The sequence below is a fragment of the Citrobacter sp. Cb080 genome (assembly GCF_030334745.1).
Taxonomy (GTDB): domain Bacteria; phylum Pseudomonadota; class Gammaproteobacteria; order Enterobacterales; family Enterobacteriaceae; genus Citrobacter; species Citrobacter braakii.
The window spans coordinates 1-115,343 of sequence record NZ_JAOWDG010000029.1; the positions used below are offsets into that span (position 1 = coordinate 1).

Below are 115,343 nucleotides of genomic sequence, written 5' to 3' on the forward strand. Positions count from 1 at the left end.
GGGAAGGTGCGAACAAGTTCCTGATATGAGATCATCATATTCATCCGGAGCGCATCCCAGAGGGACATCATGAGCCATCAACTCACCTTCGCCGATAGTGAATTCAGCACTAAGCGCCGTCAGACCCGAAAAGAGATTTTCCTCTCCCGCATGGAGCAGATTCTGCCATGGCAGAATATGACCGCTGTCATCGAGCCGTTTTATCCCAAGGCGGGCAATGGCCGACGGCCCTATCCGCTGGAGACCATGCTGCGTATTCACTGCATGCAGCATTGGTACAACCTGAGCGACGGTGCCATGGAAGATGCCCTGTACGAAATCGCCTCCATGCGCCTGTTTGCCCGATTATCCCTGGATAGCGCCCTGCCGGATCGCACCACCATCATGAATTTCCGCCACCTGCTCGAGCAGCATCAACTGGCCCGTCAATTGTTCAAGACCATCAATCGCTGGCTGGCCGAAGCAGGCGTCATGATGACCCAAGGCACTTTGGTGGATGCCACCATCATTGAGGCACCCAGCTCTACCAAGAACAAAGAGCAGCAACGCGATCCGGAGATGCATCAGACCAAGAAAGGCAATCAGTGGCACTTTGGCATGAAGGCCCACATTGGTGTCGATGCCAAGAGTGGCCTGACCCACAGCCTGGTCACCACCGCGGCCAACGAGCATGACCTCAATCAGCTGGGTAATCTGCTTCATGGAGAGGAGCAATTTGTCTCAGCCGATGCCGGCTACCAAGGAGCGCCACAGCGCGAGGAGCTGGCCGAGGTGGATGTGGACTGGCTGATCGCCGAGCGTCCCGGCAGGGTAAAAACCTTGAAGCAGCATCCGCGCAAGAACAAAACGGCCATCAACATCGAATACATGAAAGCCAGCATCCGTGCCAGGGTGGAGCACCCGTTTCGCATCATCAAGCGGCAGTTCGGCTTCGTGAAAGCCAGATACAAGGGGCTGCTGAAAAACGATAACCAACTGGCGATGTTATTCACCCTGGCCAACCTGTTTCGGGTGGACCAAATGATACGTCAGTGGGAGAGATCTCAGTAAAAACCGGAAATAACGCCAGAAATGGTGGAAAAAATAGCCTAAATAGGCTGATTCGATGTGTTTGCGGGAAAAAAATCGGCCCAGATCCGCGAAATTTTAATCAGCGAGTCAGCTTGGGAAGAAATGACCTGCTTATTCGCACCTTCCTTAGCATTAGCCTGTACTTTGGCAATCACTTCTCAGGCGAATGCTTCTACTGATATTTCTGGAACTACTTACACAACGTTCACCCATTATAATGACGCATCACATGTTGATGACGTTTACTTCGATGGCTATGTCGGTTGGAACAATTACGGCACTGATAGCATTTATAACGGTGATATTTATCCGGTAATCAATAACGCTACTGTCAACGGCGTTATTTCTACTTATTATCTGGATGATGGACTGTCAACTAACGGCAATTATAACAGCCTGACGATTAAAAACAGTACCATTCACGGTATGGTGACATCCGAGTGTATGACCACGGATTGTACTAACCGTACGGGTACCGACTATTACTACGACCGTCTGGCAATGAACGTCATCAACTCCACTATCGATGACAACTACGAACATTATACCTACAACGGTACCTATAATGACGTGGCTGATACGCACGTTGTCGACGTTTATAACCTGGGTACGGCTATCACTCTGGATCAAGAAGTTGATCTGTCTATCTCCAACAACTCTCACGTCGCGGGTATTACCCTGACTCAGGGTTATGAGTGGGAAGATATTGACGATAATACCGTCATCACCGGCGTAAACAGCGGCGAAGTGTTTAACAACACTATCGCTGTTACCGACTCTACCCTGACCTCAGGTTCCTGGTCTGATGAAGGAAGATCCGGCTGGTTTGGTAACACCAGCAATGCGAGCGACTACAACGGTAACGGTTGGAACGCGAATGATATCGCATTGGCGGTTATTGCTAATCCCAATGCAGATAACGCGATGCAGACCACCGCCACGTTTGATAACGCTACGCTGATGGGCGATGTGCTGTTCTCCAGCAACTTTGATGAGAACTTCTTCCCGAACGGTGCTGATACTTACCGCGATACTGATGCCGATCTGGATACCAACGGCTGGGATGGTACTGACCGTCTGGATCTGACCCTGAACCACGGCAGCAAGTGGGTTGGTGCGGCAATGTCCGTCCATCAGGTTGACGTTGATGGTGATGGTGTTTACGAAAGCTATGCTGAGGGCACTGAAGCCACCGCTACGCTGATTGATATCGCTGCCAACAGCCTGTGGCCTTCTTCAACCTACGGTATCGATAGCGACACATCCTCCTATGACGAAAATGGTCATGTGGTTGGCAATACCGTTTATCAGAGCGGTCTGTTCAACGTGACGCTGAACGGCGCTTCCCAGTGGGATACCACCAAAACTTCTCTGATTGACACTCTGAGCATCAACAGCGGTTCCGTTGTCAACGTGGGTGATTCTGCGCTGGTTTCTGACTCCATCACTCTGACCGGTGCTTCCGCACTGAACATCAATGAAGATGGTCGTGTTGCGACTAATACGCTGTCTATTGACAACAGTACCGTAACGATTGCTGATGATGTCTCTGCTGGCTGGAATGTGCTTAATGCCGCGCTGTATGCCAATACCATTAACGTCACCAACAACGGCGTTCTGGATGTGGGCAACAGCACCGGGAACGCGCTGCAGGTTGATACCCTGAATCTGACCAGCTACACCGACGCTTACAACCATGTTAATGCGGGTGTTTTCGACATCAACAGCGCTAACTATGTATTGAATGCTGACCTGACCAACGATCGTACCAACGATACGCGCCAGGCTAACTACGGTTATGGCGTGATCGCGATGAACTCTGATGGTCATCTGACTACCAACGGTAACGGCGATTCTGACACCTCAGGCGATCAGTCTGAAGTTGATAACTACGGTGATCACGTAGCAGCGGCAACCGGTAACTATAAAGTTCGCATCGATAACGCCACTGGCGCAGGTTCTGTTGCTGATTACAACGGTAACGAGCTGATCTACGTTAACGACACGAACAGCACCGCAACTTTCTCTGCAGCCAACAAAGCAGACCTGGGTGCTTACACCTATCAGGCTCAGCAGCAGGGTAACACCGTTGTTCTGCAGCAGATGGAGCTGACCGACTACGCGAACATGGCGCTGAGCATTCCGTCTGCCAATACGAATATCTGGAACCTGGAACAAGACACCGTTGGTACTCGTCTGACTAACGCGCGTCATGGTCTGGTAGATAACGGTGGTGCATGGGTGAGCTACTTCGGCGGCAGCTTCGATGCGGATAACGGCAACATTAACTATGATCAGGATGTTAACGGCATCATGGTCGGTGTTGATTCCAAAATCGATGGTAACAACGCTAAGTGGATTGTCGGTGCTGCGGCAGGCTTCGCGAAAGGTGACATGAGTGATCGTACCGGCCAGGTAGATCAGGATAGCCAGACTGCCTATATCTACTCTTCTGCTCGTTTTGCGAACAACATCTTTGTTGACAGTAACTTAAGCTACTCCCACTTCAACAACGATCTGTCTGCCAGCATGAGCAACGGTCAGTATGTTGATGGCAGCACCTCTTCTGATGCCTGGGGCTTTGGCTTGAAACTGGGTTATGACCTGAAGCTGGGTGACGCAGGTTACGTAACCCCTTACGGTAGCGTATCCGGTCTGTTCCAGTCTGGTGATGACTATAAGCTGAGCAACGACATGAAAGTTGACGGTCAGTCTTATGACAGCATGCGTTATGAACTTGGTGTAGATGCAGGTTATACCTTCGCCTACAGCGATGACCAGGCGTTGACCCCGTACTTCAAACTGGCCTACGTTTACGACGACTCTAACAACGATTCTGATGTAAACGGTGATTCTATCGACAACGGCGTAGAAGGTTCTGCGGTACGCGTTGGACTGGGTACTCAGTTTAGCTTCACCAAGAACTTCAGCGCATACACTGATGCTAATTACCTCGGTGGTGGTGATGTCGATCAAGACTGGTCTGCAAACGTTGGTGTTAAATATACCTGGTAACAACTTTCTCGCAGAGAAATAAAAGGTAATTTAATTTAGAATAATGCCCGTCACGGATTTGACGGGCATTTCTTGCAAGGAATGCGCACATGCTATCTTCAAATAAACCTCTTCTTGAGTTTGGTAAGCTTGATAAATGTTTAGCGAAATATGGTAAACACTTTGAGTGTGGGAACGAAAAAGAAATAATTTATTCCGGTGATATTAATAGTGATGATACTTTCATTATTTTAAGTGGTGTTGTTTCCTTACGTAGAGGGGAATGCGTACTGGTCGGGATTGCACAGGCGCCTTTTATTATGGGCCTTTCTGATGGCGTGATGAAAACAGATGTACAATACAAATTAATAACCGAAAGTAATTGTACGGGATACCACCTGCCTGCTTCGCAAACGATAAATATAATTGAACAATGCCAGCTTTGGCGTGAAGCCTTTTGCTGGTTGGCATGGCAAAACTCCATGTTTGAGTTGCGCGATCTGCAGCTGATCGGCAATAACTCCTACGATCAGATCCGCGCGACGCTGATATCCATGATGAAATGGGACGACGTACTGCGTTCGCGTATCGGCGTCATGAACTATATTCACCAACGCACGCGAATTTCACGCTCAGTTGTCGCTGAGGTTCTCGCGGCATTGCGTAAAGGTGGTTACATTGAAATGAATAAAGGCAAACTGGTGAGCATTAACCGTTTGCCTTTTGAGTATTAAGTCAGGATGCAGGAATAACCTGCGGTTTGTTCCCGCTCAGCTCTGCAACCAGATCGTTGATACCGTCGCTCATATTGGTAAAGCGGGTTAGCGGAGAGCGGGTCACCACGATAAATGCCCCGACGTTTTGCTGCGGGATCATCGCCATATAGGTAATGAAGCCGCCGCCGCCACCAGTTTTTTGAATAATTCCCGGTCGCCCATTCTTCGGCGCCATATAGACCCAGCCCAAACCCAGCGCATCGGCTCTACCCGGAACATCCATCCCTATCACTTTGGTTAACTGCGTACGCTGATAAATCAGCGTCTGCATACGGTCGGCCTGCTGGCTACGATGGTAAAAATCAGATGAGAGATACTGCTGCATCCAGCGCATCATATCGCCGGGTGTTGAATAAACACCGCCGCTGCCCATCGCCGCCAGGGTATTGTTGCAAGGACTGGCGCCTTTTTCCGCGACCATCAGGCGTCTGCATTGATCGGGGGATGGGGTAAAGGTGGTGTCTTTCATCCCCAGCGGACGGGTAATTTTTTCTTCAAACAGCTGCGGATAAGGCTTTCCGGATGCGGTTCCTAGCGCATCGGCCAGCAGGTCAAACGCCAGGTTGGAATAAGAAGCCTGCGAACCCGGTGCGGCTTTAAGCGTGGCGGTTGAGAGATAGCTCCAGCGCTGTTCACGGGTTGGCCAGACAAACACCGGGCGCTTCGCCGCGCCGCCAGGCTGTTCGCGCGGTAGCGCGCTGGTATGCGTCGCCAGATTCACCAGCGTGATCGGCGTGCCCTGATAAGTCGGCACGCGCGCGCCAGGCGGCGCATATTTGCTCAATGGATCGTTGAGTTTAACCGTACCCTGATCGAGTAATTTCACCAGCATTTCGCTGGTCATTAATTTAGTAATAGAGGCAATTCGAATAACGGAATCCAACTGCGGATGGACGTTATTGCCAGGGCGTGTTTGGCCGAAGCTGCGAAATACGCGCTGGTTACCATCAATCACCACGAGCGCCATCCCCGTAGCACCGCTGCCGTAAAATATATGGTCGGCATAACGATCGACGATATCAGAGGCGAAGACCGGATCGGTTATAGGCTGTGCCGCCTGGACAGATGTCAATGACGCCGCACACAGCGCGGCAGAAAAAAGCAGACTACGTTTCAACGGTGGTGTCCATGAGTTAGAGAAAGTGAAAAAGGATGTCGTGCGTATGCGTATTTATACTACTCATCGGCGTATTGCAAAGCGCTTATCAGCCAATGATAGTGTGAAAAACGTAACGATGAGTAAACGCGAGCGTTTCCCGGATTACGGATGTTCGCTTTTGTGATCTCACGCTGTGATAATCTGCACTTGCTGGAACGTTGTCGAGTGTGAAAATCACAGAAACAATTCTTCATACCCGGGTGCGAACTAAGTGCCGCGGTTTTGGTCACACTTGTCGGTTTCAGCTTGTGTTTTTGGGCGTAAGCCGTCTGGCCGCCGCACTCCACGGTGGCAAATACACAGCAGTCGTCATAACGATAAGAAGTTAGCAGGAGAGCACTATGTTTAAGTCTTTTTTCCCAAAGCCGGGGCCGTTCTTTATTTCGGCATTTATTTGGGCACTGGTCGCCGTTGTATTCTGGCAAGGAGGTGGGGGAGCCTGGGTTGCACATATTACCGGCGCGTCGGGAGATGTACCGATTAGCGCGGCCCGATTCTGGTCACTGGATTACCTGATTTTTTATGCGTATTACATTCTTTGTGTTGGCGTGTTCGCGCTGTTCTGGTTTATCTACAGCCCGCACCGCTGGCAGTACTGGTCCATACTGGGCACGTCGCTGATTATTTTCGTGACCTGGTTTCTGGTTGAAGTTGGCGTCGCCGTCAACGCCTGGTATGCGCCATTCTATGATCTGATTCAATCCGCGTTGAGTGCGCCGCATAAGGTGAAGATTGAGCAGTTCTATCATGAAGTAGGCATCTTTCTTGGCATTGCGCTGATTGCCGTGGTCATTGGGGTGATGAACAACTTCTTCGTCAGCCACTATGTATTCCGCTGGCGTACCGCAATGAACGAACACTATATGGCGCACTGGCAGCATCTGCGTCATATCGAAGGCGCGGCGCAGCGTGTGCAGGAAGATACCATGCGTTTTGCCTCCACGCTTGAAGATATGGGGGTCAGCTTTATCAATGCGATTATGACGCTGATTGCCTTCTTACCTGTCCTGGTCACTCTCTCAGCCCATGTGCCGGACCTGCCAATTGTTGGACATGTTCCTTATGGCCTGGTGATTGCCGCGATTGTCTGGTCGTTGATGGGAACCGGCTTGCTGGCGGTAGTCGGCATCAAACTTCCGGGGCTGGAGTTTAAAAACCAGCGCGTGGAAGCGGCCTACCGTAAAGAACTGGTTTACGGCGAAGATGACGCTAATCGTGCGACCCCGCCGACGGTGCGTGAACTGTTCCATGCGGTGCGCCAGAACTACTTCCGCCTCTATTTTCACTATATGTACTTCAATATCGCCCGTATTCTATACCTGCAGGTTGATAACGTTTTCGGCTTGTTCTTGCTGTTCCCGTCGATTGTTGCCGGTACGATTACGCTCGGCCTGATGACGCAAATCACCAACGTGTTTGGCCAGGTGCGAGGCTCGTTCCAGTATTTGATTAACTCCTGGACAACGTTAGTAGAACTGATGTCTATTTATAAGCGTCTGCGCAGCTTTGAACGTGAGCTTGATGGTCAGGATATTCAGGAAGTTACCCATACGCTTAGTTAATAAAAAAGGAGATGTTATGTCGACGGTTTCCCGTCTTTACCCCTTGTCCGGTCTGGCCGCTCTGGTGCTGGTGGGATGTAGTAGCCAACCCGCGCAGCCGCTAAAAAAAGGGGAGAAAGCCGTCGATGTGGCGAGCGTGGTGCGCCAGAAAATGCCCGCCAGCGTGAAAGACCGGGACGCATGGGCGCAGGATTTAGCGAAGACGTTTGAAAGCCAGAAGCTGGCGCCGACGGTTGAAAATATCTGTTCGGTGCTGGCGGTTGCGCAACAGGAGTCAAACTATCAGGCTGATCCGGCCGTTCCAAACTTAAGTAAAATCGCCTGGAAAGAGATCGACCGGCGCGCCGAGCGTATGCATATCCCGCAGTTTGTGGTGCATACCGCACTGAAGATTAACTCGCCAACGGGGAAAAGCTACAGCGAGCGTCTGGATACGGTGAAAACGGAAAAACAGCTTAGCGCCATTTTTGATGATTTTATCAATATGGTACCGATGGGGCAGACGCTGTTTGGTTCGCTTAATCCGGTACATACCGGTGGGCCAATGCAGGTCAGTATCGCGTTTGCCGAGCAGCACGCCGATGGGTATCCGTGGAAAATGGCCGGAACAGTTCGTCAGGAAGTGTTCAGCCGCCGTGGTGGGCTGTGGTTCGGTACGTATCATCTGCTTAACTACCCGGCGAATTACAGCGCGCCAATCTTCCGTTTCGCTGATTTCAATGCGGGATGGTATGCCAGCCGCAATGCGGCTTTCCAGAATGCGGTCAGTAAAGCCAGCGGAGTGAAGCTGGCGATGGATGGTGACTTGATTCTCTACGGCAGCAGCGAGCCGGGCAAAACCGAGCTGGCGGTACGTAAACTGGCCGGGAAGCTGGGGATGAGCGAGAGTGAGATCCACCGTCAACTGCAAAAAGGTGACAGTCTGGCTTTTGAAGATACCACTCTGTACGAGAAGGTCTATAAGCTGGCGGAAGCGAAGACTGGGAAAGCGCTACCCCGTGAAATGCTGCCAGGCATTCAGCTGGAAAGCCCGAAGATTACACGTAATCTGACTACCGCGTGGTTTGCGAAACGCGTGGACGATCGTCGGGCGAAATGTATGGGTCAGTCATCATTATGATGACGGCGGCGCCAGCGCACGAATGCCGCGATGGCGCCAAGAATCAGACTTCCGGCAAGGAAAGGGACCAGCCCAAAAAGGGTACCGACGCCTAAGCCAATTTCAACTCGTGGGCGTCCTGTCTCTTGCATTTGCAACTGCATCAGCTGTTCATAGATGCCGGGAGCGTGGGCCAACAGATTTAAAACCTGCGCGCCTGCCCAAAAGCAAAACAGCACAAATACGGCATACGCAATGTTGCCGGGCAGGGAGGAGGTATCCCGATGTTTGCCCTTAAACAGGGATTTTGAGAGCGTAAAATCAGCCATAAAGACCTCCGGAAATAACCTGCTTTTTTTGACGTGATGCCTGGAACTGACAGTGAGTCTGACAGGTGATCGGCAATGTCAATATCAGAATGATGGTAATTTCAGGTAGAGATTATTCCTGGATCTCGGTTTTTTGCTGGTTGTCACAATTACGTAACCTTAAGTGAAATCAAGTTACATTTCAGAAATTCCGCACAGGCCACAGACGTCTATGAGGAAATGTGCGAGGATGCGCTTTCACGTTGTATTTCCACCGGAGCTGTTATGAACCTGCCTGTTAAAATCCGCCGAGACTGGCACTACTATGCCTTCGCTATTGGGCTTATCTTTATTCTGAACGGGGTGGTGGGCTTACTGGGTTTTGAAGCGCAGGGATGGCAGACCTATGCGGTGGGGTTGGTGACGTGGGTGATTAGCTTTTGGCTGGCCGGATTAATTATCCGTCGCCGCGTGGAAGATGAAGAAGAAGCAAAGGATGCCCAATAGCTATCGATCAGGCATCCAGGCGGGTTTACATACTGGTTTTCAACGCGCTATCCGCCGCATGACGTTCCAGCGCCAGTTCGATCAGGCGAGTGATCAAATCGGTATAGCCTAAGCCGCTCGCCTGCCACAATTTTGGATACATGCTGATGTTGGTAAAGCCCGGCAGCGTGTTGATCTCATTGATCACAACATCGTTCTCTGCGGTTAAGAAAACGTCCACGCGCGCCATACCGGCGCAGCCCAGCGCCTGATAAGCCTGAATAGCAATGTCGCGGATCTTATCGTTAACTTCCGGTGCGATCGCTGCCGGAACAACCACTTTGGCACCGTTATCGTCAATGTATTTGGTGTCGTAAGCGTAAAAATCACTGTTCAGCACGATCTCGCCACAGGTACTGGCCTGCGGTTGATCGTTGCCCAGCACCGCGCATTCGATCTCGCGGCCCTTGATCCCTTGTTCCACCACGACTTTATGGTCGAATTCAAATGCCAGCGCGACGGCCTGATCGTATTGCGCTTCGCTGGTCACTTTACTGACGCCAACGGACGAGCCCTGGTTGGCTGGTTTTACAAACAGCGGCAGGCCAAGTCGGGATTCCACCTCGGCAAAGCTGATGCGGTTGCGATTGGCGCGAGTGAGCGTAATAAATGGCGCGATGTTTAATCCGGCATCGCGCAGTAGACGTTTGGTCACGTCTTTATCCATACAGGCCGCAGAACCCAGGACATCAGAACCGACGAACGGCAGATTCGCCACGCGCAGCATACCCTGCAGAGAGCCATCTTCACCCAACGTGCCGTGTACGATCGGGAAAATAACATCGACCGTTGGCAGTGGCTGACCGTTTTGCGCATCGATCAACTGGTGCTCTTGTTTACCCGGGACCTGAGCCAGGCTGGTCGCGGAAGGACGCAGCGCAATATGCGCTGGATCATCTGAATTGAGCAGATAGTTACTGGCATCGCTAATGTGCCATTGCCCTTGCTTATCAATACCTAACAGCACAACGTCAAAGCGAGTCTTGTCGATGGCATCGACAATATTTTTTGCCGATTGCAATGACACTTCATGTTCCGCTGATTTACCACCAAATACGATTCCTACCCGCAACTTTGCCATCTTAAAAACCCATTCCATGAATGCAAAGCACATACATTACCACGACAAAACGCAGGTTTCCTCGGCTTCTGGCAGATTGTTTTGGTGGGCAACAGAGGAACAGATAAGCGCAAACGCGCAGAACGGACGCGGAGCATAAACCCCTGCTGATATTGTGGGGTTGATGTGAGGTATATCACAAATATGATGAGCGGGAAGATAAAATCCTAAACTGTGATATATCGCACCTGTGGACCCTTATTTGGCTAAGTAATTTGTTAAGCTGCTCGCAGTTTTCAGCTACTTATCGTTATGAGTCCCTATGGAATCCTGGAGAGTCAACCTCATTTCCGTATGGTTCGGTTGCTTTTTCACCGGCCTGGCAATCAGCCAAATCCTGCCTTTTTTACCGCTCTATATCTCCCAACTGGGGGTAAGCTCCCATGAAGCACTCTCAATGTGGTCTGGCTTAACGTTTAGCGTCACCTTCCTGATTTCAGCCATCGTCTCTCCGATGTGGGGGAGTTTAGCCGACCGTAAAGGACGCAAGCTGATGCTGCTGCGGGCCTCTTTGGGTATGGCGATTGCGATTTTACTGCAGGCCTTTGCCACTAACGTTTGGCAGCTTTTTCTGCTGCGTGGGGTCATGGGGTTAACGTCTGGCTATATTCCCAATGCGATGGCGCTGGTAGCCTCACAGGTTCCGCGCGAACGCAGCGGGTGGGCGCTGAGTACGCTCTCGACGGCGCAAATTAGCGGCGTTATTGGCGGACCACTGATGGGGGGCTTTATTGCCGACCACGTTGGCTTACGGGCGGTATTCTGTATTACCGCGGCTTTGCTGGTAGTGAGTTTTCTGGTCACGCTGTTCTTAATCAAAGAAGGTGTGCGCCCGACAATCAAAAAAAGCGAACGCCTGAGCGGGAAGGCCGTCTTTGCCTCGCTGCCTTATCCGGCGCTGGTGATCAGCCTGTTTTTTACTACGATGGTGATCCAGTTATGTAACGGCTCAATTGGGCCGATTCTGGCGCTGTTTATTAAATCAATGGTCCCAGACAGCTCTAATATTGCCTTTCTCAGCGGGCTGATTGCTTCGGTTCCGGGCATCTCGGCGCTGATTTCTGCGCCCCGGCTAGGTAAATTAGGCGATCGTATTGGGACCGAGCGGATTTTAATGGCCACGTTAATCTTCGCCGTCGTGTTGTTTTTCGCCATGTCATGGGTCACTACGCCGTTGCAGTTGGGGGTCTTACGTTTTCTGCTCGGCTTTGCCGACGGCGCGATGTTGCCCGCGGTGCAGACGCTGCTGGTGAAATACTCCAGCGACCAGATAACCGGGCGCATTTTTGGTTATAACCAGTCATTTATGTACCTCGGCAACGTAGCCGGGCCATTAATGGGGGCAACGGTTTCGGCAATGGCGGGCTTTCGCTGGGTGTTTATTGCCACGGCGTGCATTGTGCTTATCAACATCTGGCAACTGGCTATCGCGTTGCGACGTCGGCGCTGCGCACGCTGAGTACCTGATTAACAACGCTGCCCGCAAGCGTTGTTAATCCATCATTATGCATTTATATATCCAGGTGATTATTAATCCCCTTACCCTTTTATATGGAATAATTCTGCGCTAAGACTCCTTCTCCCTTATTTTGTGTTGTGATTGTTTTCGCAAAACGTTTTATTTCTTATGAAAATACAACTTTCATCCTCTAGGCAGTTGTGAGTCTTAATGATAACGTGACCTATATTTGGTTAAGGGAATACGTAAATGAAAAATCTCGTTACTGAGTTGTTACTTAAGCTCGCCCAAAAAGAAGAAGAGTCGCAAGAACTGACGGCGCAGGTTGAAACGCTGGAGCAGGTAATCATCGAAATGCTGCGCAATATGACGTGTAACGATCGGCAAATATTTATTCGCCAAATTGAGGGGGCTTTGGCTGGAGAAGGCCGTATGCCTGCATTTCTGACCAACGTTCATAACGCTGGCGAGAGTGTGCCAAAAGCGTTTTGAGTAATCCGTGGTGCGTCATCCACAAATTATCATAAAAGTGTCACATCAAATACTTATAGTCGCTTTGTTTTAATTTTACCGTATTTATACATGGAGAAAATAAAGTGAAACAAAGCGCACTCGCTATTGCCCTGTTACCTTTGCTGTTTACCCCGGTTATTAATGCAGAAACCTCTGCCATAGCGGTTATGGATAATCGTGCCGCTCAGGGTGATATCACCACGCCGGGCGGCGCCCGCCGATTGTCTGCCGATCAAACGGCGGCTCTGCGCGAATCTCTGAGCGATAAACCTGCCAAAAATATTATTTTATTGATTGGCGATGGGATGGGTGACTCAGAAATAACGGCCGCGCGAAATTATGCCGAAGGCGCAGGCGGCTTTTTTAAAGGAATTGATGCTTTACCGTTGACCGGACAATACACGCACTATGCGTTGGATAAGAAAACGGGTAAACCCGATTATGTGACGGATTCTGCGGCATCCGCGACGGCGTGGACCACCGGTGTGAAAACCTATAATGGTGCGCTGGGCGTTGATATTCATGAAAAAGATCACGCCACAATTCTTGAAATGGCAAAAGCGGCGGGGCTGGCAACGGGCAACGTTTCTACCGCTGAATTGCAGGATGCTACCCCGGCGGCGCTGGTTGCCCATGTGACTTCGCGTAAGTGCTATGGCCCTGGCGTGACACGTGAAAAATGCCCAACCAATGCGCTGGAAAAAGGCGGTAAAGGGTCAATCACCGAACAATTACTGAATGCCAGGGCTGACGTTACGCTGGGCGGCGGGGCCAAAACGTTTGCGGAAACCGCTGCGGCGGGCGAGTGGCAGGGTAAAACGTTGCGTGAACAAGCCCTGGCCCGCGGTTATCAGATGGTGAGTGATACCGCGACGCTGGCGGCGATTACCGAAGCTAATCAGGATAAACCGCTGCTGGGCCTGTTCTCTGACGGCAATATGCCCGTGCGCTGGGAAGGTCCGAAAGCGTCTTATCATGGCAATCTGGATAAGCCGGTTGTGACCTGTACGCCAAATCCAAAGCGTGACGACAGCGTGCCAACGCTGGCGCAGATGACGGATAAAGCGATTGAGCTGTTAAGCAAAAATGAGAAAGGCTTCTTCCTGCAAGTGGAAGGGGCGTCAATCGATAAACAGGACCATGCCGCCAACCCGTGCGGACAGATTGGTGAAACGGTCGATCTGGACGAGGCGGTACAGCGCGCGCTTGCCTTTGCGAAGAAAGATGGCAACACCCTGGTGGTGGTAACCGCTGACCACGCACATGCCAGCCAGATTGTTGCGCCGGATACCAAAGCGCCTGGTCTGACCCAGGCGCTGAACACCAAAGATGGCGCGGTCATGGTCATCAGCTACGGCAACTCTGAAGAGGAATCTCAGGAGCACACCGGCAGCCAATTGCGAATTGCAGCCTATGGCCCGCACGCGGCGAATGTGGTCGGCCTGACCGATCAAACCGACCTGTTTTACACCATGAAAGCGGCGTTAGGACTGAAATAACCCGACGCCCGGCGGCAATACTTTTGCCGCCGGGTGGTATTTTTATCGTTAGCAGCCAAACTTACCTGTGTGTTGTCGTTCAGAAAAGAAGGATGCTATGAAAATTACATTATTAATGACGCTGCTTTTTGGTCTGATTTTTTTAACTACCGTCGGTGCTGCCGAGAAGACTTTAACCCCGCAACAACAGCGTATGACCACCTGCAATCAGCAGGCAACGGCGCAGACCTTAAAAGGGGATGCGCGTAAGACATATATGAGTGATTGCCTGAAAAACAGTAAATCTGCGCCGGAGGAAAAGAGCCTGACGCCGCAGCAGCAAAAAATGCGTGAATGTAACGTGAAGGCGACGGAGCAGTCTCTGAAAGGTGATGATCGTAATAAATTTATGAGCGCTTGCCTGAAAAAATCTGCGTAGCACTTACGGGTGAGCAGGTAAAATCGCTCACCCGAAATATCATACTTCCGCCACCAGACCCCTTCCTATAATTTGGGAAATTTGTTTCAGAATATTCCCAAATACAATGAATGATGAAAACTTTTATCAAAAGAAGGTCGTCCCGAATGAAGCATTTTTATCGCTTCATCAAAATGACCACCAACGTTCCGGTCTGCGATTCGCCCGACGAATCAGGCTGCCGCGAGCGGTGGGATTGGGGGGAATGTTTTTCCCTATCGCGTCGGTATTAGTTGCTCAGCCCATTACCGGGGGCTGGTGGCTATTACTGGTGGGATGGGCGTTTGTCTGGCCGCATTTGGCCTGGCAGTTGGCCAGCAAAGCCGACGATCCTCTGCATATCGAATTTACCAACTTAAAAGCCGATGCCATTCTTGCCGGTATGTGATAGGGATTATGGGCGTAAACCTGTTGCCATCCACGGCGCTGCTGATGATTATCTGCATCAACCTGATGGGCGCAGGCGGGATGCGAATATTCATCGCAGGCGCCGTTTTGATGATGGTTTCATGCCTGGTGACGTTACAGTTAACCGATATCTCCGTCGCTTTTAGCAGTACTCAACTTAGCGTGCTATTGACGCTGCCGGTGCTGGTGATTTATCCGCTGCTGTTTGCCTGGGTCAGCTACCAGACGGTCATCAAGCTGGCGGAACATAAACGCCGTTTACAGGTGATGAGTACGCGAGATGGCATGACTGGGGTGTACAACCGCCGCCATTGGGAACTGTTACTGCGTAATGAATTTGATAATTGCCGCCGCTACCAGCGTGACGCCACGTTACTGATTATCGATATCGACCATTTTAAGAGCATTAATGATACCTGGGGTCATGACGTTGGGGATCAGGCGATTGTCGCGCTGACCCGCCAGTTGCAGATGACCTTACGCGGTAGCGACGTGATCGGGCGCTTTGGCGGTGATGAGTTTGCGGTGATTATGTGCGGCACGCCGGCAACCAGCGCGATTGCGGCGATGTCTCGCGTTCACGAACGACTTGGCCAACTGCGTTTATCCTGCGCACCGCAGGTTGCTCTGCGGATCAGCGTGGGCGTTGCGCCGCTGACCGCAGAAACCGAGCATTATCGAGAATGGTTAAAGTCGGCGGATATGGCGCTCTACAAAGCAAAGAATTCCGGACGTAACCGCACTGAGGCGGCGGCCTGACGTCCGGCGGTGTTAACTCAGGAGCGGCTGAGTTTTTCCGACTGCTCCATGCACTTAATCATCGCTTCAATCACTGATGAACGAAAACCTCGTTCTTCCAGGACGCGTACCGCTTCAATGGTGGTTCCACCAGGCGAGCACACCATATCCTTCAGTTCTCCGGGATGTTTACCCGTATCCAGCACCATCTTCGCCGAACCCATTACTGCCTGCGCCGCGAATTTATAAGCTTGCGCGCGAGGCATGCCACCCTGCACGGCGGCGTCCGCCATCGCTTCAATAAACATAAACACATAAGCCGGGGCTGAACCACTGACGCCAACGACCGGATGAATCATTGCCTCCGCAATGACTTCTGCTTCGCCAAAGCAGCGGAAGATATTCAGCACGTCGGCGGTGTCTTCTGGCGTGACTAAGGCGTTCGGTGTGACGGAAGTCATTCCGGCATTCACCAGTGACGGCGTGTTTGGCATCGCGCGAATGATTTTACGGTCATGGCCTAGCGCGCGGGCGAGCTGATCGAGGGTGACGCCAGCGGCAATCGAGACGACCAGGGAGTCTTTGTTCAGGCTGGAGGTAATTTCGCTCAGCACTTTAATCATGATGCCTGGTTTTACGGCCCCAAAAACGATGTCAGCGATTTGCGCGACCTCTTGCGCAGACTGCGCCGCATTAATACCGTACTGGTCGTGCAATGCAGCGACTTTATCGGGGGAAGGGGTGTAGACCCAGATTTGTCCGGGGAGAACCTGGCCGCTGGCGATCATGCCGCCAAGTATCGCTTTGCCCATATTACCGCAGCCGATAAAACCGATTTTCTTGTCCATTTTGTCACTCCCTATGCGTGATATTCATTGTTTTACCTAGGAAAGCTAAGCTTAGCGCGGATTGAATATGTGCAGAAGGATAAACAGCACTTTGCCTGCAAGTAAAAGCACGCGACAATGTGCAACTGCACATCAGTGGGGAGAAATTATGACAATATGGGTGGATGCCGATGCGTGTCCGAATGTGATTAAAGATATTTTGTACCGCGCTTCTGAGCGCATGCAGATGCCGCTTATTTTGGTAGCAAACCAGAGTTTGCGCGTCCCGTCTTCGCGGTTTATCCGCACATTACGTGTTCCCGCCGGGTTTGACGTGGCGGATAACGAGATTGTGCGCCAGTGTAGTGCCGGTGATTTAGTGATAACAGCGGATATCCCGCTGGCGGCAGAAGTCATTGAAAAAGGTGCGGCGGCGCTTAATCCGCGCGGTGAACGTTATACCGAAGCCACGATCCGTGAGCGTCTGATGATGCGTGATTTTATGGATACGCTACGCGCCAGCGGTATTCAGACCGGCGGGCCGGACAGCCTTTCACCACGAGACAGGCAGCATTTTGCTGCTGAGCTTGATAAGTGGTGGCTGGAAGTACAGCGCAGAAAATAAAACGTGTAATTTATTATTTACACTTTATTCATGGTGAATTCTTGTTATAGTAGGGGTTAATAGGTATCGCTACCCTGTATGTAATTTTTTCTTTACGTTTTGGCGATGTACTAGTTTGGTGATATGATTATATCTTTAACCGCATCAGATCCCGCTCGCTCGCGGCTCCCTGGGGAATTTCTGTAATGACGCAACCTCTTTATCTTGTCGGCCCCCGGGGGTGTGGTAAGACAACTACCGGTATGGCGCTGGCGAAGGCTATCGATTTCCAGTTTGTCGATACCGATCGCTGGTTGCAATCGCACGTGCAGATGACCGTGGCGGAGATCGTCGAAAGGGAAGGATGGGAAGGGTTTCGTGCCCAGGAGACGAGCGCTCTGCAGGCCGTCACAGCCCCGGCAACGGTTGTTGCGACCGGCGGCGGCATCATTCTTACCGAATTTAATCGTCATTACATGCGCAGCCACGGCGTGGTTATCTATTTAAGCGCACCGGTATCAGTACTGGTTGATCGTCTGGAGGCCACGCCTGAAGAGGGATTGCGCCCAACCTTAACCGGTAAGCCGCTGACTGAAGAGGTGCAGGAAGTGCTCGCTCAGCGCGATGTTCTGTACCGTGAAGCTGCGCACTACATCGTTGATGCCACCCATAAACCTGCGCAGGTGGTGGAAGACATTCTTGAGATACTGGCGCAGGCAGCGCCACGGTTACAGGGCGGTGTCTATACTTAATGTTCATCCAGTGAAAAGGAAGAACTATGCCGACAAAACCACCTTACCCACGTCAAGCGAACATTGTTACGGTTGAAAAGGGGACGCCAGGCCAGACGGTAACCTGGTATCAACTTCGAGCCGATCACCCTAAACCGAATACGTTGATCAGTGAGCATCCTTCTGCGCAGGAAGCCATGGATGCCAAAAAACGCTACGAAGACCCCGATAAAACCTGATATTAAGCACCGTCCTGGCACGAGTCTGAAAAGTGCCACGACGGGCGTTCATCACATTTTCTTAAATTTCGCCGTATACCGTTAAAATTGAAAATTAAGCAATAACAATCCAGTACCGGAATGATTTGGAATCTTTACACAATACACCGCCGATCAGCTGCTACGCTTTTGAGCATTTGTAGCGCAGGTCAGCGCCCGGCACTTGCCCGGGATTTCACAGCAAAGTAAGAAGATGGTGGAGCAACAAATGAGTGCGTCGTTGGCTATCCTCACGATTGGCGTGGTGCCGATGTGTGAGGTGTTACCGCTCCTGACGGAATATATCGATGAACAGCATATTACTCACCACAGTCTGCTTGGACAGATGCGGCGAGAAGATGTGATGGCTGAGTACGGCGTTTCGCCCGGTGACGAGCCTTTATTAACGCTGCTCAGCGACCACCAACTTGCGCATGTCTCACGCCAGAAGGTAGAGCGCTCGCTGCAAAGTATCGTGGAGGTGCTGGATAACCAGGGCTTTGACGTGATCCTGCTGATGAGTACCGCCTCAATCGCTCGCCTGACCGCCCGCAATAGCATTCTGCTGGAGCCGTTACGTATTATCCCCCCGCTAGTGGCCTCGATTGTCGATGGGCATCAGGTCGGGGTTATTGTCCCCGTCACCGAATTGCTCAAAGCCCAGACGCAAAAATGGCAGGTGTTACAAACTCCACCAGTGTATGCCGTGGCGAATCCGATCGAAGGTACCGAACAACAATTGATTGATGCCGGGAAAGAACTGCTGGAGCAAGGCGCGGATGTGATCATGCTGGATTGTCTGGGGTTCAATCAACGCCATCGAGATTTACTGCAAAAATCGCTGGATGTCCCGGTTCTTCTGTCTAATGTGTTGATTGCCCGACTGGCTTCGGAGCTGTTGGCGTAATTTTGCGTGACAGGTGGAACGTCAGCCCCCTATATTGGTTCTCAACTTAATCACGAGATAGGGCCAGTTGTATGCTTCAAAGTAATGAATACTTTTCCGGCAAAGTAAAATCGATCGGTTTTACCAGCAGCAGTACTGGCCGCGCCAGTGTTGGCGTGATGGCTGAAGGCGAATATACCTTTAGTACTGCGGCGCCTGAAGAGATGACTGTCGTTAGCGGCGCACTGAACGTGCTGCTGCCGGGGGAAACCGAGTGGAAGGTGTATGCCGCAGGGGACGTGTTCAACGTACCGGGCAACAGCGAGTTTCATCTGCAGGTGGCAGAGCCAGCATCCTATCTTTGCCGCTATCTGTAAGCATAGAAATGACGAATGGCGACATTGTGCCGCCATTCGGTAAACACGGCTTAACGTTGCGCTTCGCCGCCTAATCCTTCCACCAGACTTTTAATCAGCGCCGCCAGTTCACCCGTCATCAGGATGAAATCGGCATCAAAACGCTGAGCATAATCTTCGCGGTCAATATCTTCGTTCTGATCGCGCAGCTCGTCGCTAAACTTCAAACGCTTAATAGAGCCGTCGTCACACATCACGAACTGAATGCGCTGCTGCCAGTCGAGGGCCAGCTTGGTGACCAGTTTGCCCGCTTCGATATGCACGGCGATTTCGTCGCAGACCAGATCCTGCTTTTTCGCGCGGATCACGCCGCCGTCTTCAAGGATCGCTTTTAGTTCGGCTTCATCCAGTAACTGGAATCCCTGTGCCGTTGTACCGGAACGAACCCATTCGGTCAGCGTCAGCTCAATGGGGTTTTCCATCGTCAGCGGAACGACCGGCAGCGAACCGAGACTCTTACGCAGCAGCGCCAGCGTATCTTCGGCTTTCTTCGCACTCGCGCAATCAACCATGATCAGATCGTTGACGGTATCGATCCACATCATCGTCTGGCTGAAACGGCTAAAGGCGCGCGGCAGCAATGAGTGCAGAACTTCATCTTTCAGCGAGTCTTTTTCGGTCTTCTTGAGTTTGCGACCTTGCTCAGCTTCCAGTTTGAAAATTTTGGCTTCCAGCGCCTGTTTAATAACCGGCGACGGCAGAATTTTTTCTTCTTTGCGGGCGCAGATAATAATTTGGCCATTGGCGGTATGCGTTAATGCATCGCTGTGCGATCCCATCGGCGGAACCCAGCCCATTTTTGCCATATCCTGGCTACCGCAAGGGGTGAACGTCATTGATGCCAGCTGTTTTTCCATCTCTTCGGCACGCAAAGAAACATCGCGGCTAAGACGGTAAACCATTAAATTTTTGAACCACAGCATGATAATTTCCACGGCCTTGTCGTTAAATCCAGCGGGCATGATAGCGAATTGTCGCTATGCTTGCATTGTTAATCGGGAAGAGGAGCAAACAGTGCGTATAGGTATCGATTTAGGCGGTACGAAAACGGAAGTTATCGCGCTTGGCGATGCAGGCGAACAGCTTTTTCGCCATCGCCTGCCCACGCCGCGTGATGATTATCGGCAAACGATAGAAACCATCGCCGCGCTGGTGGAGATGGCGGAAAAGGCCACCGGGCAGTCGGGAACCGTCGGGATGGGCATTCCCGGTTCAATTTCGCCCTACACCGGAGTGGTGAAGAATGCCAACTCGACCTGGCTTAACGGGCAACCTTTTGACAAAGACCTGAGTACGCGTCTGAATCGCGAAGTGCGGCTGGCAAATGATGCCAACTGCCTGGCGGTTTCTGAAGCCGTTGATGGTGCAGCGGCGGGGGCGCAAACCGTGTTTGCGGTGATTATCGGTACAGGATGTGGCGCTGGAGTGGCGCTGAACGGCCGGGCGCACACGGGCGGCAACGGTACTGCGGGCGAGTGGGGGCATAATCCGCTGCCGTGGATGGACGAAGACGAACTGCGTTATCGGCAGGAAGTGCCCTGCTATTGCGGCAAGCAAGGCTGTATTGAAACCTTCATTTCCGGAACCGGTTTTGCCACCGACTACCAGCGTCTGAGCGGTAAGCCGCTCAAGGGCAGTGAAATTATCAGTCTTGTTAATGCCCGGGATACCCTGGCGGAACAGGCGTTGAGTCGGTACGAGCTGCGTCTGGCGAAATCACTGGCACATGTGGTGAATATTCTCGATCCGGACGTAATCGTGCTGGGCGGCGGAATGAGTAATGTCGACCGACTGTATCAAAACGTGCCAACGTTGATTAAACAGTTTGTCTTTGGCGGCGAGTGCGAAACGCCTCTACGCAAGGCGCTGCACGGTGACTCCAGCGGCGTGCGCGGCGCGGCCTGGTTGTGGCCGCAGGAGTAATGTTCGCGTTGCCGGGTAGCGCAGAGGCTATCCGGCAGCGGGAGTCATCTGGGATACGCTGCGCTTCAGGCGACCATAGAGCAGCAGCGACGACATCGCAGAAAACGACAGCAGCGCCGCCGGCAACGTCACGTAGTTGTAGGCAAAGCCCAGCGTCAGCATCATACCACCGCACCAGGCGCCAATCGCGCTGCCGAGATTAAAGGCAATTTGCCCCCCAGCCGCACCCAGCAGCTCACCCCCTTTAGCATTTTGCAGCAGCAAAATTTGCAGCGGCGCCGATAGGGCAAACAGGCCCGCGCAGCAAATAAAGGCGAAGATCAGCGACGCGGCTTTGATCCCGCCAAAGGCAAAGAGCAGCAGCAGAGCCAGCATAATTACAAAGTCGGTTATTACCGCAATACGCAGCGGCGTATAGCGGCCAGAAAGGCGACCGCTCAGCAGATTTCCCAACACCATCCCCAATCCCACCAGCATCATGATGAAGGTCATCAGCGCTTCGGAAAAGCCGGAGATGAACATCATGTACGGTTTGACGTAGCTGAACCAGGCGAAAACCCCGGCGTTACCAAACATGGTGGCGGAAAAGATGAGCCACGGGGCGGGGGTTTTCAAAAAGTGAAATTGTTCGCGCAGTTTCCCTTTTGCTTCATCGCTGATGTTGGGTACCCAAAAAGTTATCGAGACCATCACGGCGATATTAAAGACGGCTATCAGCAGAAACGTGTAGCGCCAGCTAAATTCCTGGCTCAGCCAGGTGCCGATGGGAATGCCAATCAGATTAGCAACGGTCATACCCGAAACCATGCCCGCGACGGCGGCGGTGACTTTTCCCGGACGGGCCAGCTTCGACAGGATAATCGCGCCAACGCCAAAAAACGCGCCGTGTGGAAAGCCGGAAACCAGCCTGCCCACCGCCAGCATTAAATATGAGGAGGAGAGGGTGAAGATGGCGTTGCCGATCACGCACAGCGTGACCAGAAACAGCAGAATATGCTTGAGAGAAAAGCGGTTGGAAAAGAGCGCAATAATAGGCGCGCCCAGCACCACGCCAAAAGCGTAAAACGAAATCATATGGCCAGCGGCAGGGATGGAAATTCCCACGTCCCGCGCCAGCTCGGTGAGTACACCCATGATGCCAAACTCGGCCATGCCCAGCCCAAATGTCCCCAGAGCTAAAGAGAAAATGACTCTTTTCATACCACCTGCCAACAAGAAAGACGCACGATGTGCGCCATAGCGGCGAACGTTCGCCGCCAATAGAGATAGCTTGCGGATAAGCGAAGTGGAATGCCATTTCATATCCGTCTTTGTGTATTCACGATCGTGCTATGTGCCGTGCCGGATAGCGCTGGCGCATATCCGGCCTCCAGGTGCTGAGCTGCTATCAGGCATCAACTGCAAACATTTTATCGAGTTTACTGTAGCCCAGTCCGTTGATTTTTTTGACTTTGATCTGCACCGGAATGCGTTCTTTCATCGCTTCAACGTGGCTGATGACACCAATGGTTTTGCCAGTGGCGTTGAGCGCATCGAGCGCATCCAGGGCGGTATCCAGCGTTTCGCTGTCCAACGTGCCGAAACCTTCGTCGAGGAACAGGGAGTCAATTCGCGTTTTGTGGCTGACCAGGTCGGACAACGCCAGCGCCAGCGCCAGACTCACGAGGAAGCTCTCGCCGCCGGAAAGCGTACGCGTGTCACGCACGGCATCGGCCTGCCAGGTATCAACCACTTCCAGCTCCAGCGCTTCGCTGGCCTTGCGCTGCAACAGATAGCGACCGTGCAGACGGGTCAACTGGATGTTGGCAAGCCAGACCAGATTATCCAGCGTCAGCCCCTGGGCAAACTTGCGGAATTTATCTCCCTCTTTCGAGCCGATCAGCGCGTTCAGATAGCCCCAGTCTTCGACCTGCTGTGCGACTTTTGCAATCTCGAGCATCAGCGCCTGCTGCTGCTGGCGGTTTTCACCATCCTGCTTGAGCTGCTGGCGAATTTCGCCCTGACGAGTGGTGTTCTCCCGTAGCTGCTGGGTGAGTTGCGCCAGCGCGTCGTGAAGATGTTGCACGGTGAGCGTGAGATCCACCCCGGTTGGTAGCTGTTGTTGATGAGTCGCCAGCGCCTGCTGCGCCTGATTAAGCAGCGTTTGCGCTTGCTGTCGCTGGCCTTCCAGTGATTGCTTCAATTGTTCAAGGCGGTTAAAGGTCTCTTCATCCAGCAGGGCGGCAACAAAGGCGTCGCGATCGGCAAAGATGCTGACCTGCAATGCGGTATCAAACTGCGCCTGAATTTCTGCAGCGCGCTGAACCTCCTGCGCCTCCTGCTGCTGTAAGGTTTGCCACTGCCCCTGTAAAGAGAGGCAATCGTCGTGCACCTGCCGCCAGTTTTCCAGCGACAGATTCTCAATGTTTTCACCAAGCGCATCGGTTTCAGGCAGCGTTTCCAGCACCGGCGCAAGCTGGGCGATTCGAGCCTGTAATTCAGTCAGTTCGTTCTGGCGCTGCTGCCACATTTGCGCTTCGTTCGCCCGCTCGCTCAGCCATGAGGCGACTTCACCCTCGGCCGGAAGGGACAGACCATGACGGGCCAGCTCGGCGGTTAACGTTGCCTGACGCTGGTCAATATGCTGCTGGAGCTGAGTAATCTGCTCTGTGTGTGCGGTGATTTGCGCCTGCAGGGTATGACGCAGACTCAGTTTGTGAAGCTGCTGCTCGTGCTCTTCCTGGGCGGCAAGCCACGGGGCGATGTCATCCTGCGGTTGCAGCGTCACGTTGAGGCTGGCGGTGACGGTCTGCCACTCTTGAGTAAGTGCTTGCTCTTCCTGAGAAAGCGTTTGTACTTCGCGTTCATCGCGCTGAAGTTGCTGGGTTATCGCCTCAAGTTGACCGCGTAGCGTTGAACCCTCATCGGCTAGCGTTTTGACCTCTTTTTCCAGCGCTTCACGCCGTGTCTGATTCACACTCAGTTCGAGCGTTTGATAGCGCTCAATCGCCGGGTGCGTGGTGGAGCCGCAAAGTGGGCAAGGCATGCCGGATTGCAATAGTGCCCGCTGGCTTTCCAGATCTTTGATCCGGGCTTCCTGCTCGCAAATGATTCTCATATCGGCAAGCTGCTGATTTTTATCTTTATAGCGCTGACGCTTTTCTGTAAGCACCGCATTGCGCTGGGTCAGTTCCTGCTGACGCTGCACAAGCGTGGCGCGTAGCTGCGCCAGTTGCTTTTGCTTCGGGGCGATTTGCCCATGCAGATTACTCAGCCGCTGGCGTAACGGACGAAGCTGTACATGTTGCGCCAGCGCTTCCGTTACCTGTTGTGCCGAAAGGGTCAGCGTGGGAAGCGCCAGCGCATCGAGCTTGCGCGTGTCGTTCTCCCGCAACTGCTGCCACTGGCGCAGTTGGGCGCTGGCGTCGGACTGTTGGGCCAGCAGCGCTTTCCATCCTGCCAGTTCGCTACTCCACAAACGGAAGCGGTCATGTTCCTTCAACCAGTCGGTTAACGTTTGCTGTCCGGCGAGCATAGCGGCTGACTGCGTTTGTGCCTGCTGACGAATACGTCCGCGCAGCGCTAAGCTGCTTTGTAAGCGAGCATTCACTTCCTGAATCTTCTGTCGCGTACGGTCAATCGTAGCCGTTTGTTCCTGGATTCGCTCCCAGTGTGGGCGTAACGCTCTGGCCGGGAGTGCCAGACTCAGCGCCGCCAGTTGCGGCTGCGCCTCTTCCTGCGCCTGAAGTGCAGCCTGTAATGCCTGCTGGTGGCGGTTTATCTCCGCCTGTAGCTCATTTTGCCGCATGAGCCAGTTGAGGTGCTGCTGCTGGGCTTGTTGGCAGGTAAGATATTGTTTTTCTTCGTCAGTAAGTACCTGCAAACTTTCTGTCAGGGATTGCAGCTGTTCTGGCGCTAACAGCGCAACACCGCTGGCCTGGGCCTGCAGTTTTTCCAGTTCCGTACGCGCTGATTTGTGCTTTTCAAATACCATGGCGGAGATTTGGCCGTAGATCTCAGTGCCGGTCAGTTCTTCCAGCAGCTCGGCGCGTTCTTTCGGTTTGGCATTGAGAAATGCGGCAAACTGCCCCTGAGACAGCAGCATCGAACGGGTAAAACGTCCGTAATCCAGCCCGGTAAGCTCGGCGGTCATCTCCAGCTTATCTTTGACCTTATCGGCGAGGATTTTACCGTCGGAGCAGCGGGCCAGCTCTACGCGAGGGACCTGCAGATTGCCCTCCGGCTGATTGCGCGCCCGGTTCTGGCTCCAGAATGCGCGGTAGGCTTCGCCCCGCACCTCAAACTCGACCTCGGCCAGACACTCCGCGGTGTCGCGGGTCATCAGGTCGTTTTGCGACTGTGACACGGTATTCAGGCGCGGCGTTTCGTGGTACAGCGCAAGGCAAATTGCGTCCAGCAGGGTCGTTTTCCCCGCACCCGTTGGCCCGGTGATAGCGAACAACCCGTTGCTGGCAAACGGTTCTGCCGTAAAATCGACTTTCCATTCTCCCTTCAGGGAGTTGAGGTTTTTCAGGCGCAGGCTGAGAATTTTCATGCTTCAGCCTCCCCGGCAAGCGTTTGTAAGGTTGCGCTAAACAGCTGGTTAAGCCGCTCACGCTGCGGTTGTTCGAGTTCTTCCAGCGCCAGGCGGCGGTCAAAAACCTCTGCCACGCTCAGCTCGCTTAACGTTTCACGTCGTTCATTGGCCATAATGCGTTCGCGCTGTTCCCGACTGCGGCGCACCAGTAGCACTTCTACCGGTAAATCTTCGGTTAAGGCCTGGATCTTACGTTGCATATCATGCAGGTAGTCGTCGGTGGTGATTTCAATATCCAGCCACACCGGTGGCTCTTGCTGCACGCCGCGCCACTGCTCAAGCTGGGTAGTAATGGCGGCTAAATCGCCTTTCAGTACCGCAAGCTGCTGCGTAACCGGCACGGTGAGATTTTCAACGGCGCTGAGTTTCTCCGCGTCAAAGCTCACCAGATGTACACATTTGCTTTTGCCGCCCTCGTCAAAACTGAGGGCAATCGGCGAGCCGCAGTAGCGAATATGTTCCGTGCCGCCGATAACCTGCGCCCGGTGAATATGTCCCAGTGCGATGTAGTCTGCCGGTGGGAAGTTTTGCGCCGGGAAGGCGTCCAGCGTACCGATATAAATGTCACGTACGGCGTCGCTTTTACTGGCTCCGACGGTGGTCAAATGCCCGGTCGCAATGATGGGAAGATTGTGGTCGCCGCGCAGCGTGCAGGCATCCTGATACTGCTGCTGATAATAGTCGGTGATTGCGCCCAGTAAATGCTGCTGTTTTTCTTGTCCTGTCAGCCCGGCCTGGCTGGTGATGATGTCGCGCGGACGTAAAAAAGGCACCGGACACAGGATCGCCCCCGGTGTACCGTCGCGTAGCGGCAGTATCTGCGGCGCATGACCAGCGCTGGCAACCACCGTGGTGTTGAGAAACGCCAGAATATCGCGGGATTCATTGAGCGTGGCGACGGAGTCGTGGTTGCCTGCCAGCACCACCAGATGACAGCCGGTTTGCTGCAGATTGACGACAAAACGGTTATACAGCTCACGGGCATAGCTAGGTGGTGAGCCGGTATCGAAAATATCGCCTGCCACAATAATGGCATCCACCTGCTGGGATTGTGCCGTTTCCAGCAGCCAGTCGAGAAAGGCCTGATGCTCGGCGGCGCGGCTCTTGCTGTAGAAATTTTGGCCCAGATGCCAGTCAGACGTGTGAAGGATGCGCATAAGAGTTCCATGACGGTAAAACAATGGCGGGGATTATAACCCTTCACGAGTGGGAATATCTTGTCTCCGGGCTGTCATAATTCGCCGGGCTGCGTTAAACCTGGACTATCTTTTCATAAATCTGTCATAAAACTGACGCATAATGGCACTGTATTGATGGCAAACGATTTAATTACAAACAGGGCAAATCATGGCGAGACGTATTCTGGTCGTAGAAGATGAAGCTCCAATTCGTGAAATGGTCTGCTTCGTGCTCGAGCAAAACGGATTTCAACCCGTTGAAGCCGAAGACTATGACAGTGCTGTGAACCAACTCAATGAACCCTGGCCGGATCTCGTCCTGCTTGACTGGATGCTTCCAGGCGGCTCGGGTCTACAGTTTATTAAACATCTCAAGCGCGAAGCGATGACGCGGGATATCCCGGTGATGATGCTGACAGCGAGGGGGGAAGAGGAAGATCGCGTCCGGGGGCTGGAAACCGGCGCGGATGATTATATTACCAAGCCCTTTTCTCCCAAGGAGCTGGTGGCGCGTATTAAAGCAGTTCTGCGTCGTATTTCACCGATGGCGGTCGAAGAGGTTATAGAGATGCAGGGGCTAAGCCTTGATCCCACCTCGCATCGCGTGATGACCGGCGAGGATCCGCTGGATATGGGGCCGACCGAATTCAAACTGTTGCACTTCTTTATGACTCATCCCGAGCGTGTCTACAGTCGCGAGCAACTCCTCAATCATGTCTGGGGAACCAATGTGTACGTGGAAGACCGGACAGTGGATGTGCACATCCGCCGCTTACGTAAGGCGCTGGAGCACAGCGGACACGATCGTATGGTGCAGACGGTTCGCGGGACGGGATATCGTTTTTCAACCCGCTTCTGACTGACAAGAATCAGGGCCTGAAGGATTAGGCCGTATAGGGAGTAAGACGTTTGCTAGAACGATTGTCATGGAAAAGGTTGGTATTGGAGCTGATCCTGTGCTGCATACCGGCATTTATCCTTAGCGCTTTTTTCGGTTACCTGCCCTGGTTTTTACTGGCGTCGGTAACGGGCCTGCTTATCTGGCATTTCTGGAATTTATTACGTTTGTCCTGGTGGCTATGGGTCGACAGAAGCATGACGCCGCCGCCGGGGCGAGGCAGTTGGGAGCCGTTGCTGTACGGGCTGCATCAAATGCAACTGCGCAACAAAAAGCGCCGTCGTGAACTGGGTAATCTGATTAAACGTTTTCGCAGCGGGGCGGAATCGCTACCCGACGCGGTGGTGCTGACCACTGAAGAAGGCGGTATCTTCTGGTGTAACGGACTGGCCCAGCAGGTTCTGGGACTGCGCTGGCCGGACGATAGCGGGCAAAATATTCTTAACCTGTTGCGCTACCCGGAATTTACACAATATCTGAAAACGCGCGATTTTAGCCGACCGATCAATCTGGTACTCAATACCGGACGGCATCTGGAAATTCGCGTGATGCCCTATACCGATAAGCAATTGCTGATGGTGGCGCGCGACGTTACCCAGATGCATCAACTGGAAGGTTCACGACGTAACTTTTTCGCCAACGCCAGCCATGAACTGCGTACGCCACTGACGGTGTTACAGGGGTACCTGGAAATGATGCAGGAGCATCCGCTGGAAGGGACGACGCGTGAAAAAGCGCTGCATACCATGCGCGAACAAACGTATCGCATGGAAGGGTTGGTGAAACAGCTGCTGACGCTGTCAAAAATTGAGGCTGCGCCGACGCTACTGCTGAATGAGAAGGTCGATGTGCCCATGATGCTGCGCGTGCTCGAACACGAAGCGCAAACGCTGAGCCAGCAAAAACATACGTTTACCTTTGATGTTGATAACAGCCTGAACGTGCGGGGTAACGAGGAGCAGTTGCGTAGCGCTATCTCGAATCTCGTCTACAACGCGGTGAACCATACGCCAGCGGGAACGCACATTACCGTACGCTGGCAGCATGTGGCGTCGGGGGCGGAGTTTTGCGTGGAAGACAACGGTCCAGGCATTGCCGCCGAGCATATTCCACGATTAACCGAACGTTTTTATCGTGTGGATAAGGCGCGATCGCGGCAAACGGGCGGCAGCGGACTTGGTCTGGCCATCGTTAAGCATGCGCTGCATCATCACGACAGTCGCTTGAGTATCGAAAGCGAACCAGGCGTTGGGACGCGATTTAGTTTCGTGATCCCGGAACGTTTAATTGCCAAAATTAACGGTTAAGGCGCATTCGTAAGATAATCTTTCCAAAAGCCAGCGCAAGCTGGCTTTTTCTATGCGGTCAATATAACCATCCTGAATTTTACGACGTTTGGTTGTTTTTTGTTCGAACTATTACCCATACCTTTTTCCATGAAATGGTGTTTTGTGCTAACCCCATTTTTCATATCGCTATATTGTTCTGGTTTTTGGATCCCACCTTGCTTTAAAACGTTATAAGCGTTTAAATTGCGCTCCAGGTGCTGTCATACCGACTGCATTTACGCGGTAAATCGAAAAACTATTCTTCGCCGCGCCAGTCTGGGAGTGTTTCCCGCTGGAATTGAGCAAAAATGCCGCTGTATTGTCCCCCAGGGAAAGGCAAAAATTTATTTTTTTCAACACCACATCCACAGGCAGTAAGACTTTATGACCCATCAGTTAAAATCGCGCGATATTATCGCTTTGGGATTTATGACATTTGCACTGTTCGTTGGTGCAGGTAACATCATCTTCCCCCCAATGGTTGGTTTGCAGGCAGGTGAACACGTCTGGACTGCGGCTTTTGGCTTTTTGATTACCGCCGTTGGCCTGCCGGTACTTACCGTTGTCGCGCTGGCGAAAGTCGGTGGTGGTGTGGACCGACTGAGCACGCCTATCGGTAAAGTCGCTGGTTTGCTGCTGGCGACCGTGTGCTATCTGGCTGTTGGACCGTTATTTGCTACGCCGCGTACCGCGACGGTCTCTTTCGAAGTCGGGATTGCACCGCTGACCGGTGACTCCGCGCTGCCACTGCTTATCTACAGCGTGGTCTATTTCGCGATTGTGATTCTGGTTTCGCTGTATCCGGGCAAACTGCTGGATACGGTTGGTAATTTCCTGGCTCCGCTGAAAATCCTGGCGCTGGTGGTCCTGTCTGTCGCCGCAATCGTCTGGCCAGCAGGCCCGATCAGCAATGCGATGGAAGCCTATCAAACTGCTGCGTTTTCTAATGGCTTCGTGAACGGGTATCTGACCATGGATACGCTGGGCGCGATGGTATTTGGTATTGTTATCGTCAACGCCGCTCGCTCGCGTGGCGTTACTGAAGCGCGTCTGCTGACCCGTTATACCGTTTGGGCGGGTTTGATGGCGGGTGTGGGCTTAACGCTGCTGTATCTCGCGCTGTTCCGTCTGGGTTCAGATAGCGCAATTCTAGTCGATCAATCTGCTAACGGCGCGGCAATTCTGCATGCGTATGTTCAGCACACCTTTGGTGGCGCAGGGAGCTTCCTGCTGGCGGCGTTGATTTTCATCGCCTGTCTGGTCACCGCGGTTGGCCTGACCTGCGCGTGCGCAGAGTTCTTTGCCCAGTACGTTCCACTGTCTTATCGTACGCTGGTATTTATCCTCGGCGGCTTCTCGATGGTGGTCTCTAACCTGGGTCTGAGCCATCTGATTCAGATCTCTATTCCGGTGCTGACGGCTATCTATCCGCCATGTATCGCACTGGTTGTATTAAGTTTTACCCGCTCATGGTGGCATAATTCTTCCCGCGTCATTGCACCTGCGATGTTTATCAGCCTGATTTTTGGTATCCTTGATGGCATTAAAGCTTCTGCAATTGGCGACGTGTTACCGGCCTGGACCCAGCGTTTACCGCTGGCGGAGCAGGGGCTGGCGTGGTTGATGCCAACAGTCGTGATGGTGGTCCTGGCAGTTATCTGGGATCGTGCAGCGGGTCGACAAGTGACCTCCAGCGCACACTAATATCACTGACAATAAGTTTTAACCACGGGGCTATTAACATGGCCCCGTGGTTTTTTATTGTGTTAACAGGTTAGGAATCGATGGAAAGTAATAACAAGCTAAAGCGTGGGCTGAGCACCCGGCACATTCGCTTTATGGCATTAGGTTCAGCAATTGGTACCGGGCTGTTCTACGGCTCGGCCGATGCCATCAAAATGGCGGGGCCAAGCGTGTTGCTGGCCTATATTATCGGCGGCGTAGCGGCGTATATCATTATGCGCGCGCTGGGCGAAATGTCCGTTCATAACCCTGCAGCCAGCTCCTTCTCGCGCTATGCGCAGGAAAACCTCGGACCGCTGGCAGGCTACATAACCGGCTGGACCTACTGTTTTGAAATCCTGATTGTCGCTATTGCCGATGTGACTGCCTTTGGTATTTACATGGGCGTCTGGTTCCCGGCCGTACCGCACTGGATTTGGGTGCTCAGCGTGGTATTGATTATCTGCGCCATCAACCTGATGAGCGTGAAGGTGTTTGGCGAGCTGGAATTTTGGTTCTCGTTCTTTAAAGTCGCCACCATTATCATCATGATTGTCGCCGGTTTTGGCATCATCATTTGGGGGATTGGTAACGGCGGACAGCCTACCGGTATCCATAATCTGTGGAGTAACGGCGGTTTCTTCAGCAACGGCTGGCTCGGCATGGTGATGTCGCTACAAATGGTGATGTTCGCCTACGGCGGGATTGAGATTATCGGGATTACCGCTGGCGAAGCCAAAGACCCGGAAAAATCTATTCCGCGCGCCATCAATTCCGTACCGATGCGTATCCTCGTGTTTTACGTGGGGACGCTGTTCGTCATCATGTCTATTTACCCGTGGAACCAGGTCGGCACTGACGGTAGCCCGTTCGTTCTGACGTTCCAGCATATGGGGATTACCTTTGCCGCCGGGATCCTCAACTTCGTAGTCCTGACCGCGTCGCTGTCGGCCATCAACTCTGACGTCTTTGGCGTGGGGCGTATGCTGCACGGTATGGCGGAGCAGGGCAGCGCGCCGAAAATGTTCGCCAAGACGTCGCGTCGTGGCGTGCCATGGGTGACGGTGATGGTGATGACCATCGCGCTGCTGTTTGCGGTGTATCTTAACTACATCATGCCGGAAAACGTTTTCCTGGTGATCGCCTCTCTGGCGACCTTCGCAACGGTATGGGTGTGGATTATGATCCTGCTGTCACAAATTGCCTTCCGTCGTCGTCTGCCGCCGGAAGAGGTTAAGGCGCTGAAATTTAAAGTGCCGGGTGGGGTTGTGACGACCGTCATTGGCCTGATTTTCCTGGTCTTTATCATCGCGCTTATCGGCTATCATCCGGATACCCGCATTTCGCTATACGTCGGCTTTGCGTGGATTATCCTGCTGCTTGCCGGCTGGGTTTTCAAGCGCCGTCGCGAGCGCCAACTGGCTGAAGCGCAGTAATATTTTTGCCGGGTAGCTTAATGTTACCCGGCAATTTTCTCCTCCCCCGCACTCCTCCCCCAATAAACGTTAAGATGATGAGTGATCCTGCACTTCGCTATGGCAAGGTGACGTCATTATCATCAAAGGGGATACGTGATGTTGAACGCCTGGCACCTTCCGGTTGCCCCATTTGTTAAGCAAAACAAAGATCAACTGACGATTACATTATGGCTGGCGGGGGAAAATCCACCCCAGCGGGTGACGCTACGCGCAGAAAACGATAACGAAGAGATTTCGCTGGGTATGCACAAGCAACGCAGCCAGCCGCTGCCGGGCGTGACCGCGTGGAGAGCGGCGATCGATCTCTCCAGCGGACAGCCTCGTCGACGCTATAGTTTTAAATTACTTTGGCTCGATCGTCAGCTGTGGTTCACCCCGCAGGGATTCAGCTGTTTTCCGCCTGCGCGTCTGGAGCAGTTTGCTGTTGATGTGCCGGATAACGGTCCGCAGTGGGTCGCCGATCAGATTTTTTACCAAATTTTCCCGGACCGTTTTGCCCGCAGCCAGTCGCGTGAAGCGACTCAGGATAACGTCTATTATCACCACGCTGCCGGACACGATATTGTGCGGCGCGAGTGGGATGAACCGCTTACGGCCCAGGCCGGTGGCTCCACGTTTTATGGCGGCGATTTGGACGGCATCAGCGAAAAGCTGCCGTATCTGAAAACGTTAGGCGTCACGGCGCTGTACCTGAATCCGGTATTTACCGCGCCGAGCGTGCATAAATACGATACCGAAGATTACCGTCATGTTGATCCGCAGTTTGGCGGCGACAGGGCGCTGCTGCGCCTGCGTCACACCACCCAACAGCAGGGGATACGCCTGATTCTCGACGGTGTTTTTAACCATAGCGGCGATTCACACGCCTGGTTTGACCGACATAACCGGGGAACGGATGGCGCGTGCCATAATCCGCAATCCCCCTGGCGCGACTGGTATCATTTCTCAGCCGACGGCGTCGCGCTCGACTGGCTGGGGTATTCCAGCCTGCCCAAGCTGGACTTTTCCTCTGAAAGCCTGGTGAATGAAATTTATCGCGGCGAAGACAGTATCGTTCGCCACTGGCTGAAAGCGCCGTGGAGTATGGACGGCTGGCGTCTTGACGTGGTGCATATGCTGGGAGAGGCCGGTGGTGCGCACAACAACCTGCAGCACGTGGCCGGAATTACGCAGGCGGCGAAAGAGACCCAGTCAGAGGCATATGTGGTGGGCGAGCATTTTGGCGACGCGCGCCAATGGTTGCAGGCCGACGCGGAAGATGCCGCCATGAACTATCGCGGTTTTACCTTCCCGATATGGGGATTTCTCGCCAATACCGATATCTCATACGATCCGCAATTCATTGACGCCCAGACCTGTATGGCGTGGATGGATAACTATCGCGCGGGTTTGTCGCATCAGCAGCAGTTGCGGATGTTCAACCAGCTCGACAGCCACGATACCGCCCGTTTTAAATCTCTGCTCGGTAAAGACGTCGCACGTTTACCGTTGGCGGTGGTGTGGCTGTTTACCTGGCCTGGCGTGCCCTGTATTTACTACGGTGACGAAGTGGGACTGGATGGGAACAACGATCCGTTTTGTCGCAAACCATTCCCGTGGCAGCCTGAAAAACAGGACGCTAACCTGCTGGCGTTGTATCAGCGGCTGGCAACATTACGCCACCAGAGCCAGGCGCTGCGCCATGGTGGTTGTCAGGTGATTTACGCCGAGGATAACGTGGTGGTGTTTGTACGCGTGCTGAACCGCCAGCGTGTATTGGTGGCGATTAACCGTGGCCACGCCTGTGAAGTGGTCCTGCCAGCCTCGCCATTACTGAGCGTCAGTCAATGGCAGCACCAGGAGGGCAAAGGCGTGCTTGCCGAGGATATCCTGGCGTTGCCGGCGATTTCCGCCTCGGTGTGGATGGGTCATTGATATAAGCGCGTAACATCCGGGCTTGCCAGCAGCGTTTCCCGCCACCAGCGCTGCGCTAATCCATCGCGGTTATTGCGCCAGGCCATATAGGCCACGTCTTTTTGGCGAAATGAGATGACCGTTTTTTCCACCAGCTCGCCCGTGGCAAGCCACGGGTTAGCAATATGGCGGGGGAGAAATCCGCAGCCCAAGCCGGCCCGCAGTAGCATCACCTTACTGTGGAAATCATCAACGCGAATCTGCGCCTGCTCCTCCATCAGATTGGTTTGTAACGGATGACAAAAGCGGGCGCTGTCGCTAATGACAATCGCCCGGTGCAGGCACAGCTGTTCGTTAGTAAGGCCATCCGGTGCTGCGGCCAGCGGATGCTCAGGCGCAACGACAAACACATTGTCCAGCGTGCCGAGCATTTTGTAGGACCAGGCCGCTGACGTAGGCGGTTCATTAATCGCCCCCAAAATAATATCTGCTCCATTATGCGTCAGCTCCTCCCAGGAGCCCGCCAGCGTATGGTGGGTGAAGTTAAGGCGGGTTTGCTTATTCAGCGCGTGAAATTCATCGATAATGGGCAACAGCGAGGCGAAAGGGAAGGAGTCGTCCAGCGCAATCGCCAGCTCTTTTTCCCAGCCTGAACTCAGCTGCACCGCCTGCTTTTCGAGATCTTTTGCCGCACTCAGCAGCAAACGTCCCTTTTCCAGCATCATCTGACCGGTGTCGGTAAATTTTGCTCGGTGACCGGAACGGTCAAGCAACTCGATATTCAAATCACTTTCCAGCTTTTGAATCATATAGCTGAGTGCTGCAGGGGTTTTAAACAGCGATTCGGCCGCCGCAGCAAATGAACCCTGTTTATCAAGTGCGTCGAGAATTAGCAAAACATCCAGATTGATGCGCATAAGCAGAAAATATCCTGAAAATTAAACCCCTCTGTTGTACCGAATGGAGAAAAACAATGCCAGTGAATAAATTAGATGAGTCATGCGCATTTTTTTGATGTTGTTTAGGATATATCGCAACACAAAATTAATAGTTTCACTGGATGGTAAGTTTTCTTTAATAACTCGTTAGAAATTTCCCGCTATACTCAACAAGCTTTCTGATTCAGGATCCTGCTGCTGACGGCAGATACAGACCGTTGCCTTTTAACTTATTGATTAAGAAGGTGTGCTATGTCTATTCGGGAACTGATTGACCCTCAAAACTCAACGCTTATTTTTATTGATCATCAGCCGCAAATGTCATTTGGTGTGGCGAATATTGACCGCCAGACTTTGAAAAATAATACCGTGGCATTAGCGAAGGCCGGGAAAATATTTAATGTTCCGGTGATTTATACTTCTGTGGAAACGAAAAGTTTTAGCGGCTATATCTGGCCGGAATTGTTAGCGGTTCATCCTGATGTGAAACCAATTGAACGCACCTCGATGAACTCCTGGGAAGATGCGGCGTTTGTGAAAGCCGTGGCAGCGACCGGGCGTAAAAAATTGATTATCTCCGCGCTGTGGACCGAAGTATGCCTGACTTTCCCGGCGCTGATGGCGCTGGAAGCGGGTTACGAAGTTTATGTGGTAACTGACACTTCCGGCGGCACGTCCGTGGATGCCCATGAGCGTTCTATCGACCGCATGGTACAAGCGGGCGCCGTACCAGTGACCTGGCAACAGGTTCTTCTCGAGTACCAGCGCGACTGGTCCCGCAAAGAAACCTACGACGCCGTCATGGATCTGGTACGTGAGCACAGCGGCGCCTACGGTATGGGCGTGGATTACGCCTACACCATGGTGCATGGCGCGCCGGAACGTAAAGCCTAAATACACCTCATCCTTCATGTTGCCTCTTTGTGGGCTTCGTTTGCGAACCCCGGTCACTAACTTTTGTCAGCCTCCGGGGATACACAATCTTGCCGTTTCGATGCGCCATGAATGATTTTGTGTATTGCTTCCGTGGCCTAAGCGGGCCTGTTTCCTCTCCACAAGGAACCCTTTATGGCGCAGAACAAACATGTGACGTTGGTGATTTCCCACACCCTGCTGCCTGAACAAGCGCAGCGGTATGAGCAGTGGCTGGGGAAAATCATGCCGGTGGCGGCCGAGTTTCCCGGTCATCTGGGGGCGAATGTGATTCGTCCTGCAGATGGCCACAACTTGTGGAACATCATTATCCGCTTCGACACGCTGGAGCATCTGTATAACTGGACCCAGTCCGATACGCGCCGCGTGCTGGTCGAAGAGATTGCCCCGCTGCTGGCGGAGGGGGATAAAACCGAAATCCGCACCGAAGCGGCGTTCTGGTTTACGCCGCCCGCGCCCCATGTACGTCAGCCCAGGCGCTGGAAACAGTTTCTGATAACTCTGCTGGTGATTTTTCCCAGCACCAATCTGGTGCCGTGGTTGACCGGCATTGTGCTGCCTGCCATGAAGGGCTCGTTACTCCTGCATCTGATCAATGATGCCTGTGTGGTTGCGCTGGTGGTCTGGTTCTGGATGCCCATCGTAACCCGTCTGTTTGCCGGATGGCTGAAAAAAGCCTGACCGGTTTCTCAGGAGATTGTTATGTCTCAAACTGCCACACTGATTCTGACTCACGGAAAAATTCATACTCTCGAAAGACAAAACCCGCAGGTCGAGGCGGTGGCGATCGCCAATGGTAAGATCCTGGCGACCGGTAGCCACGATCGCATCATGAGTTTTGCCACCGACGGGACGCAGGTTGTCGATCTGCAGGGACATACGGTGATCCCGGGCCTGAACGATTCGCACCTGCACCTCATTCGCGGCGGTCTGAATTACAACCTGGAATTGCGTTGGGAAGGCGTACCGTCGCTGGCGGACGCGCTGCGCATGCTCAAAGAGCAGGCTGACAGAACGCCATCGCCGCAATGGGTGCGCGTGGTGGGCGGCTGGAGCGAATTCCAGTTTGCCGAACGTCGCATGCCAACCCTCGAAGAACTGAATGAAGCTGCCCCGGATACCCCAGTTTTTGTTCTGCACCTCTACGACAGAGCTTTGCTGAACCGTGCCGCACTGAAAGCAGTCGGCTACACCAAAGCGACGCCGGACCCGGCGGGTGGTGAGATTGTGCGTGATAGCAACGGTAACCCAACCGGGATGCTGATCGCCAAACCCAACGCCATGATCCTTTATTCGACGCTGGCAAAAGGACCAAAACTGCCGCTGGAAATGCAGGTCAACTCGACCCGGCAGTTTATGCGCGAGCTGAACCGTCTCGGGCTGACCAGCGCCATCGATGCAGGCGGTGGTTTTCAGAACTACCCGGAAGATTACGAGATAATTGAGCAGCTACACGCCAACAAACAGATGACGGTGCGCATCGCCTACAACTTGTTTACCCAGCGTCCGCAGCAGGAACTGGAAGACTTTGAGCGCTGGACCGATATGCTCAAACCAGGGCAGGGGAAATGCTGGTCTTCTCGGCCGCGGATTTTGAAGACTTTCTCCAGCCACGCCCGGATCTGCCGGAAGGTATGGAAGATGAGCTGGAGCGCGTGGTGCGCCACCTCGTGGAGCACCGCTGGCCGTTCCGCCTGCACGCCACCTACGATGAATCCATCAGCCGAATGCTCGACGTATTCGAGAAGGTGAATCGCGATATCCCGTTCAATGGCCTGCACTGGTTCTTCGATCACGCTGAAACGATTACCGAACGGAATATAGAGCGCGTAAAAGCGCTGGGGGGCGGGATCGCTGTTCAGCACCGTATGGCGTTCCAGGGCGAATATTTTGTCGATCGCTACGGCAAAGATGCGGTCAAACATACCCCGCCAGTGGCGAAAATGCTGGCGGCTGACGTTCCGGTAGGGCTGGGGACTGATGCCACCCGCGTGGCCAGCTACAACCCGTGGACAGCGCTCTACTGGCTGGTTTCGGGCCGTACTGTGGGAGGGATGGCGATGTACGATGATAACAATCGCCTGCCGCGCGATGTGGCGCTGGAATTGTGGACGGCCGGTAGCGCCTGGTTCTCCAGCGAACAGGGTAAGAAAGGGCGCATCGAGAAAGACCAACTGGCCGACCTGGTGGTGCTGTCTAAAGATTACTTCAGTGTGCCGGAAGAGGAGATCAAAGGCATAGAGTCGGTAATGACCATTGTCGATGGCAAAGTGGTGTATGCGGCCGGGCATTTCACTCCGCTGGCGCCGCCGGCCATCCCGGTTGTACCTGACTGGTCGCCGGTGGTAAAAGTGCCGGGGCACTATCGCTCAGCGCCGCCTGCTGCGGCGAAAATTGGCGCAATGGTGCAGATGCACCAGTGTTGCGGCAGCTGCGGCGTACACGGTCATCAGCATGATATAGCGCGTAAATCGGCAATTCCGGTGTCAGATGACCGGGCTTTCTGGGGCGCGCTTGGCTGCTCCTGCTTCGCGTTTTAATCCCTCATCACAGCCCCTGGCCAAACCCAGGGGCTGATTGTCTATTCTGAAAAGCGGTTCATCGTGTTAACCGATATGGCGCAACTGCAACAATTTGTGTCATTCTGGTCTGTCTTTATACAGTGAAGGTGGAAACATGGATGAGCTGCTAACCCTTGGCTGCATTGTATTATTCTTCGCGCTGGTAGTGGTTCCCGGCCTCGCGATCGTGGCATTCAGACGCAGTGCGGCTGTACGTTCTGAGCTGATGGCCTTGCGCCGTCGGGTAGAGGAGCTGGAGCTGCGCGGTGTGGCGCAGACCAGCGCCGTTGAGCCAACGGCAGCAAAAGATATTGTTCCTGCCGATGCGCCAACGGCTGCGATGAGCAGCGTATCGCCGGAGCCAGTAACTGAGCCGCCGCCTGAGCCCGTTAACACGTGGGTTTCACAGCCGAAGCCGGATAATGCGGCGGTATCTACGCCCGACGTCGAGCGGCCTTCTGCTTTTGGCGGGGTAATGTCATCGCTGGTGCGCTGGTTTATGCAGGGTAACCCGTTGGCAAAGCTCGGTATTTTGCTCCTGTTTTTGGGGCTTTCTTTCCTGCTGCGTTATACGGTCGAACATTCTCTGTTTCCGCTGGAGCTGCGTCTGGTGGCGGCCGCGCTGTTCGCTATTGTGCTGTTGGCGTTGGGCTGGCGGCTGCGGCATAAGCAACCGATCTATGCGCTGATATTACAGGGGGGAGCTACCGGAGCACTCTATCTCACCGTCTTTGGCGCGTTCCGGCTGTGGCAAATGCTGCCAATGACGCTGGCATTTGCGCTGCTGGTGGTGATTTGTGCGGCGAGTGTGGGGCTGGCTATTCTGCAAAAGGCGCTCAGCCTGGCGATGCTGGCAAGTCTTGGCGGTTATCTCGCGCCGCTGTTGCTTTCCACCGGCGGCGGCAGTCATGTCGCGCTCTTCTCTTTCTATCTTCTGCTCTCGGTCGGCATTCTCGCCATCAGCATCTGGCAGCACTGGCGGGAGCTTAATCTGCTCGGCCTGTTGTTCACCTTCGGCGTTGGCGGGATGTGGGGCCTGGAGGGCTATCGACCAGAGTATTACCTGAGTTGCCAACTGTTCCTGATCGCCAACACGATTATTTTTGGCGTGCTGAGCGTGGCGTTGTCGCTCCGGGCGCAGGAAAAAGGCAAACAGATTATTGACGGCGTACTGCTGTTTGCCCCACCGCTGATCGGTTTTGGAATGCAGTATGCCATTACCCGGCATATGGCTTATGGTCCGGCGCTTAGTGCGCTGGGCTACGGTGGTTTCTATCTGGTGTTAGCAAAGTTTGCGTTGCGCCGTTCCTCTTCTCTGGGGAGACCTTTGGTATTGTCCGCCCTGGCGCTCGGTGGTGCGTTTACCACGCTTGCTATCCCGTTGGCGCTTTCAGCCCGTTGGACGGCGATGGCCTGGTCGCTGGAGGGGGTTGGGATCCTCTGGCTGGGCGTGCAACAACAGCAACGACGCATGAGTTATAGCGGTACGGCGCTGCTCGTGCTGGCCGTGGGCAGCGCGCTATGGGCGCTGGCGAACGGAACAACCGCGCTCTCAGTCATGCTGATTTTTGCCGTGCTCAGCCTCAGTTGGCTGGTTGCTGCATGGCTATGGCGCAACATTTGGATGCCGGGCAGTTGGGCGCTACTCGCTGGTGGTTTGGTTTTCTGGATTGTTGCGCTCGTTGCGGCATCGCAACTCGTTCTGAAACAGGAGCGGTGGGTACTGTCTGGCGTGCTGGCATTAATGGCGGTATCGAGCTGGGGCTGGCGAAGTATCGCGGGTTGCCTGGCGTGGCGGGAGCTGGATGCCAGTAAATGGCTGCTGTGGCCGATGATGCTGGTGATGCTGATGTATCAGATCGCTGTACAGCAGATTTTTGCGGCGGGCTGGCCGAATCTGGCCTGGTGCGCGGCGCTAATTGTTGCGGTAGCGCTGCTCTGGCGTGACGCACAAATATTACCGCCAATGCTTTCCAGACTGGCGCATTTATCGTTCTTCTGGATGATTTTACTGGCGCTTGCGGTTGAGCTGTTCTGGTTCGCGCAGGGGCTGCCGTGGGGAAGGGCCGCGTGGGGTAGCGGCCTGATGATGGCGGCTGGCGGGCTGCTTATTTTCCTGATTTATCAGTCTGTTCATCGACAAATCTGGCCGTTTCGCATCTGGCCGGCCCTCTATTCTGTTCAGGCGATGGTTCCCGTTGTGCTGGTGCTGGTCGGTCTGCTCGTGCTGACGAATTTACAAGATGGCGTGGTTTATCGTCAGACTTATCTGCCGTTGCTCAACCCGCTGGAAGAGGGCGCAGCTTTTGCCCTGCTGGGCTTGGTGGTGTTTTATCGCGCGTCTGAACGCTATTTCCCGGTGCAGCTTTCGGTATGCCGCCCATGGTCGGTTGTGGCGCTGATGGCGCTCAGCTTTTGGTGGCTCAATGGTGTGCTGCTGCGCGCATTGTCCTGGTATGGCGAGGTTGCGTGGCGTGTAGACGCACTATGGGATTCACGGCTGATTCAAACCTGTTTTGCTCTGTTCTGGATGCTGGCGGCATTGGTGGTGATGCTGCGGGCGACCCGGCGCCGCTCGCGTCGGGAATGGCTGTGTGGCGCGGTATTGCTGGGGATAGTCATTGTGAAACTGATGCTGGTGGACAGCGCAGGAGGTGGCGGCCTGGCGCGCGCGGTTGCGTTTATCGGTGTGGCCATTCTGGTGTTGATTATCGGGTATTTTTCACCATTACCGCCCAAAGCTGGAGAAGAAAAATGAAATGGATGAAAGCGGTGTTATGCAGCGTACTGCTGGGCGCGACAGGCGCGGCGGTAAGCAGCGATGAAGTGAAAGAGTCTCCGGCGGACTACGTAACGGGGGTGACGCTGGAAACTACGGGCACATCGCCGTGGTATCGCGTTTCGCTACCTCCGGCGGTGTATCCGGGTACCGCCTGGGCGGATTTGCGCGATGTCCGGGTCTTTAACCATCTGGGGGAGACGGTGCCGTTTACTCTGGTTGCGCAGAAAACCCAGCCCGTTACGCCAGAGGCAGTGGCGCTGCGTTTTTTCCCGCTTGATATGTCACCGGTTGCGCCGCGTGAGGAGGGGCAACGAGGCGGAGACGCTATTGTTTTACGTTCGAAGAGCGGCATTGAAATTCATTTGCAAAGTGATGATGTCAAAGCGCTCGGCCAGAGCTATTTACTGACGCTCCCGGAAGAGACGAAAGATGCCTTTTCACTGGCGCAGTTACGCCTGAACTGGGACTCGCAGGCGGGCAACTGGCAGGGGAAAGCCTCGGTTTATGCAAGCAGTGATTTGCGCTACTGGCGACCGGTGCAGGAAGATGCGCCGTTAATGGATCTGACGCGTGATAACGATCGCCTGAAAATGGACACCATCAGCGCCAGCCTCACGCTCTCTGTGGAGGCGACTCGCTACCTGCTGGTGATCCTCGACTCGCAAAGTCCGGCGCTGACGTTAAACAGCGTGAGCGCGATAGCGGCCAGCAGCGAGCCGGAATCCGAGCGTATCGTGATTGAAGCCCAGGGGAATAAGGTTTCGGATGACGAAGCCGTCTGGCGATGGGCGCAGCCCCAGCCGCTGACCTCGCTTCGCATCGATCTGGAAAGTGAAGGTGTTTTACCGGTGGAACTGGCCTGGCGCAGCGCTGAAAAAGAGCCCTGGCAGCCGCTGACAAAAACCATGCTTTACAATCTGGACTGGAGGAGTGCGGAAGATATTCATCTTTCCGGTCAGTTGGTTGAGGCCGTCCGGATGACGACCATTAACGCCCGGTTGCCAGAGAGGCTGCCTGAGTTGAGCGGCATGCGCGACAGTTATCAACTGGTGTTTAATACGCAGGGCAAAGGGCCTTATATGCTGGCGTGGGGAAACCGGGCGGCGAAAAAGGCTGATGTTGGTCTCGATATGCTGATCCCGGCGTCGCTGCGTAAATCGCAGGAGATAGATTATCTACCGTGGGCGACTCTTCAGGAGAGCGTGGCGCTTGGTGGTGAAGCGCGATTGACGGCAACGTCAGTAGCTGAGCAACAAAGCCAGTGGAAAACGCTGTTGGTGTGGGGGGCGTTAATTCTTGGGGTCGCCGTACTGGCGCTTATGGCGTGGCGAATCTGGCGTGAAGTGAAAAAGGATAATCCGACATAGACCAATAAAAAAGGCCCGCATTTGCGGGCCTCTTACGATTCATGCCAATTACAGGCTGGAAACGTTCTCGGTCAGGTATTTTGCCACGCCGTCCGGAGACGCGTTCATACCTTCTTTACCTTTTTCCCACTGTGCCGGGCAAACGTCGCCGTGCTCTTCGTGGAACTGCAGCGCGTCAACCATGCGCAGCATTTCGTCGATGTTACGACCCAGCGGCAGATCGTTAACCACCTGGTGGCGAACAACGCCGTTAGCGTCGATCAGGAAAGAACCGCGCAGAGCAACGCCCGCTTCCGGGTGCTCGATGCCGTAGGCTTTCTGGATTTCGCGTTTGATGTCAGCAACCATTGCGTATTTCACTGCACCGATGCCGCCTTTGTCGACAGGGGTGTTACGCCATGCGTTGTGGACAAATTCAGAGTCGAAGGAAACGCCAACAACTTCCACGCCGCGCTTCTGGAATTCTTCGTAACGTTTGTCGAAAGCGATCAGTTCAGACGGGCAAACGAAGGTGAAGTCCATCGGCCAGAAGAACAGAACGGTAGTTTTACCGTTGGTATGCTGTTTGAAGTTGAAGTTTTCAACGATCTCACCGCTACCCAGTACCGCAGCTGCTGTGAAATCCGGAGCCTGACGAGTTACCAGTACCATATAATTCTCCTGCAATGTTAAGGGGTTTTTGGAACGCAACGCGGGCCAGTATAGAGAGTGTTCGGGAATAAGACAAAGAGGCGCTGGCAATCAATGAGACAGGTTTTGTCTATCAATCTTTTGCCGGATGGCGGCTACTGCTTATCCGGCGGCTAATATGGGCTGTAGTCAAAGGGTTTTACGCTGCGCCTGTTCCATCATTTCCGGATAAAACTGCCAGAATCGTTCCTCTAACGCATCGTAATGCGTATCCAGGTCATACCATGAGTCACGCAGGGCATCGAGTCTTGGGCGGCGGCTGGCCATGCCATTCAGGACGTTCTGGATAAAATCCATGTCCCGATAGCGCTCAAGCCATTTCTCTGACCATATATAGTTGTTTAAATTGATAAAGCGCGGTGGCGATTCAGGCAAAATAGTGGTCACCTGGGTGCGTGCATAGCGGACAAAGTCCGCCAGCGGGAAGTCGGGGGATATTTCCGACCAGTGGCGCGACAGAAAATGATCCCACATTACGTCCAGCGTAATCGGCGCGACACGGCGCGTTTCGCTGCGAAACCACTCTTTGGCTTCACGCACCTGCGGCAGGTTATCGGTCATCACGTCGATACGACGGTGCATGAAGATGCCTTCCACCACGTCAGGCGAATAGTGCGTTTCCGGATTGCCCCGGACAAAGTCGGCCAACAAATTGCCGGAAAGCGAGCTGTCGGCAAGGTGAGCCAGATGCAAATGTGCAAGAAAATTCATATCCACTTCATCCTTCAAACTACCTCTTTGTTGGCTGCCTTCACTCACCCCAGTCACTTACTTGAGTAAGCTCCCGGGGACTCATTCAGTTGCCGCCTCGATGCATCTTGAATGATTTTGTGTATAGATTATGTCTCTTAACTTGAGGGGTAAAGGTTGCAGGGAGGACGCCCCGGCACTAGACTACCCGCCTCTTATTTTAGTCTGAGTCAGTGTCATGCGCGTTACCGATTTCACCTTTGAACTACCCGAATCCCTGATTGCCCACTATCCGCAAGCTGAGCGCAGTAGTTGCCGCTTGCTGTCTTTGGACGGGCCGACGGGCGCGCTGACGCACGGTACTTTCACCGATTTGCTCGATAAGCTCAACCCTGGCGATTTGCTGGTCTTTAACAACACCCGCGTTATTCCGGCGCGTCTGTTTGGCCGTAAAGCCAGCGGCGGCAAGATCGAAGTGCTGGTCGAGCGTATGTTGGATGACAAACGTATTCTGGCGCATATTCGCGCCTCGAAAGCGCCAAAGCCGGGGGCCGAGCTGCTGCTGGGCGACGACGAAAGTATTAAAGCAACGATGGTGGCACGCCATGACGCGCTGTTTGAAGTCGAGTTTAACGACGAGCGCAGCGTGCTGGATATCCTTAACGCCATCGGCCATATGCCGCTGCCACCGTATATTGACCGTCCGGATGAAGACGCCGATCGCGAGCTGTATCAGACCGTGTATAGCGAAAAACCCGGTGCGGTCGCCGCGCCGACTGCGGGTCTGCACTTTGACGATCCGCTGCTGGCTAAGCTGCGCGATAAAGGCATTGAAATGGCGTTCGTCACGCTGCACGTGGGCGCGGGGACTTTCCAGCCGGTGCGCGTAGACACCATCGAAGATCACATCATGCACTCCGAATATGCGGAAGTGCCGCAGGATGTCGTTGATGCTGTGCTGGCGGCGAAAGCTCGTGGCAACCGCGTGATTGCGGTGGGCACCACCTCCGTACGTTCACTGGAAAGCGCGGCACAGGCGGCCAAAAACGACCTTATCGAGCCGTTTTTCGGCGATACGCAAATATTCATTTATCCTGGCTATAAATATCAGGTGATTGATGCCCTGGTAACCAACTTCCACCTGCCGGAATCAACGCTGATCATGCTGGTTTCCGCGTTTGCTGGTTATAAAAACACCATGCACGCCTATCATGAAGCGGTAAAAGCGGAATATCGCTTTTTTAGTTACGGTGATGCGATGTTTATCACGTACAATCCGCAGGCTATTTCTGAGCGTGTCGGGGAATAAATCCGCGATATGAGTATTTAAAACGTCGGACTGTTTTTCTGACGCAGGAGTTAAGATGAAATTTGAACTGGATACCACAGACGGTCGCGCTCGCCGCGGCCGCCTGGTTTTTGATCGTGGCGTAGTAGAAACACCTGCTTTTATGCCGGTCGGTACTTACGGCACCGTGAAAGGCATGACGCCGGAAGAAGTTGAAGCAACTGGTGCGCAGATTATCCTCGGTAACACCTTCCACCTGTGGCTGCGCCCGGGGCAGGAAATCATGAAACTGCATGGCGATCTGCACGATTTTATGCAGTGGAAAGGGCCAATCCTCACCGATTCCGGCGGCTTCCAGGTTTTCAGCCTGGGTGATATCCGTAAGATTACCGAGCAGGGCGTGCATTTCCGTAACCCAATCAACGGCGATCCGATTTTCCTCGATCCCGAGAAATCAATGGAGATTCAATACGATCTCGGTTCCGATATCGTCATGATCTTCGACGAATGTACACCGTATCCGGCCGACTGGGACTATGCTAAACGCTCGATGGAGATGTCTCTGCGTTGGGCGAAGCGCAGTCGGGATCGTTTTGATAGCCTCGGCAACAAAAATGCGCTTTTTGGCATCATTCAGGGCAGTGTTTACGAAGATTTACGTGATATCTCCGTTAAAGGTCTGGTAGACATCGGTTTTGATGGCTACGCTGTCGGCGGTTTGGCTGTCGGTGAGCCGAAGGAAGATATGCACCGCATCCTGGAGCATGTATGCCCACAGATTCCGGCAGATAAACCTCGTTACCTGATGGGCGTCGGCAAACCAGAAGATCTGGTTGAAGGCGTACGTCGCGGTATCGATATGTTTGACTGCGTGATGCCAACGCGAAATGCCCGTAATGGTCATTTGTTTGTGACTGACGGCGTGGTAAAAATTCGTAACGCGAAACATAAAAGCGACACCAGTCCGCTCGATGCTGAGTGTGATTGCTACACCTGTCGCAATTATTCGCGCGCTTACTTGCATCATCTCGACCGTTGCAACGAAATATTGGGCGCGCGACTCAACACGATTCATAACCTTCGCTACTACCAGCGTTTGATGGCGGGTTTACGCAAGGCTATTGAAGAGGGTAAATTAGAGAGCTTCGTGACCGATTTTTACCAACGTCAGGGTAGACCAGTTCCACCTGTGAACGTTGATTAATTTTAATAATGAGGGAATTTGAATGAGCTTTTTTATTTCTGATGCGGTAGCGGCAACAGGTGCTCCGGCGCAGGGCAGCCCGATGTCTCTGATTCTGATGCTGGTGGTGTTTGGTCTGATTTTCTACTTCATGATCCTGCGCCCGCAGCAAAAGCGCACCAAAGAACACAAAAATCTGATGAACTCCATTGCGAAAGGCGATGAAGTGCTGACTAACGGTGGTCTGGTGGGTCGCGTGACCAAAGTAGCAGAATCTGGCTACATCGCTATCGCGCTGAACGACACCACTGAAGTGGTTATTAAACGTGATTTCGTAGCTGCCGTTCTGCCGAAAGGCACCATGAAGGCGCTGTAATTTATTGTTTTCCCAAAGGGAACTGCCGTGTTAAACCGTTATCCTTTGTGGAAGTATGTCATGTTGATCGTCGTTATTGTCGTCGGTCTGCTCTATGCGCTTCCCAACCTGTATGGTGAGGATCCGGCTGTTCAAATCACTGGCGTGCGCGGTGCCGCCGCCAGTGAGCAAACGCTGATCCAGGTCCAGAAAACGTTACAAGAAGATAAAATCACACCTAAGTCTGTGGCTCTGGAAGAGGGTGCTATTCTTGCGCGCTTCGACTCCACTGATACCCAACTGCGCGCTCGTGAAGTGTTAATGGGCGTATTGGGCGATCAATACGTCGTGGCGCTTAACCTTGCACCGGCAACTCCACGTTGGCTGGCAGCCATTCACGCAGAACCGATGAAACTCGGTCTTGACCTGCGTGGCGGCGTTCACTTCCTGATGGAAGTGGATATGGACACCGCGCTGAGTAAGTTGCAGGAACAAAATATCGATAGCCTGCGCAGCGATCTGCGTGAAAAAGGCATTCCTTATACTACCGTTCGCAAAGAAGATAACTACGGTTTGAGCATCACCTTCCGTGATAGCAGCGCCCGTGATGAAGCTATCTCTTACCTGAGCAAGCGTCACCAGGATCTGGTTATTTCCAGCCAGGGCAGCAATGCTCTGCGTGCGGTGATGACCGATGCGCGCCTGAGCGAAGCCCGTGAATACGCGGTACAGCAGAACATCAACATTCTGCGTAATCGTGTTAACCAACTGGGTGTTGCTGAGCCGGTGGTCCAACGTCAGGGTGCTGACCGCATTGTGGTCGAACTGCCAGGCATTCAGGATACCGCGCGTGCGAAAGAAATTCTGGGCGCTACCGCGACGCTGGAATTCCGTCTGGTGAACACCAACGTTGACCAGTCTGCTGCGGCATCCGGGCGTGTACCGGGTGATTCGGAAGTGAAACAGTCTCGTGAAGGTCAGCCGGTTGTGCTGTACAAACGCGTGATCCTGACCGGTGATCATATCACCGACTCCACTTCCAGCCAGGACGAATACAATCAGCCGCAGGTTAACATCTCGCTGGATAGCGCGGGTGGTAACATCATGTCCAACTTCACCAAGGACAACATCGGTAAGCCGATGGCGACCCTGTTCGTGGAGTACAAAGACAGCGGTAAAAAAGATGCCAACGGTCGCGCAGTGCTGGTGAAACAGGAAGAGGTGATTAACATCGCCAACATCCAGTCTCGCCTGGGCAACAGCTTCCGTATCACCGGTATTAACAACCCGAACGAAGCGCGTCAGCTTTCTCTGCTGTTACGTGCCGGTGCGTTGATTGCGCCGATTCAGATTGTTGAAGAACGTACCATCGGTCCTACCCTGGGTATGCAGAACATTAAACAGGGTCTGGAAGCGTGTCTGGCCGGTCTGGTGGTGTCTATTCTGTTCATGATCTTCTTCTATAAGAAGTTCGGTCTGATCGCGACCAGTGCGCTGATTGCTAACCTGGTACTGATTGTCGGTATTATGTCGCTGCTGCCGGGCGCTACGCTGAGTATGCCGGGGATTGCGGGGATCGTCTTAACCCTTGCCGTCGCGGTCGATGCGAACGTACTGATTAACGAACGTATCAAAGAAGAGTTGAGTAACGGGCGTTCGGTGCAGCAGGCCATCAATGAAGGTTATGCAGGCGCATTTAGCTCCATCTTTGATGCGAACATTACGACGCTGATTAAGGTCATTATCCTGTACGCAGTTGGCACCGGGGCAATTAAAGGGTTCGCGATTACTACCGGTATTGGTGTGGCGACGTCGATGTTTACCGCGATTGTCGGTACACGTGCCATCGTAAACCTGTTGTATGGCGGCAAGCGCGTCAAAAAGCTGTCAATCTGAGGAGTGCGAAGTGGCACAGGAATATACTGTTGAACAATTGAACCACGGCCGTAAAGTCTGGGACTTTATGCGCTGGGACTACTGGGCTTTCGGCATTTCAGGTTTCCTGCTGATTGCGGCCATCGTGGTGATGGGCGTACGCGGGTTTAACTGGGGTCTCGATTTCACCGGTGGTACGGTAATTGAAATCACGCTGGAAAAACCGGCCGATATGGACGTGATGCGCGATGCGCTGGAGAAAGCGGGCTTTGTTGATCCGCTTCTGCAGAACTTCGGCAGCAGCCACGACATTATGGTGCGTATGCCGCCAACTGAAGGCGCAGACGGCGGTCAGGTACTGGGCAGCAAAGTGTTGAGTGTGATTAACGAATCCACCAACCAAAACGCCGCGGTGAAGCGAATTGAATTCGTGGGTCCGAGCGTGGGTGCAGACCTGGCGCAAACCGGTGCAATGGCGCTGATGGCGGCGTTAATATCCATCCTGGTGTACGTCGGTTTCCGCTTTGAGTGGCGACTGGCGGCAGGGGTAGTTATCGCTCTGGCGCACGACGTGATTATCACACTTGGGATCCTGTCGTTGTTCCATATTGAAATTGATCTGACTATCGTCGCATCGTTGATGTCGGTAATCGGTTACTCGCTGAACGACAGTATCGTCGTATCTGACCGTATTCGTGAAAACTTCCGCAAAATTCGTCGCGGTACGCCTTACGAAATCTTTAACGTGTCATTGACTCAGACGCTGCACCGTACGTTGATTACGTCCGGTACGACGTTGATGGTTATTCTGATGCTGTTCCTGTTCGGTGGTCCGGTACTGGAAGGCTTCTCGCTGACGATGCTGATCGGTGTTTCCATCGGTACTGCATCTTCTATCTACGTAGCATCGGCGCTGGCGCTGAAGCTGGGTATGAAGCGTGAGCACATGCTGCAGCAGAAGGTTGAGAAAGAAGGGGCGGATCAACCGTCAATTCTGCCTTAAACTATTAAGAGTGAAGATACTGGAATCCCGATCGCAAGGTCGGGATTTTTTTTGCCTGCGATTTGGTAGCAGTCCATTATCTTTTCCGGTCGCCATACTACTGACAGTATGCTGTCAGTAGCCCTGTCTTATAGTCCTTCTGAGATTACCCACACAGGCAGGAGGAAGTATGAATAACGTAATTAGCTGGTTTGAAATCCCCGTGGCACAAATGGAGCGCGCCATTGCTTTTTATGAGCCAGTGATGCAGGTTTCTTTGCGTCGTGAGAATATGGACAGCGCGGAGCTGGCCGTATTTCCACATCAGGATCCCGCTCCCGGCGGGGCGCTGGCTAAATTTGACGGTATTACGCCTTCAGCGCAGGGCGCTATTATTTATCTGCATACGGATGATTTGGCTGCAACGCTTAAACGCGTCGCCACCGCTGGCGGTCAGTGCGTGTTTGGTCCGCTCGAACTGGGGCAGGATATTGGCACTATTGCGCTGTTTACTGACAGCGAAGGCAATCGTGTTGGTTTACATCAACCCGCGTAATATTTTCAGGACTGAGGATTAAAATGACCAGACGCGCCGACCGCTTGTTTCAGATTGTACAAATCCTGCGTGGCAGGCGAGTGACAACGGCGGCGCTGCTGGCAGAACGTCTTGAGGTTTCTGAACGAACGATTTATCGCGATATCCGCGATCTCTCTTTATCCGGCGTGCCCATTGAAGGAGAAGTGGGCAGTGGATACCGCTTAATGGCGGGGTTTGATCTGCCGCCGTTGATGTTAACGCATCGCGAATCAGAAGCGTTAATGGTAGCGATTCGGTTGCTGAAAACATGGGGCGGGGATTCACTCTCACAGGCGCTGGAATCCGCGCAGGAAAAAGTGCTGGCGATATTGCCGCCAGAGTGTCGGCGCAGAGCCGAGCAAACGCGGGTTTTCGCGCCAGATTTTGGCAATCAGCCGCATTCACGCAGTGCTTTTGATCTCATACATCGCGCGGTTTCGGCGCAGCAGGTGCTGGCGCTGCATTATCGCGACGAGTCCGGGAATCTCTCCTGGCGCGACGTTCAGCCGCTGGGGTTATTTTTCTGGGGTGAACACTGGTTGCTGGTTGCCTGGTGCGAGAAACGTGACGATTATCGCTGCTTTCGCGTTGATCGGTGTCTGAAGATCACGCCGCTCGACAGGCATTTTCGTGAATCTGCAGATCGCTCGCTAAGTGATTTTTTACGTAAAGTACGCTGTGAAGACCAGCCATAAAAAAGCCAGCGGTTAAGCTGGCTTGTCTGCGATCAATTGGCAGGATTAGAAGTTGTAACCTACGACCAGGTAACCACCCCAACCGGTAGATTTCGCGCTGAAGTCGCCTTCGCCCCAGTTCAGAGTATCTCCACCTTTCCACTGGCCGCCGTTATGGAAATAACGCGCTACTACGGAGTAGTGCCAGTGATCGTAGTTCAGCGCCAGGACGTGGCTGGAAGCGATAGAGTTGCTGGTGCGGTTCGGATCATCACCCAAATCGGAGCCCCAGTCGAAGTTGGTGAAGCCGATGTAGGTCAGTTGGCCGCCCCAAACCTGGGTGATCGGCACGAAGTATTTCACTTTGAAACGGTAGCCATCCCACTCGTTTTCGTTGGATGCGCCATAGTTCTGCCACTGGTATTTAGCATACACGTTCAGGGACAGACCCATCGGCAGACCGGTATCGATATCGGTACCCAGACCCATATACCAGGTGCTCTGGCGGCTGGCTTTGTTATCACCCATATCGTAGATGTAGTTGTTGGCGAAATACCACTCTTTGAACGGACCAAAGCTCAGGTCAGCACCGGTCAGTTTATCGATGGAGAAACGCGGTTCGATTTCCATAAACAGCGGGGAACCGTCAGACCAGATGCCTTTATCGTTGCCGTTACCCCAGTCGAAGGTTTTCGGAATATCGATGTAGCCATAGAAGTCAAACCAGTCTTTTTTGGCAAACGCTTCGTATTCCAGATACACGTCATTGTTCAGTTTCGGGGAGAAACGGGTGTGGTAGCTACCCACCACGTTGACGCTCTGGTGCCACCAGTCGGACAGATATTGCGGTTTGTCATTTTCTGCAGCGTTGGCAGTAAAAGACGAGGAGAGCGCCAGCACTGCACCGGCTGCAAGTAATGTTTTTTTCATATGTATGCCACTGTTTGAAATCCCTTTCGGGAGTGAAAAAGGCGCAAATTGCGTTTCTAAATATTTCGTGTTTCTTCGGAGCCTATTATAAAAATCATTGTTCACAAAAATATGTGTTGTTTCACAGTTCTATCATTTACGTAATCGATTGCGTTCACGTTTGCTTACTTTAGGCGGCGAATTGTACTGGCTCCCATGAATGTTGCCAAGTTTTACCAGAAATATCGGTTATGTCAGGTGAGTAACAAAACGGGCCGGAGTGATGTTGCGGAACGCACAAAACGTCCCGCAAAAAAGTTTATTGATTAACAGGCTGGATGTCGTGGATACGAACAAATCCTAACTGGTCCGGAGAGAGGCCATTTATCTGCAGCGGAATGTCTACGTCGCTGGGAGCAAGGATACTTGCCGGGGCCGTTACCAATTGGTTCTGAACGTTCGTTTCCTGATAGTTATCCGTGGTGCCCTGAATTTGTCCATACTCGACGGTGGCGCTAAAGGCGGGTAAAGGCGTAGTGGATTCACCCTGAATACGTAATGTGAGCCGCGTGCCGTCGGCGTTCGGCGCAATATTGACAAGTGACATCCGTAACATGCCAATTTGGCTGTCCAGTCGGGCTGGTGTATTGGAACCCGGCAGCAGATAGGCTCCACTGGTTGATTTGGCATTCAACATATTTTGTTGTGTAATTTTTACCGTTTCCTGATTTAGCTGTGTCATCTCTTTATTCAACGTGCTAACGCTTTGATGCATCTGGCGTACTTCGCTTTGCTGTGCGCATGCGCTAAGACTAAAGAGACTTCCCACCAGGAGAATTCTTAGGTAACGTCTTGTCATTGTGATTACTTCCTTCATTGTCGCGATAGCATAATGGTAGTGCGCACCGAGCACGAAGGCATCGATCCTTTGTCTCAAAAGCGCTGCGCCTTTGTTGTCACGCCAGTTCAGGGTAAAATAGATTTCTGTTAACCACTGAGGACAGGACGCCGTATGCATTGCCCATTCTGTTTCGCCGTAGACACTAAGGTAATTGACTCTCGTCTTGTAGGCGAGGGCTCCTCAGTACGCCGCCGTCGGCAGTGTCTGGTCTGTAACGAACGTTTCACCACTTTTGAAGTGGCTGAACTTGTCATGCCGCGCGTTGTGAAAAGCAACGATGTGCGTGAACCCTTTAATGAAGATAAGCTGCGCAGCGGCATGCTCAGAGCGCTTGAGAAACGTCCGGTCAGCTCAGATGATGTCGAAATGGCGTTGAACCATATCAAATCACAACTGCGTGCGACTGGCGAGCGTGAGGTGCCGAGCAAGATGATCGGCAACCTGGTGATGGAGCAGTTGAAAAAACTCGATAAAGTCGCCTACATCCGCTTTGCCTCGGTTTACCGGAGTTTCGAAGATATCAAAGAATTTGGCGAAGAGATTGCTCGCCTACAGGACTAAGCCATGCAGGATGAATTGTACATGGCGCGCGCGCTGAAGCTTGCTGCGCGCGGACGTTTTACCACTCACCCCAATCCCAACGTGGGCTGCGTGATTGTCAAAGATGGGGAGATCGTCGGTGAAGGGTATCATCACCGCGCGGGCGAACCGCATGCCGAAGTCCACGCTCTGCGCATGGCTGGAGAAAAAGCGCAAGGGGCGACTGCCTATGTAACGCTTGAACCCTGCAGCCATCATGGTCGTACCCCCCCGTGCTGCGATGCGCTGATTGCCGCAGGCGTGTCACGTGTGGTTGCAGCGATGCAGGATCCCAATCCGCAGGTAGCAGGTCGTGGTCTCTACCGTTTGCAGCAGGCGGGCATTGACGTCAGTCACGGGCTGATGATGAGCGAGGTTGAGCAGCTTAATAAAGGCTTTCTCAAGCGTATGCGTACGGGATTCCCCTACGTGCAGCTTAAACTTGGTGCGTCGCTTGATGGGCGTACGGCGATGGCCAGTGGTGAAAGCCAGTGGATAACCTCGCCGCAGGCGCGTCGCGATGTGCAACGATTACGGGCGCAAAGCCATGCCATCTTAACCAGCAGCGCTACGGTGTTGGCTGACGACCCTCAGCTTACCGTGCGTTGGTCGGAACTTGGGGAGTCAACCCAGGCGAGTTACCCGCAGGAAAATCTGCGCCAGCCTATCCGCATTGTTGTTGATAGCCAGAATCAGGTCACGCCGGAACACCGTATTGTGCAACAGCCTGGAGAAACCTGGATTGCCCGGACAAAAGATGATCCTCGTAGTTGGCCGGAGACGGTGCGCAGCCTGAAGGTGCCGGAACATAACGGGCATCTGGATCTGGTGGTGCTGATGATGCAACTGGGCAAACAGCAAATTAACAGCATTTGGGTTGAAGCAGGTCCAACGCTTGCGGGCGCGTTATTACAGGCCGGTTTGGTCGATGAGCTAATCGTGTATGTTGCGCCTAAACTGTTAGGCAGCGATGCACGAGGATTATGTGTGCTTCCAGGCCTTGAGAAACTGGCTGACGCCCCCCATTTCAAATTCAATGAAATACGCCATGTAGGTCCGGACCTTTGCCTGCATTTAGTGGGCGCATGATCTCCCGGTTCGAAAGGGAAGCAGCGCACAGATTATTATGATAAAATCCGCCCCCCTGCGGGGTCTAGTGAATCCGAAGGAAGAATATGAACATTATTGAAGCTAACGTTGCTACCCCGGACGCTCGCGTCGCCATCACCATTGCGCGTTTCAACAACTTTATCAATGACAGCCTGCTGGAAGGTGCGATCGACGCCCTGAAACGTATTGGTCAGGTTAAAGATGAAAACATTACCGTCGTTTGGGTTCCGGGCGCGTATGAGCTGCCGCTGGCAGCCTCAGTACTTGCAAAATCCGGTAAATACGACGCGGTGATTGCGTTAGGTACGGTGATTCGTGGTGGTACCGCGCACTTCGAATATGTGGCTGGCGGTGCAAGCAATGGCCTGGCGCATGTCGCTCAGGACAGTGGCATTCCGGTAGCCTTCGGTGTTCTGACCACCGAAAGTATTGAACAAGCCATCGAACGTGCTGGCACTAAAGCTGGCAACAAAGGCGCAGAAGCTGCACTGACTGCACTTGAAATGATTAATGTATTGAAAGCCATCAAGGCCTGATTTTTGTAAGGGGAAATCCGTGAAACCTGCTGCTCGTCGCCGCGCCCGTGAGTGTGCCGTCCAGGCGCTCTACTCCTGGCAGTTGTCCCAGAACGACATCGCTGATGTTGAATACCAGTTCCTGGCGGAACAGGACGTAAAAGATGTCGACGTTCTGTATTTCCGTGAACTGCTGTCCGGGGTGGCGACTAACAGCGCGTACCTGGATGGATTAATGAAGCCTTATCTGTCTCGTCTGTTGGAAGAGCTGGGTCAGGTAGAAAAAGCCGTGCTGCGTATTGCGCTGTTTGAACTGTCTAAACGTAGTGATGTGCCGTACAAAGTGGCCATCAACGAAGCGATTGAACTGGCGAAAACCTTCGGCGCTGAAGACAGCCATAAATTCGTGAACGGCGTACTGGATAAAGCAGCACCTGTGATTCGCCCCAACAAAAAGTAATCCCGAGGCCGGCTGGATGGTGGAACTTGTTTCCGCTGCCCCCGGCTTTTTCTTTTTTTTCTGCTGAGGCATAACGTATGGCATGCGGCGAATTTTCCCTGATTGCCCGTTATTTTGACCGCGTAAGAACGTCTCGTCTTGATGTCGAAACCGGTATTGGTGACGATTGCGCACTTCTGAACATCCCTGAAAAACAGACGCTGGCGATCAGCACCGATACGCTGGTGGCAGGCAACCACTTCCTCCCCGACATTGATCCCACCGATCTCGCCTGGAAAGCGCTGGCGGTGAATTTGAGCGATCTGGCGGCGATGGGAGCCGATCCTGCGTGGCTGACGCTGGCGCTCACACTGCCTGACGTCGATGAAGCCTGGCTTGAAGCCTTCAGCGATAGCCTGTTTGAACTCCTCAATTACTATGATATGCAGCTGATAGGTGGTGACACCACGCGTGGGCCACTGTCGATGACGCTGGGTATCCACGGCTACGTCCCTGTTGGACGGGCCTTAAAACGCTCCGGTGCGAAACCGGGGGACTGGATTTATGTGACCGGTACGCCGGGCGACAGCGCGGCCGGGCTGGCGATTTTGCAGGATCGCTTGCAGGTGGCAGATGCAAAAGACGCAGACTATCTGCTTAAACGTCATCTGCGTCCAACGCCGCGTATTTTGCAGGGACAAGCCCTGCGCGATCTGGCCAGTGCGGCTATCGATATTTCCGACGGCCTGATTTCCGATCTGGGGCATATCGTCAATGCCTGCGGCTGTGGGGCGCGGGTTAACGTCGATGCGTTGCCATACTCTACGGCATTTGCCCAACACGTTGAGCCGGAACAAGCCCTGCGCTGGGCGCTCTCGGGTGGTGAAGATTATGAGTTATGCTTTACCGTACCGGAAATTAACCGTGGCGCACTGGACGTGGCGCTGGGAAATCTCGGCGCATCGTTTACCTGCATTGGGCAGATGAGCGCGGACGTGGAAGGCATTCACTTTACGCGCGACGGAAAACCCGTCACGTTCGACTGGAAAGGATATGACCATTTTGCCGCGCCTTAAAAAAGATGTCGCCAAAAGCCGCCTGAGTATGCGCAATCCGTGGCACCTGTTGGCCACCGGTTTTGGCAGCGGGCTGAGCCCAATTGTTCCAGGCACGATGGGATCGCTGGCGGCGATCCCTTTTTGGTATTTAATGACGTTTCTGCCGTGGCAGCTGTATTCACTGGTGGTCATGTTGTCTATCTGTATCGGCGTTTATCTGTGCCATCAAACGGCGAAAGATATGGGCGTGCACGATCACGGTAGCATTGTCTGGGACGAGTTTGTCGGGATGTGGATAACCCTGATGGCGCTGCCGACCCACGATTGGCAGTGGGTCGCCGCCGGATTTGTGATTTTCCGTATTCTGGATATGTGGAAGCCGTGGCCGATCCGTTGGTTCGATCGCAACGTGCATGGCGGTACGGGGATCATGATTGATGATATTGTGGCCGGAATACTCTCCGCCGGAATTTTGTATTTTATCGGCCATCACTGGCCGGTAGGTATCATTTAAATGGGCTTGCCGGATGGCAGCGTAAACGCCTTATCTGGCCTGGAAACACGATGGCGGTTTCGTAGGCCCGATAAGCGTAGCGCCATCGGGCAATGCCAGATTATTTAAATCCGACCACCGGATGCTGTTTGTACGGCGTTTCCAGCTCGGCAATCTGCTCTGGCTTCAGCGTCAAATCCACCGCATTAAGTAACTCATCCAACTGTTCCTCGCGTGAAGTGCCGATAATCGGCGCTGCCACCCCCGGTTTGCTCAGCAGCCAGGCCAGCGCAACCTGCGCACGCGTTACGCCTAATTCCTCACTGACACCGGTCAGCCGCGCGGCAATTTGCGCGTCGTTTTCATCGCTGTCACTGTATAAATTTTTACCGACTTCATCAGAAACCAGACGTGCGGTCGTTTCTCCCCAGGGGCGCGTCAGGCGACCACGCGCTAGCGGACTCCATGGGATCACCGCGACGCCTTCCTGATAGCAAAGCGGCAGCATTTCGCGTTCTTCCTCACGGTAGATCAGGTTGTAGTGATCCTGCATGCTAACGAACTGCGCCCAGCCGTGTTGTTTCTGTAAGGCCAGCGCCTGAGCAAACTGAGATGCGTGCATGGATGAGGCGCCAATATAGCGAGCTTTACCGGCTTTCACTACGTCGTTAAGGGCTTCCAGCGTTTCTTCGATAGGCGTATTGTAATCCCAGCGGTGAATTTGCAGGATGTCCACATAGTCCATACCCAGGCGTCTGAGGCTATCGTCGATTGAGCGCAAGATTTGTGCGCGGGATAATCCTTCCGCTAAATCATCAACCTGGTGAAAAACCTTGGTGGCGACCACGACATCTTCGCGGCGGGCGAAATCACGCAGCGCGCGGCCGACAATCTCTTCGCTGCTGCCAGCGGAGTAGCTGTTGGCGGTATCAAAAAAGTTAATGCCGCCTTCAAGAGCGTGTTTGATTATCGGGCGGGTGCTTTCTTCAGGTAGCGTCCAGGCGTGATTGCCGCGATTGGGCTCGCCAAACGTCATGCAACCCAGGCAAAGGCGGGAGACCCGTAGGTCGGTTTTTCCTAAGGTGTTATATTTCATTAATCCACTCCTGCTATGCTCGTGATGAGTTAAGCATAGCAGGAGCGGGGAGGGGATTATGCCAGCCAGGCCTTGATTTTGGCCTCAATTCCGGCGGCATTAAGTCCCAGTTCGGCGCGAGCCTCGTCCTGAGTCCCCTGCGGGATGAAGAAGTCAGGCAGGCCAATGTTCAGCACCGGAACAGGCTTGCGATGGGCCATCAGCACTTCGTTTACGCCGCTACCAGCGCCGCCCATAATGGCATTCTCTTCGAGGGTGACCAGCACCTCGTGTTGGGCTGCCATTTCGAGGATCAACGTTTCATCCAACGGTTTCACAAAGCGCATATCAACCAGCGTGGCGTTCAGTGACTCTGCGACCTGAGCGGCTTCCGGCATTAGGGTGCCGAAGTTGAGAATCGCCACTTTCGCACCGTGACGCTTCACGATGCCTTTGCCGATTGGCAGATGTTCCAGCGGCGCCAGCTCAACGCCCACCGCGTTACCGCGCGGATAACGTACGACCGTTGGACCGTCGTTGTAGTGATAGCCGGTGAACAGCATCTGGCGACATTCGTTCTCATCGCTTGGGGTCATAATGACCATTTCCGGGATGCAGCGCAGGAAAGAGAGGTCGAACGCCCCTTGGTGGGTTTGTCCATCTGCGCCAACGATACCTGCCCGGTCGATGGCGAACAGGACCGGCAGTTTCTGGATGGCGACATCATGCAGTACCTGATCGTAAGCGCGTTGCAGGAAGGTGGAGTAAATAGCCACGACCGGCTTATAACCGCCAATCGCCAGACCGGCCGCAAACGTCACCGCGTGCTGCTCGGCAATCGCCACATCGAAGTAGCGGTCCGGGAACTTACGTGAGAACTCAACCATACCGGAGCCTTCGCGCATCGCCGGGGTGATCGCCATCAGCTTATTGTCTTTCGCCGCGGTCTCACACAGCCAGTCACCGAAGATCTTTGAATAGCTCGGCAGGCCGCCGCTGCTTTTCGGCAGGCATCCGCTGGATGGATCGAATTTGGGTACCGCGTGGAACGTAATCGGATCTTTTTCCGCAGGCTCGTAGCCACGACCTTTTTTGGTCATGATGTGCAGGAACTGTGGACCTTTGAGATCGCGCATGTTCTTAAGCGTGGTGATAAGCCCCAGCACGTCGTGTCCGTCCACCGGACCAATATAGTTAAAGCCCAGCTCTTCAAACAGCGTACCCGGTACAACCATGCCTTTGATGTGCTCTTCGGTACGTTTGAGCAGTTCTTTAATCGGTGGTACACCGGAGAACACTTTCTTCCCGCCTTCGCGCAGCGAGGAGTAGAGTTTGCCAGAGAGCAGTTGCGCCAGGTGATTGTTCAGCGCGCCGACGTTCTCTGAAATCGACATTTCGTTGTCGTTGAGGATAACCAGCATGTCGGGTTTAATATCACCCGCGTGGTTCATCGCTTCAAACGCCATGCCTGCGGTGATCGCACCGTCCCCAATCACACAAACGGTACGGCGTTCCTTACCTTCTTTCTCGGCGGCAACCGCAATACCGATACCTGCGCTGATGGAGGTTGAGGAGTGCCCAACGCTCAGTACGTCATATTCGCTCTCACCGCGCCATGGGAATGGATGCAAACCGCCTTTCTGCCGAATGGTGCCGATTTTATCGCGGCGGCCGGTCAGAATTTTGTGCGGGTAAGCCTGATGTCCCACATCCCAGATTAACTGGTCAAACGGGGTGTTGTAGACGTAGTGCAGCGCTACGGTGAGTTCCACCGTGCCCAGACCAGAGGCGAAGTGCCCGCTGGAACGGCTTACGCTGTCGAGCAAATAGCGGCGCAGTTCGTCGCAAAGCTTTGGCAGGCTCTCTTTTGGCAGCAGGCGTAACTCCTGAGTGGAGTCGACCAGCGCCAGGGTCGGGTATTTGGCTATATCAAAACTCATCGCAAGCTCATGGGATATGTTGGTTTATTTATCACGCTGGATTATGTAGTCCGCTAGCGCTTCCAGTGCCGAGGTATCGAGTGACTGTGCGGCCAGCAAACTTAGCGACTGGCGGGCATCCTCAATTAAATCCCGGGCTTTATTCTGGGCTTGCTCAAGACCCAGAAGTGCAGGATAGGTACTTTTGCCAAGCTGCTGGTCAGCACCCTGACGTTTACCCAATGTTGCAGTATCGCCTACCACATCCAGGATGTCATCCTGAACCTGGAAGGCCAGACCGATGCTTTCAGCGTACTTGTCGAGTATTGCCAGGCATTCTCGCCCTTTATCGCCAGCGCTTAACGCACCCAGACGCACGGCAGCGCGAATCAATGCCCCGGTTTTATGGCGGTGAATACGCTCCAGCGCATCCAATTCTACCTGATGGCCTTCAGCGTCCAGATCCAACGCCTGACCGCCGCACATACCGGCGATACCGCTGGCCTGGGCCAGTTCCGAGATCATCGCGATGCGGTCACGGTCAGAAACTTCCGGCATCGGGGCGTCGCTGATAATGGAGAACGCCAGCGTCTGTAGCGCATCTCCGGCCAGGATCGCATTAGCCTCGCCAAATTTTACGTGGCAGGTCGGCAGACCGCGGCGCAGGTCATCGTCGTCCATCGCGGGTAAGTCATCGTGCATCAGCGAATAGGCATGGATACACTCGACGGCGGCAGCGGGAGCATCAAGCGTACTCAGGCTGACGCCAAACATCTGACCGGTCGCATACACCAGAAACGGGCGCAGACGTTTACCGCCTAATAATGCGCCATATTGCATGGTTTCGACCACGGGAGTGTTCTGAAAGGGCAATGGCGCGATAAAACGGCTCAGTGCCTGGTTGGCCTGCTCAACGCAAGCCTGTAGCTGCTGCGTAAAATCCATTTACTCATTATCCGGTGTGAAAGGCGTAAGGGCGGCGTCTTCAGTATCTGACAGCAGGATTTGTACGCGCTGTTCAGCCTGTTGCAACTTGACCTGTCCCTGACGTGCTAACTGTACGCCACGTTCAAATTCGTTCAGCGCTTCTTCCAGCGGCAGGTCGCCGCTTTCCAGACGGGTAACAATCTGTTCCAGGTCGCTCAGCGCTGTTTCAAAACTGGCTGGCGCTTCATTTTTCTTCGGCATAATGAATGTCTGACTCTCTGTATTGGCAGCACAAGGCTATGGTAACGGACTCGCACTGATAAGCAAATAACGCACAATGGTAAGGCGATGTGCACAGGATGACCATGATGGTGGTATACTTGCGCGCCTGGATGCAGCCGCAGGGTATGGGCTGCTGTATTTTTTTCCATTACAAGTCATTCAGACTTGCCAAAGAACCATTGCCGCCATGAAGTTTATCATTAAATTGTTCCCAGAAATCACCATCAAAAGCCAATCTGTGCGTTTGCGCTTTATAAAAATTCTGACAGGGAACATTCGTAACGTTTTAAAGCACTATGATGAAGACCTTGCCGTTGTCCGCCACTGGGATCACGTTGAGGTTCGCGCTAAAGATGAAAGCCAGCGCCTGGATATTCGCGACGCGCTGACCCGTATTCCGGGGATCCACCATATTCTCGAAGTTGAAGACGTGCCGTTTACCGATATGCACGATATTTTCGAGAAAGCGCTGGTGCAGTATCGCGATCAACTGGAAGGCAAAACCTTCTGCGTACGCGTTAAGCGTCGCGGTAAGCATGAGTTTAGCTCTATTGAGGTGGAACGCTATGTTGGCGGTGGACTGAACCAGCATATTGAATCCGCGCGCGTGAAGCTGACGAAGCCGGACGTGACGGTTAATCTTGAAATCGAAAACGACCGTCTGCTGCTGGTTAAAGGCCGCTATGAAGGTATTGGCGGTTTCCCGATCGGGACGCAGGAAGATGTACTGTCGCTGATTTCCGGTGGTTTCGACTCCGGCGTGTCCAGCTATATGCTGATGCGTCGCGGCTGCCGTGTGCACTACTGCTTCTTTAATCTCGGCGGCGCAGCGCATGAAATCGGCGTTCGTCAGGTGGCGCATTATCTGTGGAACCGCTTTGGTAGCTCGCATCGCGTGCGTTTTGTCGCGATCAACTTTGAGCCGGTGGTTGGCGAGATCCTGGAGAAAGTCGACGACGGTCAGATGGGCGTGGTCCTTAAACGTATGATGGTTCGTGCAGCGTCGAAAGTCGCTGAGCGCTACGGCGTACAGGCGCTGGTAACCGGTGAAGCGCTGGGCCAGGTGTCCAGCCAGACGCTGACCAACCTGCGCCTGATCGATAACGTTTCTGACACTCTGATCCTGCGCCCGCTTATCTCCCATGATAAGGAGCACATCATTAATCTGGCGCGTGAAATTGGTACTGAGGACTTTGCCCGTACCATGCCGGAATACTGCGGTGTGATTTCAAAAAGCCCGACGGTGAAAGCGATTAAAGCGAAGATTGAGGCCGAAGAAGAAAACTTCGATTTCTCTATCCTCGATAAAGTGGTTGAAGAAGCGAACAATATCGATATTCGTGATATCGCCCAGCAGACGCAGCAGACCGTGGTGGAAGTGGAAACCGTGAGCGGCTTCGGCCCGAACGATGTGATTCTGGATATCCGCTCTGTGGATGAACAGGATGACAAACCGCTGAAGGTTGACGGTGTGGACGTCGTTTCTCTGCCGTTCTACAAACTGAGCACCAAATTTGGCGATCTGGACCAGAGTAAAACCTGGCTGCTGTGGTGTGAACGCGGAGTGATGAGCCGTCTGCAGGCGCTGTATCTGCGCGAGCAGGGCTTTGAAAACGTGAAGGTATATCGCCCGTAGTGACTTTTGCCTGAGGGTGCTGCGCTTATCAGGCCTGCAAGCGGTATGTTTTGTAGGCCTGATAAATTGTTTATGCTGCCATCCGGCAATATAACAATATTATTCAAAACGGATGGGGAGCTTTTTCCCGTTCGACTCCCAGACACCCTGATAGACGCCGCCTTTTAACTCCAGCGTTATCTTCTCTTCCGATTGTTCAGCGGCAGAGGTCTTCAGTACATAATGTTGATTGTCGGCTGTGTCGCATTTACCGTTTAATTCAATCGGTGCGCCAAATTTCTGGTAAAAGTAAGCCCCTTCAAAAAAATCACCGTATTTGCAGTCGACCTTCAACACAATACGCATGCTTTTTCCCAACGTGCCGTACATCACCTTGCCGTCAATGCCGGGCGCTGGCGAAACCGGTGTAGATCTCTTTGCGGTAGTCAGATACTGGCCGTAAGGCGTGAGCTGATCATGCAGTTCTACGATCGGGATTTTCGTGGTGAAATCGCCCAGTTCGTCACCCGCGCGATTGGCGTGGTTGCTACAACGTCCGTTCAGGAAAGCCAGATGGTCTTTTTGCAGAGAGAATTTGTCGATGTAGTACAGACCGTCGGTGTAGGTTGCACACGATGCGTAGAATTCGGCAAAGCCAGAATCTCCACCGTCTTCTTTTATTTGCTCCGGCTTTTGTGATTTCTGTGCGGCAACAAAGGTATCAATTTGGCTACGGATATCTTTTCTGATGCGGGTGTTCAACTCGGTCATCGTGGAGCGGGAAAAGAGGTCGTTAAGGGTAATTGTCGCGCCGTTGGCTAAATCGAAGCTGATCGGTACATTGTACGACTCGCAATACGCCCCGCAGCCTTCGACAAACATGTTGAGGGTCAACACTTTGGCGTCGCGATACTCAACCGTGTAGTCAAGGTTTGCGGTGGGATTCATCTCTGATTTCGCAAACTGATTCACGGTCGCTCGTGGATTATTTCCCGGTAGCTGATTGATAAAGCTTGTGAAAATATAATCGTTAATGCGTTTTGCAACCTGTGGGTTATCCGTTGAGGTAAACCACGGCACGCTATATTGCATCTCAGTGCTTGCGGGATAGCGATACTCAAGGCTCTCAATTTCAAGTTGAGTCGCACTGGCGTAGCCGGAAAGGAGCAGTAAAGCCACTCCGCTCAGATATCCTTTCATCATAATTCCTTGAATGCGAGTGGCCTGAAGATTACTCGTAGTAGTTATAAATTCCTGCAGCCATCACCAGTTGTGATGCCACTTCGTAAGCTTTTTCGCGACTCACCAGGAGATCAATGATTTTTAAACCGAAATCGATTGAGGTTCCCGGTCCCTGGCTGGTTAACAGATTGACGCGCGGATCCCATACGACGCGCTTATCCTGCCACTGGTCAGTGGGAATATTGTCTTTCAGCGCCGGAAAACCGGTCATGTTACCGATGGGAAAAATATCGTGTGGGACGAGGACTGTGGCGGCAGCGGCGCAAATTGCCGCGACAATGCGCCCGGAGCGATGAAACTGTTTCACGGTTTCGACAAGCAGAGGGCTGTCGCGAAAACACTCGGCGCCTTTAATACCGCCGGGCAGCACGATAATGTCGAAATCCCCGTCAGCAACTTCCACTAATGGTGCATCCGCCAGTAGTTTTACTCCGCGTGAGCACACGATCGTCAGGCTGCCATCGCTGGCAACGCTTGCAGTCGTGACCTTAATTCCGCCGCGAACCAGCAGATCGATAGTGGTGACCGCTTCGGTCTCTTCACTACCAGGGGCGAGACATACCAGTGCTTGAGCGCTCATACTCACTTTCCTTTCTCTTAACCATTTCAAACAGGCGGGCATTTTCCGGGACGGCGATGCCGTGCGCGCGGGCGCGTTTTAACAAATAACCGGTAATGTAGTCGATCTCAGTATGGCGCAGGGCATGTATGTCTTGCAGCATTGATGAGATATTTTCCGCCGTACTGTCAATCACTTGCTCAACATAATAGCGTAAATCATCTGCTGATGTGTGGTGGCCTTCGCGTTCAATGACCGCCGCCACCTCCTCGCAGATGAGTGCTATTTTTTCAGGATGATGGCGTAACTCTCCATTCGAGCAATCCCATAATGCGGTCAGCGGGTTAATGACGCAGTTGACGGCCAGCTTGCGCCACAACTCAGCGCGAATATTGTTGTGCCAGGCGACGTCCGGCAGCACCTCTTGCAGGACTTCAGCCAGATAACTGAAATCACCGTCTTGTTCACGCGCCGGACCAATGCGCGTTGTTCCCTGAGCGACATGAATGATCACGTTCCCGTCACGGCGTGCCGCGTGGGTTGTGGTGCCCATCAATAGAGGTTGCTTAATGTTATGCAACTCTTCAATCGTCCCCATACCGTTGTGAATCAGCAGAATGGGAGTGGTGTCAGGCAGAATGGAGGCCAGGCCTTTGACCGCATCAGAAACCTGCCAGGCTTTCAGAGTGACAAGCAACAGGTCGCTTTTCGCCAAAAAATCGGGGTCGTTTGCCGTCAGGGATTCATTGAATACTGACCCATCCGTGTCGATCAGGTTAACGCTGCAATAGGGTTGCGGTACGCGTAGCCACCCCTGAACCTCATGTCCATGTTTGCACAGCGTGGTTAGCCAAAGCTGTCCTAACGCTCCACATCCCAGTACGGTAATTTTCATTCTTCCTCCTCACCTGCAACATCACCAGGTGTTAATCCATATCGGCCGTACCCCATTATTGTTCGCAGGTATCAGTACCACGTACAATTAAAGGATACAGCCTAGTATAGCGCTGTCTGTTGTGTAACTTTGCAGGTATTATGCTTCGCATCAAAAATGAAGGGAGAGGAAAAGATGCCATCTTTCGATATTGTTTCTGAAGTTGATCTTCAGGAAGCCCGTAACGCGGTAGATAACGCCAGCCGTGAAGTGGAGTCACGCTTTGATTTTCGTGGCGTTGAAGCGACTTTTGAGCTGAACGAGTCGAATAAGACGATTAAGGTGCTAAGCGAGTCTGATTTCCAGGTCAATCAGCTGCTGGATATTTTACGTGCCAAGCTGCTGAAACGTGGTATTGAAGGCACTTCGTTGGACGTACCAGAAACCTTCGTGCATAGCGGTAAAACCTGGTTTGTTGAAGCTAAGCTGAAACAGGGCATTGAAAGCGCGGTGCAAAAGAAAATCGTTAAGCTGATCAAAGACAGCAAACTGAAGGTGCAGGCGCAAATTCAGGGCGAAGAAATCCGCGTGACCGGCAAGGCGCGTGACGATCTGCAATCCGTTATGGCGCTGGTTCGCGGCGGCGATCTCGGCCAGCCGTTCCAGTTTAAGAACTTCCGCGATTAAGTCGTAATGCCTGATGGCGCTACGCTTATCCGGCCTACAGGTTGCACACGCTATTTGTAGGCTGGATCAAACGATAGTCGCCATCTGGCACTCTTCACGCCTGGCTGATGGCCTGTTCAACCTCAAATCGATTCGTCACTTTGCTGTCGATTTTCACGTAAGCCGAATGCTCTTTCGCAACAATTAACACTTCGCTTATCCCTTCTTTAGCCAGCAGACGCTGCTTAAGGGTGTCATCTGCGGCAATCTCAGGTGGGATTTCCACTCGCAGGCTACTGACATACGGCGGCTCTTTCATTGTGCTTGCCACCAACAACCAAACTGCCGCCAGAAGCGCGCCGGCCAGGAATACCGCCTGACCATCAAACATTTCGACCACCCAACCGCCGAGCGAACCGCCAATCGCCACGCCAAGAAACTGGCTGGTGGAGTAAACGCCCATCGCCGTGCCTTTATAGCCAGCCGGAGACTCTTTGCTGATAAGCGAGGGGAGGAGGGCCTCCATCAGGTTGAAGGCGAGGAAGAATATCTGAACGCCCGCAATCAGCCCCCAAAAACGCACGTTAGCGCTCCACAATACAATCTCTGCGATAAGGATCAGTAACACGCAGGCGAGGAATACGCGCTTCATCCGCCGCTTCACTTCTGCGTAGATGATGAACGGCACCACGGAAACAAAGGACAGCAGCATCGTCACCAGATAAATTTTCCAGTGCTCTGCGGCGGGGAAACCGGCTTTCGCCAGTTGGCCCGGTAAGGCGACGAAAGTGGACATCAACAAAATGTGCAGACACATGATGCCAAAGTTGAGCTTGAGCAGTTTGGGCTCCGCCAGCACTTTGCTGAAGCTGTCTTTTACCATGCCAGATTCGCGGTTCAGCACGTGGCTGGTGCTATTGGGAACGACCCAAATGGTTAGCACGATGCCGGTGGTTGCAAGAGCTGCAATCATCCAGAACAGCGCGTGTAGCCCCAGCGCATGGGTAACGATCGGTCCTAGCACCATCGCAATGGCGAAGGTGATACCAAAGCTGACGCCGATAAACGCCATCGCTTTGGTACGGTTTTGCTCACGGGTTAAGTCGGAAAGCAGCGCCATCACGGCGGCGGCAATCGCGCCAGAGCCTTGCAAAGCGCGACCGAGAATAATGCCCCAGATTGAATCGGAGAGGGCGGCAATCACGCTGCCGAGAACGAACACCGCCAGCCCGCCGACGATAAGCGGCTTACGACCGATGCGGTCAGAAAGCAGACCAAAGGGGATCTGGAAAACGGCTTGCGCCAGACCATAAATGCCAATGGCAAGGCCAATTAGCGCTTCACTGGCACCCTGTAGCGCCATACCGTACGTGGTCAGAACCGGCAGAACCATAAACATGCCAAGCATGCGCAACGAGAATACGGTCCCTAAACCCCAGGTGGCGCGCAACTCACCGGGCGTCATTTTGTAATCGTTCATTCCCACCTCTGTATTAATTTCGCGCCTAGTGTAAAGCGGGGAAGGAGTGCGGTAAACCTCTACGATATGTGGAATTGTGTAGTGGGAAAATTGAAATAATTACAACTGCGACTAATTTACTTGCGATAATTACAGGTGTAGTCTTTTTGTGGTTATTTCTAATGGAAAGAGGGAAAAGGAAAATGGCGATTCCGGGCAATATGTGGATTTATGACGATGGTGGTGCGCTGATTAAGGGTGGGTGTGATGTAAAGGGAAGAGAATACAGTATTGAATTTAAAGGCTTTCATCACAATTTGTCTATTCCCACTGATAACGGTACAGGCAAGCCAACAGGCACACGCCAACATTCACCGATGATGATCGTCAAAGAGTTTGACTACTCTAGCCCGTATTTATACAAAGCTGTCGCTTCTGGTCAGAATCTTAAGTCCGCAGAGATTCGTTGGTACAAAATCAATGATGCCGGTCAGGAAGTTGAATACTTCAATATGTTTCTGGAAGGGGTGCGGATTGTCTCCGTTTCTCCCTCGATGGCTGGTCCAGAGGACATGAATAATAACCATCTTGAAACCATAGAATTACGCTACGAAAAAATCACCTGGAAGCATTGCGACGGGAACATTATCTATACCGACGCATGGAATGACCGGCAGACGGCATAATGGGGGATTGAATGGACACAACTGAAGAGGCGAATGGAACCTATTGGTATCATGGTCACGCTAACGTAACGTCGGGTGAACTGTTTGATTTGATATTCATTGAGCAGTTGGCAGATTCATTAGGTATCACCACGGAAGCTGTTATGCTGGTTTTGATCGGTCAACCATTTATTCCTGTCAAAGGAAAACTATCAGCAGCCACGAACACTCCAGGCACTAGTATTGCATCAATTCTATGTAGAAAACTTCTGAAAGGGGCTCGGTTCCCGTTTGGTTTAAGACTACACGCTCCTATGGGGAAGTTTTCCAAATTGAAGATGGTTCCAACAAACCAAATAGCAACTTACATAGGCCGTTGGGTTCCTTTTGTCGGGCATGCTCAGTTAATCGTGCTTTTGTTCGCGGTGACAAAACATACCCGCGATAAATACAACCTCATCGCACGACCCAAAGATCGCATACATTGGACATCTTTCTGATGAGAAATTATGAAGCTGAAGTTATTGAGTACATCATGAAGAATTACCCAATCAGGGAACGTTGGTTTAGGCCTGGTCTTAAGCAGGTCACGAAAGAATGGACCCTGGAGGATGATTTTCAGTTTATTCCGGAAGATGCATATGATTTTTTAGCTGATTTATTTGAGCATTTTGATATTGAATATTCGAACTTTGATGGAAGGAATTATATTGAACAAGAATACCCTTTCTGGAAAAAAGATCCTCCTGAAATTGAATTAAAGCCTTTGACAGTAGAGATGATTATAGAGTCAGCAAAGGCGGGGAAATGGCTTTATGACTGAATAACATCCCTGCCAATAAAAAAGGGTGCCGGAGGCACCCTTTTCGTATCAGCAGATCTTTACCAGACGTAAGTCAGCAGGTTCTGCGAGTTTGGCACCATAAAGTCAACGGACATCATCACGGAAAGCGCGGTAATGGCGATGATGGAGAAACCGAACAGCTTGCGCGCCCAGACCCTGTCATCTTCCACTTTATAACCGCGCAGCGCCATGCCCAACCACCAGACGCTCACCGCCGCAGCAACAATCAGGTATTTATAACCAGCATAGCCGCCCAGGGTTAGCATCAGCGTGGCGATAGCAAACGCCACGATGTACAGCGTGATATGGTTCTTCGCGACCGAAATACCTTTCACCACCGGCAGTACCGGGATGTTGGCTGCCTGATAATCCTTAAAGCGGAAAATCGCAATCGCGTAAGAGTGCGGCATCTGCCACAGACTGAAAATAGCCAGCAGAATCAGCGCACCGCTATCGAACTCACCTGTTACGGCGCAGTAGCCAATCACCGGCGGCGCAGCGCCGGAGAGTGAGCCAATCAGCGTGCCATAAACGGAATGGCGCTTCATGTACAGGCTATAGACGCCCACATAGACCACGAAGCCCATTACCCCCAGCCAGCAGGCCAGAGGGTTCGCGCCAAACCACAGCAGCATAAAGCCAGCAATACCCAGCAGGGTGGCGTATACCAGCGAGACCGCAGGGGAAATCAGACCTTTAACCAGCACACGGTTTTTGGTCCTCTCCATCTTCCTGTCGATATCCCTGTCGATGTAGTTGTTAAATACACAACCCGACGCCACAACCAGTGACACCCCAACCAACGTGTAGATAAACAGGGGATAATCAATGCTGCCTTTCGAGGCCAGCAGGAATCCCCCAATCACCGAGATCAGGTTGCCAAAGATGATGCCTGGTTTTGTTACTTGCAGGTATTGCTTAAACATCATAATCGCCGCTCTTAGTGCATCATCATGTTGTAGTTAAGGTTCCACATAATCCAGATGGAGCCCACAACCAGGATGGCGATGATTAGCACAGTAAAGACAAAGGCTGTCATGTTCCAACCTTCATCAGATTTGCTATTCATGTGCAGGAAGCACACCAGGTGCACCAGAATCTGTACCACTGCCATTGCCAGAATAGTTCCCAGAATGACGGCAGGAGAGGCAGAACCTGTCATGACCATCCAGAACGGAATAACCGTCAGGATTATCGACAGGATAAAACCTGTCATGTAGGTTTTTACGCTGCCATGGGATGCGCCGCCGCTCTCGTTAGAATGACTCATTACATCGCCCCCATCAGATAAACAACAGTGAACACACAGATCCACACCACATCCAGGAAGTGCCAGAACAGGCTCAGGCACATGATGCGGGTACGGTTAGTACTGGTCAGGCCGCGACGAGCAACTTGCACCATCAGCACCGCCATCCAGATAAGACCGGAGGTGACGTGCAGACCGTGCGTGCCGACCAGCGCGAAGAACGCAGACAGGAAGCCGCTGCGATCCGGGCCCATACCGTTAACAATCAGGTGATGGAATTCATAGAGTTCCATCCCGATGAATCCGGCACCGAACAAGAAGGTCAACGCCAGCCAGGAGATAACCTGGCTCTTGTTGTTCTTGTACATGGCGATCGCCGCCATGCCGTAAGTAATAGAGCTAAATAACAGCAGGAATGTTTCAACCAGAACGAACGGCAGTTCAAAAATGTCCTTACCTGTTGGGCCACCTGCTGTGCCGTTCACCAGAACGGCATAGGTTGCAAACAGAATAGAGAACAGAATGCAGTCGCTCATCAGGTAGACCCAGAATCCGAAGATCTTGGTCTGGCCTGCATCGTGGTGCCCGTGTTCGTGCGCGTGGGCAGTCGCGTGCGTTAAAGTATCAGTTGCCATTTTTCAGCCCTGCCTTAGTAATCTCATCGAAATGCTGGTTTTCCAGTTTTTCGACTTCCGGGACCGGCACGTAGTAATCCACGTCTTCATCAAAGCTTTTCACAATCCAGCTGATGATCATGCCTGCGAAGCTTGCAATCGCCAGCCACCAGATATGCCAGATCATGGCGAAACCAAACAGTGTTGCGAAGGCGGTAATGACGATACCGGCACCGCTGTTTTTCGGCATATGAATTTCTTCATAGTGCGCAGGCTGCTTGTACGCTTCACCTTTTTCTTTCATTTCCCAGAAGGCATCACGCTCATGAACGTGCGGCACAACGGCAAAGTTGTAGAACGGAGGCGGGGAAGAGGTTGCCCACTCCAGCGTACGACCACCCCATGGGTCACCGGTCAGGTCGCGGTTCTGCTCGCGGTCGCGAATAGAAACGAAGATCTGAATCAGCTGGCACAGGATACCCAATGCAATCAGCGCGGCACCGCAGGCGGCAACGACCAGCATCGGATGGAACTGCGGGTCAATCTGCTGGCTGAGGCGACGGGTCATCCCCATAAAGCCCAGCACATACAGCGGCATAAACGCCACGAAGAAGCCGATGATCCAGAACCAGAATGCGCGTTTACCCCAGGTTTCGTTCAGCGTGAAGCCAAACGCTTTTGGCCACCAGTAGGTCATACCTGCGAAGCATCCAAATACGACGCCGCCGATGATAACGTTATGGAAGTGCGCAATCAGGAACAGACTGTTGTGCAGCACGAAGTCCGCACCCGGAACCGCCAGCAGTACGCCGGTCATGCCGCCGACTGAGAAGGTAACGATAAAGCCAATCGTCCACAGCATCGCTGAGTGGAATACGATACGACCCTGGTACATGGTGAACAGCCAGTTGAAGATCTTCACCCCGGTCGGGATGGCGATAATCATGGTGGTAATACCGAAGAAGGCGTTTACGTTAGCGCCTGCACCCATGGTGAAGAAGTGGTGCAGCCAAACAACGAACGACAGAACGGTGATACAGACGGTTGCCCACACCAGTGAGGTGTAACCAAACAGACGTTTACGTGAGAAGGTTGCAGCGATTTCGGAGAACACACCGAAGACCGGCAGAACCAGAATGTACACTTCCGGATGGCCCCAGGCCCAAATCAGGTTGATGTACATCATCATGTTGCCGCCCATATCGTTGGTAAAGAAATGGGTGCCCAGATAGCGATCCAGGGTCAGCAACGCGACGGTAACCGTCAGGATTGGGAAAGACGCGATAATCAGGATGTTCGCACACAGCGATGCCCAGCTAAATACCGGCATCTTGAACATGGTCATTCCTGGCGCACGCATCTTAATGATGGTCACAAAGAAGTTGATCCCGGTTAGGGTTGTACCAATACCGGACAACTGGACTGCCCATATCCAATAATCGACCCCGACGCTTGGACTGTACTCTATTCCCGAGAGTGGCGGGTACGCCAGCCAACCGGTCTGTGCGAATTCACCCACGCCCAGAGACAGGTTAACCAGGATTACGCCGACAACGGTGAACCAGAAGCTCAGGTTGTTCAGGAACGGGAATGCAACGTCACGTGCGCCGATCTGCAGCGGAACCACCAGGTTCATCAGACCGATAACAAATGGCATTGCCACGAAGAAGATCATAATCACGCCGTGAGCCGTGAAGATCTGGTCGTAGTGGTGAGGTGGCAGGAAGCCCGCTTCACCTGCAGAAGCCAGCGCTTGCTGACTACGCATCATGATGGCGTCGGCAAAGCCACGAATCAACATGACGATTGCGACAATGACATACATGATGCCAAGGCGTTTGTGGTCAACCGAAGTTAGCCACTCTTTCCACAGGTAGGTCCACTTACCGAAGTAAGTGATTAGGCCCAGTAAGGCCGCACCACCGATGATAATGGCAGCGATCGTAACCATGACAATTGGTTCATGGAACGGCACTGCATCCAGCGTCAATTTTCCGAACATCGTATTCTTCCTCGGCCCCTTAGTGAGCGGATTCCGCGTGGCTCATGTCCATGCCTTCCATTCCTTCGTGTGCGCTGTGCTCACCTTCGGGTTGGGTCATGTCCATGCTCTTACCGTGAGCCATAAATTTGTTAATAACGTCTTTAAACAAATCTGGTTTCACGTTGGAGAAGTATTCCACCTGGTTGTATTCGCTTGGCACAGCCACTTTTTCGAACGCAGCCATGTCGCTCATGGTGTTCGTGGACTGTTTAGCTTTAGCAACCCATTGGTCGAATTCGGCGCGGTCCTTTGTTGCGATAGCCTTGAACTTCATACCGGAGAAGCCTGGTCCGCTATAGCTTGCGGAGATACCATCATAAGTACCGACTTCGTTGGCGATCAGATGCAGTCGAGTCTGCATACCGGCCATGGCATAAATCTGGCTACCCAGACGCGGGATAAAGAAGGAGTTCATCACGGAGTTGGACGTCACTTTGAACTCAACCGGAGTATTCGCCGGGAAGGCGATTTCATTCACGGTAGCGATACCTTGTTCCGGATAGATGAAGAACCATTTCCAGTCCATGGAAACCACTTCAATGGTAATGGGCTTCTCGTCATGCGCCAGCGGTTTGCTTGGCTCAAGAGCGTGAGTAGTTTTCCAGGTCAGTACTGCAAGGAAAATGATGATTAAGATCGGCACCGTCCAGACCACAGCTTCCACTTTATTGGAGTGTGACCAGTTCGGGCTGTACTTCGCATCTTTATTGCTTGCACGATACTTCCAGGCGAAACCAACAGCCATCAAGATGGCAGGAATAACGACAATCAACATCAGGCCAAATGCCGTCAGTATCAGTGAACGTTGTTCCAGTCCAATCTGTCCTTTAGGGTCAAGCAGCGCAGAATTACAGCCACTGAGTAATGCAGTGCCTGCAATTAATGACAACCATCCCAAACTTTTATTGTATTTCCTGAGTCTCATTTAACGACCTCAATTCCACGGGACCGGGTGGCGTTTAAAGTGTGAGGGCATTTTACGGGAAGGTTACATTACTGTAAACATCCTTGGATCTGTGTTACTGGGTTCTGCCGGGCATGTCACATATGTTGCAATATATGTCGTTTTGACTTTAAGAACCTGTTGCAACATCACGTTATAACGAAAGCGGGCAAGCGGGAGACGTGCTGAGGGCAATTGGTATAACCAATACGAAAATAAAACAATTGTTTAACAATTGATTATCAATAAAAAGACAATTGAAGAACAAAAAATAAATCTGTAGTGGCTGAATCGAGTAAGGGAAATAGTATATATAAAAGGCGTCAATAATTTCCAAATTCTTTGGCGCACAAAATAACAAATAATATTTTTAGTAATTGTTGTTTATTTAGCCGTTATAATTACGCAGGGTGATTACAACGGCGATATTAATGTGGATTTTTACGCCAGGCGGGTTTTGCGCAGTGCCAGATAATCCAGCAATCCACCAAAAACGACCCCGCAGACCGCGACCACTACCGAGATTTCCAGCAGTTCCGGCAGGAAGGAGAAGTTGGTGTAATCCAGCGCGTTCATGGTTAATAGCAGCAGCCAAACCACCAGCAGACAGCAGCCCGCAACCAACGTCATTAATGCCAGGCTGTACGCGCTACGAAATTCCGTGCGCGGAATGAAGCTCTCATTTTGCCAGCTATGTTCCAGAGTCTGACGACAAACCAGCAGCAGTATGAGGCCGGGGATAGCGGCAAACACAGAGAACAAATAAAACGTTGGCCACCCGTGCGCTTCAACAAACCAACCTGCTACCGGGCCAACGTAAACGCGACCAACGGCGGAAAGCGCGGAGAGCAGAGCGAACTGGGTTGCTGAAAAGGACTTATTGCACAGCGTCATTAATAAGGCGACAAACGCTGCCGTACCCATGCCACCACACAGGTTTTCAAAGAAGACGGCGGCGGCCATACTGAACATGTGTTTGTCAGTGATGGACAATAACCAGTAGCCCGCATTTGACGCCCCCTGCAGGATGCCGAAAATCAGCAATGCGCGAAACAGCGAAAGGCGTTGCATCAGGATCCCGCCGTACAGCGCGCCAACGATGGTTGCCAGCAGTCCAAGCGTTTTATTCACCACGCCAACTTCACCCGCATCAAATCCGACGCCGCGGATTAAAAAGGTTGTAGTCAGGCTCATAGCAAAGGCATCCCCGAGCTTATACAGAACGATAAGCAGCAGAATTAGCCAGGCGTTGTTACGACCAAAGAAGTCGCGCAGCGGGGCCACAACCGCTTGCTCCAGCGTTTTGGGCACCGGAATGGCATCAGTCGGTTCGGGCGCTAGCAGGGTAGCGATGATGCAAGGTATCAGCAGCGCCGCCATCAGCCAGTACATTCCTTGCCAGCCCAGCCAGCGGTCGGCCATCCACAGAGCCAGCCCACCGGAAACCAGCATCCCTAAACGATAGCCCAGCACGCTGATAGCCGCGCCGGTACCGCGTTCTTCGGCGGGTAGCACGTCGGTTTTCCATGCGTCAAAGACGATATCCTGCGATGCCGAGCAAAACGCGATCACCACCGCAAGCGCGGCCATCCAGCGTAGCTGCGTGCCAGGCTCCAGAAAGCCCATCGCGGCGATAGAAATCAGTAACAGCACCTGAGTTGCCAGCAACCAACCACGGCGTCGACCTAAAAACGGCGGCGTGTAGCGGTCCATTAGCGGAGACCAGAGGAACTTAAACACGTAGGCCTGGCCGACCAGAGAAAAGAAACCGATGGTTTTAAGATCGATATTCTCGACCGTCATCCATGCCTGAAGCGTACCCGAGGTCAGTGCGAGTGGTAAACCGGAGGCGAATCCCAGTACGAGCAGGATAGCTGAACGTGGTTGCTGAAAAATACGTAAGTAATGACTGGACATGGGCTTCTATAGGCCCGACGAACGCCGGGCCATATGGGCAGAAATTAACGAGCGTTCTGCTTGATGAAATCGTGAACGCTGGTGTCCTGAGACATATCAGCGATGGTATCGGTCAGCACGCTGTTAACGGCGTCAGCGATATTTTTGTTAGAGGCCTGCAGTGCGCCTTCAACAGAATAGCTTGCGCGGTAGTTTTTGGTCATCTTGTTGCCGTTAGCAGCGGTCGCAATGATGGCGATGTCTGCCTTGGTGGCGATGTTATAGCGCACGCTACCCTGGGACACGTCTGCATACAGCTGGCTAACAATGATTTGCAGGTTAACAGCACCGTTTGGCCCAATCATATAACCGCGTGCGGTCATCTGTTTTTCCAGTACTTCTTGCAGCAGGAAGCGCAGATCGCGGGACGCGGTCAGGGTAACAAGCTGGTTGTCACGGGTAACTTTTGCCAGCGCCTGATCCTGACGCTGGTCGGCACCGTTGATGCTAACGGTCACACCCATCAGGCTCGGGTCCTGCTGTGGCAGGGTAATTTTCGGGGAAACTTCAATAGTGGTCGGCGGCGTTGCGCATCCAGCTAACATAAACAGCGCGACAAACGGGACGAGGATTTTTTTAAACATGCCAGGGCTCTCAGCGAATCTAAATTGTATGGTTGGAGAAAATTCCCGCCATCATAACATCGCCAACGATGAGGGGAAGTGGGTAACGCATGTAAATTCATTGTGTTGTCAGTTTTATGTCTTTGTGGAGACCATAAACGGACTTTTTGCAATAAATCGAAGTGAGGATTTAGTGAACTTCATCCATTTGGCTGAGAAAATCAGACAAACGCTAATTTTTTGTTGCTAAGGTGTAATGAAAGCGGTAAAAGCGGCTAGTATTTAAAGGGATGGGTGACATCTCAGCGTTGTCGGAGGAAAAACTTCATGATGATTCGTGAGCAAATAGAAGAAAAATTAAGGGCAGCGTTCCAACCCGTGTTCCTCGAAGTTGTGGATGAAAGCTATCGTCACAATGTCCCGGCAGGTTCTGAAAGCCACTTTAAGGTTGTGCTGGTTAGCGATCGCTTTACAGGTGAGCGTTTTCTGAATCGTCATCGGATGATTTACAGCACCTTAACGGTGGAGCTTTCCACAACCGTTCATGCACTTGCCCTGCATACCTACACCATTAAGGAGTGGGAAGCGTTGCAGGATACGATTTTTGCATCGCCTCCGTGTCGTGGGGCGGGAAGCATCGCGTAAAAACGGATTTGCAACAACCGACGCTTTTCCAGTATGTTGCTACAGATTATGTGAAAACGGCCTGCGGGCCGTTTTGTTTTGTCTGAATTCTGGGGCAGTCGTACAGTATTCAGACAAAAATTAGCCGGGAATTGTGAAAAAAGCCGCAGCAACGCGCGATAACCGTTCTCGACTCATAAAAGTGATGCCGCTATAATGCGCGTCTTATTTTTCGGAATGTCTTCGGGATGATTCTGACGACAGGGAATGTGATTGCTTATGAGAACATCCCAGTTCCGCGAAGCCAACAACCTGTGCTTGCGGAGAAGAGTTGACCGAGCACTGTGATTTTTTGAGGTAACAAGATGCAAGTTTCAGTTGAAACCACTCAAGGCCTTGGCCGCCGTGTAACGATTACTATCGCTGCTGACAGCATCGAGACCGCTGTGAAAAGCGAGCTGGTCAACGTAGCGAAGAAAGTGCGTATTGACGGTTTCCGCAAAGGAAAAGTACCGATGAATGTTGTTGCTCAGCGTTATGGCGCGTCTGTTCGCCAGGACGTTCTGGGCGACCTGATGAGCCGCAACTTCGTTGACGCGATCATCAAAGAAAAAATCAATCCGGCTGGCGCACCGAACTACGTTCCGGGCGAATACAAACTGGGTGAAGATTTTACTTACGCGGTAGAGTTCGAAGTTTACCCGGAAGTTGAGCTGACTGGCCTGGAAGCAATCGAAGTTGAAAAACCGGTTGTTGAAGTCACCGACGCTGACGTTGACGTGATGCTGGACACCCTGCGTAAGCAGCAGGCTACCTGGAAAGACAAAGACGGCGCTGCTGATGCAGAAGACCGTGTAACCATCGACTTCACCGGCTCTGTAGACGGCGAAGAGTTCGAAGGCGGCAAAGCGTCTGACTTCGTACTGGCGATGGGCCAGGGTCGTATGATCCCAGGCTTTGAAGAAGGCGTTAAAGGCCACAAAGCTGGCGAAGAGTTCACTATCGATGTGACCTTCCCGGAAGAGTACCACGCTGAAAACCTGAAAGGTAAAGCCGCTAAGTTCGTTATCAACCTGAAGAAAGTTGAAGAGCGCGAACTGCCGGAACTGACTGAAGAATTCATCAAACGTTTCGGCGTTGAAGATGGTTCCGTAGCGGGTCTGCGCGCTGAAGTACGTAAAAACATGGAACGCGAGCTGAAAGGCGCTGTGCGTAACCGCGTTAAGTCTCAGGCGATCGAAGGTCTGGTAAAAGCTAACGACATCGACGTTCCGGCTGCTCTGATCGACAGCGAAATCGACGTTCTGCGTCGTCAGGCTGCACAGCGTTTTGGCGGCAACGAAAAACAAGCTCTGGAACTGCCGCGTGAACTGTTCGAAGAACAGGCTAAGCGTCGCGTAGTTGTAGGTCTGCTGCTGGGCGAAGTGATTCGTACCAACGAGCTGAAAGCTGACGAAGATCGCGTTAAAGGCCTGATCGAAGAGATGGCTTCTGCTTACGAAGATCCGAAAGAAGTTGTTGAGTTCTACAGCAAAAATAAAGAGCTGATGGACAACATGCGTAACGTCGCTCTGGAAGAGCAGGCTGTTGAAGCCGTTCTGGCGAAAGCGAAAGTGACTGAAAAAGCCACTTCCTTCAACGAGCTGATGAACCAGCAGGCGTAATTCGTCGCTTATTTAGCACGAATTTCGTACGCAAGCCCGTCACCTTTTGGTGGCGGGTTTTTTTTTGTCACGGATTTTGCATGGGAAGAGTGCGAAAACAGCGTTTCAGTGTTAGCGTTACAACAAAAGATTGTTATGCTTGAATTATGGCGATGTCGTACCCATTACAGAGGGACTAGCTGATAATCCGTCCATAAGGTTACAATCAGCACAGCAGGTTTTTTCAAATTTTATCCAGGAGACGGAAATGTCATACAGCGGCGAACGAGATAACTTTGCACCCCATATGGCGCTGGTGCCGATGGTCATTGAACAGACCTCACGTGGTGAGCGCTCTTTTGATATCTATTCTCGTCTACTTAAGGAACGCGTCATTTTTCTGACCGGCCAGGTCGAAGACCATATGGCTAACCTGATCGTGGCGCAGATGCTGTTCCTGGAAGCAGAAAACCCAGAAAAAGATATCTACCTGTACATCAACTCCCCTGGTGGAGTGATCACTGCCGGGATGTCTATCTATGACACCATGCAGTTTATTAAGCCGGACGTCAGCACCATTTGTATGGGTCAGGCGGCCTCAATGGGCGCGTTCCTGCTGACTGCCGGGGCGAAAGGTAAACGTTTTTGCCTGCCTAACTCTCGCGTCATGATCCACCAGCCTCTGGGCGGTTACCAGGGCCAGGCAACGGATATTGAAATTCATGCCCGTGAAATCCTGAAGGTAAAAGGGCGCATGAACGAACTTATGGCGCATCATACGGGTCAATCTCTTGAGCAGATTGAACGTGATACCGAGCGCGATCGCTTCCTCTCCGCTTCTGAAGCGGTAGAGTACGGTCTGGTCGACTCGATTTTGACCCATCGTAATTAATGCCCAGCGCGCAGGTGTACCGCTATAATTACCTGGAGCGGCACAACGCTGACTAGCGTCTTGCGCCTGAGAATGGCATTTGCGTCGTCGTGTGCGGCACAAAGAACAAAGAAGAGGTTTTGACCCATGACAGATAAACGCAAAGATGGCTCGGGCAAATTGTTGTACTGCTCTTTTTGCGGCAAAAGCCAGCATGAAGTGCGTAAGCTGATTGCCGGACCATCCGTGTATATCTGCGACGAATGTGTTGATTTATGTAACGACATCATTCGCGAAGAGATTAAGGAAGTAGCACCGCACCGTGAACGCAGTGCGCTGCCGACGCCGCATGAAATTCGCAACCACCTGGACGATTACGTTATCGGTCAGGAGCAGGCGAAGAAAGTGCTGGCGGTCGCGGTATACAACCATTACAAACGTCTGCGCAACGGCGACACCAGCAATGGCGTCGAGTTGGGCAAAAGTAACATCCTGCTGATTGGCCCGACGGGTTCCGGTAAAACGCTGCTGGCTGAAACGCTGGCACGCCTGCTGGACGTTCCGTTCACTATGGCCGATGCCACCACGCTGACCGAAGCCGGTTATGTGGGTGAAGATGTTGAAAATATTATTCAGAAACTGCTGCAGAAGTGCGATTACGACGTGCAGAAAGCACAGCGCGGGATCGTCTATATCGATGAAATCGACAAGATTTCTCGTAAGTCTGACAACCCGTCCATTACCCGTGACGTTTCCGGCGAAGGCGTACAGCAGGCGCTGTTGAAACTGATCGAAGGTACGGTTGCTGCCGTTCCACCGCAGGGGGGGCGTAAACATCCTCAGCAGGAATTCCTGCAGGTTGATACCTCCAAGATCCTGTTTATCTGCGGCGGTGCCTTTGCCGGTCTGGATAAAGTCATTGCTAACCGTGTTGAAACGGGCTCCGGCATTGGTTTTGGCGCAACGGTAAAAGCGCAGTCTGATAAAGCCAGTGAAGGTGAACTGCTGTCGCAGGTGGAGCCGGAAGATCTGATCAAATTTGGTCTGATCCCTGAGTTCATCGGGCGTCTGCCGGTTGTAGCGACGCTGAGCGAACTGAGTGAAGAAGCGCTGATCCAGATCCTGAAAGAGCCGAAAAACGCCCTGACCAAGCAGTACCAGGCGCTGTTCAATCTTGAAGGTGTTGATCTGGAATTCCGTGAGGAAGCGCTGGATGCGATCGCCAAAAAAGCGATGGCACGTAAAACCGGTGCTCGTGGTCTGCGTTCTATCGTCGAAGCCGCACTGCTTGACACTATGTACGATCTGCCTTCTATGGAAGACGTCGAAAAAGTGGTGATCGATGAGTCGGTGATTGGCGGCCAGAGCAAGCCATTGCTGATTTACGGTAAGCCGGAAGCGCAGCAGGCATCTGGCGAATAATTCATCAATTCATACAGACATTTAATTAATAAGGGGGGATTTTATCTCCCCTTTTATTTTTCCGTAAACATGGCGTTGAATGTGTGGGAAACATCCCCATATACTGACATACATGTTAAAGGTGGTGTGGAGCACAGTCGTACCACCTGATTACCTGGCGGAAACTAAACTAAGAGAGAGCTCTATGAATCCTGAGCGTTCTGAACGCATTGAAATCCCCGTATTGCCGTTGCGCGATGTGGTGGTTTATCCGCACATGGTCATACCCTTATTTGTAGGGCGGGAAAAATCTATCCGTTGTCTGGAAGCGGCTATGGACCATGATAAAAAAATCATGCTGGTTGCTCAGAAAGAAGCGTCAACGGATGAGCCGGGTGTAAACGATCTTTTCACCGTCGGGACCGTGGCCTCTATTTTGCAGATGCTGAAACTGCCTGACGGCACCGTAAAAGTGCTGGTCGAGGGGTTACAGCGCGCGCGTATTTCAGCGCTGTCTGACAACGGTGAGCACTTCTCTGCGAAAGCGGAGTACCTTGACTCGCCTGCTATTGATGAGCGCGAACAGGAAGTGCTGGTGCGTACCGCTATCAGCCAGTTCGAAGGCTATATCAAGCTGAACAAGAAAATCCCACCCGAAGTGCTGACGTCGCTGAACAGCATTGACGATCCTGCACGTCTGGCGGACACCATCGCTGCGCACATGCCGCTGAAGCTTGCTGACAAGCAGTCCGTACTGGAGATGTCCGACGTTAACGAACGTCTGGAATATCTGATGGCGATGATGGAATCTGAAATCGATCTGCTGCAGGTTGAGAAACGTATTCGCAACCGCGTGAAAAAGCAGATGGAAAAATCCCAGCGTGAGTACTATCTGAACGAGCAGATGAAAGCCATTCAGAAAGAGCTCGGCGAGATGGACGATGCGCCGGACGAAAACGAAGCGTTGAAGCGTAAAATCGACGCGGCGAAAATGCCGAAAGAGGCAAAAGAGAAAGCGGAAGCAGAACTGCAGAAGCTGAAAATGATGTCTCCGATGTCAGCGGAAGCGACCGTAGTCCGTGGCTACATCGACTGGATGGTTCAGGTGCCGTGGAATGCGCGTAGCAAGGTCAAAAAAGATCTGCGTCAGGCTCAGGAAATCCTCGATACTGACCATTACGGTCTGGAACGCGTCAAAGACCGTATTCTTGAGTATCTCGCGGTTCAAAGCCGTGTGAATAAAATCAAGGGGCCGATCCTGTGCCTGGTTGGGCCGCCGGGGGTAGGTAAAACTTCTCTGGGACAGTCCATCGCTAAAGCAACCGGACGTAAATACATCCGTATGGCGCTGGGTGGCGTGCGTGATGAAGCTGAAATTCGCGGTCACCGCCGGACCTATATTGGTTCGATGCCGGGTAAACTGATCCAGAAAATGGCTAAAGTGGGCGTTAAAAACCCGCTGTTCCTGCTTGATGAGATCGACAAAATGTCTTCCGACATGCGTGGCGATCCGGCTTCCGCACTGCTTGAGGTGCTGGATCCAGAGCAGAACGTGGCGTTCAGCGATCATTACCTGGAAGTGGACTACGATCTCAGCGACGTGATGTTCGTTGCGACCTCTAACTCCATGAATATTCCCGCACCGTTGCTGGATCGTATGGAAGTGATCCGTCTGTCCGGGTATACCGAAGACGAGAAGCTGAACATTGCTAAACGTCATCTGTTGCCGAAACAGATTGAGCGTAACGCGCTGAAAAAAGGCGAGCTGACGGTCGACGATAGCGCCATTGTGGGCATTATTCGTTATTACACCCGTGAAGCTGGCGTGCGTAGTCTGGAGCGTGAAATTTCCAAACTGTGCCGTAAAGCGGTGAAACAGCTGCTGCTCGACAAGTCGCTGAAACATATTGAGATCAATGGCGACAATCTGCACGACTACCTGGGCGTACAGCGCTTTGACTATGGCCGCGCGGACAATGAAAACCGCGTTGGTCAGGTAACCGGTCTGGCATGGACGGAAGTGGGCGGCGATCTGCTGACCATCGAAACCGCTTGCGTACCGGGTAAAGGTAAGCTGACCTACACCGGTTCTCTGGGTGAAGTCATGCAGGAATCCATTCAGGCTGCGCTGACCGTGGTGCGCGCGCGCGCGGAAAAACTGGGCATTAATCCGGACTTTTACGAAAAACGCGACATCCACGTTCACGTACCTGAAGGGGCGACGCCGAAAGACGGTCCAAGTGCGGGTATTGCCATGTGTACCGCGCTGGTTTCTTGTCTGACCGGTAACCCGGTTCGCGCCGACGTGGCGATGACCGGCGAGATCACCCTGCGTGGCCAGGTTCTGCCTATTGGTGGGTTGAAAGAAAAACTGCTGGCGGCACACCGTGGTGGTATTAAAACGGTCTTAATTCCAGACGAAAACAAACGTGACCTGGAAGAGATTCCGGACAACGTAATTGCCGATCTGGACATCCATCCGGTGAAACGCATTGAGGAGGTTCTGACGCTCGCGTTGCAAAATGAGCCCTCCGGAATGCAGGTTGTGACCGCAAAATAGTGACCTCGCGCAAAGAGCACTAATAAAAACAGGGCTGGCAGGCCATTTCGGACTTGCCAGCCTTTTTTTGTATAGCTAATTTAGATGACGGATTAGGCTTGCCATCATTAACGGGTGTTGTAAGGGCATGGCAGGCCTGATATAACTGCTGCGCGTTCGCACTTTGAAGGATTCAGGTGCGATATAAATTATAAAGAGGAAGAGAAGAGTGAATAAATCTCAACTGATCGACAAAATTGCTGCAGGGGCTGATATCTCTAAAGCTGCGGCTGGACGTGCGTTAGATGCAATTATTGCTTCTGTTACCGAATCTCTGAAAGAAGGTGATGACGTAGCGCTGGTAGGTTTTGGTACTTTTGCCGTTAAAGAGCGTGCTGCCCGTACTGGTCGCAACCCGCAAACAGGTAAAGAGATCACCATCGCCGCGGCTAAAGTACCGGGCTTCCGTGCAGGTAAAGCACTGAAAGACGCGGTAAACTAAGTGATTTCCCCTTTGGGGATGTGACGAAGTACAAGGGCGCATCGACTGATGTGCCTTTTTTATTTGTAATTCCGGTACTTTCTACGCGTTGTGGGCTGACAATTGCCCCTGTTTCTTGTCACAATAGGCCTTTGTACGCAGCGTTCAGGAAACGCTATGCTGCGTGAAGCATATATACTCAAAATCCTTGCCGCCGCTGTGGTGACAACGCGCAGGCGGCTTGAGAGATAACGCGTATAGTCATCTACAGCGGAGTGTGGTTACACCATGATGGACAGCTTACGCACGGCTGCTAACAGTCTCGTGCTCAAGATTATTTTCGGTATCATTATCGTGTCGTTCATTTTGACCGGCGTGAGTGGTTACCTGATTGGCGGGGGCAATAACTTCGCCGCCAAAGTGAATGGCCAGGAGATTAGCCGCGGGCAGTTCGAGAATGCGTTCAACAGCGAACGTAACCGCATGCAGCAACAGCTGGGCGATCAATACTCCGAGCTGGCTGCGAACGAAGGCTACATGAAAACGCTGCGTCAGCAGGTGCTGAATCGTCTTATTGACGAAGCGCTGCTGGATCAGTACTCCCGCGAGCTTAATCTCAACATCAGCGACGATCAGGTTAAACAGGCTATTTTCGCCACGCCTGCGTTCCAGGTGGACGGTAAATTTGATAACAATCGCTACAACGCGATTGTTAATCAGATGGGAATGACCGCAGACCAGTACGCTCAGGCATTACGTAATCAGCTTACTACCCAGCAACTGATTAACGGCGTTGCCGGTACGGACTTCATGCTGAAAGGCGAAACGGACGAGCTGGCGGCGCTGGTCGCACAGCAGCGTATCGTTCGCGAGGCGACAATTGACGTTAACGCACTGGCCGCGAAGCAGTCTGTTACCGAGCAGGAAGTTGCCAGCTACTACGAGCAGAATAAAAACAACTTTATGACGCCGGAACAGTTCCGCGTGAGCTACATCAAGCTGGATGCTGCTGCTATGCAGGAGACGGCCAGCGATGCTGATATTCAGGCTTATTATGACCAGCATCAGGATCAGTTCACTCAGCCGCAGCGTAACCGCTACAGCATCATTCAGACCAAAACGGAAGATGAAGCCAAAGCGGTACTGGACGAGCTGAACAAAGGCGGTGATTTCGCTGCGCTGGCAAAAGAAAAATCTGCTGACATCATCTCTGCCCGTAAAGGCGGCGATATGGGATGGCTGGAAGATTCCACCACCCCGGATGAGCTGAAGAATGCCGGTCTGAAAGAGAAAGGCCAACTGTCAGGTGTGATTAAGTCTTCCGTTGGTTTCCTCGTTGCGCGTCTTGACGACGTGCAGCCTGCGCAGGTTAAACCGCTGAGCGAAGCCCGTGACGACATTGCGGCGAAAGTGAAGCAGGAAAAAGCGCTGGATGCCTACTATGCGCTGCAGCAGAAAGTGAGCGATGCCGCCAGCAACGATAACGAATCCCTGGCGGGCGCGGAGCAGGCGGCGGGTATGAAAGCGGTTGAAACGGGCTGGTTTAGCCGTGACAGCCTGCCGGAAGAGCTGAACTTCAAACCGGTCGCTGACATCATTTTCAATGGTGGTTTGGTTGGTGAGAACGGTACGCCTGGCAGTAACTCTGACATCATCACCGTGGATGGCGATCGCGCGTTTGTACTGCGTATTGCAGAGCACAAAGCTGAAGCCGTTAAACCACTGGCTGAAGTGAAAGATCAGGTTACTGCGCTTGTTAAGCACAATAAAGCAGAGCAGCAGGCGAAGCTTGATGCCGATAAACTGCTGGCGGATCTGAAAGCTGGTAAGGGCGATGAAGCCATGAAAGCGGCGGGTCTGAGCTTTGGCGAAGCGAAAACGCTGAGCCGTACGGGTCAGGATCCGCTGAGTCAGGCGGCCTTTGGCCTGAGCCTGCCGGCGAAAGACAAACCGAGCTACGGCGTGGCGAACGACATGCAGGGTAACGTTGTACTGCTGGCGCTGGACGAGGTGAAAGCCGGTTCTATGCCTGAAGAGCAGAAGAAAGCGATGGTTCAGGGGATTACCCAGAACAATGCGCAGATTGTCTTTGAAGCGCTGATGAGCAACCTGCGTAAAGCCGCAAAAATTAAAGTCGGTGACGCGCTGGAACAGCAGCAATAACCGAGGCTACTCGCAAAAAATTGCAAAAAGTTGTATCAACCAAAGGCCGCTTTCGCGGCCTTTTCCATTTCTGATATTTGCCGTTTGTCTGCCGTTCTGCACCTCGCTATCGTGATTCCACTGTTAACAAACAAGGAGAAAACAGTATGAAACATGGAATCAAAGCCCTGCTTATTACACTTTCATTGACCTGCGCCGGTATGGCTCAAAGCGCACTGGCTGCAGAGCCAGTCGCCAAAAGCCAGGCGACTCAAGCCAAAGCGGATGCTACGGGAGTAGCACAAAGCAAAGCCACGCAACCGGCTAAAGCGAGCGATGATGAAGGCACCAGGGTTAGCATCAACAGCGCTTCTGCGGAGGATTTAGCGCGAGTCATGAATGGCGTAGGTCTGAAGAAAGCGCAGGCGATTGTCAGCTATCGTGAGGAGTACGGGCCGTTTAAAACGGTGGAGGACTTAAAGCAGGTGCCGGGCATGGGGAGTTCGCTGGTAGAGCGCAATCTGGCAGTTTTAACACTTTAATAACTTGCAGAGTGCTGAAAGTTTGCCAGACTGTAGAGGTCATACCAGTTATGACCTCTTACCCTGAAGTGTGTTCCTATAAAAACAACGTAAGGCTCCTGCGCTATGCAAACACAAATCAAAGTTCGTGGTTTTCATCTTGATGTCTATCAGCACGTTAACAATGCTCGCTATCTTGAGTTTCTGGAAGAAGCCCGCTGGGATGGCCTGGAAAACAGCGACAGCTTTCAGTGGATGACCGCACACAACATCGCTTTTGTGGTCGTGAATATTAACATTAACTACCGCCGCCCTGCGGTACTGAGCGACCTGCTGACCATTACCAGTCAGGTGCAACAGTTAAATGGCAAAAGCGGTGTGTTGAACCAGACTATCACCCTGGAGCCGGAAGGACAGGTGGTGGCAGACGCGTTGATTACCTTCGTCTGTATTGATTTGAAAACGCAAAAGGCGCTACCGCTGGAAGGGGAGTTGCGCGAAAAACTGGAGCAGATGGTGAAGTGATGGAAGGAAGCCTGACGGCGCTTCGCTTATCAGGCTTACGGGCGATATTGACCACGGTGAATGTCGAAAGCCGGATAAGGTGCGTGCACCGCCATCCGGCAAAACGATCACTTTAGTCCTGTTTTCTGCTTCATTGCCGCCATCACTGCCGGTTTATCTGCCAGATAATGGTTCAGGCCGTTGGCGCGCAGATTACAGGCCGCGCAGTGACCGCAACCGTCACCTTTGATGCCGTTATAACAGGTCAGCGTTTCTTCGCGTACCAGGTCCAGCTTGCCCCAGTAATCGGCCAGTGCCCAGGTTTCGGCTTTATCGATCCACATCAGCGGGGTTTCAAAGCGGATATCTTTCGCCATTCCCAGGCTTACGGCATGGTTCAGGGCTTTGACGAACTCATCGCGGCAGTCCGGATATCCAGAGAAATCCGTTTCACAAACGCCGGTAATGACTGCCTCCGCCTGCACCTGATACGCGTAAATCGCCGCCAGCGTTAAAAACAGAATATTGCGTCCTGGCACAAAGGTATTGGGAATGCCGTTCGCATCCGGTTCGTAATCGGGTACCGGAATGTTATCGCGGGTCAGGCTGCTGACGGCCAGTTCGCTGAGCAGCGTTACATCAAGTACCTTGTGCGCACGCGCGCCAAGTTTTAAGGCCAGGTCACGTGCGACATCAATCTCAGCGCGATGGCGCTGACCATAATCAAAGGTCACGCAGTGCACTTCATCATACTGATGCAGCGCTTGCGCCAGACAGGTTGTGGAGTCCTGACCCCCACTGAATACAACAACGGCACGTTTCATGGTTTTTCCTGACAAATAACGAAACCCTTATGGTAGCGCCTGGGCGTGTCGCCGACCAGCTTCTTCACGCCGACGGAGGCGGTAGCCAGGCTTCGGTAAATTCAAACCAGCCGCGAGGATTCAGGCGTACGCCGTTCACGCCCGGCGGAGCGCTAATACGATAGTGATAATTGAACAGCGGTGTCAGGGTCGCGTCATGCATCAGCGAGGCGAAAACGTGTTGTAAAGCCGCATGACGATCGTCCTCATCGGCCTGGATTTGCAGGGCATCCAGGGTGGTTTGCAGATGAGTATATGCTGGCGAGCTCAATACATGTGACCAGAGTTGATCGCAGCGCAGCCACTGTTCGAGGGTATATTCAGGTGCTTCGCCAATCAGCCTGTCGCCCATCATCAGGTCGGCCTGGGCTAAAGGATGGTCGCCATCCCAGTTTTTAGCATTATGAAAAATAAGCGTTAATTCACAGCCGAGTAGCGCCAGCGCCTGGCGAAGCTGTTCAGCCATGGCGTGCAATTCTACCGGCAGGTGATAGGTCAGCGTAAGTTTTTCCGGTAGCGGCACGTCGTCCAGTTCATCCCATTGGGGGATCGTCCATCCCGGCAGCAGCGCATTGCTTGGCGTGATCAGGTTTTCATCCACATCAAGCGTTTGTAGCAGGGAAGAGCGGTGGATAATATTGACCAGGCGACGGGCCTGCTGCGTATTCAGCCGCGCGCTTTTTCTGAGCGTGAGATAGCAGAAACCGAGGCTGATCCCGCTGCTTACCTGGCTTAGCATGGGAAGCTCTTCGGGTTTACCAATTGCAATTTGAACCGGATGGCGACAGCTGGTGCCCAAATCCTTGGAGAAAAGCTGCGGGGTTATCCAGTATTCAATGGCTTTTAGTAGCGGATGACTCAGGTGGTAGTGATCGTGACTCTCGATGCGCACCAGGTCTGGGGTAAACAGCGTCAACCGGAACGGACCGGTACCAACAAACGGGAGTTCGGGATGTGCCAGGTGACTGCTGTAGCTTGCCAGACGATGCGCCAGCCAGAAGTCGGGGCGATGCAAAATAAAGGTTAGGCACTGGGGATGCGTTACCTCAATGCGCTTTACGCTGATAAACAGCTTGTTTAACGCGGGTAGCTCTAACAGCTTCAGCAACTGTTGATGTAGCTGTGTGCTGCTGACCGCATCGCCGTTATGCCAGTACAGGGTGGAGCGAATATAGAAATCCCAGCGCTGGCCGTCGGCGGAGATATTCCAGTGGTGGGCTAAATCTCCGCAGGGGCGTTGCGTAATACTGTCGAACCGGGTCAGGCCCGAGAATATTTGTCCGGCGAGGTGTTGTTCTGCGCGACCAGGGAGAAATCCAGGGTGCAAAGGGTCGAGCTGGCGGTAATAGGGGATGCGCAGGGTTGGCGTGTCGTTTTGCCACTGCCCGCCCATAAACGGCTGGAGCAGCGTTCTTAATTCTCCCGGCGCCAACTGAGCCAGCTCCAGTACGCTAAGTTGCTCCCCCTTTTGCAGCGCTTGTTCCATCATAATGCTGCGTAGCGAATCTGGCGTCACCAAAAAGCGCAGCTGCCCGCGTTTCCCACGCCCCGACTGGGCGTGCCACTCCAGCCAGCCAGCATCCTGCGCTTGCTTCAGCAGGGTACGCACGTGGCGCTCGCTGCAAAAACAGCGTTCTGCCAGCTCCCCGACGGTCACCGACTGCGGTTCTCCCGCCGACGGCTGCCACAGGCGTTGGTACTGATTCAGGCGATTCAACAATCTCATATACACGTCATCCTTCAAGCTGCCTCTTTGTTGGCGGCGTTAATTCATCCCAGTCACTGCATGCTCCTGGACGTTCACTCACTTGCCGCCTGGATGCAACTTGAATGATTTTGTGCAATAAACCCGGAACAATTCATTTTATCTATTCACTATTACTTCCGTATATCTCAGGTGATACTGAATCACAAGTTAACCGCGTCACAGTGTGGAGAAAGAAATGGCTCGTCTGGCTGCATTTGATATGGATGGCACCCTTTTGATGCCGAATCACCATTTAGGTGACGAAACGCTTTCAACGCTGGCGCGCCTGCGTGAACGCGAGATCACCCTGACATTTGCCACCGGCCGCCATGTGCTGGAGATGCGCCATATTTTGGGTTCTATCTCACTGGACGCCTTTTTGATCACGGGTAACGGCACGCGCATTCACTCTGTTGAGGGCGATGTATTGCACCGTCAGGATCTGGATCCGACTGTGGCGGATATCGTGTTACATCAGAAGTGGGATACTACAGCCAGCATGCATGTCTTTAATGACAACGGTTGGTTCACCGGACAAGAGATCCCATCGCTGCTACAGGCGCATGTGTATAGCGGATTTCGCTACCAGATCGTCGATGTGAAACGTATCCCGGCTCATCAGGTAACGAAAGTCTGTTTCTGTGGGGATCATGACTCCCTGATCCAATTACGCATTCAACTGAATGAGGCGCTGGGTGAGCAGGCAAATCTCTGTTTTTCCGCGGTTGATTGCCTTGAGGTGCTGCCGGTGGGCTGTAACAAAGGATCGGCGCTGGCGGTACTAAGCGACCACTTAGGTTATTCAATGGCCGAATGTATGGCGTTTGGCGATGCCATGAACGATCGCGAAATGTTAGGTAGCGTTGGGCGCGGCCTGATTATGGGTAACGCGATGCCACAACTGATTGCTGAACTGCCGCATTTGCCGGTGATTGGGCATTGCCGAAATCAGGCGGTGTCACACTTTTTGACGCATTGGCTGGACAATCCGCATCTACCTTATTCCCCCGAATGAGAGATCCCTTCCAGCAAGCCAGACTTCGCGTCTGGCTTTTTTTTATCCCATTAATGGGTGTTCAGAAGCCGGGTGAGTTCCGCTTTCCACTGCGTTAAATCACCGATGTGCGTGTCGAGCCACTGCGGGTTGTAGTAGGTTTCAAGATAGCGTTCGCCGCTGTCGCACAGCAGCGTGACCAGTGAACCGCTTTCTCCTGCATCGCGCATACGGGCGGCAAGTTGCAGCGTTCCCCACATGTTGGTGCCAGTTGAAGCGCCGACTTTGCGGCCCAACTGCGTTTCCAGCCAGTGTGCGGTGGCCACGCTTGCGGCATCCGGCACGCGCAGCATTTCATCGACTACGTCAGGAATGAAGGAGGGTTCGACACGTGGGCGGCCGATGCCTTCGATTTTGCTTCCTACCGGGCTGCGTAACGTTGCATCGCGATCCTGCCAGAAGGGCAGAAAGACTGAGTTTTCCGGATCCACCACCATCAGGCGAGTATCGTAGCCCTGACAACGAATATAGCGGCCAATGGTTGCAGAGGTGCCGCCGGTTCCGGCGCTCATCACAATATGGCGGGGGACGGGGTTGGGCTCGCACTGCATCTGGCGGAAGATGCTGTCAGCAATATTGTTATTGCCACGCCAGTCGGTAGCGCGCTCAGCATAAGTGAACTGGTCCATGTAATGACCGTTCAGCTCACGCGCCAGCTGTTCAGAGGCCGCATAGATTTCACAGGCGCTTTCCACGAAATGACAGCGACCGCCGTAAAACTCAATCTGTTCAATTTTACGCTTCGCCGTACAGGAAGGCATGACGGCAATAAACGGCAGCCCTAACAGTCGGGCGAAATAAGCCTCGGAGACCGCCGTTGAACCGGACGATGATTCAATGATGGTGGTGCCTTCTTTAATCCAGCCATTGCACAATCCGTACAGAAACAGTGAACGCGCCAGACGATGCTTCAGGCTCCCGGTGGGATGCGTGCTCTCATCTTTTAAATAGATCTGAATGCCCGGGAACGCCGGTAGCGACAGACGAATGAGATGCGTATCCGCAGAACGCTGATAATCCGCGTTGATTTCATTGATGGCGTTTTTAACCCAGGAGCTATTCATCATTAATAGATATCCATTTGTCATTTTGTGCCAAGAATAGCGAAAAGCACGGAAAAAATTGTTGCCATTTAGCCTTTAAAATAGAATGTAAGGAGAAAATTCTTCTCTGTGGAGTGGATATGTTAGACAAAATTGACCGTAAGCTGCTTAGCTTACTGCAACAGGACTGCACCCTTTCTTTGCAGGCGTTAGCAGATGCCGTTAATCTGACTACCACCCCCTGCTGGAAACGCCTCAAACGGCTTGAGGATGACGGTATCCTGCTGGGTAGAGTCGCCCTGTTGGATCCAGAAAAACTGGGACTGGGGCTGACCGCGTTTGTGCTGATTAAGACTCAGCATCACAGCAGTGAATGGTATTGCCGCTTTATCACCGAAGTCACCGGTATGCCGGAGGTTCTGGGGTTCTGGCGTATGGCAGGGGAATATGATTACCTGATGCGAGTGCAGGTCGCCGATATGAAAAGCTACGATGAATTTTATAAGCGCCTGGTGAACAGCGTACCGGGCCTGTCTGACGTCACCTCCAGCTTTGCGATGGAACAGATTAAATACACAACTGCGCTCCCTATTGAATAACTCTCCCGGCGCTTATTGCCGGAAATCTTGTCAGGATATAACGCGTGCGATTATTTGCTCAATTAAGCTGGTACTTCCGCCGGGAGTGGCGTCGCTACCTCGGGGCGGTGGCCCTGCTTATCATCATCGCTATCCTTCAGCTTATTCCGCCGAAAGTGGTCGGGATCATTGTGGATGGCGTGACGACTCAACGCTTCACCACCGAGCGACTGCTGATGTGGGTGGGAACAATTGCCCTGATTGCAGTGGTGGTTTATTTGCTGCGCTATGTCTGGCGCGTGCTGCTGTTTGGCGCATCCTACCAACTAGCGGTTGAGCTGCGGGAAGATTATTACCGTCAGTTGAGTCGCCAGCATCCAGAATTTTATCTGCGTCACCGCACGGGCGATCTGATGGCGCGTGCGACCAACGATGTTGATCGGGTCGTATTTGCCGCCGGAGAAGGCGTGCTGACGCTGGTAGATTCGCTGGTAATGGGATGTGCGGTGCTGATCGTGATGTCAACGCAGATAAGCTGGCAGCTGACGTTAATTGCGCTGCTGCCGATGCCGGTGATGGCGTTGATGATCAAACGTTACGGCGATCGACTCCATAATCGCTTTAAGCTGGCGCAGGCGGCGTTTTCCAGTCTCAACGACCGTACTCAGGAAAGCCTGACCAGTATTCGCATGATCAAGGCCTTCGGTCTGGAGGATCGGCAATCGGCATTATTTGCCGCCGATGCCGAAGATACCGGTAAGAAAAACCTGCGCGTGGCGCGCATTGACGCCCGCTTTGATCCCACGATTTATATCGCCATTGGCATGGCTAACCTACTGGCGATTGCTGGGGGAAGCTGGATGGTGGTGCACGGCTCGCTGACGCTCGGCCAGCTCACCAGCTTTATGATGTATCTCGGTTTGATGATTTGGCCGATGCTGGCGCTGGCATGGATGTTTAACATCGTCGAACGTGGCAGCGCGGCGTACAGCCGTATTCGCGCCATGCTGTCTGAAGCGCCGGTGGTGGATGACGGCACTGAACCGGTACCGGAAGGGCGTGGAGAGCTGGCGGTGGCGATTCGTGAATTTTGCTACCCGCAAACGGCACATCCGGCGCTGGAAAATGTGAACTTCCAGCTTAAACCTGGGCAGATGTTGGGTATTTGTGGGCCTACCGGCGCGGGGAAAAGTACGGTGCTGTCGCTGATTCAGCGTCATTTTGATATCACCCACGGCGATGTGCGCTTTCATGATATCCCCTTAACGCGATTACAACTGGATAGCTGGCGCAGCCGGCTGGCAGTTGTCAGCCAGACGCCATTCCTGTTTTCGGATACCGTTGGCAATAACATCGCGTTAGGACGCCCTCAGGCCACGCAGGAAGAGATCGAGTATGTGGCACGCCTTGCCAGCGTTCATGAGGATATTTTACGTCTTCCGCAGGGCTACGACACCGAAGTGGGCGAACGTGGGGTGATGCTGTCTGGTGGGCAAAAACAGCGTATTTCTATCGCTCGAGCGCTACTCCTGAACGCTGAAATCCTGATTCTGGATGATGCGCTGTCGGCGGTAGATGGTCGTACCGAGCATCAGATCCTGCATAACCTGCGCCAGTGGGGCGAAGGCAGAACCGTCATTATTAGCGCCCACCGTTTATCGGCCCTGACGGAAGCCAGTGAGATTATCGTGATGCAGCATGGGCATATTGCCCAGCGCGGCGAGCATGATGCGTTAGTGCAGCAGCCTGGCTGGTATCGCGATATGTACCGCTATCAGCAACTGGAAGCGGCGCTGACTGATGCACCAGAGATAAACGAGGAGGCGGCTAATGCGTAGTTTTGGGCAATTATGGCCGACCCTGAAAAGATTGCTGGCGTATGGCTCTCCATGGCGAAAACAGCTGGCTATTGCGGTAGTCATGCTGTGGGTGGCGGCTGCGGCGGAAGTCAGCGGTCCGCTGCTGATTAGCTATTTTATTGATAACATGGTGGCGAAGAATAATCTGCCGCTGGCGATGGTCGCCGGGCTGGTTGCGGCATATATCGGTCTGCAACTGCTGGCGGCTGGCCTGCATTACGCGCAGTCATTGCTGTTTAACCAGGCAGCAGTTGGCGTAGTACAACAGTTGCGCACCGACGTAATGGACGCTGCGCTGCGCCAGCCGCTCAGCGCCTTTGATACTCAACCTGTCGGGCAGCTAATCTCCCGCGTGACCAACGACACTGAAGTTATTCGCGACCTGTACGTGACAGTGGTAGCAACAGTCCTGCGCAGCGCGGCATTAATTGGCGCCATGCTGGTAGCGATGTTCAGCCTTGAGTGGCGTATGGCGCTAGTGGCGATGGCCATTTTCCCGGCCGTGCTGGTGGTGATGGTGATTTATCAACGCTACAGCACCCCGATTGTGCGCCGGGTTCGCGCTTATCTGGCGGATATTAACGATGGCTTTAACGAAGTCATCAACGGCATGAGTGTTATCCAGCAGTTCCGCCAGCAGGCGCGATTTGGCGAGAGAATGGGCGAAGCAAGCCGCTCGCACTATATGGCGCGTATGCAAACCCTGCGACTGGATGGTTTTTTGTTGCGCCCGCTGCTTAGCCTTTTCTCGGCGCCGATCCTCTGCGGATTGCTGATGCTGTTCAGTTTTACCTCTGGCAGCTCGATCGAGGTTGGCGTGCTGTACGCGTTTATCAGCTACCTCGGCCGTTTGAACGAACCGCTGATCGAGTTGACCACTCAGCAATCAATGCTGCAGCAGGCGGTTGTCGCCGGTGAGCGAGTGTTCGAACTGATGGATGGGCCACGTCAGCGCTATGGTGAAGATGAGCGACCGCTAAAGAGCGGGGACATTGAGGTGGATAACGTTTCATTTGCCTATCGCGACGACAATCTGGTGCTGCAAAATATCAGTCTGTCCGTGCCTTCGCGCAGCTTTGTGGCTTTGGTCGGACACACCGGCAGTGGTAAAAGCACGCTCGCCAGCCTGTTGATGGGTTACTACCCGCTGACGCAGGGGGAAATCCGCCTTGATGGACGGCCGCTGTCTTCACTGAGCCACGGTGCGTTACGTCAGGGCATCGCCATGGTGCAGCAGGATCCGGTGGTGATGGCAGATACCTTCCTGGCGAACGTCACGCTGGGCCGCGATATCTCAGAAGAGCGGGTATGGCAGGCGCTGGAGACCGTGCAACTGGCTGAACTGGCGCGAGGTCTGAGCGAGGGGATTCATACCCGGCTGGGCGAGCAGGGCAATAATCTCTCCGTTGGTCAAAAACAGCTGCTGGCGTTGGCGCGGGTGTTGGTTGAAACGCCACAGGTGTTGATCCTCGACGAAGCGACGGCCAGTATTGACTCCGGTACTGAACAGGCCATTCAGCAAGCTCTGGCGGCGGTACGTGAACACACCACGCTGGTGGTGATTGCACATCGGTTATCGACGATTGTCGATGCGGACACCATTCTGGTGCTGCATCGCGGTCAGGCGGTGGAGCGTGGTACGCACCAGCAATTACTCGCGGCGCAAGGCCGTTACTGGCAGATGTATCAGTTGCAGCTGGCGGGTGAAGAGTTAGCCGCCAGTACGCAAGACGATTCTGTTATCGCCTGATGGCGCGGCGCTTATCCGGTCTGGGGCCAGCACGGTCTCGTAGGCCGGATAAGGCGTTTACGCTGCCATCCGGCAATCAACAATCTGGTGCAAAAATGTAACGCACTATGCACCGTTATAGTGCGTTTTTTCTTTTTCTCTCCCGGAAGTACCCTGAGAACCTGAATCATCCCGCCTTTTTCATTTCTGGCACATCCCTTGCAATATTCCTCTCGTGTATCTGCAGCCACTACTGAATTCTGACTGGAGGGGATCTATGAAGCTGGTTACCGTGGTAATCAAACCGTTCAAACTGGAAGACGTCCGTGAAGCATTGTCGTCTATTGGTATTCAGGGGCTGACCGTCACCGAAGTGAAGGGGTTTGGCCGACAGAAAGGTCATGCTGAGCTGTACCGTGGGGCTGAATATAGCGTCAATTTTCTGCCCAAGGTGAAGATTGATGTGGCGATTGCCGACGACCAACTGGATGGCGTGATTGATGTCATCAGTAAGGCGGCATACACCGGAAAAATTGGCGACGGCAAAATCTTCGTCGCCGAGCTGCAACGTGTGATTCGTATTCGTACCGGCGAAGCCGACGAAGCCGCACTGTAACGTCTGGCACACAGTGATAGGAAACCAAAAAATGAAGATAGCAACGATGAAAACAGGTATTGCTTCACTGGCGCTGCTGCCGGGACTGGCGATGGCGGCACCGGCGGTTGCGGATAAAGCGGATAACGCTTTTATGATGATCTGTACCGCGCTGGTGTTGTTTATGACCATCCCTGGCATTGCGCTGTTCTACGGCGGTTTGATTCGCGGTAAGAACGTGCTGTCGATGCTGACTCAGGTTACGGTGACATTTGCTCTGGTTTGTATTTTATGGGTGGTTTATGGCTACTCACTGGCCTTTGGCGAAGGAAATAATTTCTTCGGCAACTTCAACTGGGTATTGCTGAAGAATATTGCGCTGACGGCGGTAACGGGGAGCTTCTACCAGTACATTCACGTTGCTTTTCAGGGCTCGTTCGCCTGCATCACCGTTGGGCTAATCGTCGGTGCGCTGGCTGAACGTATTCGCTTCTCCGCGGTGCTGATTTTTGTGGTGGTATGGTTAACGCTGTCGTACATCCCCATTGCGCATATGGTCTGGGGCGGCGGCTTGCTGGCTTCCCACGGCGCGCTGGATTTTGCCGGCGGAACGGTTGTGCACATCAACGCGGCGATTGCCGGTCTGGTAGGCGCGTATCTGATTGGCAAACGTGTCGGTTTTGGCAAAGAAGCTTTTAAACCGCATAACCTGCCGATGGTTTTCACCGGTACCGCTATTCTCTACATTGGTTGGTTTGGCTTTAACGCTGGTTCAGCGGGTACGGCAAATGAAATCGCCGCACTGGCCTTCGTTAATACCGTGGTCGCCACCGCTGCAGCCATCCTTGGATGGATCTTCGGTGAATGGGCGCTGCGTGGTAAACCGTCTCTGCTGGGCGCCTGCTCTGGTGCCATTGCGGGTCTGGTGGGCGTAACACCTGCATGTGGCTATATCGGTGTCGGCGGCGCGCTGATTATCGGTGTCGTTGCGGGTCTGGCAGGCCTGTGGGGCGTGACCATGCTGAAGCGTTTTCTGCGTGTGGACGATCCGTGTGACGTGTTTGGCGTTCACGGCGTGTGCGGCATTGTCGGCTGTATCCTGACCGGAGTTTTCGCTGCCAGCTCTTTGGGAGGCGTGGGCTTTGCCGAGGGCGTGACCATGGGGCATCAGCTGCTGGTGCAACTGGAAAGCGTAGCGATCACCATCGTCTGGTCTGGCGTGGTGGCTTTCATTGGCTATAAGCTGGCGGATATGACGGTTGGTTTGCGCGTACCGGAAGAGCAGGAGCGCGAAGGTCTGGATGTAAACAGTCACGGCGAGAACGCTTACAACGCCTGATTCTCAATTTGCCGGATGGCAACGCTTTTGCGCCACCATCCGGTAATTCTCAATTGCGATTACGCATTACCCCTTCCTGTACGGTAGAAGCGACCAGCACACCATCCTGGGTATAAAACTCTCCGCGTACAAAGCCCCGGGCACCGGATGCCGAAGTACTCTCGACGTTATACAGCAGCCATTCATTGATATTAAACGGACGGTGGAACCACATGGAATGGTCAATGGTGGCGATCTGAATCCCTTTTTCCAGGAAGCCAATCCCGTACGGTTGCAGCGCAACAGGCAGGAAGTTCAGGTCTGAGGCATAACCCAGCAGATACTGATGGACGCGCAGATCGTCCTGCAGCACGCCGTTAGCTCGGATCCATACCTGGCGCGTCGGAGGTGCGACGTGACCTTTTAGGGGGTTATGAAACTCGACAGGGCGTACTTCCAACGGACGATCGTTGATAAATTTTTCTTTCAACAGCGGCGGCAGCAAATGCGCCACTGAGCGGGCAATTTCCGTTTCTGATTTCAGCTCATCGGGACCCGGCGCATCTGGCATGGTTTTCTGATGTTCAAATCCGTCTTCCGGTGCCTGAAAAGAGGCAGTCATGTAAAAAATGGGTTTACCATTCTGGATCGCGGCAACGCGGCGCGCGCTGAAGCTGTTACCATCACGCAGGACTTCCACATCATAGATGATGGGCTTTTGGCTATCGCCGGGGCGTAAAAAGTAGCTGTGAAAAGAGTGTACCAGACGCTCTTCCGGTACGGTTTCTTTTGCGGCATATAGCGCCTGACCGACAACCTGTCCCCCAAAAACCTGACGTAACCCTAAGTCTTCACTTTGGCCCCGAAAGAGTCCTTCTTCAATTTTTTCCAGATTTAACAATGTCAGCAAATTTTTCAGTGCCAGACTCATACGTGCTCTCCAGGTGATATCGATGTCGCAGCGAGGTAGGCAGAGTATAACGCAATTTTAAAAGTGGTCCGATGGGTGCAATTGTCTGAATTACTGGCCTATTACAGGCAAAAATAGCTGTCTTGTGCCACACTTAGTCACGTTATGTTTTTGTTAACCACTCTTCTGGCGAGGAAAGTTCTCGCTGGTGCATAGATGATAAGGAGAATTTAATGAAACTCGTGCACATGGTAAGTGGTTTAGCGGTTGCAGTCGCTCTGGCGGCCTGTGCCGATAAAAGCGCTGATATTCAGACACCTGCGCCAAGCCCTAATACGTCAATTTCTGACACACAGTCTAAAATTCAGCAGCCAAATGTCTCCGGTACAGTATGGATCCGTCAGAAAGTGGCCTTGCCACCAGATGCGGTGCTAACCGTTACGCTGTCAGATGCTTCACTGGCCGATGCACCGTCAAAAGTGCTGTCGCAAAAAGCGGTTCGTACTGAAGGTAAACAAGCGCCATTCAGCTTTGTATTACCGTTTAACCCGGCAGATATTCAACCTAACGCCCGTATTCTGCTGAGTGCGGCTATTACGGTAAATGATAAACTGGTCTTTATTACTGATACCGTTCAGACGGTCATCAATCAGGGTGGGACTAAAGCTGACCTGACACTGGTCCCGGTACAGCAAACAGCAGTACCGGTTCAGGCGAGCGGTGGGGCTACTACCACGGTTCCGTCTACTTCACCAACCCAGGTGAATCCATCATCTGCGGTTCCGGCTCCCACGCAGTACTAAGGTCGTTGTAACCCTCTCCGCCTGGAGAGGGTTAGTACACCCAGCGATAGCGCTGTAAATCGATCTGTCCGCTTCCTGAAACCACTATTCCTTCTGCGAGCAACGCCTGACGTTGTCGTTGCAGGTCGGGACCTGTCAGCGAAATGACCCCATGGCGATTGACCACCCGATGCCAGGGCAGGGCGCTGCCTTCGGGGAGACGCTTAAGCACGCCGCCTACCTGACGCGCAGCGCGCGGCGATCCCGCAAGCCGGGCAACATCGCCATACGTGGTGACGAAACCTTCGGGGATTGAAGCGACGATTTGCCAGACACGTTGGGGGAAAGAGTCCTGTATATCCATCATTTATTCCTGCGCTAATCCTCCAGCATAATGCCGAATGGCGAAGGAGTGAAGCCGCATTGCACAAGAAAACAGCATCCGATGCTGGATGGGTTGCAATTACAGGGTGCAGCAGTGATAATGCGCCTGCGCGTTGGTTAACAACGCTCTCAATGGGGGCTCTGTTGGTTCTCCCGCAACACTACTCTGTTTACCAGGTCAGGTCCGGAAGGAAGCAGCCAAGGCAGATGACGTGTGTGCCGGGATGTAGCTGGCAGGGCCCCCACCCAATTCTGCCGTTCGGCAATTTCTCTTCTGTTTATCTTCTTTTCTTTGTCATCGGATCGTCATTTTATTGTCATCAAATACTGTCACTGTGTTTCGGGGATGTTATTTGAGCTTTTGCCGCCGCCATTGGGGTGTAATGACATGGTCTTACATCCGGTGTGTTGTGGCTGACCACAAGGATTTTCTACGATGTCGACCGCTGTATTGAATGTCAAAGTTGATGAGGCGCTAAAAGAAAAGCTTCGCCATTATGCTGAAGTGCATAATGAAAATTTGAGTATCGCCACGGAAAAACTGCTACTAATCGCGTTTTCCGCCATTGAAGAGGTGGGAGTCTCCGCTGAGGATATCGATAGCCAGCATACGGAAGAATCCGTAGTTGACGCACTGACTCCTAAAGAAATCAAAGCATTGCGAAGATTACTGAAGAAGAAAAAATGAAACAACAATCGCTCTCAACCGCCTGTAATTATGGCGAAGCCTGTGAAATGCTGCGCTCCGGTTATGTGAAACACGTTCGTCTGAGCTGGAATGTCGGCAGCGATGAGTTCTTCCGTATTGCCTCCGACTGGTGTGATGCTGGGGCAAAAATTAAGAAAGATGGTGAGAATTTCGTGATTTCCCTGAAGGGTTTTCCGGTTCCTCCTCAGCGGTAGTATTGCCTGGACCTCCTCGTCCATCACGGCATTCAAGAGCGAGTCCTTTAACTCGTCGTTTAGATTATTTTACGCATTTTCCCACTGCTGGCCTGCAAGCGCAGGCTATCCCAAATGGGTTGCAACACTCTGAAGGCGCCACACGCTGTGTCATCCGGCAACGTGAAGGGCATACGCAAAAATCGGTCGAATGCGCCATCAAGGCCGAACCGCGTACCGGTTCCCAACTGAATGCCTGCACTTTCGGCGCGCGTGGCAAAGAGCGTCGCCAGCGTATCAGGCAGTTCAACCCAGAAAGAGAGTCCTCCTTGTGGCTGGGTAAACTGCCATTCCGGGAAATGTGAGTTCATCAGGCGCGAGCACAGGTCTCGCTGTGATGTGAGTCGGCGTCTTCTGTCAGGAAGAAAGTCCTCGGCGTTATCCAGCAGCCAGCTGGTGGCGAGTTGTTCAAGCACCGGGGAGCCCAAATCGAAGGTGTCGCGGGTTTGGACCAGCGCGGCAATGGTACGCGCCGACGCCCGAATCCAGCCCAGACGTAATCCGCCCCAAAAGCTTTTCCCTGCTGAACCGAGCAGGATGATTGGGGCATCGCGATTGAATGCGGCAAGCGGCGGTGGCGGTGGGGCGTCATACCACAGGTTCACCATGGTCTCATCGACCACCAACGTCGTGCGGGTTCTTTCAGCAATATCCGCCACGACCTGGCGAGTAGCGGTGTCCATACAGCGCCCGGTCGGGTTGTGAAAATCCGGCATCAGATAGGCCATTCTCGGTGCAGTTTGCGCGATGGTGGCGACCAGACCCGCCGTATCCCAACCGTGCTCGGGCAGCGACACGCCGACGGGGCGACATGACGCCCCTTGTATTGCTGCAATGGCCAGCGGATAAGTGGGGTGATCTACCACTACGCGATCGCCGGGGCCGGTGAGTAAACGCAGGATCAGTGCCAGACCGCTGACCGCGCCGTTCACGACCATTATTTCGTCGGGCTGCGTCGGGAGTCCGCGTTCGCAATAATGCCGGGCGATGGATTCACGCAAAACCGACAGTCCCTGCGGTAGATACCCGGAGCTCAGCAGATGCTGCGGCATTGCGAACAGTGCCTGCTGGTAAGCCTGATGAATTTCAGGACCGGCACTCAGCGCTGCCGTGGACAAATCAAGCGCTGTGCCAGTGCTGGTCCGCGTAGGCACATGGCGAATGTGTTCCGGCAGGATCACCCGTGAACCGCTACCATGTCGGCTTTCCAGATATCCCTCCTCACGCAGTTGTGCCATGGCGCTGGCGACGGTGGTTCGGCTGACTTGCAGAACGGCAGCGAGCTCGCGCTCACCGGGCAAGCGGCTATCCAGCGCCAGTCGTCCATCGAGGATCAGCAAACGTAACGCTTCTGCCAACTGTCGCCAGATGGGCGTTCGCGAGGGACTTTCCTGCCAGTGTCCGAGCAGGCGTTGCAAAGACTGGCTTCCGTAACGGCGAGATGACATAGCAGTCCACTTTTTGAAAACTGGACATTAATCATAGTGCCAATTGCGGTGAAGATGAAAGTTATCTGAGAGTAAGAGGGGAAGAACATGCTGCGTCGTTTACTTCAGCTGTTTATTGGGCTGACGCTGTACGGTGTGTCGACGGCGATGTTTGTCCGTGCCGATTTAGGGGCCGATCCGTGGAACGTGTTTCACCTGGGGGTGGCAAATTTACTGTCGATGAATATCGGCGTGGTGATTATTGCCGTGGGTGTGTTGGTGCTTCTGGCGTGGATACCGCTACGCCAGCGCCCAGGGTTTGGCACGTTGAGCAACGTGATTATGATTGGGCTGGCGGCAGATATCGCGCTGCTGGTGATTCCGGGATTTGAATCCCTGCTGGCGCGCAGCGGGCTGCTGGTGTCAGCGGTGATACTGAATGCGTTAGCAACCGCTCTGTACATTGGTGCCGGTTTTGGCGCGGGCCCGCGTGACGGTCTGATGACTGGAATTCACGCGCGTACCGGTTGGCCAGTACGACGAATTCGAACCGCAATCGAAGTGTCCGTGTTGCTTATTGGTTGGCTGCTGGGGGGAACCGTTGGGTTTGGAACGGTGCTGTATGCACTGGCTATTGGGCCGCTGATTCAAATTTGCCTGCCATGGTTTTGCCATCAGCCACAGGCGCGTATTCGCATCAGGAATGCGCCTGGGGCACGATCGCCTGCTGGCGACTAAACTTAACCTCGACTGACGCGGCCGGAATCGGCTTGCCGCGCAGTACACTTCGGAGGTTTTTCTCATGAAGTATGTTGATGGCTTTGTGGTTGCCGTACCCGCTGAAAACAAGGAGGCGTACATTGCGATGGCGGCAAAAGCAGCTCCGCTTTTCAAGGAGTTCGGTGCATTGCGCGTGGTGGAGTGCTGGGCAGATGATGTCCCCGACGGCAAACTGACCGATTTTCGCATGGCTGTGAAAGCGCAGGATCATGAAGAAGTGGTATTCAGCTGGATTGAATACCCTTCCAAAGAGGTCCGCGATGCGGCGAATCAGAAGATGATGTCCGATCCCCGTATGAAGGAATTCGGTGAATCTATGCCATTTGATGGCAAGAGAATGATCTACGGTGGATTTGCGCCCATTATGGAAGAGTGATGTGACTGGCTGTGCGGCGTGCCGCCAGCCATCTCACCATCAACAGCCATGCTAAAGCCGTTTTTCTGCCCACAGAATAAATTCCGCTTTCGGCAGCGCTTTACTGTAGAGCCAGCCCTGACCGTACTGCACGCCGTGCTGGCGTAGCCAGGCTTCCTGATTCTCGGTTTCAATACCTTCTGCCACCATCTCCAGCTTCAGCGTTTTCGCGATCTCGATGATATGCGGCGTGACGTTGTTGTACTCCAGCGCATCGACGAACGATTTGTCGATCTTCAAGATATCCACATCCAGATCCTGCAAATAGCTAAGACTTGAATAGCCGGTACCAAAGTCATCAATATAGATCGAATGGCCTGCCTGTCGGTATTTAGTAATAAACGGCGCGCTATTTTTTGGGTCGGCAAATTCGCGTTCGGTCAGTTCCAGCGCGATTTGTGCAGGCTTAAGTTGCCAGTGGTTCACCTTCTGGCTTAACAGAGCAGGAAGTGTTTCGGAGGTCAGATCGGCTGACTCAAGGTTAATGGATATATGCTGGTGGGGATATTGACGCAGCCATTTTCCTAAATCGTCAAATACGCTTTCAATAATCAAACGGGTGAGCGGCTCTGAAAGCCCGGTCTCTTGCGCCAGTGCGACGAAAATCTCAGGCGACAGATAGCTCCCGTCGGCCTGTGGCCAGCGAGCCAGCGCCTCTGCCCCGACCACTTTCCCCGTTTTGAGCGAGATAATCGGTTGGTAGTAGACCTTGATATCCCGATGCTGGATAGCGTCCTGCAACTGGTGATGAGGGGACTGCAAACGGCGCAAAATACGCAGAATAAAGGCTGCGGTGAGTAAGCCGAGAAGGATCCCTGCCGGCAGCCAGATTAGCGCTTGTCGGTGCCAGCTTTTTTGCAAAGGTACAGTGGATGCCCAGGTTACAACCGTAATGCCCAGTTCGGGGAAGGGGCGGGCGTTATAAATACTGCCGTCTTTCTGCAGATGGGTAATCGAATGCTCTAGTTGCACATGTTGTAAAACATCCGGTGGCAGATCGGTGCTACTGGCTACCACCGTGTTACGCGCGGTACCAAGGATAGCGACTTCAATCGGCCATGAGCCAAACGGGATGACATCAATAAAAGAACCGGGATCGATCATCACGACGTAATGCTTGCTACCTAATGCCGCCATAAAACGCTTGATGCCCAAATCGTTTTGCATGGTCAACCATGCGTGGTAGCCATCGGGCGTGATTTTCATTGCAGGAGGAAACGCGGCTGCCCGGCTTCTTTTTTCCAGGGATGAGCATTGTGGAACGTTATCTTTGAGGTACAGCACTTCCTGAATATAGCGATAGCTATATGACAAACGACGCATTTCAAGCAGATGCTCTTCACTACAAGGTTCACCCTGAAAAGCTTCAATATGGCGCAACGCTTTTTTGGCCTGTTCACCTACGCGTTCCGTACGTAATGCGACTCGGGTTGAGAACATATCGAGCTCATCGATAAATTTCGTTTCGACCTGACGATGCGCCAGCCACAGGCTTAAACCTACGGGCGCGAGGATGGAAAGAAACAGCACCCCAGTCACCAGGCTTATCAGATGTCGTGTTATCACAGTGATATCCTTATTAACACAGCGTAGGGAAAGTATATCCGAAAGCCGAAAAAGCTATTCGATTGGCATCATATATTTACGGCCACTTATCATCCCGTTTAACTCTTAATCGCGTAAACCAGGTTGTGATTTATACAAGAGTGGTGTATTTTGATGGTTATGTTATAACGTAACAAATTGAGGTTACCATGAAGCCGGATATTCATCCTTTTTACCGTACTGTGGTGTTTCACGATACCAGCGCCAATGAATTTTTTAAGGTCGGCTCGACCATTAAAACGGAACGTGAGATTGAGTTTGAGGGGAAACTTTACCCGTACGTGACCCTGGATATCTCTTCCAAATCGCATCCGTACTATACCGGGAAACAAAAAACCTTTGATAATGAAGGCAGTGCAGCACGTTTCCAGAAACGTTTTGGTCATTTTATTGGCACTAAGCGAGGTTAAGATGCAGGTACTCAATTCACTTCGTAGTGCAAAACAGCGTCATCCTGACTGCCAGATAGTGAAACGCAAAGGGCGTTTGTACGTAATCTGCAAAACGAATCCGCGCTTTAAAGCTGTTCAGGGTCGTAAAAAAAGACGTTAGTTTCTTTACCAACATTTCAGGGATTAAAGTGCGTTTCCTTCATCGGGACGCACTTTTTTATCTGCGTTGAGATGTGGTTACTGGCTGGTCTGGGGGCGGGTTAGCGTAAAGACATCGTAAAACGAGAGTTCACCCTTACGCGATATCATCTTTTGCAGCTGCGCTTTATGTTCGCTATCGACGGAAGGTGAGTGCAGGATGGTATCGATGAGTGAAGGGGGGACAAAGCGCGTGTTATACCATTCCCCGTTATAGCAAACTCTGAAATCCAGTACGTCGATATCTTCAAAGCGGTATCGCGGCGCAACGTCGAAAAAGAAAAACGCGTTGAGTATGACGAACAGAACCACCAGCAGCCATACTGAATCGACTAACGTTTCTGACTGCAGCATCACCGCCAGCGTGGCAAACCACGCAACATACATGCCGATGAACAAGCCGGGATGTTTGCGAATAAAGCTGATGCTAAAGCGCGGTTTGTTGTCGCGCTTTTCGCGAATATTTAAGTCGTCGATGGTTTCGGTAAGCAGGCGCTGTATTTCTGTCATCTCTTGCCTTTGTGGTGTCTGCGATATTCAGATGCGATCGCCCTATTTTAAAAGGGGATACCTTGTGAAGAAAGTAACAGATTAACCACAATTTAGCATAACAGTTACATTTAAGATCACAGCGTTTTGATAATCCTGGCGGGATTGCCCCCAACCACGCAGTTTGCCGGAACGCTTTTCGTGACCACCGCGCCCGAGGCCACAACCACGTTATCACCCAACGTTACGCCAGGGTTTATCACTGCGCGTCCACCTATCCAGACGTTGTGGCCAATAGTCACGGGTTTGCCGAGCTCCATGCCACTGTTTCGCTCGGTGGCATCCAGCGGGTGGGTGGCGGTATAAATATGGACTCCTGGGGCTAACATGCAGTTGTCGCCAATATGGATTGGGCAGACGTCGAGCATAACGCAGTCGAAGTTGGCGTAAAATTCTTTACCGAGATAGATGTTATAGCCGTAATCACAACGAAAAGAGGGTTCAATGTAAGCCCCTTCGCTCTGGCCCAACAGCTCATGCAGGATGGCTTGTCGCGCATTTTTTTCATCGGGAGCGGTGAGATTGTAGCGATGGGTCAACTGACGAGCGCGTAGTCGGTCGTGGCGCAATGTTTCATCCGCCGGGCGATAAAGTTCACCGGCGATCATTTTTTGCTTTTCATTACTCATTACGAATTTCCTGTGTACTGGAGGTCATTTCAACACAGTAAAACGCAATGCAAACAAGGGGAACGTTCCCATTTCTTCGTTGTGATCGTAGTCACGTGATTTGATTTAAATAACCATTGTAAATACGAAAATGGTCAGCCAGACAAATGTACCGCTATACCTGACTTAACCCGTGAGCAATTAGCGAATGAATTTCCAAACAGAAGTTGGAATCTTGTCGTAGAGCTTATTCATAGTCAATTCAGCAAGGCGGTGATCTGCTGCTGAGTAAAATACAGCCAGTTCGTTGTCGGACAATTCATATTTATTTTTTTCAATAACGCGCTCAAGTGTGTCAATTGTCTGACAACGTCGCAGGCGCATCAAATAATCAGTTTTAGTTAATGGTTTATCGGACATAAATCTTACCTATGATTGTAATAATTTTTAACAAGACAAACTAACAGGATTAGCCCTGGTGGCATTGACAAAACAGCGAAACAGTCGATTACCTGACTTCCGCCATTTCTGCAGATCCTGCGTATTAATACCATAACTGCTGAACAACATAAAAGTGTCATCCAGGTATTCATCTATCTGCGCGACCAGCTTATTGTCCTCATTGTACTTAATTTTATAATTAAGTGCGAAGGTTGCAATATGCTCTATCAGTTCATTGAGCTGCAAGCTGGTGGCAGAGGTAGGGTCATTAACCCAGCCATGGTTACTTTGTTCAAGGTTTGCAAGACAGTCATGATACAGGGTTTCGCAGAGAAATTTAAGCTGCGCGATATCATGTCTTTTGGGTGAGTATTCATCCATAACGCATCCCCTTCTTCGTGGCTTAAACTAACCGAACACCTTCGGGATGGATACAACAGACTACCTGGAACTTGCCCGCGACTCCTGATGATTTAACTATAATCTAGTCTAAAAAAGATTTCATCGTCATATCACGAAAAATTACAATTATGCAAACTTATGATGTCAGGTCATTTTTACATTTTAACAGATAAATGCGGTTATTCGGAATCGGACAATTTCTTTATTCTTCGGGCAATCATCGAGTTATCTTGATTAGGTTTAGCAACGAAAGGTAACAATCGACAATGTGAACCGCTTACCAGGAATAATCTTAATATTTATTAAAGTAAATAAGAACTCTCAATGATTTTTAAGAATAGCCTTTAAGGCTACAGGGATTATATCGCTTATTTACCCTGGAGAAAATAAACGAAATAGCAATAAGTGATTTTTATGATTTTTCCAGAAAAAAGGCCGCTTGCGCGGCCTTATCTTTAGAGATCTATCAATGATGGTCTACTGAGTGGCTATGCTCAAGATCTTCACTTTTGCGGCTAAAGCGGCGGCGTACCACCACAAAGAACACCGGAACAAAGAAGATAGCCAACACGGTTGCCGTCACCATCCCGCCCATTACGCCAGTACCAACGGCGTTCTGCGCGCCGGAGCCTGCGCCGGAGCTGATAACCAGCGGCATTACGCCCAGAATAAAGGCCAGCGATGTCATCAGGATCGGACGTAAACGCATGCGGACCGCATCCAGCGTCGCCTCTATCAGACCTTTACCCTCTTTATCCATCAAGTCTTTGGCGAATTCGACGATAAGTATCGCGTTCTTCGCCGACAACCCAATGGTTGTGAGAAGGCCTACCTGGAAGTAAACGTCGTTGGTCAGGCCGCGGAACGTTGCCGCCAGCAATGCACCGATAACACCTAACGGTACCACCAGCATGACGGAGAACGGAATTGACCAGCTCTCGTACAATGCCGCCAGACACAGGAATACGACAATCAGTGAAATGGCATACAGAGCAGGGGCCTGGTTGCCGGACAGTCGTTCCTGGTAGGACATACCGGTCCAGTCATAGCCGATACCGGATGGCAGTTTGCTGGCCAGTTCCTCCATCATTGCCATGGCTTCACCGGTACTTTTACCCGGTGCGGCCTGGCCTAAGATTTCCATGGAAGGCAGACCGTTATAGCGTTCCAGACGCGGTGAACCATATTCCCAACGTGAGGTAGAGAAGGCGGAGAACGGTACCATCTGTCCATCGCTACCGCGGACATACCAGTTTCCAATATCTTCCGGCAACATACGGTATTTCGCTTCAGACATGATGTAAACTTTCTTCACACGACCACGGTCGATGAAGTCATTTACGTAGCTTCCGCCCCATGCTGCACCCAGCGTTGTATTAATATCACTAATGGATACACCCAGAGCCTGCGCTTTTTCCTGATCGATATCGATCTTGAACTGTGGCGTATCTTCCAGACCGTTAGGATGTACGCCGACTAACAGATCAGGATGTTTCGCAACTTCACCAAACAGCTGGTTACGCGCCTGGGTTAGCTTCTCATGACCTAAACCTGCCTGGTCAATCAGCTGGAAGTCGAAACCGGTCGCGGTCCCTAATTCCGCAATCGCTGGCAGGTTAAAAGCGAAGACCATCGCGTCTTTAATCTGCGAGAATGCGCCCATCGCACGTTGAGTAATTGCCTCAACCTTGTTCTCCTCGCCTGGACGTTCACTCCAGTCTTTCAGAGACACGAACGCGATACCGGTGTTCTGACCACGTCCTGCAAAACCGAAGCCGTTAACGGCAAACACCGATTCAACGTTCGCTTTTTCTTTGGTCAGATAGTAATCCGTCATTTCGTCCAGCACCTTCTGGGTACGCTCTTGCGTTGCACCCGCTGGCAGCTGAGCCATTGACAGGAATACCCCCTGGTCTTCATCCGGCAGGAACGAGCTTGGCAGACGAACAAACAGATAGGCCATACCCACGACGATGATCAGATACAGCGCCAGATAACGACCGGTGCTGCGCAGAATTCCGCCCACGCTGTCGGTGTAATGGTGCGTGCTCTTATCGAACATGCGGTTAAACCAGCCGAAGAAACCTTTTTTGCCTTCTCCGTGATCGCCTTTAGCAACCGGTTTGAGCATGGTCGCACACAGGGCAGGGGTCAGAATCAATGCCACCAGGACTGATAACGCCATCGCCGAAACAATGGTGATGGAGAACTGACGGTAAATTGCACCGGTAGATCCCCCGAAGAAGGCCATCGGAATAAATACCGCTGACAGCACCATAGCGATACCAACCAGTGCGCCCTGAATCTGGCCCATCGATTTACGCGTTGCTTCCTTCGGCGGTAGCCCTTCCTCAGCCATTACACGTTCAACGTTCTCGACCACAACGATGGCGTCATCCACCAACAGGCCGATGGCGAGCACCATCCCGAACATCGTCAGCGTGTTTATCGAGAAGCCGAAAATCGCAAGGACGGCAAACGTACCCAATAGCACCACCGGCACGGCGATAGTCGGAATCAGCGTCGCGCGGAAGTTCTGCAGGAACAGATACATTACCAGGAACACGAGGATGATGGCTTCCGCCAGCGTTTTCACTACTTCGTGAATAGAGATTTTCACGAACGGCGTGGTGTCATACGGGTAAACGATCTTCAGACCTGACGGGAAGAACGGTTCCATCTTCTTCAGTTCATCGCGGATAGCGTTTGCAGTGTCTAGGGCGTTAGCGCCTGTCGCCAGCTTGATACCCAGACCGGATGCCGGTTTACCGTTGAACTTCGCAATGATGTCGTAGTTCTCGCCACCCAGTTCTACTTTCGCTACGTCACGCAGACGCACCTGGGAACCGTCCTGATTCACTTTCAGCAGAATTTTGCTGAACTCATCGGCGGAGGTTAGACGGGTTTGCGCGATGATCGAAGCGTTAAGCTGCTGGCCTTTCACCGGCGGCGTACCGCCTAACTGACCGGCTGCAACCTGGGCGTTCTGCGCTTTGATGGCGCTGATCACATCAACCGGCGTCAGCTGGAAGTTATTCAGTTTGTTCGGATCCATCCAGATGCGCATCGCGTACTGGGAACCGAACAGCTGAACATCACCCACACCTGAAGTACGGCTGATGGCATCCTTCATGTTGGCGCCCACGTAGTCGGAAATATCCTCCTGCGTCATGGTGCCGTTGGTGTTGATTACGCCGACAACCATCAGGAAGCTACTGGATGATTTCTCAACGCTCACACCCTGTTGTTGTACTTCCTGCGGCAGAAGCGGCATTGCCAGCTGCAGTTTGTTCTGCACCTGTACCTGCGCGATATCCGCATCAGTACCAGACTGAAAGGTAAGCGTGATCTGCACGGTACCCGTGGAGTCACTGTTTGAGGACATGTACATCAGGTTATCGATACCGTTCATATTCTGTTCGATAACCTGCGTAACAGTATCCTGTACTGTTTTGGCATCAGCGCCAGGGTAGGTCGCGGAGATCGTCACTGCTGGCGGTGCAATAGTCGGATATTGCGCTACCGGCAATTTGAGGATCGCGAGCCCCCCTGCCAACATGATGATAATGGCGATCACCCACGCAAATATTGGGCGATCGATAAAGAAATTAGGCATGTCTTAACGGCTCCTGTTTAAGTTAAGACTTGGACTGTTCAGGCTGGCTACCGCTTGCAGCTTGCTGGTTGTTATCAGCGGTGATTTCCTGCGCTTTTACCTGCGCGCCAGGACGTACTTTTTGCAGCCCAGTGACAATCACGCGGTCGCCCGGTTTAAGTCCATCAGTGACTAACCATTTGTCGCCAATCGCTTGTGCGGCGACAATTTGACGGGTTTCAACTTTGTTGTCTGCACCGATAACCAATGCACTGGCATCGCCACGCGGTGTGCGGGTAACGCCTTGCTGTGGAACCAGTAATGCAGTTGGGTTAGTCCCTTCTTCCAGACGAGCACGGACGAACATACCCGGCAGTAAGGTGTGATCCGGGTTAGGGAAGATTGCGCGTAACGTAATCGACCCGGTGGTTTGATCTACCGTGACATCAGAAAATTCCAGCGTACCGGACTGCGGGAATTTAATGCCGTCATTGGTCACCAGTTCGACTTTCGCTTTACCGTTTTCCTGCTTCAGCGTGCCGTTGGCCAACTCTTGTTTCAGGCGCAGGAAATCGTTGCTTGACTGCGTCACGTCCACATAGATGGGATCCAACTGCTGAACGGTTGCCAGTGCGGTTGCCTGACCGTTTTGCACCAGAGCGCCTTCAGTAACGGATGATTTACCAATGCGGCCGCTGATCGGCGACGTCACTTTGGTATAAGCCAGATTGATGCGTGCAGTTTCTACCGCGGCTTTCGCGGCGACAACGGAGGCGTTCGCCTGTTGTGCGTCTGCCAGTGCACTATCGTAATCCTGTTGACTGATGTACTTAGTACCCAACAGTTTCTGATAACGTTTGACCGTCAGTTGAGCGATATTTGCTGCGGCTTGTGCTTTTGCCAGATCGCCTTTTGCGCTTTCATAAGCGGCCTGGTAAGTAGCAGGATCAATCTGATAGAGAGATACACCCGCTTCGATGTCACCACCTTCCGTGAAATTACGCTTCAGGATAATACCGCTAACCTGAGGACGAACTTCTGCAATGCGATACGCACTGGTGCGACCCGGGAGTTCGGTTGTTATCTGTAGAGGTTCAGTTTTGAGCGTAACAACTCCAACCTCTGGCATCTGCTGGCCCCCTTGTTGGGCCTGTTTGTCGTCACATCCTGTTAGCGCTAAGCTGCCTGAGAGCATCAGAACGACTGCCAGAGGCGTTAACCCTCTGTTTTTGTTCATATGTAAACCTCGAGTGTCCGATTTCAAATTGATCAATGGCTGAAAGCCCATAAACCCATTGCTGCGTTTATATTATCGTCGTGCTATGGTACATACATTCACAAATGTATGTAAATCTAACGCCTGTAAATTCACTGACCTATGGCACGAAAAACCAAACAACAAGCACAGGAAACTCGACAGCACATTCTCGATGTCGCTCTGCGTTTGTTTTCGCAACAAGGGGTATCATCCACCTCGCTTGCGGAGATCGCAGCAGCCGCTGGTGTCACGCGCGGCGCGATCTATTGGCATTTCAAAAACAAATCGGATTTATTCAGTGAAATCTGGGAGCTAGCAAAACCTAACATTGATGAGTTAGAGACTGAGTATCAGGCAAAATTCCCCGACGATCCACTATCAGTATTAAGAGAAATTTTAATTTACGTTCTTGAAGCTACCGTGACAGAAGAACGCCGACGTTTATTGTTGGAAATTATATTCCACAAATGCGAATTTGTCGGGGAAATGGCCTCAGTTCAGCTAGCTCAACGCAGTCTGTGTATTGAAAATTACGACCGTATCGAACAAACATTGCGGCACTGCATGAACGCCAACATGCTGCCGGAAAATCTGAACACGCGTCGCGTGGCGGTGCTGCTGCGTAGTTATGTTACCGGAATTATCGAGAACTGGTTATTTGCCCCTGAATCTTTTGATCTGAAAAAAGAGGCTCGGGAATACGTCGCCGTGCTGCTTGAGATGTGTCTTCTCTGCCCAACCTTGCGGGTTAACGTAGCGGAAACCTGTTAACTCTCTGGGTCTGTACCAGGAATTCTCCTGGTCATTTTGCCTCCTGCTATTCTGCCGGTCACAGCCGTGATATTCTTGCCGCTTGACTATTTTCGGTCACTTTTCCGGTTCAGAAACCTTCATTCTCATGACTATGTTGCAGCTCTATAAACGTTCACAGCATCTTATTGCTATTACCATTCTTTTCTTCATTCTATTGCTATCCTGCCAGTCATCTGCATTTGCGCGGGCGCAACAGAGTGGTGAACTGCCGACGAAAGCGGATATTCAGAGCCAGTTAGACACGCTGAATAAACAAAAAGATCTCTCCGCACAGGATAAGCTGGTTCAACAGGATCTCATCGATACCATTGCCACGCTGGATAAAATCGATCGTGTGAAGGATGAAACCGTACAGCTTCGGCAAAAAGTTGCCCAGGCGCCGGAGAAAATGCGTCAGGCGACGGATGCGCTAAATTCGCTTAGCGATGTCGATAATGACGATGAAACGCGAAAAACGCTGAGTACGCTCTCCTTACGACAGCTTGAGTCGCGCGTGTCGCAGGTCCTGGATGACCTGCAAAGCTCGCAAAACGATCTGGCCGCTTACAACAGCCAACTGGTATCGCTGCAGACACAGCCAGAGCGCGTACAAAATGCGATGTACACCGCGTCGCAACAGATGCAGCAAATCCGCAATCGACTCGATGGCACCACTGTGGGAGAGGCGGCTTTACGCCCCAGCCAGCAGGTGCTGCTGCAGGCGCAGCAAGCGTTGCTGAACGCGCAGATCGACCAGCAGCGTAAGAGCCTCGAAGGGAATACCGTTTTGCAGGATACCCTGCAAAAACAACGCGATTATGTGACGGCGCACAGTAACCGCCTTGAACACCAGCTCCAGCTCCTGCAAGAGGCGGTGAACAGCAAACGACTGACGTTAACCGAAAAGACGGCACAGGAAGCGGTAACGCCGGACGAAGCCGAGCGTATTCAGTCCAATCCGTTAGTGAAGCAGGAGCTTGATGTTAACCATCAGCTCAGCCAGCGCCTGATTGCCGCGACTGAAAACGGCAACAGCCTGATGCAGCAAAATATCAAGGTCAAAAACTGGCTTGACCGCGCGCTGCAATCCGAACGCAACATTAAAGAGCAGATCGCCGTTCTGAAAGGCAGTCTGCTGCTGTCGCGCATTTTATATCAGCAACAACAAACGCTGCCGTCGGCGGATGAGCTTGCCGATATGACCAACCGGATCGCCGATTTGCGTCTGGAGCAGTTCGAAGTTAACCAGCAGCGCGATACGTTGTTCCAGAATGATGCGTTTGTCGCCAAACTGGAAGAAGGGCACAGCAACGACGTTAACCCTGAAGTCCATGATGCCCTGCTGCAGGTCGTGGATATGCGTCGTGAACTGTTGGATCAGCTAAATAAGCAACTGGGCAACCAGTTGATGATGGCGATTAATCTGCAAATCAACCAGCAGCAGTTAATGAGCGTGTCGAAAAACCTGAAAGAGATCCTCACGCAGCAAATCTTCTGGGTTAACAGTAACCGTCCGATGGACTGGGACTG

General features: G+C 52.7%; 109 protein-coding genes, 1 other RNA gene and 2 pseudogenes (1 of these 112 running past the window's edge). 70 read left to right on the plus strand and 42 right to left on the minus strand.

The genetic code is table 11. The features are described 5' to 3' along the window. Positions 1-69 precede the first annotated feature (69 nt). The 3 genes from OGV38_RS04290 to iprA all read left to right on the plus strand — a co-directional run bounded on the left by OGV38_RS04290 (position 70) and on the right by iprA (position 4,799). A complete protein-coding gene (locus OGV38_RS04290; protein WP_000019450.1) occupies positions 70-1,050 on the plus strand; it encodes an IS5-like element ISKpn26 family transposase in 981 nt (326 codons plus the stop codon). A 123-nt stretch (positions 1,051-1,173) separates the two neighbouring features. Continuing rightward, positions 1,174-4,086, plus strand: coding sequence for an autotransporter adhesin EhaB (ehaB, locus tag OGV38_RS04295; protein WP_286472975.1), 2,913 nt, complete (start codon positions 1,174-1,176; stop codon positions 4,084-4,086). Between the two features lie 89 nt (positions 4,087-4,175). After that, positions 4,176-4,799: a hydrogen peroxide resistance inhibitor IprA gene (gene iprA / locus OGV38_RS04300; protein ID WP_104651293.1), complete on the plus strand. Its 624-nt coding sequence runs from the start codon at positions 4,176-4,178 to the stop codon at positions 4,797-4,799. 1 nt (position 4,800) lies between these two features. Here the strand turns inward: iprA and ampH are convergent, their stop codons facing one another. Further along, positions 4,801-5,958, minus strand: a complete 1,158-nt coding sequence (ampH, locus tag OGV38_RS04305; RefSeq protein WP_286472977.1) for a D-alanyl-D-alanine-carboxypeptidase/endopeptidase AmpH — start codon at positions 5,956-5,958, stop codon at positions 4,801-4,803. A 383-nt stretch (positions 5,959-6,341) separates the two neighbouring features. Here ampH and sbmA point away from each other — a divergent pair, with 383 nt between their 5' ends. Both sbmA and OGV38_RS04315 read left to right on the plus strand, forming a co-directional pair. Next, positions 6,342-7,562, plus strand: coding sequence for a peptide antibiotic transporter SbmA (sbmA, locus tag OGV38_RS04310; protein ID WP_016155831.1), 1,221 nt, complete (start codon positions 6,342-6,344; stop codon positions 7,560-7,562). Positions 7,563-7,578: 16 nt separating this feature from the next. Then, positions 7,579-8,682 (plus strand): DUF1615 domain-containing protein, encoded by a 1,104-nt coding sequence (locus OGV38_RS04315; RefSeq protein ID WP_047416936.1) that lies wholly within the window; start codon positions 7,579-7,581, stop codon positions 8,680-8,682. Here the strand turns inward: OGV38_RS04315 and OGV38_RS04320 are convergent. Further along, the gene (locus tag OGV38_RS04320) at positions 8,667-8,990 is read right to left on the minus strand and encodes a DUF2755 family protein (RefSeq protein ID WP_016151998.1); all 324 of its coding nucleotides are present in this window, start codon (positions 8,988-8,990) and stop codon (positions 8,667-8,669) included. The two genes, OGV38_RS04315 and OGV38_RS04320, sit on opposite strands and share 16 nt — an antisense overlap. Before the next feature lie 264 nt (positions 8,991-9,254). Here OGV38_RS04320 and OGV38_RS04325 point away from each other — a divergent pair, with 264 nt between their 5' ends. Further along, entirely contained in the window at positions 9,255-9,476 is a 222-nt protein-coding gene (locus tag OGV38_RS04325; RefSeq protein WP_019076140.1) for a DUF2754 domain-containing protein, read from the plus strand. Positions 9,477-9,501: 25 nt separating this feature from the next. On the opposite strand, the gene ddlA is transcribed toward OGV38_RS04325, so the two are convergent. Further along, on the minus strand, positions 9,502-10,596 hold the full coding sequence (gene ddlA, locus OGV38_RS04330) for a D-alanine--D-alanine ligase (protein ID WP_103766482.1): 1,095 nt from the start codon (positions 10,594-10,596) through the stop codon (positions 9,502-9,504). A gap of 301 nt (positions 10,597-10,897) precedes the next feature. On the opposite strand from ddlA, the gene OGV38_RS04335 reads away from it, so the two are divergent. From OGV38_RS04335 to adrA, 5 genes and pseudogenes are all read left to right on the plus strand, one after another. Beyond that, positions 10,898-12,094, plus strand: coding sequence for a multidrug efflux MFS transporter (locus OGV38_RS04335; protein ID WP_153646518.1), 1,197 nt, complete (start codon positions 10,898-10,900; stop codon positions 12,092-12,094). A 249-nt stretch (positions 12,095-12,343) separates the two neighbouring features. Then, complete coding sequence (locus OGV38_RS04340; protein WP_016152002.1) at positions 12,344-12,586, plus strand: sigma-S stabilization anti-adapter protein IraP; 243 nt, start codon at positions 12,344-12,346, stop codon at positions 12,584-12,586. Between the two features lie 104 nt (positions 12,587-12,690). Next, positions 12,691-14,106 carry an alkaline phosphatase gene (gene phoA, locus OGV38_RS04345; RefSeq protein ID WP_019076143.1) on the plus strand — a complete coding sequence of 472 codons (1,416 nt, stop codon included), beginning with the start codon at positions 12,691-12,693 and terminating at the stop codon, positions 14,104-14,106. 97 nt (positions 14,107-14,203) lie between these two features. Next, positions 14,204-14,524, plus strand: a complete 321-nt coding sequence (gene psiF / locus OGV38_RS04350; protein ID WP_003830956.1) for a phosphate starvation-inducible protein PsiF — start codon at positions 14,204-14,206, stop codon at positions 14,522-14,524. A gap of 91 nt (positions 14,525-14,615) precedes the next feature. Continuing rightward, positions 14,616-15,730: pseudogene (adrA, locus tag OGV38_RS04355) on the plus strand (diguanylate cyclase AdrA). Between the two features lie 17 nt (positions 15,731-15,747). Here the strand turns inward: adrA and proC are convergent. Further along, a complete protein-coding gene (proC, locus tag OGV38_RS04360) occupies positions 15,748-16,557 on the minus strand; it encodes a pyrroline-5-carboxylate reductase (RefSeq protein ID WP_016152005.1) in 810 nt (269 codons plus the stop codon). Positions 16,558-16,705: 148 nt separating this feature from the next. Here proC and OGV38_RS04365 point away from each other — a divergent pair, with 148 nt between their 5' ends. From OGV38_RS04365 to ppnP, 5 genes are all read left to right on the plus strand, one after another. Continuing rightward, entirely contained in the window at positions 16,706-17,161 is a 456-nt protein-coding gene (locus OGV38_RS04365) for a YaiI/YqxD family protein (protein WP_016155837.1), read from the plus strand. A gap of 185 nt (positions 17,162-17,346) precedes the next feature. After that, positions 17,347-17,892 carry a shikimate kinase AroL gene (aroL, locus tag OGV38_RS04370; RefSeq protein ID WP_016155838.1) on the plus strand — a complete coding sequence of 182 codons (546 nt, stop codon included), beginning with the start codon at positions 17,347-17,349 and terminating at the stop codon, positions 17,890-17,892. A 26-nt stretch (positions 17,893-17,918) separates the two neighbouring features. Next, the gene (gene yaiA, locus OGV38_RS04375) at positions 17,919-18,110 is read left to right on the plus strand and encodes a protein YaiA (protein WP_016155839.1); all 192 of its coding nucleotides are present in this window, start codon (positions 17,919-17,921) and stop codon (positions 18,108-18,110) included. A gap of 247 nt (positions 18,111-18,357) precedes the next feature. Continuing rightward, positions 18,358-19,035: an AroM family protein gene (locus tag OGV38_RS04380; RefSeq protein WP_016155840.1), complete on the plus strand. Its 678-nt coding sequence runs from the start codon at positions 18,358-18,360 to the stop codon at positions 19,033-19,035. 71 nt (positions 19,036-19,106) lie between these two features. Continuing rightward, positions 19,107-19,391 carry a pyrimidine/purine nucleoside phosphorylase gene (gene ppnP, locus OGV38_RS04385; RefSeq protein ID WP_286472978.1) on the plus strand — a complete coding sequence of 95 codons (285 nt, stop codon included), beginning with the start codon at positions 19,107-19,109 and terminating at the stop codon, positions 19,389-19,391. Positions 19,392-19,441: 50 nt separating this feature from the next. On the opposite strand, the gene rdgC is transcribed toward ppnP, so the two are convergent. Further along, positions 19,442-20,353 carry a recombination-associated protein RdgC gene (rdgC, locus tag OGV38_RS04390; protein WP_003021479.1) on the minus strand — a complete coding sequence of 304 codons (912 nt, stop codon included), beginning with the start codon at positions 20,351-20,353 and terminating at the stop codon, positions 19,442-19,444. A gap of 91 nt (positions 20,354-20,444) precedes the next feature. Here rdgC and mak point away from each other — a divergent pair, with 91 nt between their 5' ends. Beyond that, entirely contained in the window at positions 20,445-21,353 is a 909-nt protein-coding gene (mak, locus tag OGV38_RS04395) for a fructokinase (protein WP_047501951.1), read from the plus strand. A 27-nt stretch (positions 21,354-21,380) separates the two neighbouring features. On the opposite strand, the gene araJ is transcribed toward mak, so the two are convergent. The 3 genes from araJ to sbcD all read right to left on the minus strand — a co-directional run bounded on the left by araJ (position 21,381) and on the right by sbcD (position 27,086). Beyond that, positions 21,381-22,553, minus strand: a complete 1,173-nt coding sequence (araJ, locus tag OGV38_RS04400) for an MFS transporter AraJ (RefSeq protein WP_269518733.1) — start codon at positions 22,551-22,553, stop codon at positions 21,381-21,383. A 187-nt stretch (positions 22,554-22,740) separates the two neighbouring features. Next, positions 22,741-25,887 (minus strand): exonuclease subunit SbcC, encoded by a 3,147-nt coding sequence (sbcC, locus tag OGV38_RS04405; protein WP_286472979.1) that lies wholly within the window; start codon positions 25,885-25,887, stop codon positions 22,741-22,743. After that, positions 25,884-27,086, minus strand: a complete 1,203-nt coding sequence (sbcD, locus tag OGV38_RS04410; RefSeq protein WP_286472980.1) for an exonuclease subunit SbcD — start codon at positions 27,084-27,086, stop codon at positions 25,884-25,886. Before sbcD ends, sbcC begins: the two co-directional genes overlap by 4 nt. A 190-nt stretch (positions 27,087-27,276) precedes the next feature. Here sbcD and phoB point away from each other — a divergent pair, with 190 nt between their 5' ends. Then, positions 27,277-27,966, plus strand: coding sequence for a phosphate response regulator transcription factor PhoB (gene phoB, locus OGV38_RS04415; RefSeq protein ID WP_003021496.1), 690 nt, complete (start codon positions 27,277-27,279; stop codon positions 27,964-27,966). A gap of 50 nt (positions 27,967-28,016) precedes the next feature. Next, complete coding sequence (gene phoR, locus OGV38_RS04420) at positions 28,017-29,312, plus strand: phosphate regulon sensor histidine kinase PhoR (protein ID WP_029139432.1); 1,296 nt, start codon at positions 28,017-28,019, stop codon at positions 29,310-29,312. A 210-nt stretch (positions 29,313-29,522) separates the two neighbouring features. Here phoR and OGV38_RS04425 read toward each other — a convergent pair whose 3' ends face one another. After that, on the minus strand, positions 29,523-29,726 hold the full coding sequence (locus OGV38_RS04425) for a hypothetical protein (RefSeq protein ID WP_072034376.1): 204 nt from the start codon (positions 29,724-29,726) through the stop codon (positions 29,523-29,525). On the opposite strand from OGV38_RS04425, the gene brnQ reads away from it, so the two are divergent. The 3 genes from brnQ (at position 29,718) to malZ (ending at position 34,447) form a co-directional block, all read left to right on the plus strand. Further along, positions 29,718-31,037 (plus strand): branched-chain amino acid transporter carrier protein BrnQ, encoded by a 1,320-nt coding sequence (brnQ, locus tag OGV38_RS04430; RefSeq protein WP_016152017.1) that lies wholly within the window; start codon positions 29,718-29,720, stop codon positions 31,035-31,037. The genes OGV38_RS04425 and brnQ overlap by 9 nt on opposite strands. 80 nt (positions 31,038-31,117) lie before the next feature. Then, on the plus strand, positions 31,118-32,491 hold the full coding sequence (gene proY, locus OGV38_RS04435) for a proline-specific permease ProY (protein WP_016152018.1): 1,374 nt from the start codon (positions 31,118-31,120) through the stop codon (positions 32,489-32,491). 138 nt (positions 32,492-32,629) lie between these two features. Then, positions 32,630-34,447 carry a maltodextrin glucosidase gene (malZ, locus tag OGV38_RS04440; protein WP_286472982.1) on the plus strand — a complete coding sequence of 606 codons (1,818 nt, stop codon included), beginning with the start codon at positions 32,630-32,632 and terminating at the stop codon, positions 34,445-34,447. Here malZ and OGV38_RS04445 read toward each other — a convergent pair. Beyond that, the gene (locus OGV38_RS04445) at positions 34,441-35,343 is read right to left on the minus strand and encodes a LysR family transcriptional regulator (RefSeq protein ID WP_016152020.1); all 903 of its coding nucleotides are present in this window, start codon (positions 35,341-35,343) and stop codon (positions 34,441-34,443) included. The genes malZ and OGV38_RS04445 overlap by 7 nt on opposite strands. A 273-nt stretch (positions 35,344-35,616) precedes the next feature. Here OGV38_RS04445 and OGV38_RS04450 point away from each other — a divergent pair, with 273 nt between their 5' ends. From OGV38_RS04450 to OGV38_RS04470, 5 genes and pseudogenes are all read left to right on the plus strand, one after another. Beyond that, positions 35,617-36,258 (plus strand): hydrolase, encoded by a 642-nt coding sequence (locus OGV38_RS04450; RefSeq protein ID WP_047416914.1) that lies wholly within the window; start codon positions 35,617-35,619, stop codon positions 36,256-36,258. Between the two features lie 174 nt (positions 36,259-36,432). After that, the gene (locus OGV38_RS04455) at positions 36,433-36,978 is read left to right on the plus strand and encodes an antibiotic biosynthesis monooxygenase (RefSeq protein ID WP_269518723.1); all 546 of its coding nucleotides are present in this window, start codon (positions 36,433-36,435) and stop codon (positions 36,976-36,978) included. Positions 36,979-36,999: 21 nt separating this feature from the next. Then, a pseudogene (locus OGV38_RS04460) lies at positions 37,000-38,837 on the plus strand (amidohydrolase). A 136-nt stretch (positions 38,838-38,973) separates the two neighbouring features. Beyond that, complete coding sequence (locus OGV38_RS04465) at positions 38,974-41,616, plus strand: DUF2339 domain-containing protein (protein ID WP_286472983.1); 2,643 nt, start codon at positions 38,974-38,976, stop codon at positions 41,614-41,616. After that, on the plus strand, positions 41,613-43,007 hold the full coding sequence (locus tag OGV38_RS04470) for a DUF3999 domain-containing protein (protein WP_016155850.1): 1,395 nt from the start codon (positions 41,613-41,615) through the stop codon (positions 43,005-43,007). The genes OGV38_RS04465 and OGV38_RS04470 overlap by 4 nt, the downstream gene beginning before the upstream one ends. 48 nt (positions 43,008-43,055) lie before the next feature. Here the strand turns inward: OGV38_RS04470 and OGV38_RS04475 are convergent, their stop codons facing one another. After that, the gene (locus tag OGV38_RS04475; RefSeq protein ID WP_003021524.1) at positions 43,056-43,658 is read right to left on the minus strand and encodes a peroxiredoxin; all 603 of its coding nucleotides are present in this window, start codon (positions 43,656-43,658) and stop codon (positions 43,056-43,058) included. 168 nt (positions 43,659-43,826) lie between these two features. Next, positions 43,827-44,408, minus strand: a complete 582-nt coding sequence (acpH, locus tag OGV38_RS04480) for an ACP phosphodiesterase (RefSeq protein ID WP_286472985.1) — start codon at positions 44,406-44,408, stop codon at positions 43,827-43,829. Positions 44,409-44,625: 217 nt separating this feature from the next. On the opposite strand from acpH, the gene queA reads away from it, so the two are divergent. The 7 genes from queA to OGV38_RS04515 all read left to right on the plus strand — a co-directional run bounded on the left by queA (position 44,626) and on the right by OGV38_RS04515 (position 51,342). Then, positions 44,626-45,696 (plus strand): tRNA preQ1(34) S-adenosylmethionine ribosyltransferase-isomerase QueA, encoded by a 1,071-nt coding sequence (gene queA / locus OGV38_RS04485; protein WP_003021529.1) that lies wholly within the window; start codon positions 44,626-44,628, stop codon positions 45,694-45,696. Between the two features lie 55 nt (positions 45,697-45,751). Continuing rightward, on the plus strand, positions 45,752-46,879 hold the full coding sequence (gene tgt, locus OGV38_RS04490) for a tRNA guanosine(34) transglycosylase Tgt (RefSeq protein ID WP_003021535.1): 1,128 nt from the start codon (positions 45,752-45,754) through the stop codon (positions 46,877-46,879). A gap of 22 nt (positions 46,880-46,901) precedes the next feature. Further along, positions 46,902-47,234 (plus strand): preprotein translocase subunit YajC, encoded by a 333-nt coding sequence (yajC, locus tag OGV38_RS04495; protein WP_003021544.1) that lies wholly within the window; start codon positions 46,902-46,904, stop codon positions 47,232-47,234. Positions 47,235-47,261: 27 nt separating this feature from the next. Continuing rightward, positions 47,262-49,109, plus strand: a complete 1,848-nt coding sequence (gene secD / locus OGV38_RS04500; protein ID WP_003021547.1) for a protein translocase subunit SecD — start codon at positions 47,262-47,264, stop codon at positions 49,107-49,109. 10 nt (positions 49,110-49,119) lie between these two features. Next, positions 49,120-50,091 (plus strand): protein translocase subunit SecF, encoded by a 972-nt coding sequence (gene secF, locus OGV38_RS04505; protein WP_003021550.1) that lies wholly within the window; start codon positions 49,120-49,122, stop codon positions 50,089-50,091. Positions 50,092-50,260: 169 nt separating this feature from the next. Then, positions 50,261-50,626 (plus strand): VOC family protein, encoded by a 366-nt coding sequence (locus OGV38_RS04510; protein ID WP_016152028.1) that lies wholly within the window; start codon positions 50,261-50,263, stop codon positions 50,624-50,626. Positions 50,627-50,649: 23 nt separating this feature from the next. Further along, the gene (locus OGV38_RS04515) at positions 50,650-51,342 is read left to right on the plus strand and encodes a helix-turn-helix transcriptional regulator (protein WP_016155852.1); all 693 of its coding nucleotides are present in this window, start codon (positions 50,650-50,652) and stop codon (positions 51,340-51,342) included. A 45-nt stretch (positions 51,343-51,387) separates the two neighbouring features. On the opposite strand, the gene OGV38_RS04520 is transcribed toward OGV38_RS04515, so the two are convergent. Both OGV38_RS04520 and OGV38_RS04525 read right to left on the minus strand, forming a co-directional pair. Beyond that, positions 51,388-52,251 carry a nucleoside-specific channel-forming protein Tsx gene (locus OGV38_RS04520; protein WP_003021561.1) on the minus strand — a complete coding sequence of 288 codons (864 nt, stop codon included), beginning with the start codon at positions 52,249-52,251 and terminating at the stop codon, positions 51,388-51,390. A gap of 298 nt (positions 52,252-52,549) precedes the next feature. Further along, on the minus strand, positions 52,550-53,089 hold the full coding sequence (locus OGV38_RS04525; protein WP_016155853.1) for a SadB/YajI family lipoprotein: 540 nt from the start codon (positions 53,087-53,089) through the stop codon (positions 52,550-52,552). A gap of 153 nt (positions 53,090-53,242) precedes the next feature. Between OGV38_RS04525 and nrdR the strand changes: the two genes are divergently transcribed. From nrdR to pgpA, 6 genes are all read left to right on the plus strand, one after another. Continuing rightward, a complete protein-coding gene (gene nrdR / locus OGV38_RS04530; RefSeq protein ID WP_016152032.1) occupies positions 53,243-53,692 on the plus strand; it encodes a transcriptional regulator NrdR in 450 nt (149 codons plus the stop codon). A 3-nt stretch (positions 53,693-53,695) separates the two neighbouring features. Beyond that, entirely contained in the window at positions 53,696-54,799 is a 1,104-nt protein-coding gene (ribD, locus tag OGV38_RS04535) for a bifunctional diaminohydroxyphosphoribosylaminopyrimidine deaminase/5-amino-6-(5-phosphoribosylamino)uracil reductase RibD (RefSeq protein ID WP_016152033.1), read from the plus strand. Positions 54,800-54,885: 86 nt separating this feature from the next. Continuing rightward, on the plus strand, positions 54,886-55,356 hold the full coding sequence (ribH, locus tag OGV38_RS04540) for a 6,7-dimethyl-8-ribityllumazine synthase (protein WP_016152034.1): 471 nt from the start codon (positions 54,886-54,888) through the stop codon (positions 55,354-55,356). Positions 55,357-55,375: 19 nt separating this feature from the next. Beyond that, positions 55,376-55,795, plus strand: coding sequence for a transcription antitermination factor NusB (gene nusB, locus OGV38_RS04545; protein WP_000801129.1), 420 nt, complete (start codon positions 55,376-55,378; stop codon positions 55,793-55,795). A 77-nt stretch (positions 55,796-55,872) separates the two neighbouring features. Next, positions 55,873-56,850 carry a thiamine-phosphate kinase gene (gene thiL / locus OGV38_RS04550; RefSeq protein ID WP_075846808.1) on the plus strand — a complete coding sequence of 326 codons (978 nt, stop codon included), beginning with the start codon at positions 55,873-55,875 and terminating at the stop codon, positions 56,848-56,850. Beyond that, entirely contained in the window at positions 56,828-57,346 is a 519-nt protein-coding gene (pgpA, locus tag OGV38_RS04555) for a phosphatidylglycerophosphatase A (RefSeq protein ID WP_016152036.1), read from the plus strand. Before thiL ends, pgpA begins: the two co-directional genes overlap by 23 nt. A gap of 100 nt (positions 57,347-57,446) precedes the next feature. Here pgpA and yajO read toward each other — a convergent pair whose 3' ends face one another. The 4 genes from yajO to xseB are packed head-to-tail and all read right to left on the minus strand — an operon-like array spanning position 57,447 to position 61,507. Further along, positions 57,447-58,421 carry a 1-deoxyxylulose-5-phosphate synthase YajO gene (gene yajO / locus OGV38_RS04560; RefSeq protein ID WP_286472988.1) on the minus strand — a complete coding sequence of 325 codons (975 nt, stop codon included), beginning with the start codon at positions 58,419-58,421 and terminating at the stop codon, positions 57,447-57,449. 56 nt (positions 58,422-58,477) lie between these two features. Continuing rightward, entirely contained in the window at positions 58,478-60,340 is a 1,863-nt protein-coding gene (gene dxs / locus OGV38_RS04565; RefSeq protein ID WP_104651301.1) for a 1-deoxy-D-xylulose-5-phosphate synthase, read from the minus strand. A gap of 24 nt (positions 60,341-60,364) precedes the next feature. Continuing rightward, complete coding sequence (ispA, locus tag OGV38_RS04570; RefSeq protein WP_016152039.1) at positions 60,365-61,264, minus strand: (2E,6E)-farnesyl diphosphate synthase; 900 nt, start codon at positions 61,262-61,264, stop codon at positions 60,365-60,367. After that, positions 61,265-61,507, minus strand: a complete 243-nt coding sequence (xseB, locus tag OGV38_RS04575) for an exodeoxyribonuclease VII small subunit (protein ID WP_016152040.1) — start codon at positions 61,505-61,507, stop codon at positions 61,265-61,267. A 208-nt stretch (positions 61,508-61,715) separates the two neighbouring features. On the opposite strand from xseB, the gene thiI reads away from it, so the two are divergent. Beyond that, positions 61,716-63,164: a tRNA uracil 4-sulfurtransferase ThiI gene (gene thiI / locus OGV38_RS04580; protein ID WP_005125147.1), complete on the plus strand. Its 1,449-nt coding sequence runs from the start codon at positions 61,716-61,718 to the stop codon at positions 63,162-63,164. Between the two features lie 99 nt (positions 63,165-63,263). Here thiI and OGV38_RS04585 read toward each other — a convergent pair whose 3' ends face one another. The 3 genes from OGV38_RS04585 to panE are packed head-to-tail and all read right to left on the minus strand — an operon-like array spanning position 63,264 to position 65,839. Next, positions 63,264-64,343, minus strand: a complete 1,080-nt coding sequence (locus tag OGV38_RS04585) for a hypothetical protein (RefSeq protein WP_353622390.1) — start codon at positions 64,341-64,343, stop codon at positions 63,264-63,266. A 31-nt stretch (positions 64,344-64,374) separates the two neighbouring features. Further along, entirely contained in the window at positions 64,375-64,965 is a 591-nt protein-coding gene (gene yajL / locus OGV38_RS04590) for a protein deglycase YajL (protein WP_016155859.1), read from the minus strand. Further along, positions 64,928-65,839, minus strand: coding sequence for a 2-dehydropantoate 2-reductase (gene panE / locus OGV38_RS04595; protein ID WP_047416891.1), 912 nt, complete (start codon positions 65,837-65,839; stop codon positions 64,928-64,930). Before panE ends, yajL begins: the two co-directional genes overlap by 38 nt. A 174-nt stretch (positions 65,840-66,013) precedes the next feature. Between panE and OGV38_RS04600 the strand changes: the two genes are divergently transcribed. After that, entirely contained in the window at positions 66,014-66,505 is a 492-nt protein-coding gene (locus OGV38_RS04600; protein WP_003831002.1) for a YajQ family cyclic di-GMP-binding protein, read from the plus strand. A 94-nt stretch (positions 66,506-66,599) separates the two neighbouring features. Here OGV38_RS04600 and OGV38_RS04605 read toward each other — a convergent pair whose 3' ends face one another. After that, a complete protein-coding gene (locus OGV38_RS04605; protein WP_047416889.1) occupies positions 66,600-67,964 on the minus strand; it encodes an MFS transporter in 1,365 nt (454 codons plus the stop codon). A gap of 182 nt (positions 67,965-68,146) precedes the next feature. Here OGV38_RS04605 and OGV38_RS04610 point away from each other — a divergent pair, with 182 nt between their 5' ends. Genes OGV38_RS04610 through OGV38_RS04620 form a run of 3 tightly spaced genes read left to right on the plus strand, consistent with a single transcriptional unit; the run spans position 68,147 to position 69,431 of the window. Beyond that, entirely contained in the window at positions 68,147-68,629 is a 483-nt protein-coding gene (locus tag OGV38_RS04610) for an Hcp family type VI secretion system effector (RefSeq protein WP_016155861.1), read from the plus strand. An 11-nt stretch (positions 68,630-68,640) separates the two neighbouring features. Beyond that, positions 68,641-69,108, plus strand: coding sequence for an STM2901 family protein (locus OGV38_RS04615; protein WP_155574023.1), 468 nt, complete (start codon positions 68,641-68,643; stop codon positions 69,106-69,108). Further along, positions 69,108-69,431, plus strand: a complete 324-nt coding sequence (locus OGV38_RS04620; protein WP_016152048.1) for a DUF1493 family protein — start codon at positions 69,108-69,110, stop codon at positions 69,429-69,431. Before OGV38_RS04615 ends, OGV38_RS04620 begins: the two co-directional genes overlap by 1 nt. A gap of 59 nt (positions 69,432-69,490) precedes the next feature. On the opposite strand, the gene cyoE is transcribed toward OGV38_RS04620, so the two are convergent. From cyoE to OGV38_RS04655, 7 genes are all read right to left on the minus strand, one after another. Further along, positions 69,491-70,381: a heme o synthase gene (cyoE, locus tag OGV38_RS04625; protein ID WP_003831005.1), complete on the minus strand. Its 891-nt coding sequence runs from the start codon at positions 70,379-70,381 to the stop codon at positions 69,491-69,493. An 11-nt stretch (positions 70,382-70,392) separates the two neighbouring features. Next, positions 70,393-70,722, minus strand: coding sequence for a cytochrome o ubiquinol oxidase subunit IV (locus tag OGV38_RS04630; protein WP_003831006.1), 330 nt, complete (start codon positions 70,720-70,722; stop codon positions 70,393-70,395). Continuing rightward, entirely contained in the window at positions 70,722-71,336 is a 615-nt protein-coding gene (locus OGV38_RS04635) for a cytochrome o ubiquinol oxidase subunit III (protein WP_003831007.1), read from the minus strand. Before OGV38_RS04635 ends, OGV38_RS04630 begins: the two co-directional genes overlap by 1 nt. After that, positions 71,326-73,317, minus strand: coding sequence for a cytochrome o ubiquinol oxidase subunit I (gene cyoB, locus OGV38_RS04640; protein WP_003831008.1), 1,992 nt, complete (start codon positions 73,315-73,317; stop codon positions 71,326-71,328). Before cyoB ends, OGV38_RS04635 begins: the two co-directional genes overlap by 11 nt. A gap of 19 nt (positions 73,318-73,336) precedes the next feature. Next, complete coding sequence (gene cyoA / locus OGV38_RS04645; RefSeq protein ID WP_003847580.1) at positions 73,337-74,284, minus strand: cytochrome o ubiquinol oxidase subunit II; 948 nt, start codon at positions 74,282-74,284, stop codon at positions 73,337-73,339. 459 nt (positions 74,285-74,743) lie between these two features. Then, on the minus strand, positions 74,744-76,219 hold the full coding sequence (ampG, locus tag OGV38_RS04650) for a muropeptide MFS transporter AmpG (RefSeq protein ID WP_200010472.1): 1,476 nt from the start codon (positions 76,217-76,219) through the stop codon (positions 74,744-74,746). Positions 76,220-76,263: 44 nt separating this feature from the next. Further along, complete coding sequence (locus tag OGV38_RS04655) at positions 76,264-76,842, minus strand: lipoprotein (protein WP_016152050.1); 579 nt, start codon at positions 76,840-76,842, stop codon at positions 76,264-76,266. A 306-nt stretch (positions 76,843-77,148) separates the two neighbouring features. Between OGV38_RS04655 and bolA the strand changes: the two genes are divergently transcribed. The 9 genes from bolA (at position 77,149) to fadM (ending at position 87,568) form a co-directional block, all read left to right on the plus strand. Beyond that, a complete protein-coding gene (gene bolA / locus OGV38_RS04660; protein ID WP_016152051.1) occupies positions 77,149-77,466 on the plus strand; it encodes a transcriptional regulator BolA in 318 nt (105 codons plus the stop codon). A gap of 344 nt (positions 77,467-77,810) precedes the next feature. Further along, positions 77,811-79,109 (plus strand): trigger factor, encoded by a 1,299-nt coding sequence (tig, locus tag OGV38_RS04665; RefSeq protein WP_003021622.1) that lies wholly within the window; start codon positions 77,811-77,813, stop codon positions 79,107-79,109. 247 nt (positions 79,110-79,356) lie between these two features. Next, on the plus strand, positions 79,357-79,980 hold the full coding sequence (clpP, locus tag OGV38_RS04670) for an ATP-dependent Clp endopeptidase proteolytic subunit ClpP (RefSeq protein ID WP_003021624.1): 624 nt from the start codon (positions 79,357-79,359) through the stop codon (positions 79,978-79,980). 126 nt (positions 79,981-80,106) lie between these two features. After that, positions 80,107-81,381: an ATP-dependent protease ATP-binding subunit ClpX gene (gene clpX / locus OGV38_RS04675; protein WP_003831013.1), complete on the plus strand. Its 1,275-nt coding sequence runs from the start codon at positions 80,107-80,109 to the stop codon at positions 81,379-81,381. Between the two features lie 184 nt (positions 81,382-81,565). Continuing rightward, on the plus strand, positions 81,566-83,920 hold the full coding sequence (gene lon, locus OGV38_RS04680; RefSeq protein ID WP_016152052.1) for an endopeptidase La: 2,355 nt from the start codon (positions 81,566-81,568) through the stop codon (positions 83,918-83,920). 190 nt (positions 83,921-84,110) lie between these two features. After that, the gene (hupB, locus tag OGV38_RS04685; protein WP_219352570.1) at positions 84,111-84,401 is read left to right on the plus strand and encodes a nucleoid-associated protein HU-beta; all 291 of its coding nucleotides are present in this window, start codon (positions 84,111-84,113) and stop codon (positions 84,399-84,401) included. A 267-nt stretch (positions 84,402-84,668) separates the two neighbouring features. Continuing rightward, positions 84,669-86,543 carry a peptidylprolyl isomerase gene (ppiD, locus tag OGV38_RS04690; protein ID WP_016152053.1) on the plus strand — a complete coding sequence of 625 codons (1,875 nt, stop codon included), beginning with the start codon at positions 84,669-84,671 and terminating at the stop codon, positions 86,541-86,543. Positions 86,544-86,689: 146 nt separating this feature from the next. Further along, positions 86,690-87,064, plus strand: a complete 375-nt coding sequence (locus OGV38_RS04695; RefSeq protein ID WP_047416882.1) for a helix-hairpin-helix domain-containing protein — start codon at positions 86,690-86,692, stop codon at positions 87,062-87,064. A 105-nt stretch (positions 87,065-87,169) separates the two neighbouring features. Next, a complete protein-coding gene (gene fadM, locus OGV38_RS04700; protein ID WP_016152055.1) occupies positions 87,170-87,568 on the plus strand; it encodes a long-chain acyl-CoA thioesterase FadM in 399 nt (132 codons plus the stop codon). 107 nt (positions 87,569-87,675) lie between these two features. On the opposite strand, the gene queC is transcribed toward fadM, so the two are convergent. Next, complete coding sequence (gene queC / locus OGV38_RS04705; RefSeq protein ID WP_003021638.1) at positions 87,676-88,371, minus strand: 7-cyano-7-deazaguanine synthase QueC; 696 nt, start codon at positions 88,369-88,371, stop codon at positions 87,676-87,678. A gap of 64 nt (positions 88,372-88,435) precedes the next feature. After that, positions 88,436-90,136 carry an SgrR family transcriptional regulator gene (locus tag OGV38_RS04710; RefSeq protein ID WP_286472992.1) on the minus strand — a complete coding sequence of 567 codons (1,701 nt, stop codon included), beginning with the start codon at positions 90,134-90,136 and terminating at the stop codon, positions 88,436-88,438. Between the two features lie 217 nt (positions 90,137-90,353). Between OGV38_RS04710 and cof the strand changes: the two genes are divergently transcribed. Beyond that, complete coding sequence (gene cof / locus OGV38_RS04715) at positions 90,354-91,172, plus strand: HMP-PP phosphatase (protein WP_286472993.1); 819 nt, start codon at positions 90,354-90,356, stop codon at positions 91,170-91,172. Between the two features lie 50 nt (positions 91,173-91,222). On the opposite strand, the gene OGV38_RS04720 is transcribed toward cof, so the two are convergent. Continuing rightward, a complete protein-coding gene (locus OGV38_RS04720; RefSeq protein ID WP_269518687.1) occupies positions 91,223-92,278 on the minus strand; it encodes a PLP-dependent cysteine synthase family protein in 1,056 nt (351 codons plus the stop codon). A gap of 116 nt (positions 92,279-92,394) precedes the next feature. On the opposite strand from OGV38_RS04720, the gene OGV38_RS04725 reads away from it, so the two are divergent. The 5 genes from OGV38_RS04725 (at position 92,395) to amtB (ending at position 98,354) form a co-directional block, all read left to right on the plus strand. Next, positions 92,395-92,853 (plus strand): Lrp/AsnC family transcriptional regulator, encoded by a 459-nt coding sequence (locus OGV38_RS04725; protein ID WP_286472994.1) that lies wholly within the window; start codon positions 92,395-92,397, stop codon positions 92,851-92,853. A gap of 44 nt (positions 92,854-92,897) precedes the next feature. Beyond that, complete coding sequence (locus tag OGV38_RS04730; RefSeq protein ID WP_016155869.1) at positions 92,898-94,670, plus strand: SmdA family multidrug ABC transporter permease/ATP-binding protein; 1,773 nt, start codon at positions 92,898-92,900, stop codon at positions 94,668-94,670. Continuing rightward, complete coding sequence (locus OGV38_RS04735) at positions 94,663-96,441, plus strand: SmdB family multidrug efflux ABC transporter permease/ATP-binding protein (protein ID WP_286472996.1); 1,779 nt, start codon at positions 94,663-94,665, stop codon at positions 96,439-96,441. Before OGV38_RS04730 ends, OGV38_RS04735 begins: the two co-directional genes overlap by 8 nt. Before the next feature lie 256 nt (positions 96,442-96,697). Beyond that, the gene (gene glnK, locus OGV38_RS04740) at positions 96,698-97,036 is read left to right on the plus strand and encodes a P-II family nitrogen regulator (RefSeq protein ID WP_003021657.1); all 339 of its coding nucleotides are present in this window, start codon (positions 96,698-96,700) and stop codon (positions 97,034-97,036) included. A 31-nt stretch (positions 97,037-97,067) separates the two neighbouring features. Further along, on the plus strand, positions 97,068-98,354 hold the full coding sequence (amtB, locus tag OGV38_RS04745; RefSeq protein WP_008783954.1) for an ammonium transporter AmtB: 1,287 nt from the start codon (positions 97,068-97,070) through the stop codon (positions 98,352-98,354). A 49-nt stretch (positions 98,355-98,403) separates the two neighbouring features. Here the strand turns inward: amtB and tesB are convergent, their stop codons facing one another. Further along, positions 98,404-99,264, minus strand: coding sequence for an acyl-CoA thioesterase II (gene tesB / locus OGV38_RS04750; protein ID WP_016152062.1), 861 nt, complete (start codon positions 99,262-99,264; stop codon positions 98,404-98,406). Positions 99,265-99,476: 212 nt separating this feature from the next. Between tesB and OGV38_RS04755 the strand changes: the two genes are divergently transcribed. Continuing rightward, positions 99,477-100,046 (plus strand): YbaY family lipoprotein, encoded by a 570-nt coding sequence (locus OGV38_RS04755; protein ID WP_016152063.1) that lies wholly within the window; start codon positions 99,477-99,479, stop codon positions 100,044-100,046. A 31-nt stretch (positions 100,047-100,077) separates the two neighbouring features. On the opposite strand, the gene OGV38_RS04760 is transcribed toward OGV38_RS04755, so the two are convergent. Then, the gene (locus tag OGV38_RS04760) at positions 100,078-100,389 is read right to left on the minus strand and encodes an MGMT family protein (RefSeq protein WP_137379482.1); all 312 of its coding nucleotides are present in this window, start codon (positions 100,387-100,389) and stop codon (positions 100,078-100,080) included. 162 nt (positions 100,390-100,551) lie between these two features. On the opposite strand from OGV38_RS04760, the gene ffs reads away from it, so the two are divergent. From ffs to OGV38_RS04775, 3 genes are all read left to right on the plus strand, one after another. Then, positions 100,552-100,648: signal recognition particle sRNA small type (gene ffs, locus OGV38_RS04765), an RNA gene on the plus strand. Between the two features lie 197 nt (positions 100,649-100,845). After that, positions 100,846-101,097, plus strand: a complete 252-nt coding sequence (locus tag OGV38_RS04770) for a hypothetical protein (protein WP_016152065.1) — start codon at positions 100,846-100,848, stop codon at positions 101,095-101,097. Continuing rightward, a complete protein-coding gene (locus OGV38_RS04775; RefSeq protein ID WP_016152066.1) occupies positions 101,094-101,312 on the plus strand; it encodes a hypothetical protein in 219 nt (72 codons plus the stop codon). Before OGV38_RS04770 ends, OGV38_RS04775 begins: the two co-directional genes overlap by 4 nt. Before the next feature lie 59 nt (positions 101,313-101,371). Here the strand turns inward: OGV38_RS04775 and yczR are convergent, their stop codons facing one another. Then, entirely contained in the window at positions 101,372-102,799 is a 1,428-nt protein-coding gene (gene yczR / locus OGV38_RS04780; RefSeq protein ID WP_185654226.1) for a MocR-like transcription factor YczR, read from the minus strand. A gap of 87 nt (positions 102,800-102,886) precedes the next feature. Between yczR and yczE the strand changes: the two genes are divergently transcribed. Together yczE and OGV38_RS04790 are read left to right on the plus strand one after the other, a co-directional pair. Next, positions 102,887-103,516 carry a membrane protein YczE gene (yczE, locus tag OGV38_RS04785; RefSeq protein WP_103283554.1) on the plus strand — a complete coding sequence of 210 codons (630 nt, stop codon included), beginning with the start codon at positions 102,887-102,889 and terminating at the stop codon, positions 103,514-103,516. A 64-nt stretch (positions 103,517-103,580) separates the two neighbouring features. Beyond that, positions 103,581-103,934: a DUF1428 domain-containing protein gene (locus tag OGV38_RS04790; protein ID WP_003831033.1), complete on the plus strand. Its 354-nt coding sequence runs from the start codon at positions 103,581-103,583 to the stop codon at positions 103,932-103,934. Positions 103,935-103,985: 51 nt separating this feature from the next. Here OGV38_RS04790 and pdeB read toward each other — a convergent pair whose 3' ends face one another. After that, positions 103,986-105,539, minus strand: coding sequence for a cyclic di-3',5'-guanosine monophosphate phosphodiesterase PdeB (gene pdeB / locus OGV38_RS04795; RefSeq protein WP_286472997.1), 1,554 nt, complete (start codon positions 105,537-105,539; stop codon positions 103,986-103,988). 188 nt (positions 105,540-105,727) lie between these two features. Here pdeB and OGV38_RS04800 point away from each other — a divergent pair, with 188 nt between their 5' ends. Both OGV38_RS04800 and ykgO read left to right on the plus strand, forming a co-directional pair. After that, positions 105,728-105,988 carry a type B 50S ribosomal protein L31 gene (locus tag OGV38_RS04800; protein ID WP_181626390.1) on the plus strand — a complete coding sequence of 87 codons (261 nt, stop codon included), beginning with the start codon at positions 105,728-105,730 and terminating at the stop codon, positions 105,986-105,988. Between the two features lies 1 nt (position 105,989). Further along, positions 105,990-106,130: a type B 50S ribosomal protein L36 gene (ykgO, locus tag OGV38_RS04805; RefSeq protein ID WP_005125190.1), complete on the plus strand. Its 141-nt coding sequence runs from the start codon at positions 105,990-105,992 to the stop codon at positions 106,128-106,130. A 77-nt stretch (positions 106,131-106,207) separates the two neighbouring features. On the opposite strand, the gene OGV38_RS04810 is transcribed toward ykgO, so the two are convergent. The 6 genes from OGV38_RS04810 to acrA form a co-directional block, all read right to left on the minus strand. After that, the gene (locus OGV38_RS04810) at positions 106,208-106,678 is read right to left on the minus strand and encodes a YlaC family protein (protein ID WP_016152071.1); all 471 of its coding nucleotides are present in this window, start codon (positions 106,676-106,678) and stop codon (positions 106,208-106,210) included. 116 nt (positions 106,679-106,794) lie between these two features. Beyond that, positions 106,795-107,346, minus strand: coding sequence for a maltose O-acetyltransferase (maa, locus tag OGV38_RS04815; protein WP_016155874.1), 552 nt, complete (start codon positions 107,344-107,346; stop codon positions 106,795-106,797). 180 nt (positions 107,347-107,526) lie between these two features. Next, a complete protein-coding gene (gene hha, locus OGV38_RS04820; protein WP_002892050.1) occupies positions 107,527-107,745 on the minus strand; it encodes a hemolysin expression-modulating protein Hha in 219 nt (72 codons plus the stop codon). A 27-nt stretch (positions 107,746-107,772) separates the two neighbouring features. Beyond that, complete coding sequence (gene tomB, locus OGV38_RS04825) at positions 107,773-108,147, minus strand: Hha toxicity modulator TomB (protein WP_019076175.1); 375 nt, start codon at positions 108,145-108,147, stop codon at positions 107,773-107,775. 487 nt (positions 108,148-108,634) lie between these two features. Further along, on the minus strand, positions 108,635-111,784 hold the full coding sequence (gene acrB / locus OGV38_RS04830; RefSeq protein ID WP_286472998.1) for a multidrug efflux RND transporter permease subunit AcrB: 3,150 nt from the start codon (positions 111,782-111,784) through the stop codon (positions 108,635-108,637). Between the two features lie 22 nt (positions 111,785-111,806). After that, a complete protein-coding gene (gene acrA / locus OGV38_RS04835) occupies positions 111,807-113,000 on the minus strand; it encodes a multidrug efflux RND transporter periplasmic adaptor subunit AcrA (protein ID WP_016152074.1) in 1,194 nt (397 codons plus the stop codon). Between the two features lie 141 nt (positions 113,001-113,141). Between acrA and acrR the strand changes: the two genes are divergently transcribed. Together acrR and mscK are read left to right on the plus strand one after the other, a co-directional pair. Further along, a complete protein-coding gene (acrR, locus tag OGV38_RS04840; protein ID WP_016152075.1) occupies positions 113,142-113,792 on the plus strand; it encodes a multidrug efflux transporter transcriptional repressor AcrR in 651 nt (216 codons plus the stop codon). A gap of 127 nt (positions 113,793-113,919) precedes the next feature. Continuing rightward, on the plus strand, positions 113,920-115,343 hold the beginning of the coding sequence (gene mscK, locus OGV38_RS04845) for a mechanosensitive channel MscK (protein WP_286472999.1). It continues 1,942 nt past the right edge of the window; only the first 1,424 of its 3,366 coding nucleotides appear in the window; its start codon is at positions 113,920-113,922; its stop codon lies beyond the right edge, outside the window.

Excerpts from the sequence above, each read along its gene's own strand:
- OGV38_RS04710 (WP_286472992.1), bottom strand. The coding sequence starts at position 90,136 with ATGAGATTGTTGAATCGCCTGAATCAGTACCAACGCCTGTGGCAGCCG.
- OGV38_RS04720 (WP_269518687.1), bottom strand. The coding sequence starts at position 92,278 with ATGATGAATAGCTCCTGGGTTAAAAACGCCATCAATGAAATCAACGCG.
- yczE (WP_103283554.1), top strand. The coding sequence starts at position 102,887 with ATGCTGCGTCGTTTACTTCAGCTGTTTATTGGGCTGACGCTGTACGGT.
- maa (WP_016155874.1), bottom strand. The coding sequence starts at position 107,346 with ATGAGTAATGAAAAGCAAAAAATGATCGCCGGTGAACTTTATCGCCCG.
- tgt (WP_003021535.1), top strand. The coding sequence starts at position 45,752 with ATGAAATTTGAACTGGATACCACAGACGGTCGCGCTCGCCGCGGCCGC.
- OGV38_RS04695 (WP_047416882.1), top strand. The coding sequence starts at position 86,690 with ATGAAACATGGAATCAAAGCCCTGCTTATTACACTTTCATTGACCTGC.
- hha (WP_002892050.1), bottom strand. The coding sequence starts at position 107,745 with ATGTCCGATAAACCATTAACTAAAACTGATTATTTGATGCGCCTGCGA.
- OGV38_RS04515 (WP_016155852.1), top strand. The coding sequence starts at position 50,650 with ATGACCAGACGCGCCGACCGCTTGTTTCAGATTGTACAAATCCTGCGT.
- OGV38_RS04620 (WP_016152048.1), top strand. The coding sequence starts at position 69,108 with ATGAGAAATTATGAAGCTGAAGTTATTGAGTACATCATGAAGAATTAC.
- OGV38_RS04605 (WP_047416889.1), bottom strand. The coding sequence starts at position 67,964 with ATGAACGATTACAAAATGACGCCCGGTGAGTTGCGCGCCACCTGGGGT.
- OGV38_RS04615 (WP_155574023.1), top strand. The coding sequence starts at position 68,641 with ATGGACACAACTGAAGAGGCGAATGGAACCTATTGGTATCATGGTCAC.
- OGV38_RS04810 (WP_016152071.1), bottom strand. The coding sequence starts at position 106,678 with ATGACAGAAATACAGCGCCTGCTTACCGAAACCATCGACGACTTAAAT.
- OGV38_RS04610 (WP_016155861.1), top strand. The coding sequence starts at position 68,147 with ATGGCGATTCCGGGCAATATGTGGATTTATGACGATGGTGGTGCGCTG.
- OGV38_RS04425 (WP_072034376.1), bottom strand. The coding sequence starts at position 29,726 with ATGGGTCATAAAGTCTTACTGCCTGTGGATGTGGTGTTGAAAAAAATA.
- OGV38_RS04445 (WP_016152020.1), bottom strand. The coding sequence starts at position 35,343 with ATGCGCATCAATCTGGATGTTTTGCTAATTCTCGACGCACTTGATAAA.
- cyoA (WP_003847580.1), bottom strand. The coding sequence starts at position 74,284 with ATGAGACTCAGGAAATACAATAAAAGTTTGGGATGGTTGTCATTAATT.
- ribD (WP_016152033.1), top strand. The coding sequence starts at position 53,696 with ATGCAGGATGAATTGTACATGGCGCGCGCGCTGAAGCTTGCTGCGCGC.
- OGV38_RS04790 (WP_003831033.1), top strand. The coding sequence starts at position 103,581 with ATGAAGTATGTTGATGGCTTTGTGGTTGCCGTACCCGCTGAAAACAAG.
- dxs (WP_104651301.1), bottom strand. The coding sequence starts at position 60,340 with ATGAGTTTTGATATAGCCAAATACCCGACCCTGGCGCTGGTCGACTCC.
- yajO (WP_286472988.1), bottom strand. The coding sequence starts at position 58,421 with ATGAAATATAACACCTTAGGAAAAACCGACCTACGGGTCTCCCGCCTT.
- araJ (WP_269518733.1), bottom strand. The coding sequence starts at position 22,553 with ATGAAAAGAGTCATTTTCTCTTTAGCTCTGGGGACATTTGGGCTGGGC.
- OGV38_RS04475 (WP_003021524.1), bottom strand. The coding sequence starts at position 43,658 with ATGGTACTGGTAACTCGTCAGGCTCCGGATTTCACAGCAGCTGCGGTA.
- ispA (WP_016152039.1), bottom strand. The coding sequence starts at position 61,264 with ATGGATTTTACGCAGCAGCTACAGGCTTGCGTTGAGCAGGCCAACCAG.
- OGV38_RS04800 (WP_181626390.1), top strand. The coding sequence starts at position 105,728 with ATGAAGCCGGATATTCATCCTTTTTACCGTACTGTGGTGTTTCACGAT.
- ppnP (WP_286472978.1), top strand. The coding sequence starts at position 19,107 with ATGCTTCAAAGTAATGAATACTTTTCCGGCAAAGTAAAATCGATCGGT.
- proY (WP_016152018.1), top strand. The coding sequence starts at position 31,118 with ATGGAAAGTAATAACAAGCTAAAGCGTGGGCTGAGCACCCGGCACATT.
- thiL (WP_075846808.1), top strand. The coding sequence starts at position 55,873 with ATGGCATGCGGCGAATTTTCCCTGATTGCCCGTTATTTTGACCGCGTA.
- proC (WP_016152005.1), bottom strand. The coding sequence starts at position 16,557 with ATGGACAAGAAAATCGGTTTTATCGGCTGCGGTAATATGGGCAAAGCG.
- bolA (WP_016152051.1), top strand. The coding sequence starts at position 77,149 with ATGATGATTCGTGAGCAAATAGAAGAAAAATTAAGGGCAGCGTTCCAA.
- tesB (WP_016152062.1), bottom strand. The coding sequence starts at position 99,264 with ATGAGTCTGGCACTGAAAAATTTGCTGACATTGTTAAATCTGGAAAAA.
- OGV38_RS04725 (WP_286472994.1), top strand. The coding sequence starts at position 92,395 with ATGTTAGACAAAATTGACCGTAAGCTGCTTAGCTTACTGCAACAGGAC.
- phoB (WP_003021496.1), top strand. The coding sequence starts at position 27,277 with ATGGCGAGACGTATTCTGGTCGTAGAAGATGAAGCTCCAATTCGTGAA.
- OGV38_RS04380 (WP_016155840.1), top strand. The coding sequence starts at position 18,358 with ATGAGTGCGTCGTTGGCTATCCTCACGATTGGCGTGGTGCCGATGTGT.
- OGV38_RS04760 (WP_137379482.1), bottom strand. The coding sequence starts at position 100,389 with ATGGATATACAGGACTCTTTCCCCCAACGTGTCTGGCAAATCGTCGCT.
- OGV38_RS04525 (WP_016155853.1), bottom strand. The coding sequence starts at position 53,089 with ATGACAAGACGTTACCTAAGAATTCTCCTGGTGGGAAGTCTCTTTAGT.
- OGV38_RS04775 (WP_016152066.1), top strand. The coding sequence starts at position 101,094 with ATGAAACAACAATCGCTCTCAACCGCCTGTAATTATGGCGAAGCCTGT.
- psiF (WP_003830956.1), top strand. The coding sequence starts at position 14,204 with ATGAAAATTACATTATTAATGACGCTGCTTTTTGGTCTGATTTTTTTA.
- OGV38_RS04585 (WP_353622390.1), bottom strand. The coding sequence starts at position 64,343 with ATGAAAGGATATCTGAGCGGAGTGGCTTTACTGCTCCTTTCCGGCTAC.
- tig (WP_003021622.1), top strand. The coding sequence starts at position 77,811 with ATGCAAGTTTCAGTTGAAACCACTCAAGGCCTTGGCCGCCGTGTAACG.
- OGV38_RS04735 (WP_286472996.1), top strand. The coding sequence starts at position 94,663 with ATGCGTAGTTTTGGGCAATTATGGCCGACCCTGAAAAGATTGCTGGCG.
- ehaB (WP_286472975.1), top strand. The coding sequence starts at position 1,174 with ATGACCTGCTTATTCGCACCTTCCTTAGCATTAGCCTGTACTTTGGCA.
- clpX (WP_003831013.1), top strand. The coding sequence starts at position 80,107 with ATGACAGATAAACGCAAAGATGGCTCGGGCAAATTGTTGTACTGCTCT.
- cof (WP_286472993.1), top strand. The coding sequence starts at position 90,354 with ATGGCTCGTCTGGCTGCATTTGATATGGATGGCACCCTTTTGATGCCG.
- OGV38_RS04630 (WP_003831006.1), bottom strand. The coding sequence starts at position 70,722 with ATGAGTCATTCTAACGAGAGCGGCGGCGCATCCCATGGCAGCGTAAAA.
- panE (WP_047416891.1), bottom strand. The coding sequence starts at position 65,839 with ATGAAAATTACCGTACTGGGATGTGGAGCGTTAGGACAGCTTTGGCTA.
- queC (WP_003021638.1), bottom strand. The coding sequence starts at position 88,371 with ATGAAACGTGCCGTTGTTGTATTCAGTGGGGGTCAGGACTCCACAACC.
- brnQ (WP_016152017.1), top strand. The coding sequence starts at position 29,718 with ATGACCCATCAGTTAAAATCGCGCGATATTATCGCTTTGGGATTTATG.
- acpH (WP_286472985.1), bottom strand. The coding sequence starts at position 44,408 with ATGAATTTTCTTGCACATTTGCATCTGGCTCACCTTGCCGACAGCTCG.
- ykgO (WP_005125190.1), top strand. The coding sequence starts at position 105,990 with ATGCAGGTACTCAATTCACTTCGTAGTGCAAAACAGCGTCATCCTGAC.
- iprA (WP_104651293.1), top strand. The coding sequence starts at position 4,176 with ATGCTATCTTCAAATAAACCTCTTCTTGAGTTTGGTAAGCTTGATAAA.
- OGV38_RS04520 (WP_003021561.1), bottom strand. The coding sequence starts at position 52,251 with ATGAAAAAAACATTACTTGCAGCCGGTGCAGTGCTGGCGCTCTCCTCG.
- yajC (WP_003021544.1), top strand. The coding sequence starts at position 46,902 with ATGAGCTTTTTTATTTCTGATGCGGTAGCGGCAACAGGTGCTCCGGCG.
- OGV38_RS04455 (WP_269518723.1), top strand. The coding sequence starts at position 36,433 with ATGGCGCAGAACAAACATGTGACGTTGGTGATTTCCCACACCCTGCTG.
- OGV38_RS04600 (WP_003831002.1), top strand. The coding sequence starts at position 66,014 with ATGCCATCTTTCGATATTGTTTCTGAAGTTGATCTTCAGGAAGCCCGT.
- yczR (WP_185654226.1), bottom strand. The coding sequence starts at position 102,799 with ATGTCATCTCGCCGTTACGGAAGCCAGTCTTTGCAACGCCTGCTCGGA.
- yajL (WP_016155859.1), bottom strand. The coding sequence starts at position 64,965 with ATGAGCGCTCAAGCACTGGTATGTCTCGCCCCTGGTAGTGAAGAGACC.
- clpP (WP_003021624.1), top strand. The coding sequence starts at position 79,357 with ATGTCATACAGCGGCGAACGAGATAACTTTGCACCCCATATGGCGCTG.
- acrB (WP_286472998.1), bottom strand. The coding sequence starts at position 111,784 with ATGCCTAATTTCTTTATCGATCGCCCAATATTTGCGTGGGTGATCGCC.
- pgpA (WP_016152036.1), top strand. The coding sequence starts at position 56,828 with ATGACCATTTTGCCGCGCCTTAAAAAAGATGTCGCCAAAAGCCGCCTG.
- rdgC (WP_003021479.1), bottom strand. The coding sequence starts at position 20,353 with ATGCTGTGGTTCAAAAATTTAATGGTTTACCGTCTTAGCCGCGATGTT.
- ppiD (WP_016152053.1), top strand. The coding sequence starts at position 84,669 with ATGATGGACAGCTTACGCACGGCTGCTAACAGTCTCGTGCTCAAGATT.
- cyoB (WP_003831008.1), bottom strand. The coding sequence starts at position 73,317 with ATGTTCGGAAAATTGACGCTGGATGCAGTGCCGTTCCATGAACCAATT.
- OGV38_RS04450 (WP_047416914.1), top strand. The coding sequence starts at position 35,617 with ATGTCTATTCGGGAACTGATTGACCCTCAAAACTCAACGCTTATTTTT.
- OGV38_RS04465 (WP_286472983.1), top strand. The coding sequence starts at position 38,974 with ATGGATGAGCTGCTAACCCTTGGCTGCATTGTATTATTCTTCGCGCTG.
- cyoE (WP_003831005.1), bottom strand. The coding sequence starts at position 70,381 with ATGATGTTTAAGCAATACCTGCAAGTAACAAAACCAGGCATCATCTTT.
- OGV38_RS04335 (WP_153646518.1), top strand. The coding sequence starts at position 10,898 with ATGGAATCCTGGAGAGTCAACCTCATTTCCGTATGGTTCGGTTGCTTT.
- ampG (WP_200010472.1), bottom strand. The coding sequence starts at position 76,219 with ATGTCCAGTCATTACTTACGTATTTTTCAGCAACCACGTTCAGCTATC.
- sbmA (WP_016155831.1), top strand. The coding sequence starts at position 6,342 with ATGTTTAAGTCTTTTTTCCCAAAGCCGGGGCCGTTCTTTATTTCGGCA.
- malZ (WP_286472982.1), top strand. The coding sequence starts at position 32,630 with ATGTTGAACGCCTGGCACCTTCCGGTTGCCCCATTTGTTAAGCAAAAC.
- OGV38_RS04365 (WP_016155837.1), top strand. The coding sequence starts at position 16,706 with ATGACAATATGGGTGGATGCCGATGCGTGTCCGAATGTGATTAAAGAT.
- OGV38_RS04340 (WP_016152002.1), top strand. The coding sequence starts at position 12,344 with ATGAAAAATCTCGTTACTGAGTTGTTACTTAAGCTCGCCCAAAAAGAA.
- OGV38_RS04315 (WP_047416936.1), top strand. The coding sequence starts at position 7,579 with ATGTCGACGGTTTCCCGTCTTTACCCCTTGTCCGGTCTGGCCGCTCTG.
- lon (WP_016152052.1), top strand. The coding sequence starts at position 81,566 with ATGAATCCTGAGCGTTCTGAACGCATTGAAATCCCCGTATTGCCGTTG.
- OGV38_RS04325 (WP_019076140.1), top strand. The coding sequence starts at position 9,255 with ATGAACCTGCCTGTTAAAATCCGCCGAGACTGGCACTACTATGCCTTC.
- OGV38_RS04635 (WP_003831007.1), bottom strand. The coding sequence starts at position 71,336 with ATGGCAACTGATACTTTAACGCACGCGACTGCCCACGCGCACGAACAC.
- OGV38_RS04470 (WP_016155850.1), top strand. The coding sequence starts at position 41,613 with ATGAAATGGATGAAAGCGGTGTTATGCAGCGTACTGCTGGGCGCGACA.
- amtB (WP_008783954.1), top strand. The coding sequence starts at position 97,068 with ATGAAGATAGCAACGATGAAAACAGGTATTGCTTCACTGGCGCTGCTG.
- OGV38_RS04755 (WP_016152063.1), top strand. The coding sequence starts at position 99,477 with ATGAAACTCGTGCACATGGTAAGTGGTTTAGCGGTTGCAGTCGCTCTG.
- queA (WP_003021529.1), top strand. The coding sequence starts at position 44,626 with ATGCGCGTTACCGATTTCACCTTTGAACTACCCGAATCCCTGATTGCC.
- aroL (WP_016155838.1), top strand. The coding sequence starts at position 17,347 with ATGACGCAACCTCTTTATCTTGTCGGCCCCCGGGGGTGTGGTAAGACA.
- OGV38_RS04770 (WP_016152065.1), top strand. The coding sequence starts at position 100,846 with ATGTCGACCGCTGTATTGAATGTCAAAGTTGATGAGGCGCTAAAAGAA.
- yaiA (WP_016155839.1), top strand. The coding sequence starts at position 17,919 with ATGCCGACAAAACCACCTTACCCACGTCAAGCGAACATTGTTACGGTT.
- sbcD (WP_286472980.1), bottom strand. The coding sequence starts at position 27,086 with ATGCGCATCCTTCACACGTCTGACTGGCATCTGGGCCAAAATTTCTAC.
- acrA (WP_016152074.1), bottom strand. The coding sequence starts at position 113,000 with ATGAACAAAAACAGAGGGTTAACGCCTCTGGCAGTCGTTCTGATGCTC.
- fadM (WP_016152055.1), top strand. The coding sequence starts at position 87,170 with ATGCAAACACAAATCAAAGTTCGTGGTTTTCATCTTGATGTCTATCAG.
- acrR (WP_016152075.1), top strand. The coding sequence starts at position 113,142 with ATGGCACGAAAAACCAAACAACAAGCACAGGAAACTCGACAGCACATT.
- xseB (WP_016152040.1), bottom strand. The coding sequence starts at position 61,507 with ATGCCGAAGAAAAATGAAGCGCCAGCCAGTTTTGAAACAGCGCTGAGC.
- ribH (WP_016152034.1), top strand. The coding sequence starts at position 54,886 with ATGAACATTATTGAAGCTAACGTTGCTACCCCGGACGCTCGCGTCGCC.
- sbcC (WP_286472979.1), bottom strand. The coding sequence starts at position 25,887 with ATGAAAATTCTCAGCCTGCGCCTGAAAAACCTCAACTCCCTGAAGGGA.
- OGV38_RS04655 (WP_016152050.1), bottom strand. The coding sequence starts at position 76,842 with ATGTTTAAAAAAATCCTCGTCCCGTTTGTCGCGCTGTTTATGTTAGCT.
- OGV38_RS04510 (WP_016152028.1), top strand. The coding sequence starts at position 50,261 with ATGAATAACGTAATTAGCTGGTTTGAAATCCCCGTGGCACAAATGGAG.
- OGV38_RS04320 (WP_016151998.1), bottom strand. The coding sequence starts at position 8,990 with ATGGCTGATTTTACGCTCTCAAAATCCCTGTTTAAGGGCAAACATCGG.
- thiI (WP_005125147.1), top strand. The coding sequence starts at position 61,716 with ATGAAGTTTATCATTAAATTGTTCCCAGAAATCACCATCAAAAGCCAA.
- glnK (WP_003021657.1), top strand. The coding sequence starts at position 96,698 with ATGAAGCTGGTTACCGTGGTAATCAAACCGTTCAAACTGGAAGACGTC.
- tomB (WP_019076175.1), bottom strand. The coding sequence starts at position 108,147 with ATGGATGAATACTCACCCAAAAGACATGATATCGCGCAGCTTAAATTT.
- ddlA (WP_103766482.1), bottom strand. The coding sequence starts at position 10,596 with ATGGCAAAGTTGCGGGTAGGAATCGTATTTGGTGGTAAATCAGCGGAA.
- nrdR (WP_016152032.1), top strand. The coding sequence starts at position 53,243 with ATGCATTGCCCATTCTGTTTCGCCGTAGACACTAAGGTAATTGACTCT.
- OGV38_RS04290 (WP_000019450.1), top strand. The coding sequence starts at position 70 with ATGAGCCATCAACTCACCTTCGCCGATAGTGAATTCAGCACTAAGCGC.